This window comes from Rhizobium sp. BK529 (genome assembly GCF_014194105.1).
Taxonomy (GTDB): Bacteria; Pseudomonadota; Alphaproteobacteria; order Rhizobiales; family Rhizobiaceae; genus Rhizobium.
Map to the genome: position 1 here is coordinate 2569588 of NZ_JACIAU010000001.1, position 112997 is coordinate 2682584.

At 60.1% G+C, this 112997-nt stretch carries 106 protein-coding genes, 1 tRNA gene and 1 pseudogene (2 of these 108 only partly in view); 39 read left to right on the forward strand and 69 right to left on the reverse strand.

Annotated elements, in window-relative coordinates; genetic code table 11:
• From FHX08_RS13050 to FHX08_RS13100, 11 genes are all read right to left on the reverse strand, one after another.
• Positions 1-1617, reverse strand: partial view of a methyl-accepting chemotaxis protein gene (locus FHX08_RS13050; RefSeq protein WP_184327224.1) — the 5' portion only. The gene continues 207 nt to the left of window position 1, outside the view; only the first 1617 of its 1824 coding nucleotides appear in the window; the start codon lies at positions 1615-1617; the stop codon falls past the left edge of the window.
• A 279-nt stretch (positions 1618-1896) separates the two neighbouring features.
• The gene (locus tag FHX08_RS13055) at positions 1897-3720 is read right to left on the reverse strand and encodes a methyl-accepting chemotaxis protein (protein ID WP_184327225.1); all 1824 of its coding nucleotides are present in this window, start codon (positions 3718-3720) and stop codon (positions 1897-1899) included.
• 363 nt (positions 3721-4083) lie between these two features.
• Positions 4084-4533: a plant virulence effector HPE1-like domain-containing protein gene (locus FHX08_RS13060; RefSeq protein WP_132652416.1), complete on the reverse strand. Its 450-nt coding sequence runs from the start codon at positions 4531-4533 to the stop codon at positions 4084-4086.
• Positions 4534-4742: 209 nt separating this feature from the next.
• A complete protein-coding gene (gene purD, locus FHX08_RS13065) occupies positions 4743-6014 on the reverse strand; it encodes a phosphoribosylamine--glycine ligase (protein WP_132652417.1) in 1272 nt (423 codons plus the stop codon).
• 104 nt (positions 6015-6118) lie between these two features.
• Positions 6119-8053 carry a DUF2207 domain-containing protein gene (locus tag FHX08_RS13070; protein ID WP_132652419.1) on the reverse strand — a complete coding sequence of 645 codons (1935 nt, stop codon included), beginning with the start codon at positions 8051-8053 and terminating at the stop codon, positions 6119-6121.
• Between the two features lie 36 nt (positions 8054-8089).
• Positions 8090-9361 carry a 3-phosphoshikimate 1-carboxyvinyltransferase gene (locus FHX08_RS13075; RefSeq protein WP_132652421.1) on the reverse strand — a complete coding sequence of 424 codons (1272 nt, stop codon included), beginning with the start codon at positions 9359-9361 and terminating at the stop codon, positions 8090-8092.
• An 83-nt stretch (positions 9362-9444) separates the two neighbouring features.
• Positions 9445-9996, reverse strand: coding sequence for a LemA family protein (locus tag FHX08_RS13080; RefSeq protein ID WP_132652423.1), 552 nt, complete (start codon positions 9994-9996; stop codon positions 9445-9447).
• Between the two features lie 61 nt (positions 9997-10057).
• Entirely contained in the window at positions 10058-10609 is a 552-nt protein-coding gene (locus FHX08_RS13085) for an AAA family ATPase (RefSeq protein ID WP_132652424.1), read from the reverse strand.
• Positions 10606-11541, reverse strand: a complete 936-nt coding sequence (locus tag FHX08_RS13090) for a glycine--tRNA ligase subunit alpha (RefSeq protein WP_184327379.1) — start codon at positions 11539-11541, stop codon at positions 10606-10608. The genes FHX08_RS13085 and FHX08_RS13090 overlap by 4 nt, the downstream gene beginning before the upstream one ends.
• 135 nt (positions 11542-11676) lie before the next feature.
• The gene (locus tag FHX08_RS13095) at positions 11677-11868 is read right to left on the reverse strand and encodes a hypothetical protein (RefSeq protein ID WP_132652428.1); all 192 of its coding nucleotides are present in this window, start codon (positions 11866-11868) and stop codon (positions 11677-11679) included.
• A 16-nt stretch (positions 11869-11884) separates the two neighbouring features.
• Positions 11885-12745: a S49 family peptidase gene (locus FHX08_RS13100; protein ID WP_132652430.1), complete on the reverse strand. Its 861-nt coding sequence runs from the start codon at positions 12743-12745 to the stop codon at positions 11885-11887.
• 193 nt (positions 12746-12938) lie between these two features.
• On the opposite strand from FHX08_RS13100, the gene FHX08_RS13105 reads away from it, so the two are divergent.
• The gene (locus FHX08_RS13105; protein ID WP_132652431.1) at positions 12939-14282 is read left to right on the forward strand and encodes an Nramp family divalent metal transporter; all 1344 of its coding nucleotides are present in this window, start codon (positions 12939-12941) and stop codon (positions 14280-14282) included.
• Here FHX08_RS13105 and FHX08_RS13110 read toward each other — a convergent pair.
• Both FHX08_RS13110 and FHX08_RS13115 read right to left on the reverse strand, forming a co-directional pair.
• Positions 14279-15067 carry a tRNA1(Val) (adenine(37)-N6)-methyltransferase gene (locus tag FHX08_RS13110; protein ID WP_132652433.1) on the reverse strand — a complete coding sequence of 263 codons (789 nt, stop codon included), beginning with the start codon at positions 15065-15067 and terminating at the stop codon, positions 14279-14281. The genes FHX08_RS13105 and FHX08_RS13110 overlap by 4 nt on opposite strands.
• A 4-nt stretch (positions 15068-15071) precedes the next feature.
• Positions 15072-15299 carry a DUF2007 domain-containing protein gene (locus tag FHX08_RS13115; RefSeq protein WP_132652434.1) on the reverse strand — a complete coding sequence of 76 codons (228 nt, stop codon included), beginning with the start codon at positions 15297-15299 and terminating at the stop codon, positions 15072-15074.
• A gap of 109 nt (positions 15300-15408) precedes the next feature.
• Between FHX08_RS13115 and FHX08_RS13120 the strand changes: the two genes are divergently transcribed.
• From FHX08_RS13120 to moaB, 4 genes are all read left to right on the forward strand, one after another.
• Positions 15409-16425 (forward strand): polyprenyl synthetase family protein, encoded by a 1017-nt coding sequence (locus FHX08_RS13120; protein WP_132652436.1) that lies wholly within the window; start codon positions 15409-15411, stop codon positions 16423-16425.
• 187 nt (positions 16426-16612) lie between these two features.
• Positions 16613-18445: a tetratricopeptide repeat protein gene (locus tag FHX08_RS13125; RefSeq protein WP_132652437.1), complete on the forward strand. Its 1833-nt coding sequence runs from the start codon at positions 16613-16615 to the stop codon at positions 18443-18445.
• A 6-nt stretch (positions 18446-18451) separates the two neighbouring features.
• The gene (locus tag FHX08_RS13130) at positions 18452-19345 is read left to right on the forward strand and encodes a 4-(cytidine 5'-diphospho)-2-C-methyl-D-erythritol kinase (RefSeq protein WP_132652439.1); all 894 of its coding nucleotides are present in this window, start codon (positions 18452-18454) and stop codon (positions 19343-19345) included.
• On the forward strand, positions 19345-19896 hold the full coding sequence (gene moaB, locus FHX08_RS13135) for a molybdenum cofactor biosynthesis protein B (protein ID WP_132653209.1): 552 nt from the start codon (positions 19345-19347) through the stop codon (positions 19894-19896). The genes FHX08_RS13130 and moaB overlap by 1 nt, the downstream gene beginning before the upstream one ends.
• Positions 19897-20010: 114 nt before the next feature.
• Here the strand turns inward: moaB and FHX08_RS13140 are convergent, their stop codons facing one another.
• Complete coding sequence (locus FHX08_RS13140; RefSeq protein WP_132652440.1) at positions 20011-20325, reverse strand: hypothetical protein; 315 nt, start codon at positions 20323-20325, stop codon at positions 20011-20013.
• A gap of 179 nt (positions 20326-20504) precedes the next feature.
• A complete protein-coding gene (locus FHX08_RS13145) occupies positions 20505-21023 on the reverse strand; it encodes a glycosyltransferase family 2 protein (protein ID WP_132652442.1) in 519 nt (172 codons plus the stop codon).
• A 139-nt stretch (positions 21024-21162) separates the two neighbouring features.
• Between FHX08_RS13145 and FHX08_RS13150 the strand changes: the two genes are divergently transcribed.
• Both FHX08_RS13150 and FHX08_RS13155 read left to right on the forward strand, forming a co-directional pair.
• Positions 21163-22320: a PA0069 family radical SAM protein gene (locus FHX08_RS13150; RefSeq protein ID WP_132652444.1), complete on the forward strand. Its 1158-nt coding sequence runs from the start codon at positions 21163-21165 to the stop codon at positions 22318-22320.
• Positions 22321-22599: 279 nt separating this feature from the next.
• Positions 22600-23292 carry a ribonuclease HII gene (locus FHX08_RS13155; protein WP_132652446.1) on the forward strand — a complete coding sequence of 231 codons (693 nt, stop codon included), beginning with the start codon at positions 22600-22602 and terminating at the stop codon, positions 23290-23292.
• 147 nt (positions 23293-23439) lie between these two features.
• Here the strand turns inward: FHX08_RS13155 and FHX08_RS13160 are convergent, their stop codons facing one another.
• From FHX08_RS13160 to FHX08_RS13210, 11 genes are all read right to left on the reverse strand, one after another.
• Positions 23440-23931, reverse strand: a complete 492-nt coding sequence (locus tag FHX08_RS13160) for a F0F1 ATP synthase subunit B (RefSeq protein ID WP_132652447.1) — start codon at positions 23929-23931, stop codon at positions 23440-23442.
• A 3-nt stretch (positions 23932-23934) separates the two neighbouring features.
• Positions 23935-24555, reverse strand: a complete 621-nt coding sequence (locus FHX08_RS13165; protein ID WP_132652449.1) for a F0F1 ATP synthase subunit B — start codon at positions 24553-24555, stop codon at positions 23935-23937.
• 78 nt (positions 24556-24633) lie between these two features.
• Complete coding sequence (locus tag FHX08_RS13170) at positions 24634-24861, reverse strand: F0F1 ATP synthase subunit C (RefSeq protein WP_015338972.1); 228 nt, start codon at positions 24859-24861, stop codon at positions 24634-24636.
• A 66-nt stretch (positions 24862-24927) separates the two neighbouring features.
• Positions 24928-25680, reverse strand: a complete 753-nt coding sequence (locus FHX08_RS13175) for a F0F1 ATP synthase subunit A (RefSeq protein WP_132652451.1) — start codon at positions 25678-25680, stop codon at positions 24928-24930.
• A gap of 61 nt (positions 25681-25741) precedes the next feature.
• Positions 25742-26080 (reverse strand): AtpZ/AtpI family protein, encoded by a 339-nt coding sequence (locus FHX08_RS13180; protein ID WP_132652452.1) that lies wholly within the window; start codon positions 26078-26080, stop codon positions 25742-25744.
• A gap of 385 nt (positions 26081-26465) precedes the next feature.
• Entirely contained in the window at positions 26466-27680 is a 1215-nt protein-coding gene (locus FHX08_RS13185) for a cell wall hydrolase (protein WP_184327226.1), read from the reverse strand.
• 165 nt (positions 27681-27845) lie between these two features.
• Positions 27846-29744 (reverse strand): potassium transporter Kup, encoded by a 1899-nt coding sequence (locus tag FHX08_RS13190; RefSeq protein WP_132652456.1) that lies wholly within the window; start codon positions 29742-29744, stop codon positions 27846-27848.
• A gap of 18 nt (positions 29745-29762) precedes the next feature.
• Positions 29763-30740 (reverse strand): magnesium transporter CorA family protein, encoded by a 978-nt coding sequence (locus tag FHX08_RS13195; protein WP_132652458.1) that lies wholly within the window; start codon positions 30738-30740, stop codon positions 29763-29765.
• Between the two features lie 402 nt (positions 30741-31142).
• Positions 31143-32297: an Mrp/NBP35 family ATP-binding protein gene (locus tag FHX08_RS13200; protein WP_132652460.1), complete on the reverse strand. Its 1155-nt coding sequence runs from the start codon at positions 32295-32297 to the stop codon at positions 31143-31145.
• A gap of 536 nt (positions 32298-32833) precedes the next feature.
• The gene (locus FHX08_RS13205) at positions 32834-33565 is read right to left on the reverse strand and encodes a LuxR family transcriptional regulator (RefSeq protein ID WP_132652464.1); all 732 of its coding nucleotides are present in this window, start codon (positions 33563-33565) and stop codon (positions 32834-32836) included.
• A 258-nt stretch (positions 33566-33823) separates the two neighbouring features.
• A complete protein-coding gene (locus tag FHX08_RS13210) occupies positions 33824-34639 on the reverse strand; it encodes an IclR family transcriptional regulator (RefSeq protein ID WP_245508242.1) in 816 nt (271 codons plus the stop codon).
• 135 nt (positions 34640-34774) lie between these two features.
• On the opposite strand from FHX08_RS13210, the gene FHX08_RS13215 reads away from it, so the two are divergent.
• The 5 genes from FHX08_RS13215 to FHX08_RS13235 all read left to right on the forward strand — a co-directional run bounded on the left by FHX08_RS13215 (position 34775) and on the right by FHX08_RS13235 (position 38831).
• Positions 34775-35536: an SDR family NAD(P)-dependent oxidoreductase gene (locus tag FHX08_RS13215; RefSeq protein ID WP_132652467.1), complete on the forward strand. Its 762-nt coding sequence runs from the start codon at positions 34775-34777 to the stop codon at positions 35534-35536.
• Positions 35536-36453 carry a 2-dehydro-3-deoxygalactonokinase gene (locus tag FHX08_RS13220; protein WP_132652469.1) on the forward strand — a complete coding sequence of 306 codons (918 nt, stop codon included), beginning with the start codon at positions 35536-35538 and terminating at the stop codon, positions 36451-36453. The genes FHX08_RS13215 and FHX08_RS13220 overlap by 1 nt, the downstream gene beginning before the upstream one ends.
• A gap of 14 nt (positions 36454-36467) precedes the next feature.
• Positions 36468-37100 carry a 2-dehydro-3-deoxy-6-phosphogalactonate aldolase gene (locus tag FHX08_RS13225; RefSeq protein ID WP_132652470.1) on the forward strand — a complete coding sequence of 211 codons (633 nt, stop codon included), beginning with the start codon at positions 36468-36470 and terminating at the stop codon, positions 37098-37100.
• A gap of 4 nt (positions 37101-37104) precedes the next feature.
• Positions 37105-37992, forward strand: a complete 888-nt coding sequence (locus FHX08_RS13230) for an SMP-30/gluconolactonase/LRE family protein (RefSeq protein WP_132652472.1) — start codon at positions 37105-37107, stop codon at positions 37990-37992.
• Positions 37993-38213: 221 nt separating this feature from the next.
• Positions 38214-38831, forward strand: coding sequence for a PRC-barrel domain-containing protein (locus FHX08_RS13235; protein ID WP_132652474.1), 618 nt, complete (start codon positions 38214-38216; stop codon positions 38829-38831).
• A 67-nt stretch (positions 38832-38898) separates the two neighbouring features.
• Here the strand turns inward: FHX08_RS13235 and FHX08_RS13240 are convergent, their stop codons facing one another.
• Positions 38899-40266: a bifunctional diguanylate cyclase/phosphodiesterase gene (locus FHX08_RS13240; protein ID WP_132653210.1), complete on the reverse strand. Its 1368-nt coding sequence runs from the start codon at positions 40264-40266 to the stop codon at positions 38899-38901.
• Positions 40267-40393: 127 nt separating this feature from the next.
• A complete protein-coding gene (locus FHX08_RS13245) occupies positions 40394-42112 on the reverse strand; it encodes a response regulator (protein ID WP_132652475.1) in 1719 nt (572 codons plus the stop codon).
• A 183-nt stretch (positions 42113-42295) separates the two neighbouring features.
• Between FHX08_RS13245 and mutL the strand changes: the two genes are divergently transcribed.
• A complete protein-coding gene (gene mutL, locus FHX08_RS13250) occupies positions 42296-44110 on the forward strand; it encodes a DNA mismatch repair endonuclease MutL (RefSeq protein ID WP_132652477.1) in 1815 nt (604 codons plus the stop codon).
• A gap of 67 nt (positions 44111-44177) precedes the next feature.
• Positions 44178-44405 carry a DUF2093 domain-containing protein gene (locus FHX08_RS13255; RefSeq protein WP_132652478.1) on the forward strand — a complete coding sequence of 76 codons (228 nt, stop codon included), beginning with the start codon at positions 44178-44180 and terminating at the stop codon, positions 44403-44405.
• Here FHX08_RS13255 and lpxK read toward each other — a convergent pair.
• The 6 genes from lpxK to FHX08_RS13285 all read right to left on the reverse strand — a co-directional run bounded on the left by lpxK (position 44402) and on the right by FHX08_RS13285 (position 50250).
• Positions 44402-45445, reverse strand: a complete 1044-nt coding sequence (gene lpxK / locus FHX08_RS13260; protein WP_132652480.1) for a tetraacyldisaccharide 4'-kinase — start codon at positions 45443-45445, stop codon at positions 44402-44404. The two genes, FHX08_RS13255 and lpxK, sit on opposite strands and share 4 nt — an antisense overlap.
• A 104-nt stretch (positions 45446-45549) precedes the next feature.
• Positions 45550-46272, reverse strand: coding sequence for an HAD family hydrolase (locus FHX08_RS13265; RefSeq protein WP_132652482.1), 723 nt, complete (start codon positions 46270-46272; stop codon positions 45550-45552).
• Positions 46273-46281: 9 nt separating this feature from the next.
• The gene (gene waaA, locus FHX08_RS13270; protein ID WP_132652484.1) at positions 46282-47598 is read right to left on the reverse strand and encodes a lipid IV(A) 3-deoxy-D-manno-octulosonic acid transferase; all 1317 of its coding nucleotides are present in this window, start codon (positions 47596-47598) and stop codon (positions 46282-46284) included.
• 166 nt (positions 47599-47764) lie between these two features.
• Positions 47765-48013, reverse strand: coding sequence for a DUF4170 domain-containing protein (locus FHX08_RS13275; RefSeq protein ID WP_132652485.1), 249 nt, complete (start codon positions 48011-48013; stop codon positions 47765-47767).
• Positions 48014-48074: 61 nt separating this feature from the next.
• Positions 48075-48884, reverse strand: coding sequence for a 3'(2'),5'-bisphosphate nucleotidase CysQ (locus FHX08_RS13280; RefSeq protein ID WP_132652487.1), 810 nt, complete (start codon positions 48882-48884; stop codon positions 48075-48077).
• A gap of 16 nt (positions 48885-48900) precedes the next feature.
• On the reverse strand, positions 48901-50250 hold the full coding sequence (locus tag FHX08_RS13285) for a TldD/PmbA family protein (protein ID WP_132652489.1): 1350 nt from the start codon (positions 50248-50250) through the stop codon (positions 48901-48903).
• Between the two features lie 114 nt (positions 50251-50364).
• On the opposite strand from FHX08_RS13285, the gene FHX08_RS13290 reads away from it, so the two are divergent.
• Positions 50365-52176 (forward strand): monovalent cation:proton antiporter-2 (CPA2) family protein, encoded by a 1812-nt coding sequence (locus tag FHX08_RS13290; RefSeq protein ID WP_132652491.1) that lies wholly within the window; start codon positions 50365-50367, stop codon positions 52174-52176.
• A gap of 13 nt (positions 52177-52189) precedes the next feature.
• Here FHX08_RS13290 and FHX08_RS13295 read toward each other — a convergent pair whose 3' ends face one another.
• Genes FHX08_RS13295 through FHX08_RS13305 form a run of 3 tightly spaced genes read right to left on the reverse strand, consistent with a single transcriptional unit; the run spans position 52190 to position 55559 of the window.
• Complete coding sequence (locus FHX08_RS13295; RefSeq protein ID WP_132652492.1) at positions 52190-53071, reverse strand: patatin-like phospholipase family protein; 882 nt, start codon at positions 53069-53071, stop codon at positions 52190-52192.
• A 24-nt stretch (positions 53072-53095) separates the two neighbouring features.
• Entirely contained in the window at positions 53096-53656 is a 561-nt protein-coding gene (gene rsmD / locus FHX08_RS13300; RefSeq protein WP_132652494.1) for a 16S rRNA (guanine(966)-N(2))-methyltransferase RsmD, read from the reverse strand.
• Positions 53637-55559 (reverse strand): pseudouridine synthase, encoded by a 1923-nt coding sequence (locus FHX08_RS13305; protein WP_132652496.1) that lies wholly within the window; start codon positions 55557-55559, stop codon positions 53637-53639. Before FHX08_RS13305 ends, rsmD begins: the two co-directional genes overlap by 20 nt.
• 90 nt (positions 55560-55649) lie before the next feature.
• Here FHX08_RS13305 and FHX08_RS13310 point away from each other — a divergent pair, with 90 nt between their 5' ends.
• On the forward strand, positions 55650-56087 hold the full coding sequence (locus FHX08_RS13310) for a nucleoside deaminase (protein ID WP_132653211.1): 438 nt from the start codon (positions 55650-55652) through the stop codon (positions 56085-56087).
• Positions 56088-56182: 95 nt separating this feature from the next.
• Here FHX08_RS13310 and FHX08_RS13315 read toward each other — a convergent pair whose 3' ends face one another.
• The 4 genes from FHX08_RS13315 to FHX08_RS13330 form a co-directional block, all read right to left on the reverse strand.
• Positions 56183-56812 (reverse strand): hypothetical protein, encoded by a 630-nt coding sequence (locus FHX08_RS13315; protein ID WP_132652498.1) that lies wholly within the window; start codon positions 56810-56812, stop codon positions 56183-56185.
• Between the two features lie 131 nt (positions 56813-56943).
• The gene (gene ileS, locus FHX08_RS13320) at positions 56944-59850 is read right to left on the reverse strand and encodes an isoleucine--tRNA ligase (RefSeq protein WP_184327227.1); all 2907 of its coding nucleotides are present in this window, start codon (positions 59848-59850) and stop codon (positions 56944-56946) included.
• 277 nt (positions 59851-60127) lie between these two features.
• Positions 60128-61603, reverse strand: a complete 1476-nt coding sequence (mctP, locus tag FHX08_RS13325) for a monocarboxylate uptake permease MctP (protein ID WP_132652501.1) — start codon at positions 61601-61603, stop codon at positions 60128-60130.
• Positions 61593-61790: a DUF3311 domain-containing protein gene (locus FHX08_RS13330; protein ID WP_132652503.1), complete on the reverse strand. Its 198-nt coding sequence runs from the start codon at positions 61788-61790 to the stop codon at positions 61593-61595. Before FHX08_RS13330 ends, mctP begins: the two co-directional genes overlap by 11 nt.
• Before the next feature lie 228 nt (positions 61791-62018).
• On the opposite strand from FHX08_RS13330, the gene FHX08_RS13335 reads away from it, so the two are divergent.
• Entirely contained in the window at positions 62019-63233 is a 1215-nt protein-coding gene (locus FHX08_RS13335) for an MFS transporter (protein ID WP_132652505.1), read from the forward strand.
• A gap of 61 nt (positions 63234-63294) precedes the next feature.
• Here FHX08_RS13335 and FHX08_RS13340 read toward each other — a convergent pair whose 3' ends face one another.
• Together FHX08_RS13340 and FHX08_RS13345 are read right to left on the reverse strand one after the other, a co-directional pair.
• Positions 63295-64278, reverse strand: coding sequence for a bifunctional riboflavin kinase/FAD synthetase (locus FHX08_RS13340; protein WP_132652506.1), 984 nt, complete (start codon positions 64276-64278; stop codon positions 63295-63297).
• 14 nt (positions 64279-64292) lie between these two features.
• Complete coding sequence (locus FHX08_RS13345) at positions 64293-65141, reverse strand: TIGR01459 family HAD-type hydrolase (protein ID WP_132652508.1); 849 nt, start codon at positions 65139-65141, stop codon at positions 64293-64295.
• A 355-nt stretch (positions 65142-65496) separates the two neighbouring features.
• Between FHX08_RS13345 and groES the strand changes: the two genes are divergently transcribed.
• The 3 genes from groES (at position 65497) to FHX08_RS13360 (ending at position 68705) form a co-directional block, all read left to right on the forward strand.
• Positions 65497-65793, forward strand: a complete 297-nt coding sequence (groES, locus tag FHX08_RS13350; protein ID WP_012706990.1) for a co-chaperone GroES — start codon at positions 65497-65499, stop codon at positions 65791-65793.
• Between the two features lie 56 nt (positions 65794-65849).
• A complete protein-coding gene (groL, locus tag FHX08_RS13355; protein ID WP_132652510.1) occupies positions 65850-67487 on the forward strand; it encodes a chaperonin GroEL in 1638 nt (545 codons plus the stop codon).
• 771 nt (positions 67488-68258) lie between these two features.
• Positions 68259-68705: a hypothetical protein gene (locus FHX08_RS13360; protein ID WP_132652512.1), complete on the forward strand. Its 447-nt coding sequence runs from the start codon at positions 68259-68261 to the stop codon at positions 68703-68705.
• Positions 68706-68773: 68 nt separating this feature from the next.
• Here FHX08_RS13360 and FHX08_RS13365 read toward each other — a convergent pair whose 3' ends face one another.
• Entirely contained in the window at positions 68774-69484 is a 711-nt protein-coding gene (locus tag FHX08_RS13365) for a glutathione binding-like protein (RefSeq protein WP_132652514.1), read from the reverse strand.
• Between the two features lie 204 nt (positions 69485-69688).
• Here FHX08_RS13365 and FHX08_RS13370 point away from each other — a divergent pair, with 204 nt between their 5' ends.
• Complete coding sequence (locus FHX08_RS13370; RefSeq protein ID WP_132652516.1) at positions 69689-70138, forward strand: DoxX family protein; 450 nt, start codon at positions 69689-69691, stop codon at positions 70136-70138.
• A 71-nt stretch (positions 70139-70209) separates the two neighbouring features.
• On the opposite strand, the gene hisG is transcribed toward FHX08_RS13370, so the two are convergent.
• Genes hisG through hisS form a run of 3 tightly spaced genes read right to left on the reverse strand, consistent with a single transcriptional unit; the run spans position 70210 to position 73537 of the window.
• On the reverse strand, positions 70210-70905 hold the full coding sequence (gene hisG / locus FHX08_RS13375; RefSeq protein WP_132652518.1) for an ATP phosphoribosyltransferase: 696 nt from the start codon (positions 70903-70905) through the stop codon (positions 70210-70212).
• Entirely contained in the window at positions 70902-72023 is a 1122-nt protein-coding gene (locus FHX08_RS13380) for an ATP phosphoribosyltransferase regulatory subunit (RefSeq protein ID WP_132652520.1), read from the reverse strand. The genes hisG and FHX08_RS13380 overlap by 4 nt, the downstream gene beginning before the upstream one ends.
• Positions 72023-73537: a histidine--tRNA ligase gene (hisS, locus tag FHX08_RS13385; RefSeq protein WP_132652522.1), complete on the reverse strand. Its 1515-nt coding sequence runs from the start codon at positions 73535-73537 to the stop codon at positions 72023-72025. The genes FHX08_RS13380 and hisS overlap by 1 nt, the downstream gene beginning before the upstream one ends.
• A 135-nt stretch (positions 73538-73672) precedes the next feature.
• Here hisS and FHX08_RS13390 point away from each other — a divergent pair, with 135 nt between their 5' ends.
• From FHX08_RS13390 to FHX08_RS13400, 3 genes are all read left to right on the forward strand, one after another.
• The gene (locus FHX08_RS13390; protein WP_184327228.1) at positions 73673-74431 is read left to right on the forward strand and encodes a hypothetical protein; all 759 of its coding nucleotides are present in this window, start codon (positions 73673-73675) and stop codon (positions 74429-74431) included.
• A gap of 40 nt (positions 74432-74471) precedes the next feature.
• A complete protein-coding gene (locus FHX08_RS13395) occupies positions 74472-74822 on the forward strand; it encodes a hypothetical protein (protein WP_132652526.1) in 351 nt (116 codons plus the stop codon).
• Positions 74823-74893: 71 nt separating this feature from the next.
• Positions 74894-75253, forward strand: coding sequence for a DUF305 domain-containing protein (locus FHX08_RS13400; RefSeq protein ID WP_132652527.1), 360 nt, complete (start codon positions 74894-74896; stop codon positions 75251-75253).
• Positions 75254-75299: 46 nt separating this feature from the next.
• Here the strand turns inward: FHX08_RS13400 and FHX08_RS13405 are convergent, their stop codons facing one another.
• A complete protein-coding gene (locus FHX08_RS13405; protein ID WP_184327229.1) occupies positions 75300-76349 on the reverse strand; it encodes an aldo/keto reductase in 1050 nt (349 codons plus the stop codon).
• Positions 76350-76590: 241 nt separating this feature from the next.
• Between FHX08_RS13405 and FHX08_RS13410 the strand changes: the two genes are divergently transcribed.
• On the forward strand, positions 76591-77295 hold the full coding sequence (locus tag FHX08_RS13410; protein ID WP_132652529.1) for an HAD family hydrolase: 705 nt from the start codon (positions 76591-76593) through the stop codon (positions 77293-77295).
• A gap of 6 nt (positions 77296-77301) precedes the next feature.
• Here the strand turns inward: FHX08_RS13410 and FHX08_RS13415 are convergent, their stop codons facing one another.
• Complete coding sequence (locus tag FHX08_RS13415) at positions 77302-77778, reverse strand: hypothetical protein (protein ID WP_132652531.1); 477 nt, start codon at positions 77776-77778, stop codon at positions 77302-77304.
• Positions 77775-78404 carry a DNA-3-methyladenine glycosylase I gene (locus FHX08_RS13420; RefSeq protein ID WP_132652532.1) on the reverse strand — a complete coding sequence of 210 codons (630 nt, stop codon included), beginning with the start codon at positions 78402-78404 and terminating at the stop codon, positions 77775-77777. Before FHX08_RS13420 ends, FHX08_RS13415 begins: the two co-directional genes overlap by 4 nt.
• A 210-nt stretch (positions 78405-78614) precedes the next feature.
• On the opposite strand from FHX08_RS13420, the gene FHX08_RS13425 reads away from it, so the two are divergent.
• The 3 genes from FHX08_RS13425 (at position 78615) to FHX08_RS13435 (ending at position 80976) form a co-directional block, all read left to right on the forward strand.
• Positions 78615-79367, forward strand: a complete 753-nt coding sequence (locus FHX08_RS13425; protein ID WP_132652534.1) for a L,D-transpeptidase — start codon at positions 78615-78617, stop codon at positions 79365-79367.
• 137 nt (positions 79368-79504) lie between these two features.
• Positions 79505-80176, forward strand: coding sequence for a L,D-transpeptidase (locus tag FHX08_RS13430; RefSeq protein ID WP_132652536.1), 672 nt, complete (start codon positions 79505-79507; stop codon positions 80174-80176).
• A 119-nt stretch (positions 80177-80295) separates the two neighbouring features.
• A complete protein-coding gene (locus FHX08_RS13435; protein WP_132652537.1) occupies positions 80296-80976 on the forward strand; it encodes an outer membrane protein in 681 nt (226 codons plus the stop codon).
• 73 nt (positions 80977-81049) lie between these two features.
• Here FHX08_RS13435 and FHX08_RS13440 read toward each other — a convergent pair whose 3' ends face one another.
• Genes FHX08_RS13440 through FHX08_RS13455 form a run of 4 tightly spaced genes read right to left on the reverse strand, consistent with a single transcriptional unit; the run spans position 81050 to position 85494 of the window.
• Positions 81050-81490, reverse strand: coding sequence for a hypothetical protein (locus tag FHX08_RS13440; protein WP_132652539.1), 441 nt, complete (start codon positions 81488-81490; stop codon positions 81050-81052).
• Between the two features lie 50 nt (positions 81491-81540).
• A complete protein-coding gene (glcF, locus tag FHX08_RS13445) occupies positions 81541-82851 on the reverse strand; it encodes a glycolate oxidase subunit GlcF (RefSeq protein ID WP_184327230.1) in 1311 nt (436 codons plus the stop codon).
• A 1-nt stretch (position 82852) separates the two neighbouring features.
• On the reverse strand, positions 82853-84058 hold the full coding sequence (locus tag FHX08_RS13450) for an FAD-binding protein (protein WP_132652542.1): 1206 nt from the start codon (positions 84056-84058) through the stop codon (positions 82853-82855).
• Positions 84055-85494, reverse strand: a complete 1440-nt coding sequence (locus FHX08_RS13455) for an FAD-linked oxidase C-terminal domain-containing protein (RefSeq protein WP_132652544.1) — start codon at positions 85492-85494, stop codon at positions 84055-84057. The genes FHX08_RS13450 and FHX08_RS13455 overlap by 4 nt, the downstream gene beginning before the upstream one ends.
• A gap of 137 nt (positions 85495-85631) precedes the next feature.
• On the opposite strand from FHX08_RS13455, the gene FHX08_RS13460 reads away from it, so the two are divergent.
• Positions 85632-86528, forward strand: coding sequence for a LysR family transcriptional regulator (locus FHX08_RS13460; RefSeq protein WP_132652546.1), 897 nt, complete (start codon positions 85632-85634; stop codon positions 86526-86528).
• A gap of 116 nt (positions 86529-86644) precedes the next feature.
• Here the strand turns inward: FHX08_RS13460 and FHX08_RS13465 are convergent, their stop codons facing one another.
• Both FHX08_RS13465 and FHX08_RS13470 read right to left on the reverse strand, forming a co-directional pair.
• Complete coding sequence (locus FHX08_RS13465; RefSeq protein WP_132652548.1) at positions 86645-87802, reverse strand: adenosylhomocysteinase; 1158 nt, start codon at positions 87800-87802, stop codon at positions 86645-86647.
• Between the two features lie 93 nt (positions 87803-87895).
• Entirely contained in the window at positions 87896-88771 is an 876-nt protein-coding gene (locus FHX08_RS13470; RefSeq protein ID WP_184327231.1) for a LysR substrate-binding domain-containing protein, read from the reverse strand.
• A gap of 261 nt (positions 88772-89032) precedes the next feature.
• Between FHX08_RS13470 and FHX08_RS13475 the strand changes: the two genes are divergently transcribed.
• The 5 genes from FHX08_RS13475 (at position 89033) to FHX08_RS13495 (ending at position 94358) form a co-directional block, all read left to right on the forward strand.
• On the forward strand, positions 89033-89545 hold the full coding sequence (locus FHX08_RS13475) for an NUDIX hydrolase (RefSeq protein ID WP_132652550.1): 513 nt from the start codon (positions 89033-89035) through the stop codon (positions 89543-89545).
• 63 nt (positions 89546-89608) lie between these two features.
• On the forward strand, positions 89609-91105 hold the full coding sequence (locus FHX08_RS13480; protein ID WP_132652552.1) for an inorganic phosphate transporter: 1497 nt from the start codon (positions 89609-89611) through the stop codon (positions 91103-91105).
• A 14-nt stretch (positions 91106-91119) separates the two neighbouring features.
• Complete coding sequence (locus tag FHX08_RS13485) at positions 91120-91857, forward strand: 16S rRNA (uracil(1498)-N(3))-methyltransferase (RefSeq protein ID WP_132652553.1); 738 nt, start codon at positions 91120-91122, stop codon at positions 91855-91857.
• Positions 91858-91998: 141 nt separating this feature from the next.
• The gene (locus FHX08_RS13490; protein ID WP_132652555.1) at positions 91999-93372 is read left to right on the forward strand and encodes a glutamate--cysteine ligase; all 1374 of its coding nucleotides are present in this window, start codon (positions 91999-92001) and stop codon (positions 93370-93372) included.
• Positions 93373-93467: 95 nt separating this feature from the next.
• Positions 93468-94358 (forward strand): DUF937 domain-containing protein, encoded by an 891-nt coding sequence (locus tag FHX08_RS13495; RefSeq protein WP_132652557.1) that lies wholly within the window; start codon positions 93468-93470, stop codon positions 94356-94358.
• Between the two features lie 85 nt (positions 94359-94443).
• Here the strand turns inward: FHX08_RS13495 and FHX08_RS13500 are convergent, their stop codons facing one another.
• Positions 94444-94743: a DUF1127 domain-containing protein gene (locus FHX08_RS13500; protein ID WP_132652558.1), complete on the reverse strand. Its 300-nt coding sequence runs from the start codon at positions 94741-94743 to the stop codon at positions 94444-94446.
• A 207-nt stretch (positions 94744-94950) separates the two neighbouring features.
• Between FHX08_RS13500 and FHX08_RS13505 the strand changes: the two genes are divergently transcribed.
• Positions 94951-95910 carry a LysR substrate-binding domain-containing protein gene (locus FHX08_RS13505; protein ID WP_132652560.1) on the forward strand — a complete coding sequence of 320 codons (960 nt, stop codon included), beginning with the start codon at positions 94951-94953 and terminating at the stop codon, positions 95908-95910.
• A gap of 1 nt (position 95911) precedes the next feature.
• Here the strand turns inward: FHX08_RS13505 and FHX08_RS13510 are convergent, their stop codons facing one another.
• From FHX08_RS13510 to FHX08_RS13525, 4 genes are all read right to left on the reverse strand, one after another.
• Positions 95912-96553, reverse strand: coding sequence for a TetR/AcrR family transcriptional regulator (locus tag FHX08_RS13510; protein WP_184327233.1), 642 nt, complete (start codon positions 96551-96553; stop codon positions 95912-95914).
• Between the two features lie 259 nt (positions 96554-96812).
• Positions 96813-97688: a dienelactone hydrolase family protein gene (locus FHX08_RS13515; protein WP_132652562.1), complete on the reverse strand. Its 876-nt coding sequence runs from the start codon at positions 97686-97688 to the stop codon at positions 96813-96815.
• A 103-nt stretch (positions 97689-97791) separates the two neighbouring features.
• Positions 97792-98208, reverse strand: coding sequence for an MAPEG family protein (locus FHX08_RS13520; protein ID WP_132653212.1), 417 nt, complete (start codon positions 98206-98208; stop codon positions 97792-97794).
• A 102-nt stretch (positions 98209-98310) separates the two neighbouring features.
• Positions 98311-99066, reverse strand: a complete 756-nt coding sequence (locus FHX08_RS13525; protein ID WP_132652563.1) for an SDR family oxidoreductase — start codon at positions 99064-99066, stop codon at positions 98311-98313.
• A 100-nt stretch (positions 99067-99166) separates the two neighbouring features.
• On the opposite strand from FHX08_RS13525, the gene FHX08_RS13530 reads away from it, so the two are divergent.
• Positions 99167-100081, forward strand: coding sequence for a LysR family transcriptional regulator (locus tag FHX08_RS13530; RefSeq protein ID WP_184327234.1), 915 nt, complete (start codon positions 99167-99169; stop codon positions 100079-100081).
• A 66-nt stretch (positions 100082-100147) separates the two neighbouring features.
• On the opposite strand, the gene FHX08_RS13535 is transcribed toward FHX08_RS13530, so the two are convergent.
• Positions 100148-100696, reverse strand: a complete 549-nt coding sequence (locus FHX08_RS13535; protein ID WP_132652564.1) for a hypothetical protein — start codon at positions 100694-100696, stop codon at positions 100148-100150.
• A gap of 2 nt (positions 100697-100698) precedes the next feature.
• A complete protein-coding gene (gene guaB, locus FHX08_RS13540) occupies positions 100699-102183 on the reverse strand; it encodes an IMP dehydrogenase (protein WP_132652565.1) in 1485 nt (494 codons plus the stop codon).
• A gap of 487 nt (positions 102184-102670) precedes the next feature.
• Here guaB and FHX08_RS13545 point away from each other — a divergent pair, with 487 nt between their 5' ends.
• Complete coding sequence (locus FHX08_RS13545; RefSeq protein ID WP_132652566.1) at positions 102671-104089, forward strand: DHA2 family efflux MFS transporter permease subunit; 1419 nt, start codon at positions 102671-102673, stop codon at positions 104087-104089.
• Here FHX08_RS13545 and FHX08_RS13550 read toward each other — a convergent pair.
• The 3 genes and pseudogenes from FHX08_RS13550 to FHX08_RS13560 all read right to left on the reverse strand — a co-directional run bounded on the left by FHX08_RS13550 (position 104082) and on the right by FHX08_RS13560 (position 106796).
• Positions 104082-104478 (reverse strand): annotated as a pseudogene (locus FHX08_RS13550) (VOC family protein). The gene FHX08_RS13545 and the pseudogene FHX08_RS13550 sit on opposite strands and share 8 nt — an antisense overlap.
• Before the next feature lie 57 nt (positions 104479-104535).
• Positions 104536-105240: an RlmE family RNA methyltransferase gene (locus FHX08_RS13555; protein ID WP_132652567.1), complete on the reverse strand. Its 705-nt coding sequence runs from the start codon at positions 105238-105240 to the stop codon at positions 104536-104538.
• 2 nt (positions 105241-105242) lie between these two features.
• Positions 105243-106796, reverse strand: coding sequence for a Ppx/GppA phosphatase family protein (locus FHX08_RS13560; RefSeq protein WP_132652568.1), 1554 nt, complete (start codon positions 106794-106796; stop codon positions 105243-105245).
• Between the two features lie 244 nt (positions 106797-107040).
• On the opposite strand from FHX08_RS13560, the gene FHX08_RS13565 reads away from it, so the two are divergent.
• A tRNA-Gln gene (locus FHX08_RS13565) sits at positions 107041-107114 on the forward strand.
• A 158-nt stretch (positions 107115-107272) separates the two neighbouring features.
• Complete coding sequence (locus FHX08_RS13570) at positions 107273-109363, forward strand: integrase (protein WP_184327235.1); 2091 nt, start codon at positions 107273-107275, stop codon at positions 109361-109363.
• A gap of 21 nt (positions 109364-109384) precedes the next feature.
• On the opposite strand, the gene FHX08_RS13575 is transcribed toward FHX08_RS13570, so the two are convergent.
• From FHX08_RS13575 to FHX08_RS13585, 3 genes are all read right to left on the reverse strand, one after another.
• Positions 109385-111715 carry a hypothetical protein gene (locus tag FHX08_RS13575; protein ID WP_409527395.1) on the reverse strand — a complete coding sequence of 777 codons (2331 nt, stop codon included), beginning with the start codon at positions 111713-111715 and terminating at the stop codon, positions 109385-109387.
• A 242-nt stretch (positions 111716-111957) separates the two neighbouring features.
• Positions 111958-112269: a hypothetical protein gene (locus FHX08_RS13580; protein ID WP_184327237.1), complete on the reverse strand. Its 312-nt coding sequence runs from the start codon at positions 112267-112269 to the stop codon at positions 111958-111960.
• Between the two features lie 368 nt (positions 112270-112637).
• On the reverse strand, positions 112638-112997 hold the 3' end of the coding sequence (locus FHX08_RS13585) for a DUF429 domain-containing protein (RefSeq protein WP_184327238.1). It continues 603 nt past the right edge of the window; 360 of the gene's 963 nt are visible here — the last part of the coding sequence; its start codon lies beyond the right edge, outside the window; its stop codon occupies positions 112638-112640.

The window sequence follows — 112997 nt, forward strand, 5'->3', positions numbered from 1 at the left end:
TTCGGAAGCGCTGTGGGCGATCTTGGCGACGATCTCGTTGGCAGCCTTGATCTGGTCGGAGATGCGCTTCAGCGCTTCGCCTGCCTCGCCGACGAGACGCACGCCATGGTCGACCTGGCTGGACGAACGGGCGATCTGATCCTTGATCTCCTTGGCGGCAGCAGCCGAGCGCTGGGCGAGTTCACGCACTTCCTGGGCAACGACGGCAAAGCCCTTGCCGCTTTCGCCGGCACGTGCCGCCTCGACACCGGCATTGAGCGCCAGAAGGTTGGTCTGGAAGGCGATCTCGTCGATGACGCCGATGATCTTGGAGATTTCCGACGAGGACTTCTCGATGCCGCTCATGGCTTCGATCGCCTGGGTGACGATCGCATCGCTGTGGGTGGCTTCGGTCGAGACCGAGTGAACGCGCTTGCTGGCTTCATGGGCGCCATCGGCCGTCTGACGGACGGCGACGGTCAGCTCGTCGAGAGCAGCCGAGGTTTCTTCCAGGCTTGCGGCCTGACGCTCGGTGCGCTGCGACAGTTCGTTGGAGGCACGACGGATTTCTTCCTTGGCGACACCGATATCACCGCCCTTGGCGCTGACCTGGGCCATGGCAGCTTCCAGATGCGAGAGCGCATCGTTGAAGTTGTCGCGCAGAGCCGCGTATTTCTGGCCGATGTCGGCGCAGCGCACCGTCAGGTCGCCATGGGCGATCTGCTCCAGCGCCTGGCCGATGGTGCTGACGACGCGGGCCTGCAACGAAGCTTCGTCCTGCTGATGGCGCAGGTTGGTCTCGCGCTCGCTCTCGAGAGCCAGCTGCTGGGCAGCCTCGCGCTCCGACATCGCGTGACGCTCCCGGATCTTTTCCTGCAGCGACTGCGTCGCCTTCGCCATCATGCCGACTTCGTTGTTCATGCCAGTATGTGGGATCGTAAGCTTCACGTCTTCCTCGGCAACCGCCTGCAGCGCGTTGTGAACATCCTTCAGAGGGTTCGATATGCCGCGGATGACCAGATAGGCGGCGACAATGGCGAAGAAGAACAGGACGATGCTACCAGACAGCGCCGCCAGGATCTTGTCATTCACCTGGGCATCGAGATCATCCATATAGACGCCGGTACATACGACGATCTTCCAGGGATCGAAAGCCAGTGCATAGGCCGTCTTGCGATAATCGCCAACAGGCTGGCCCGGTTTGGCTGTCGAATAATATTCGACGAGGCCGCCTCCCTGCTGCCCGAGCTTGACCAGTTCTTCGCGATAGAGCTTGCCCTTGCTGTCCGGCTGCCCCTTGTTGACCTGCCCGACTTTCGAGGCGTCATAATGGAATATCATCTTGACGTCGTAGTCATAGCCGAAGAAATAGCCATCCGGGTCGTATTTCATAGCATTGACGGTAGCGTAGGCCTGTTTCTGGGCGTCTTCCAACGTCATTTCGCCGGCGACGACCTTTGCCTGGTATTGCTTGAGGACGGAAACCGCCGACTGGACCTCCGCGCGAAGCATATCGTAGCGTTCCTTATAGATCGCATCGACAGAGGAGCGGACCTGGAGGAAGGTGGCGATCGCAAACGCGATCATCAGGCCGATCACCAGCAAAATGAGCTGCTTCGATATTTTCAGATTCTTCATGATGCCTCGCAACAGGAATGGGTGACTGCATTCCGGTGCGGTTTTCTACCGCCTGTGCGAGCGCGCCAGATCAAGGCGACGCGTCTACCGCTGCTAAAAGAACATGCTGCGACCGGTTAACTACGATTGACATCTATCTTATAATAAACCTTTAATTTTATTGGGTTTTAGCGAGGACCTCCCTAAGAAAGTAGGGGTGTGTTAAAAAGGCAAAACCGCCGGATTCTCATCCGGCGGCCGCTAAAGCTTTGGTGATAAAATCGCCTGTAGTGGCCCCGCCTATGCGGCGCGGCGACCGTGATGCGAGACGGGGGCGGCTGCGACATCGCCGACGCGGAAGCCTCTGATGAGGCCGAGCAGTTCGTCGGTATCGGCAGCCAGCGTTTCGGCCGATGCCGTGGTCTCTTCGGCCATGGCGGCGTTCTGCTGAGTGGCGGCGTCGAGTTGGTTCATCGAGGCCGAGATCGAGCGCAGCGTCGTATCCTGTTCGGAAGCGCTGTGGGCGATCTTGGCGACGATCTCGTTGGCAGCCTTGATCTGGTCGGAGATGCGCTTCAGCGCTTCGCCTGCCTCGCCGACGAGACGCACGCCATGGTCGACCTGGCTGGACGAACGGGCGATCTGATCCTTGATCTCCTTGGCGGCAGCAGCCGAGCGCTGGGCGAGTTCACGCACTTCCTGGGCAACGACGGCAAAGCCCTTGCCGCTTTCGCCGGCACGTGCCGCCTCGACACCGGCATTGAGCGCCAGAAGGTTGGTCTGGAAGGCGATCTCGTCGATGACGCCGATGATCTTGGAGATTTCCGACGAGGACTTCTCGATGCCGCTCATGGCTTCGATCGCCTGGGTGACGATCGCATCGCTGTGGGTGGCTTCGGTCGAGACCGAGTGAACGCGCTTGCTGGCTTCATGGGCGCCATCGGCCGTCTGACGGACGGCGACGGTCAGCTCGTCGAGAGCAGCCGAGGTTTCTTCCAGGCTTGCGGCCTGACGCTCGGTGCGCTGCGACAGTTCGTTGGAGGCACGACGGATTTCTTCCTTGGCGACACCGATATCACCGCCCTTGGCGCTGACCTGGGCCATGGCAGCTTCCAGATGCGAGAGCGCATCGTTGAAGTTGTCGCGCAGAGCCGCGTATTTCTGGCCGATGTCGGCGCAGCGCACCGTCAGGTCGCCATGGGCGATCTGCTCCAGCGCCTGGCCGATGGTGCTGACGACGCGGGCCTGCAACGAAGCTTCGTCCTGCTGATGGCGCAGGTTGGTCTCGCGCTCGCTCTCGAGAGCCAGCTGCTGGGCAGCCTCGCGCTCCGACATCGCGTGACGCTCCCGGATCTTTTCCTGCAGCGACTGCGTCGCCTTCGCCATCATGCCGACTTCGTTGTTCATGCCAGTATGTGGGATCGTAAGCTTCACGTCTTCCTCGGCAACCGCCTGCAGCGCGTTGTGAACGTCCTTCAGAGGGTTCGATATACCGCGGATGAAATAGAAGGCGGCGCCGATACCGCCAACGAAGACGATGGCGCAGGCCGTGAGAGCCTTCCACATCGTTTCATTGACCTTGGCCTGCAGGTCGTCGAGATAAACGCCTGTGCCGACGACGATCTTCCAAGGTTCGAAGGCCTTCGAATAGCCGCCCTTGAGGAAGACCTGGTCTTCCGGCTGACCCGGCTTGGTCCAGTAGTAGTAGGTACGGCCGCCGCCGGCCTTGCCATGGTCGACAAGGGCCTGGCTGAATTTCGCGCCTGTCTTGTCGACCTGGCCGCTCATGTCTTTGCCGAGATTGACCGGGCTCGGATGGAAGACCTGGATGACGTTATAGTCGAAGCCGAAGAGATAGCCTGATGGCTGGAAGGTCACGCGCTTCAGGATGTCGAAGGCTTCGGCTTGGGCAGCCTCATGCGTCATCTGGCCAGCCTTCTCGCGCTCATAGAAGGTGTTGAGAACGGAGATGCCCGATTCGACCTGCGTGCGAAGCATGTCGAAGCGCTCATCATAGATCGCCTGTTCGGATGTACGGATCTGAAAGTAGGTAGCGACTGCAAATGCAGCCATCAAAACACCGACCAGCGCAAAGAGCTGGTGCGCAATCTTGAGCTTCTTCATGGTTGACCTCGCGGAAAGGTGAAAAGCAATATCCCGGATCGGTCAACTCCCGACCTGCGCGCGAAGCATCGCGCGCTCAGTTAGCGCAGTCATGCGTCCTCCGGTTCCCCGACAAGTAAAATTAAAGTGAATGATTAAATTATCTTTTAACAAATGCGTCGCTTCTACTCGACGGACCTAGTAAAATTGACGGGTCTCTTCTTACAGACCTGTGTAAGTTGCAGTCATCGCCGACTGCAATTCCGTTAAATTAGGGTATACTTATTTAGAAAATCAAAAACACACCCGCGCCTCTTAAAGAGCGCGTGCATCCGCTTTGGCGGAGCTTTGTCCCGACCAAAACTCTGATCAACCAAACGGGGCTCAGAAACGGAGCTGGAAAGCAGAAGCGTCGAGGGGAGAAGCCTGCATGCCAGCCATCACCGGTTTCGCATCACCGCCAACCACGGCCGCCGTTGCCTCGTTGTCGATGCCCTCGGCGGGGGCAGACGGGGCGAGCGCCAGCATCTGCTCGGGCGTGGCTTTGCTGACGAAGAGGACAGGAGAACCGCCCATCCAGTTTTCGGTGCGATAAATTTTCTTCTCGCCGCCGATATCACGGACTTCGGCCTGCTGGAAAGTGCCAGGCCGCAGTTCCGGCACCGCGTAGTCTTTCTTGGAGACTTCTGCCTGAAGCGGCGGGCAATGCGTGCAGCTTTCAGTAACGATGCTGCCTGCTTCCTTCGGCTTGCTCGGCCCGATCACCTCGATCGACGAAGCCATGGCAGAACCGGCAGCCAGCAGGAACAACACACTGAAAAAAATCTGACGCATCAAGCTACTCCGTCTCCCTTGAGAGCGGCGCGCCGAAAAACGGATCGCGTCCACCGCTCTCAACTTTTTGTTTGAGCATCAGATTATCCGAAAACTGCTCCACACTTTTCGATCCAATGCACTGAGAGCCAGATTAGCGCAGCTTTGTTTCCATCCTGTCAGAAGAAAGGGTAAAAATTTAACGAAACAGGCAATTGCCTGCCTCGCTCTTATGCATTCTCGCGTTCAACCGCGCGCCAGCCAATATCGCGACGGCAGAAGCCGTTTTCCCATTTTACGCGGTCCAGCAGGGTATAGGCGCGGTCCTTCGCCTCGCCAACGGTCCGGCCCGTCGCCGTGACGTTCAGCACGCGGCCGCCGGTCGCGACAAGCGCGCCATCCTTCAGCGCTGTGCCGGCGTGAAACACCTTCTCGCCTTCACCAGCTTCCGGCAGAGCGATGATCGGCGTGTTCTTCTCATAGGAGCCGGGATAGCCCTTCGAGGCCATGACGACTGTCAGCGCCGGATCATCGGTCCATTCGGCCTTGACCTGATCCAGCGTGCCATTGGCACAGGCAAACAGCAGCGGCAGCAGATCGCTCTTCAGCCGCATCATTAGCACCTGACATTCCGGATCGCCGAAGCGGACATTATATTCAATGAGTTCCGGCCCCTTGGCGGTGATCATCAGCCCGGCAAAAAAGACACCGGTGAACGGATGGCCGCTTTCGGCCATGCCGCGAATGGTCGGCTCGATGATTTCCTTCATCGTGCGCTCGGTCATCTCGCCCGTCATGACGGGAGCCGGCGAATAGGCGCCCATGCCACCGGTGTTCGGGCCGGTATCGCCCTCGCCGACGCGCTTGTGGTCCTGTGCGGTTGCCAGCGGCAGCGCGCTCTTGCCATCGCACAGGCAAAAGAAGCTCGCCTCTTCACCATCGAGATAGGCTTCGACGACGACTTCGGCGCCAGCCTCCCCGAACGCGCCTTCAAAACAATCGTCCACCGCGGCCAGCGCCTCATCCAGCGTCATGGCGACCGTGACACCCTTGCCGGCAGCGAGACCATCGGCCTTAACGACAATCGGAGCGCCCTCCTCGCGTATATAGGCCTTGGCTTTCGGGGCATTGTTGAAGCGCTGATAGGCGCCAGTCGGAATATTGTAGCGGGCGCAGATATCCTTGGTGAAACCCTTGGAACCTTCAAGCTGGGCGGCCACGGCTGAGGGGCCGAAAACCGCAAAGCCTGCTGCGCGCAGCTTATCGGCAATGCCGGCCACCAGCGGCGCTTCCGGTCCGACGACAACGAAATCAATCTGCTTTTCGCGGCAGAAGGCGATAACGGCATCGTGGTCGTCGACATCAAGGGCGGCGAGCGTCGCGTGCTCGGCGATGCCGGGATTGCCAGGCGCGGCATAGAATTCCGTCATCAGCGGCGATTGCGCCAGCTTCCAGGCGAGCGCGTGCTCGCGTCCTCCAGATCCGATCAACAGAACCTTCATGCCCGATCCCCTTCCTGCTGGTCTGGCCTGTTGGCCCAGCCTGTTGGCCTAGCCTGCTGGTTTGGCGGTTAAGCGGGAAGGCCCGAAAGGTCAAGCAAGAATGCTTACCAGCCCCCGCCTCCGCCACCACCGCCGCCTCCGCCAGACGAACCGCCGCCTGAAAAACCCGAGGACGAACTGGAGGGCGGCGGCGACGGAATGGTGGAGGCGATCGTCGAGGCCATCGACGACGAGAAACCCCCAATACGATCCGAAAAACTGCCGCTGTTGAAATTGCCGGAATACCAACCCGGATTATAAGCGGCGGCGGCTGCACCCGCCGAGGCTGCAGCGAGCCATGTCTCGAACGTGCGTGACCACGGCTTTTCGACACCGAGCGCCACGGCATAGGGCAACAGGGTTTCGAAATGCTGCGGCGACATTTGCGGCGCGCCCGCCATGTTCATGCGGTCCTTTTCGGCGAGCGTCAGATATTGCCTGAGGCCATCGACGCCAGCTGTCATCTTGGCGCCGAGCGGCGTCGGCGCGCCCATAATGAAGAAATAGAGGATGTTGAAGAGAACGATGCCGCCGACGGCGAAGAGCATCGGCGTTTCGTGGAATTCCATTAGCGATGAGGCAAGTGCCAGCACGACGGTGGAAACGATACTGAGACCCACGAAAACGGCCATCGCAATAGCGATGACCGCGAAAATCTTGCCGACAAGCGAGCCGCGATGCAGCGCCTTAACGAAGCCTGCGACGAAAATGGAGAGAAAGACGGATATGCCGATCGGGACGACCATCAGTGCGATCGTATCCGGCTCCAGAGAGCCGAAGACGAAAAGCGCAACCAGCGCGACGGCGCTCAGCACCACGCCGCCGATGATATAGCCGGTATTGGAATTGTAATATTTGCCGCGGTGTTCCCGCTCGATCGAGGAGCGGAACGTCTGGCCGACTGATTTGACTTTTTCGCCGTTTGCCTTGTCGATGACCAGCGTATCGCCGGCGCCACCGACAGCTTTCAGAAGCTCCGACTCGCCTGCCTGAAACTTCTCCTTGCCAAGCGGCTTGTCGGCGCGGCGGATGATGATCGAGTCCCTGAGATCCTCGAGCCTGACATAACCGCGAACGGCAAGATCGAGCGCCGTCGCCGCAAGCGCAGTCCAGCCACCGCCGGAAAAGCCCCTGTTATCGATGTAATTGACGAGCGCAGGTGAGATGCCGCTTGGCGGATCCCAGCGCGGTACGACGATTTCGCGGGCCGGATCGCGGCCGACCTTCAGCCAGGAGCGCGTGTAATAGAGGAAGACGAGGATGAGACCGCCGAAGCCGATGAAATAATCTCGGTTGTCTCTGAACCACCAGGAGCTTTGCTGATCAGCACTTGGCGGATCGATCGCGCCTTTCGGCAGTTTCGCCGCAAAGGTCAGGCCCTCCTGCGCGCCGAGCGGCGCGGTAGTCGCGACGACCAGACGGCCATCCTCCACACTTGAGCGGGCATTTCTGTCTCTGGACCCGAGAGGCCCCGTGAAGAACGTCACATCCAGTGGCGTCACCCCCTGCGGAAAGGTGACGGTCGCGATAGCCGAGCGGATCGGGAATATCCAGCCATTGCCGGTCACGTTCCAGTAGAGTTCATCATGATCGTCGAAATAACGGATCTGACGGTTCGTTTTGTAGGTGAAGACATATCGGTGGCGGCCGGGAGAAATCGTCACGTCTTCTGAGCCGGCATAGATGCGAATGCCGCCGGAGATGGATTCCGTATGCCAGGGCTCGTCCCGACCGTCCCGCTTTACCGAGACGACGCTGAAATCGACGCTACGGCGTCGGCCGCTCTGATCGACGAAGGTCAGCGGAAAATCGCGGAAGATGCCGCGCCGGATACGGTCCCCTTCGGCATTGACGGTGATCGTTTCGGCCACCGTCATCGCCCCGCTCTTTTCCAACTGGATGGCGGAATCGAAGGAAGCGATGAACTCCGCACCGATTGCCGGCCGTGCAGCCATTACCAACAGCAGTACGAAATAAATGCCGAAAAACCGCCGGACCATGTGCCCTCCCCGTTTGCGGTTTCGCCTTGACTCGATTCAGGCTTCGTCCTTGTAGGCAACCCCCAGCCCTGTAAGCGTGCGCCAGTAGGCCGGGAAGGTCTTCCCGACGCAATCAGGGTTTAGAATGGTAACGCCGGCGATCTTCAGGCCGGCGAGCGCAAAACTCATGGCGATGCGATGATCGGCAAAGGTGTCGATATCGGCTGGTAACGTCTGGCCGGCGAGCGCGGGGTCGGAATGGACGATCAGATCGTCGCCTTCCTCAACCGCCAGGCCTCCTCGAATATTGTTCAGCCCCGTGGACAGCGCGCGGATGCGATCGCATTCCTTGACGCGCAGGTTGGCGATGCCGACGAAGCGGACCGGAGTCTGATTAAAGGCGGCGAGAACGGCAATCGTCGGGATGGCATCCTGCATCTGTGAGCCGTCGATTTCAGCCGGCAGATGCGGAAATTTGGCGATGGTCTCATAGGCCTTGGCATCCGGCTGAGTGAAGGCCTCGTTCTCGACGCCGAGATCGATCTTGCCACCGCTCAACACTTCGGCCGCCCAGAGATAGGTTGCGGCGGACGCATCCGGCTCGATGACGAAGTCGGCTGCGATATAACCGGTCGGCTCAACGCGCCAAGTCGCGGCATCGAGCTGTTCCACCTTGGCGCCGAACGCTTTCATGGCGGCAAGTGTCAGATCGACATAACCACGCGCGCCGATATCCGTGCCAGCAAGCGCGATTGTGAGCGTCGCATTGGCGCCCTGCTTGGCAAGCGGTGCTGCCATCAGAAGGGCCGAAACATATTGGCTAGAAAGTCCGGCATCGATCTCGACACGGCCCGAGGCGAAATGCCCGTTACCGCGCACGGTCACAGGTGGGCAGCCTGTCGGTGCTTCGGCATCGAGACCGAGCGACTTGAGGGCCGCGACCAGCGGGCCGATCGGGCGCTTGCGCATGTGCTCGTCGCCATCGACCACAACCGTACCGTCGACAGAAGCGACCGCCGCCGTCAGGAAGCGCGTCGCCGTACCGGCATTGCCCAGAAACAGCGGAGCTTTCGGCGGCAAAAGCTTGCCACTGCCGGTCACGACAAAGGTCGTTTCATCGGGTTCATCGATCTGCACACCCATGGCACGGAGCGCCTCGGCCATATATTTGGTGTCATCGCTCTTCAGCGCGCCGGTCAGCCGGCTCGTGCCCTTGGCAAGACCTGCCAGCAGCAGCGCGCGATTGGTGATCGACTTCGAGCCCGGAACCACGGCACGACCGGTGAGCGGCTTGCCCGGCGGGATGATGGTGAGCTTGGCTTTACTCATTGCGCTTGTCTCTTCTGTCCATTGCAGCGGCCGCGCACGGCCATGTCGGACTGCTCATAGCAGCTTTTGGGCAAAGACAAAGGTCAGAACTTGACGGATGGCACGGCGCGATCGGCCTCGTTGGTGATTTCGAAATATTCGCGCTTGGCAAAACCGAACTGGCCGGCGATGAGGTTAGACGGGAAGCTCTGGACCTTGACGTTCAGGTCACGGGCCGCACCGTTATAATAGCGGCGCGCCATCTGGATTTCGCTTTCCATCGTTTCCAGCGAGGCCTGAAGTTCGGAGAAATTCTGGTTGGCCTTCAGATCGGGATAGGCTTCGGCAAGCGCCATCACCCGGCCAAGCGCCTGACCGAGCAGCCCCTCCGCCTGCGCCCTGCCCGCTACATCGCCTGACGGGACGGCCTGCGCCTTGTTCCTGAGTTCGACGACCTCTTCGAGCGTGCTCTTTTCATGGGCGGCATAGCCCTTGACGGTCTCGATCAGGTTCGGGATCAAGTCCGCACGGCGCTTCAGCTGCACATCGATACCGGACCAGGCTTCCTCAGCCATCTGCCGTGAACGGACGAGACCGTTGTAGATGAAGATGACGTAGAGCGCGATCAGAACGATGACGCCAAGAGCGATATACATCGCGAATCCCCTGCAACAAAGTAGCGTTTACGCAAAGACTTCGCAGGTTTCCCGGCTGTCGTCAAACGCCGATATGCGCGAGAATTCGGGCCACCGTCCGCTCCGGCGAAAGCTCCGTCGTATCAATTTCGACTGTGTTTTCAGCCAGTCCGCGCAACAGTTTATAGTTTGCCCGGAGCTGTTGCAGCCTCGCCGTATCCGTCAGCTTGAGCGCCTCTGAACGGCCGGGGGAGACAAGGCGTCTGGCGTTCTCCTCCGGCGCGCAATCGAGAAGAACCGCGACCAGATCCGCGCCTCTAGCGGCAGCCAAATCGAGATACCAGGAGAACGTCGCCCTATCATGCTCGTCATCGGCAAGAGCATCGGTAAAGACAAAGCTTTCAGCCGGATCGGCACGCACGGCATGGTCGAAAACCGCTCGTCGAATCTGCTCACGCAATGATGCATGCAGAGGATTGCTGCGGGCGAAAAGAGCTTCGGCTGGATTAAGCAGCATATGATTGTCGATGAGCCGCGCGCCGAGCCTTTTCGCCAGCGAGCGGCCGATGGTCAACTTCCCAGTGCCTGGCCAGCCGTTGATATGAACTATGCGGCTGGCAGGTTTTTGCGTCACGCGGCCTCTTTCGACAAGTTGACGCCGCCGGCATCCGTCAGCAGGAATGCTTCACCGCAGGCTTTGGCGAGGGTGCGTACACGCAGGATGTAGCTCTGGCGCTCGGTGACGGAGATCACGCCGCGCGCGTCGAGCAGGTTGAACACGTGGCTGGCCTTGATGCACTGGTCATAGGCCGGGAAGACGCACTTGTGCAGGCGCTGGTTGGCATTATCGCCGGGCGCGCCGGCGGCGAGCAGCGCCTGGCATTCCTTCTCGGCATCGATGAAGTGGCGATGCAGCATCTCGGTATTGGCAAATTCGAAGTTGTGGCGAGAATATTCCTGCTCCGCCTGCAGGAAGACATCGCCGTAGCTGATCTTCTCGTCGCCTTCGCGGCCGTTGAAGTTCAGGTCGTAGACATTGTCGACGCCTTGGACATACATGGCGAGACGCTCGAGACCATAGGTCAGTTCGCCGGCGACCGGCGAGCATTCGATGCCGCAGACCTGCTGAAAATAAGTGAACTGCGAGACTTCCATGCCGTCGCACCAGCATTCCCAGCCAAGGCCCCAGGCGCCGAGCGTCGGGCTTTCCCAGTCGTCCTCAACGAAGCGTATATCGTGCAGCAGCGGATCGAGCCCGATGGCGGCGAGCGAGCCGAGATAGAGCTCCTGCAGGTTCGGCGGGTTCGGCTTCAGGATGACCTGATACTGATAATAGTGCTGCAAGCGGTTCGGGTTTTCGCCATAGCGGCCGTCGGAGGGACGGCGGGAGGGCTGAACGTAGGCTGCCTTCCAAGGCTTGGGCCCAAGCGCGCGTAGCGTCGTGGCCGGGTGGAAGGTGCCGGCACCCACTTCCATGTCATAGGGCTGCAGGACCGCGCAACCCTTGTCCGCCCAGTAGTTATGCAGGGTCAGGATCAGCGCCTGGAAGGAACGCTTCGGGTTCATGTGGTCAGGAATGGCTGCAGACATGGAATGGCACCGATTGCTTGGAATATGAGCGCGACAGGTGCCACGCAGCGCCGCAGGGGTCAAGACTTTTGCGCCCTGTCGCCGGAAAGCTTGACGCCGTTTCGCTATGCTCTACTCGTCTTCCCGCTTCAGGCGATACTCTCCCGTCGCCGGATCCTTCACCAACGTGCCGATGGCACCCGTCTTGCGCTCTTTCTGAGCCCGGCGGGAGCGCTCGGCAAGTTTCTGCGCGTCGGAGACGAAGCGACGATAGAGCCACCAGGCCGCGCAGACGAGGATCAATAACGTAATAAGCTGTGCCATCCCCTCGTCTCTCCCGTCAAAGCCCGTAGCGGCTCCACAATGCTCTTTCCTCTGCCGCTTCGACAAGCCCTGATGCGAGACCGGAGGCCGCACCTTCGAGCGAGACCTGCGAGACGCCTGGAATACGGCGGCCGAGCAGACCGCGAGTGGCCGTAACGAGCTGCAGCTTTGTTTTCTGGCCGTAGCGTTTCTTCAGTTCCTGGCGCATGTCGCCGAGCCCATCGATAAGGCCGAGTTCCAGACCGCGCGTGCCACTCCAGAAGAGGCCGGAGAACACGGTCGCATCGTCCGTCAGCTTGCCGGCGCGACGCTCCCGCACCATAGAGATGAAAACGTGATGGATCTCAAGTTGCAGGCTTTTGAGATATTCGATGTCCTTTTCCTTCTCCGGCTGGAAAGGATCGAGGATCACCTTGTTCTCACCTGCTGTATAAACGCGGCGCTCGATACCGATCTTCTTCAAGAGTTCCGGAAAACCGAAACCGCCCGAGACGACGCCGATCGAGCCGACGATGGAAGTCGGATCGGCGATGATCTCATCGCCCGCCAGCGCGATCATGTAGCCACCGGACGCTGCGACATCTTCTACGAAAACCAGCACCTTCTTCTGCTTTTCGCGCGCCAGTTCGCGGATACGGGTGAAGATGAGGCGGGACTGGACGGGCGAACCACCAGGCGAATTAATGGAGATGGCAACGGCGGGCGCCTCCTTCATGGAGAAGGCCTTTTCAAGGACCGGCGCGACATTTGCGAGATTGAGGGTCGGGCGGAACTGGCCGCCACCGCTGATGATTGCGCCCTGCAGCCGAACGACGGGAATGACGATCCCATCCTTGCGAAACCGCTTCGGCATCAGCTTTCTCAAAAATCCAGCCATTTCTCTTCCTTACCATGATCGGCGGCGTCAGCATGCACATGCACATTACAAGGGCATTGCATGTATGCGTTGCGATGACAAACGCAATGGCTACGTTTCCAAAACATCCCGCCTCCATTTTCTTATTGCGAATGACTTGCATTATCATTCTAATCGGGCATAGTGCCAGCATGGCTAGACAGGTGAAAATCGCATGGACATCGTAAATCCGAAGGCAAAGCGCGGCTGGCGGACCGAACGCGAGGAAGCCTCGCTCTCCGACGTCTATCGTACGGTTGGTACGGGACGGCACAGCTCCGCGTGGCGGCGCGCAGCGGCCTTCCTCGGCCCTGGCTACATGGTTGCGGTCGGCTATATGGACCCCGGCAACTGGGCAACCTCGCTCGCAGGCGGATCGAAATTCGGCTATGCATTGCTGACCGTAGCCCTGCTTTCCAACCTGATGGCGATCGTACTGCAATCGCTCTGCGCACGTCTTGCGATCGGTTCCGGCCGCGACCTGGCGCAAGCCTGTCGCGACGCCTATCCGAACTATGTGGCTGTACCGCTCTGGGCTTTTGCGGAAATTGCCATTATCGCCACCGATATTGCCGAAGTGATCGGCACTGCGATCGGCCTCAACCTGCTTTTCGGCATCCCGCTCGAAATCGGCGTGCTGATCACGGCGCTCGATGTCTTCCTCATCCTTCTCTTACAGAGGCTCGGCTTCCGCTGGATCGAGGCCTTCATCATCACGCTGCTTGGCATCATCGCGCTCTGTTTTGCGGTTCAGATCTTTCTTGCCGACCCGCAATGGGGCGCCGTCATCAGAGGCTTCCTGCCCACGCCCGAGGTCGTTACCAATCCGGAAATGCTCTATCTGGCGCTCGGAATTCTCGGCGCGACCGTGATGCCGCACAATCTCTACCTTCATTCCGGCATCGTACAGACGCGCGCCTACGGCCATACGGTATCGGAAAAGAAGGAGGCGCTGACCTTTGCGACGATCGACTCCACCGTGGCGCTCTGCTTCGCGCTCCTGATCAATGCCTCCATTCTGATCCTCGCCGCAGCCGCATTCAATGCCAACGGCAAGACGGATGTGGTGGAACTTGGTGAGGCGCATTCGCTGCTGTCGCCGCTGCTTGGTCTTGCGATTGCGCCGACGCTCTTCGGCATCGCGCTGCTCTGCTGCGGCCTGAATTCGACGGTTACCGCCACGCTTGCCGGCCAGATCGTCATGGAAGGCTTCCTGAAAATCCGCCTGAAACCCTGGGTTCGCCGGATGATTACCCGCGCCATCGCAATCATCCCGGCTGCCTTCGTGACGATCTGGTATGGCGATCAAGGCACAGCGGAACTGCTGATCCTCACGCAGGTTGTGCTCAGCCTGCAGCTCTCCTTCGCCGTTTTCCCTCTGGTGATGTTCACGGCAAGCAAGGCGAAGATGGGCGAGCTGGTAGCACCGAAATGGCTCAGCGGCATCGCCTATGTGATCGCCGTGCTCATCGCCGGCCTGAACGTCAAGCTGCTCTTCGACTTTGTGACCGGCGGCTAGGACTTGGCGCGAAGTCTCGCATAGGCCGCCCGGCCATTGTTGAAATCATCGACGAGAGGGGAGAACTTGTGGCTCCCCTCTTCGTGCATGATGAACGGCGCCCGCAGCGATAACCTTGCCCGCGACCCCTTGATCGCCGTCACCAGAATGCGGACGGCACTTTTCCCCTCACGCGGATGGATGGCCGTGATTTCGATGCCGCCGAAGCGCCGGCCGCAGGCATCGATGATCTCCGCGATCGATTGCGGCCGGGCGATCAACGATAATTGACCGCCCGGAATCATGATGGCGCCGGCAGTGCGAATCCAGCTTTCGAACAGGCCGTCCGTCATGGCATGAGCCTCGGCCTTCAGCGCATCCGGCGTCTTGCGATCGCCGACATCGTTGAAGGGTGGGTTCATGATAACGTGATCGAAGCTCTCGTCGATCAGTCCGGCGTCATTGCGCGCCTTGGCGGTCAGCGTCACATCAGCTTCCACGACCGAGACACGGCCGCTCATATGAGCATTATCAGGCAATTCGATGCTACGGCGGGCGTAGTTGGCCATCTCTGCCGAACGCTCGAAGAGCACGACTTGAGCTTTTGGCAGACGGGAGGCAACGGCAAGGCCGGCGGCACCTGCACCGGCCCCGAGATCGGCCACTTTTATGGGGCGATCGTCGGCAACCAGAGCGGCAAGCAGCATGGCATCCATGCCGGCGCGATGTCCCCTGCCCTTTGGCTGAACGATACGGAAGAGGCCGCGATAGAAGGCATCTATGGTGTCGGTCACGGCCTGCGACATATTTTCACTTCCGCTCGCGAAGCTCGTCGCCGAGACCGGCATCGATCAGAATGCGGCGCGCGCGCTCAGCCATTTCTTCATCGACCAACAGCCGGCGCGGCAGCATGCCGAGCGATCCCTCGAGCACGCTCATGCCCTGATCGGCAATGAAGCACGCAATTCCCGCATCCTTCATGAGGCTCTCGGCAAATGAGAGCAGGACGGGATCGTTCGCGCGGATAAGTTCATGCATTTGCCGTTATTTTCCCTTCCGAATTTGCCCGCAGCGACAATTCACCCCTTGCCGCCTCCATCGCCCCTTTCTATTGTCAAAAGCAATGAATGAACAGGAGTCCGGGTCGTTGGGCGTGGTCATACCGCTAGAAGAAAGCAAAAACAAATTGGCTTCCATCAAGCCGCTGGTGGACCTCACCAAGGCTGATATGGAGCGGGTGAACCAGCTTATCCTTTCCAAGGCCGGCTCCGATGTGCAGATGATCCCGGAGGTGGCGAACCATCTCATCTCCTCCGGCGGTAAGCGCCTGCGGCCGATGCTGACGCTCGCTGCGGCCTCGCTCTTCGGCTACAAGGGCGAAAATCATATCAAGCTCGCGACCTCGGTCGAGTTCATGCACACGGCAACGCTCCTGCATGACGACGTAGTAGACGAAAGCGACCTGCGCCGCGGCAAATCAACAGCCCGCACCATCTGGGGCAACCAGGCGAGCGTTCTTGTCGGCGACTTCCTGCTCGGCCAGGCCTTCCGCATGATGGTCGAAGTCGGCTCGCTTGAAGCGCTCGACGTGCTGTCTTCTGCGGCCTGCGTGATCGCCGAGGGCGAAGTGCTGCAGCTTTCCGTCGCCAAGAACATGGAAACGACCGAGGATGATTATCTCTCCGTCATTCGCGCCAAGACGGCAGCACTCTTTGCCGCCGCCGCCGAAGTCGGCCCGATCGTTGCAGAGACCAACAAGTCCGGCCGCAACGCGCTGAAATCCTATGGCATGAATCTCGGCCTCGCCTTCCAGCTCGTCGACGATGCGTTGGACTATGGCGGCAAGGCTGCCGATCTCGGCAAGAATGTCGGCGACGACTTTCGCGAGGGCAAGATCACCCTTCCGGTCATCCTCGCCTATCGTCGTGGCACGCAGGAAGAGCGCGCCTTCTGGCGCGATGCGATCGAAGGCGGCAACAGCAGCGATGCCAATCTGGAAAAGGCCCTCGGCCTGATCACCAAATATGGCACGTTGAACGACACGATCCAGCGCGCGGTTCACTACGGTACGATCGCACGGGATGCACTCGCACCTCTGCCCGATACCGCCTGGAAATCGGCCCTGATGGAAGTCATCGACTTCTGCATCGAGCGCGTGAACTAATTGACGGGTGCCGTCATCGCAAAAATCGCTGCGCACTTTTGCGCGCATGCATGATCAAACGTCTTTGAACGAGGGCTGAATTTCTTGCAGGGCCGCTTCAAAAAAGCCATCCTGTTGTGAATCAGTGTTTGCAACTGATTTTGCGGCCGGCGCATTCAGCCGGCCGTCCCTGAAGAAAGGTTTTCTAATGCGGCAGAGATTTGTCACCCGTCTCCTTTCGAGCGCAGCCCTGGCGGCGGTCCTTTCGCTCGGTGGAATCGGCGGTGTGAACGCCGAAGACGCGGCCAAGGCTGACGATGCCGGCAAGGCCGTGACCTTCGATCCGGACAGCGTTTCCACCTTCTCGGGCGCGTTCCTCGCTGCCCGCACAGCCGATGTGGACCACGACTATCCGACCGCGATCGAGCTCTACAAGAAAGCTTTGCAGATCGAACCGGGCAATCCGGAAATCCGTCAGCGCCTGATGATCTCGCTACTGCTCAACGGCGATATCAAGGACGGCGTGAAATATGCCAACGACCTGAAGGGCGACCCGACCGTCGAGCGCATCACCACGATCGTGCGCGGTATGGATGCGATGCGCCGCGGCGAATTCAAGACGGCGGAATCGATCCTGAAATATGACGGTCCGAACGATCTCGACCGCATGATGAACGACCTTCTGCTGGCTTGGGCGCGGGTCGGCGCCGGCCGCGGCAAGGAGGGGCTCACCATGGTCGAGAAGATGAAGGGCCCGGATTGGGTCCGCATCTTCCAGAATTACAATGCCGGTGCGATCGCCATCGTCAACGGCGACGTCAAATCCGCCCGTCAGCATCTTAACGATGCCGTATTGGACAAGGAAGGCGGCGCGACCGCCCCTGATACGTTCATGCGCGCCATCATGGCGCTTGCCCGCCTCGAAGCCTCGCAGGGCAACAAGCAGAAGGCACTCGACGCCGTCTCGGTCGGCGACAATCTGCTTCCGAACTACGCACCGCTGAATGCACTGCGCGACAGCATCGAGAAGGGCGAAAAGCAGGAACAGCAGGTCAAGAGCGCCGAAGAGGGCGCGGCCGGCGTGCTGTTCTCGGTTGGCGGCGCGCTGAACCGCGACGGCGCTGAAGACATCGTCTCGCTCTATCTGCAGACGGCCAATGCGCTTGATCCGAACAGCGCCGACACGCTTGTCCTGCTCGGCGGCATTGCGGAAAAGCAGAACCAGATGGACCGCGCGATCGCGCTTTATCAGAAGGTGCCGGCGAATTCGCCGATGCGCCGCATCTCCGAACTGCAGCTCGGCCTGGCGCTTGCCCAGGGCGGCAAGGTGGACGAGGCCCGCAAGCACCTGCAGGCGCTGATTACGTCCGACCCGAAGGATATCCGCAGCTACCTCGCCTATGGCAGCGTGCTTTCCGATGCCAAGGATTATCGGGCGATGGCCGATAATTACGACAAGGCTGTCGAGGTGATCGGTCCGTTGCCGGGCCGCGCCGACTGGAGCGTCTTCTTCCAGCGGGGCATTGCCTATGAGCGGCTGAAGCAATGGGATCAGGCGGAGCCGAACTTCCGCAAGGCACTCGACCTCAATCCCGACCAGCCGCAGGTTCTGAACTATCTCGGCTATTCCTGGATCGACATGAACCGCAACCTCGACGAGGGTCTTGAGATGATCAAGAAGGCCGTCGAACTGCGCCCCGATGATGGCTACATCATCGATTCGCTCGGCTGGGCCTATTTCCGCCTTAACCGTTACAACGATGCTGTCGAAGAGCTGGAGCGAGCAGCCCAGATCAAGGCCGGTGACGCGACGATCAACGACCATCTCGGCGACGCCTACTGGCGCGTCGGCCGTAAGCTGGAAGCCGTCTATCAGTGGAACCGAGCGCTCGCCTCGCAACCCGAGGAAGCCGAGATCCCGAAGATCAAGGAGAAGATCGCCAGCGGCCTGCCGACCCAGGATGACGACTCCAAGACCGTCGACAAGAAGCAGCCCGACCCGCAGCCGGCAGCACCGCCGCCGGTCGACAAGAAATCCTGAGGTCGCATGCCTGAAACGGGCATGCTCCTTTCCGGATACGGCGATTTCGCCGTTACCGAAAATGCCTGCGCAAAAATCAATTTGGCCCTGCACGTGACGGGCCAGAGGCCTGACGGCTATCACCTTCTCGAAATGCTGGTGACATTTGCGCGACATGGCGACCGGCTGGGTTTTGCCCTCGCCGATACCGATGATTTCACGCTTTCCGGTCAGTTCGCCGATGTGCTGGCGGATGATCCGGGCACCAATCTGGTCCTGAAGGCCCGCGATCTGCTGCGCGAGGCGGCAGGGGTCGCTCCGCCCGTTCGTATCCATCTGGAAAAAAACCTGCCGGTTGCCTCTGGCATTGGCGGGGGATCGGCCGATGCGGCAGCGACGCTGCGCGGGCTGATGCGCCTCTGGGATGTGGCGCTTCCGGCTGAGACGGTCTCCTTGCTTGCGCTGAAGCTCGGGGCCGACGTGCCGATGTGCCTCAGGAGCGCACCGCTGATCGCCCGCGGTATCGGCGAGGAGCTGGAGAGCGCCGATGCGCTGCCCTCTTTCGCCATGGTGCTCGCCAATCCGCTGAAAGGCATTTCCACGCCCGAGGTTTTCCGGCGGCTTGCCATCAAGAACAATCCTCCGCTGGTCCTGACCAGGACGCTGCACTGGATGGAAGCCATACGGGCGACACGCAACGATCTCGAGCCGCCGGCGCGGGAACTCGTTCCCGAAATCGCCGAGATTTCAGACATGCTCACGGCCGAAGGCGCATATTTCACACGCATGTCCGGCTCGGGCGCAACCTGTTTCGGCATCTTTGAAACGCCTGTCGCTGCACTCCGCGCGGCTGAGCGCCTTCACGCCGCCCGCCCGGACTGGTATTTCCAGGCGACTGAGACTTTCGCGGGAGGTGCATGATGGCAGGCCTGGATGAAACAAGAGCTTTTATTCCCCTCGGCATCGCGGTGCTGACCGTTTCGGATACGCGCACGCTGGCGGACGATAAATCCGGCGATACGCTCGCAGCCCGGATCGCCGAGGCAGGACACCAGTTGATCGATCGGGATATCGTGCCTGACGACCGGGAAAGGATCGCCTCACGTGTGCGCGCCTGGACGGAAGCCAAGGAGATCGATGTCGTCATCACCACGGGCGGGACTGGCTTTACCGGCCGGGACGTGACACCCGACGCTCTAGAATCGCTCTTCGAAAAACGGATGGATGGCTTTTCGGCCGTGTTCCACCGTATTTCCTATGACAAGATCGGCACTTCAACGATCCAGTCACGCGCCACGGCGGGTGTCGTCAATGCCACCTTCGTCTTCGTGCTGCCGGGCTCGCCAGGCGCATGCAGGGATGCGTGGGATGGTATCTTGAAGGCGCAGCTCGACTATCGCCATATGCCGTGCAATTTCGTGGAGATCATGCCGCGGCTCGACGAGCACCTGAAGCGTGGCGCGACGAAGTAGGCTGGCTAAAGAGCGATATCCTCTGCGCATCGGCCTGAAAATCGGAATCGATTTTCGGAAAGCCTGATGTGTAGATTCAAAGCGTAGAGCGCAGTGCGCCGGACCCACTGCGCTCTAAGTCGCAAGGCCCGGCAGCGTGGGCAGCGTCTCCCAGCTATCACCGGACAGCAGCACGCAGCTTATGCCGTGAACATCCGTGATGACGAGCGTCCATGTACCGCTCTTGGCGGCATAAACTTCAAGAATGGCGTTCTGGTTGATCAATCCAACTGCCGTGAGCTTTTCAGCAAAGTTGCTGTCCAGGAAATTGACGATCTCAGATCGGCCTGCGCAACTGTGCATCATCTGCGATGCTGCCCGATGCGGATGCGCGATCATCGATATCGACAATATGACGGCCGACAGACCATGGATCATATTGCTTAGCATGACGCACCTCCTTTCGCCGGTGACCCGACAGAAAGGAGATTCTCGCTGACCTGTTCTGCCGTCCTCCGGCATTCATTGGCCATCCGCTACGAAGCGAGGCGCTTCGGCGGCGCCGTGTTCAAATTATAGCGCGAAATTTTATTGAGCGCCATCTTTACGCATGTCTGGAGGTGCAGGAGCTAGCGCGCCGCGCGGGCGACCCAGGAAGGAATCAACTCACTGGAAAGCTGGCGCGGCTTCTGCCCCTTGGTGAATTCGGCAAGCCGCATACCGCTCTTTGCCGTGGCAAGTGCAAGCTTCTTCGGCATCAGCAAACCGAGTTCCAGCGGCGGTCTGGTACGGCCGACGCGTTGGAGGAACGGGCGGCGATAGCCACGGGAGGCAGTGAAACGCGCCGGCACTTTATTTAGTGCGACATATTCCAGGATCTCGTCGATCCATCCTGCCTGCGGCCTCGCGCCCGGCTCGACGAAGAGCAGCCATTCACCACGTGCCGAACGAACGATGTCCTTGATATCCCATTGCGAATGGAAACGGCAGCCGGCAGCATCCGCCACCCGCGAGGTGCCGTCACGCGAGCCATGATCGAGCACGACCACGTCGCTGACGAGGCCTTCCACGGCGCCTGCCACCAATACGGATAAAGTCTGGGCCAGTTCAGGTTCCTGATCCTGGCATTCAAGAACGACAGTCAACATTGCCTGTTTATAGAGCGCCGCACAAAATTTTGCCAGCGGGACTTTCCTCATTTTGTTCTTGCATTGTTCTCATTTTGTCGATAGGAATTTAATCATCAAAACGAGCGGAGCCGAGCGTTTTCCGCCGCTGGAGAATCCGATGAGACCACAGTCCCTTGCAGGGCAGGCCGCATTTGCGCCTGCCAATACAGCGGATATTGCCGACGCGATGATCGCGGCCTCGGGGCTGCGCATCGAGGTTGACAGGCGGCACGGCCGCGGCGCCGGGCTGAATCCGAGCGGTCGCTTCGAGCCGATGCAGCGGGAGACCTTCGATGATGGTTGGCAGACGCTCGAGGATCTGCCGCCATTCAAGACGGATGTGCAGATCGAGAAGCCGCGTACGGCGATTACCCGCAACGAGTCCCCGGATCTTTCCTTCGACCGATCCATCAATCCCTATCGGGGCTGCGAGCATGGCTGCATCTACTGCTTTGCTCGGCCGACGCATGCCTATATGGGTCTCTCAGCTGGGCTGGATTTCGAGAGCAAGCTCTTCGCCAAGCCGGATGCGCCGAAGCTTCTGGAGCGGGAGCTCGCCAAGCCCGGTTATAAAGTGCGCGTCATTGCGATCGGCACCAATACTGATCCCTATCAGCCGATCGAGAAGGAGTGGCGCATCATGCGGCAACTTCTTGAAGTGCTGAATAAGGCGAATCATCCGGTTGCTATCGTCACCAAGTCGGCGATGATCCTGCGCGATCTCGACATCCTCTCGGAGATGGCGGCAAAGAACATCGTTCGTGTTGGCATTTCGGTGACCACGCTTGACCGCAAGCTCGCGCGCCTCATGGAACCGAGGGCCGCGACCCCGACGCGCCGGCTGGAGGCGATCCGCGGGCTTTCCGAGGCCGGTGTGCGCACGACGGTGATGGCAGCGCCAATGATCCCGGCACTCAACGATCACGAGTTGGAGCGTATTCTGGAGGCCGCCAAGGCATCAGGCGCAGAAGAGGCAAGCTATGTGCTGCTGCGGTTGCCGCTCGAAGTGAGCCCGCTTTTCCGTGACTGGCTGCTGCAGAACTATCCTGACCGCTATCGCCATGTCATGTCGCTCGTGCGCTCGATGCGCGGCGGCAAGGATTATGATGCCGAGTTCGGTAAGCGTATGAAGGGTACTGGTCCCTATGCCTGGCAGATCGCCCGTCGCTTCGAAATGGCGGCAAAACGATTGGGGCTGACCCGTCGAAGCCTTGCCCTGAGCGACGACCTCTTTGTGCCGCCCAATGGCAGCGGCGTGCAGCTTTCGCTGCTCTGACTGATCGCCTTCATGCAATTCCGGACGCAAAACCGCTGCGCACTTTTGCTGAATTGGTTCTCTGTTTGCGCAATTCCAGACGCAAAAACCGCTGCGCACTTTTGCTGGAATTGCTTGTGAGCTTGCGTAAGGCGTGAAGAAGACTTGCCCTGCGTCTTCTGCCTTACGCAATTCCCGCGGATGGCCTTGACCGCACCCATCCGCCGGACCGCCCCCGGCCGTCGCCGCCCTGATCCGGGGGCTTGCAGGAAATCGGGTTGGCGTGCGAGTTTCAACCGCATGAAACATCGCACGTCACCCGATTCTCCTCTGCTCTTCGAAGAGGTTCCTCTCGTGCCGGATTTCCGGCTGGAGCTGAAGGCCCGCAAGGCCGGCCACTGGCCTGTTGCCGGCGCCGACGAGGCTGGACGCGGACCGCTTGCCGGCCCTGTTGTTGCCGCAGCTGTCATTCTCGATCCCAAACGCATTCCCGAGGGCCTGAACGACTCTAAGCAGCTTTCGGTACAGAGGCGCGAGGAGTTGTTTACGCAGATCCTGGCAACCGCGACGGTTTCCATCGCCTCCTCCAGCTCCACTCGCATCGACGAGACCGATATCCGCAAGGCGAGCCTCGATGCCATGCGGCGTGCGATCTGCGGCCTAGCCATACAGGCAAGCTATGTACTGACGGACGGGCTCGACGTGCCGACTGGGCTCGCATGCCCGGGTCAGGCCGTTGTGAAGGGGGATGCGCGCTCTGTCTCGATTGCGGCAGCTTCCATCGTCGCCAAGGTAACGCGCGACCGGATGATGGCTCGGGCGCATCTCGTATTTCCCGAATATGGTTTTGCAGCGCACGTCGGATATGGCACGGCACAGCATCGTTCCGGTATCGAGAAACACGGGCCGTGTTCGCTGCACCGAATGACCTTCCGGCCACTCCGCAAAGATGGCGTGGAGGTCGAGGTGAACGGAGAGATGCTCAACGAGTAGTTCCGGTCGCGACCTCGTATCTCCTGACCGGACTATTGCGTTTTGCAAGCCCATCATCGACAGCCTGTCGCATCAGGCGAGACACCAACACATACAAAACAAAAAGCCCCGCTGAGCGGGGCTTCTCTAATTCTATTGAGTTGAAGCTTAGTTCAGACGGGTTTTCACTTCGCCAACAGCCTTACCGAAAAGCTCGGACTGGATCTTGGAATCGGCCTGCTTGCCGATAACCGATTCAGCGGCTGCGATAGCGAGATCGACGGCAGCAGAACGAACGGCCTTCATCGCATCGACTTCGGCCTGCTTGATCTTCTGCTCTGACAGAGCCGTACGGTTGGCAACGAATTCTTCCGTCTTCTTCTTCGCTTCCGCAGTCAGCATCTCGGCTTCGCGCTCGGCTGCAGCTACGATGTGAGCAGCCTCAGCTTCAGCTTCTTTGCGCTTGCGCTGATATTCAGCGAGCAAGTGTTGGGCTTCTTCGCGCAGGCGCTTGGCTTCTGCCAACTCGTTGCGAATCTGATCGGCGCGGTCGTCGAGCGACTTTGCCATCATGCCCGGAACCTTCAGATAAACGACCAGCGCCACGAAGAGAACGAGGCCGACAAAGGCGAAGAAAGTTGCATCAAAAGCAAATTCCATCGATCAAGCCTCCTTCTTGGCAGCTGCAATGGCAGCGGCGACGTCAGACTGGGCAGCAGAGCCGCCGATGAGCTGTTCGACAACGGCTGCGGCGGTTTCCTCCGCGATGGCGCCGACATCGGCAAAAGCCTTTGCCTTCACATCGGCGATACGGGCCTCGGCAGCCTTCAGCTTTTCGCTCAGGCTTGCCTCGACCGCACGACGATCTTCCTCAGCCTTGACCTTGGCAGCGTCACGAGCGGCAGTGCCGATCGAATTTGCCTTGGCGCGGGCAGCGGCGAGTTCGCCTTCATAGGTCGCGACAGCGGCGTCAGCCTCGGCCTTCAGACGGCCCGCTTCTTCGACGTCCTGCGAGATACGGCTATGACGCTGCTCGATGATGCCGCCGATGCGCGGGGCGATGACCTTTTGCATGAGCAGATAGAAGATGACGAACGTAATCGCCAGCCAGAGAAGTTGGGAAGCGTAGGTCGTCGAATCGAAAGGCGGGAAAGGTCCGCGCGCGTGCTCGCCTTCGGGGACGCCGGTCTCGGTATGGACCTCGCCGGCAGCCGGAGCGGCGTGCGCATCCGTCGCGGTTCCCGCCGGGGCCTCTTCAGCGTAGGCCGGGGTCACAAAAAACATGCTCACCTCCAGGTGTACTGCAAATGCAAAGGATCACGGCTCGCTGTTCGCAGGCCGTGATCCATCAATCCACCGGTATCAAACGGCGAAGAGCAGGAGGAGAGCGACGAGCAGCGAGAAGATGCCCAGAGCTTCCGTAACGGCGAAGCCGAATACCAGACGGCCGAACTGGCTGTCTGCAGCAGACGGATTGCGCAGAGCGCCGGAGAGGTAGCTACCGAAAATGTTGCCGAGGCCGAGAGCCGTACCGGCCATACCAAAGCAAGCCAGACCTGCACCGATGAACTTTGCTGCTTCCGCGTCCATGTTGAACTCCTTTAAATGGTTGTTGCGGCGATTGACTGACGCCCTTTGACGTCGCTGTCGTTATCCTTAGTGCCCGCCTGGATGGATCGCGTCATTGAGGTACATGCAAGTCAGTACCGCAAAGACGTAAGCCTGAAGGAAGGCAACGAGGAACTCGAGACCGGTCAGGGCGACCGTCATCAAGAGAGGAAGAACGGCTCCGCCGACACCGACGGCACCAAGGGCTCCAAGCGAGGCGACGAAGCCTGCGAACACCTTCAGCGTGATGTGACCGGCGAGCATGTTAGCGAAAAGACGAACCGACAATGAAATTGGCCGGGACAGGAAGGAAATGATCTCGATCCCGACGACCAGAGGCAACAGAATGCCCGGCACGCCCGATGGCACGAAGACATTCAGGAAGTGGAAGCCGTGCTTATAGAAACCGTAGACGAGAACTGTGCCGATGACGAGGATCGCCAGCGCAAACGTGACGATGATCTGGCTGGTGACCGTGAAGAAATACGGGAACAGACCAAGCAGGTTTGCCGTCAGCACGAACATGAAGAGCGAGAAGACCAGCGGGAAGAACTTCATTCCCTTGGTGCCCGCCCCTTCCTTCAGCATGCCGGCAATGAACTCGTAGGACATTTCGGCCAGCGACTGCGAACGGCCAGGAATGATGGCCCGGTTCGAGGTCGAAAAATAGAGAAAACCGGCGGCGACAGCGGCCGAAGCCACCATGAAGAGCGATGCGTTGGTGAACGAGAAATCAATCCCGCCGATCTCGATCGGCACAATCTTGAAGATCTGGAACTGATGAGTCGGATCGTTTGACACCGGTTGTTCTCTCTCTTTGACCCGCCAAGAGGCGGAAATTGCACTGGACCGGGAGCGGTCCCTATTTCTCAGGCGGCCTGCGATCCAGGGGTTGGGAGACCCTCCCCGCAGCACGCAGTACATTCAGCACGCCAGCACAGAATCCAAGAAGCAGAAGAACAATCAACCCCCAAGGCGCCGTGCCGACAAAACGGTCGAGGAGATAGCCGAGCACAGCACCGACAATGATGGCGGAAATGAATTCGCTCGAGAGCTTCATCGCCTGGGCATAACCTTTGCGGCTCTGCTCGGCGTTGGCCTCTCGCGCCTCTTCCTTCCTGTCATCGACACGCTTGGAGGCAAGTTCCGCTTCCAGCTGCCGACGGCGCTGCTCAAGACTTTCTTCGCGGTCATCCGCCATCGTGCTCTCCTCCGCTTCCGTCGCCCGCAATCCCGCTACCCCGGTTTTCCGAACCACGGACGCAAAGGTTAAAGAACCTTCCGGCCCGTTCTGAAGTCGCGCGCAACATAGTTTTAGGGATTAGCATAGTCAAGGCGTAGGAAGCTTGTGTCCAGCCATAAAATAACCATCAGAAATCAAATACTTAAGCGGAACTTTGTTGCGTGAACCCGATTTCTCCGAAAGAATCCGCTTTCGAATGGGTCAGGACGGCGAAAAATTGGCAATCAGCGACCCTTTTGCCTTAAGCGTGTCGCGGTCTTTCGGTTTCGCATTCCACGCTTTACGCTTTTGTTTTCGGCACGTCGTTATCGCAAGACCGCTGCAAACTTTCGCGCGACATTCTTTAGCTCCAGCCACCACCGTAGGTGCGATAGAATACATGCATACCAATGCGGCCGACTTTTTCCATGGTCTTTGCCCAATTCGGCCTAACATAGACAGCATGGTAATGCGTCGCCGAGCCAACCTGTGGCAGCCAGATCCTGCCGGCGGTCACGGCCATGGCCACATCGCGGGCGACGCGCCAGTGATATTGCGAGTTCACGCGGTCCTTGATGTTGTCGCAGGCAAAGGAAAACTGGCAGCGGTTGCGCCAGTCCTCGTTCTGGTAAACGACGCCGCAGATGGTCTTGGGATAGGCCGGATTGCGGACCCGGTTGAGGATGACCTGGGCAACGGCTGCCTGCCCTTTCACAGATTCGCCACGCGCCTCGAAATAAATGCCTGACGCTAGGCACTGCTGTTCGCGGGCGGAAAAGACACTGGGCGGGAGGATGCTTGCAGCCCATGCATGATCCTTCGGGCCGATCTGCGGGACGAAACGGCCTTCCTCCCTGTCGGTCAAGATCGAATCGAAAGGCGATTGGCGAGAATAATCCGGCGCGGCAGGCGCATAGGCCGTTGCCAGCACATCCGCCTTGTCGCTGGTCACCAGACTTGCCAGCACGGCCGGTATGGCATCGTCCTGCTGCGGAACCGGCTGCTTCTTATAGAAGGCCGTGGCGATCTCGATTTCCTTGCCTTTGATCGCTGGCTTCACGAAGGCCGACTTCTCCTTGAGGTCGAAGACAGGGCGGAAAAGAAGCTTGGTGCGTTCGAGGATGGAACCGGCCGAGAAATCCTTCGGCGGCTGCACCTTTTCCACGGCAACGACGCGGCCTTTCTTGGCGTTACGGTTGACGCGGTCCTCATCCGGGATCGCCTCATTGCCCTTCTCGCCGGCAATGAATGCAACTTTGCGGCCATCGGGCAACACCATACCGGCACCGGCAGCGATCGAACCGGTGACAGCGGGATCGGCAAATGCGAGTTCGGCCTGATGAATGGAGCCGGCCGGCGAGTTGGTCAGAACCATGCGCCAGCTTTCGCCATCATTGTCGAGACCGGCAAGCATGGTGGCGAGATCTGCATGAGAAGCGACGCTCGGGAAGATCAGCCATCCGGCAACGCCGAAGATCGCGGGAGAAACCCAGTTCTGGGGCAAGAGACGCAGCTTGCTGCGGGAACGGCCATTTCGACGCAACGCGGACTCCAGGCATGGGACGCAGGACAGTCCCAAGAAAATCTCGCATTAACCTTGATAGCTGGTTAACGACCTGTGCCGGAATATGCCCATGAAGATATTGCTCTGATGCCGCTGACGTTTTCATGAGATGGAGCATCTCATTGTGTGCCTATCACAGGAATGGGAGAGGACGAAATCGTGCCCTCTCCTTCCTTCTCGTCAGATGATGACGTGCGAACCCAGTTCCACCACGCGGTTGGCCGGCAGGCGGAAATAGTCCGAGGGGTTGGCGGCCGCATTGGCGAGCGCGATGTAGAGGCGGTCCTGCCAATAGGGCATGCCGGATTTGGCATCGGGCACCAGCTTGCGGCGACCGAGATAGAAGGACGTCGTCATGATATCGAATTTCAGGCCGGTCTTGCGCAGCGCGGCCAGCGCCTGCGAGACGTTCTGCGATTCCATGAAGCCGAACAGCAGCTCGACGCGGGAGAATCGTTCGGAGATCTGCTCCACCTTGTAGCGCTCCTGTGGCGAGACACGCGGCTTGTTCACCGTGCGGATCGTCAGGATAACATTGCGATCATGGAGCACGTGGTTGTGCTTGAGATTGTGCAGCAGCGCGGCAGGTGCGGAATCCGGGTCGCTGGTCAGGAAGATCGCAGTGCCCGGAACATGGGCCGGCGAATGCTCACTCTTGCGCTCGATGGAGCTCACGAAAGAGGCGAGCGGAATGTCGGTATGGCGAGTCTTTTCCGTCAGGATCGCCGTACCGCGGCGCCAAGTCCACATGATGACGGTGAAAGCGGTCGCGATCATGATCGGGATGTAGCCACCGTCATGGATCTTCAGGAGGTTGGCGCCAAGGAAGACCAGTTCCAGGGCGACCAGTGGCAATAGCGCCGTGATGGTGACCGGCAGCGACCAGTTCCAGCGGACGCGGACGAACTCAAAGGCCATGACCGAAGTGACGACCATCGCGCCGGTGACCGAAATACCGTAGGCGGTGGCCAGCGCATCGGAGGTCTTAAAGCCGAGCACCAGGAAGATGACTCCGAAGAACAGAACCGCATTGACCGAGGGCACGAAGATCTGCCCGGTATTGGTCTCGGACGTGAAGAGGATTTCCATGCGCGGCAAGAAGCCGAGGTTGATCCCCTGGCGCACCAGCGAAAAAGCGCCCGTTATGACGGCTTGGCTAGCGATGATGGTGGAGGCGGTCGCAAGAATGACGACCGGCAGCAGCGCCCACTGCGGATACATGAGATAGAAGGGATCGGACATTGCCGCCGGATTGCCGAGAACGAGCGCGCCCTGCCCCAGATAGTTCAGCGTGAGCGACGGGAAGACCAGGGCAAACCACGCCCACTGGATCGGGCGACGACCGAAGTGACCAAGGTCCGCGTATAGCGCCTCCGCACCCGTGACGGTCAGGAAGACAGCGCCGAGAACGACGACACCGTAGAAACCCTCATGCAGCAGGAAACTGACGGCATAATAGGGATTGAAGGCGGCGAGAATGCCGAAATCATCTGAAATATGAGCGATGCCGGCAGCGGCCATGACGAGAAACCAGAGCGCCATGATTGGACCGAAGAAGCGGGCGACGGCACCCGTGCCATGCGACTGCACGACGAAGAGCAATGCCAGGATCGCCACAGATATGGGCACGATATAATCCGTCAGGCTCGGGGTCACGAGCTTCAGACCCTCGACGGCCGAAAGCACCGAAAGCGCCGGGGTGATCATCGCATCGCCAAGAAAGAGCGCCGCGCCCATCAGGCCGAGCAGCATCAGCAGGGCAGTGTGGCCGTTGGCGGTCTTCATCAGGAGGGCCAACAGCGATAGAGTGCCGCCTTCGCCATCGTTATCGGCGCGCAGCAGGAAGAGCACGTATTTGATGGTGACGATGATGGTCAGCGCCCAGATCATCAGGGAAATAAGGCTGATGACCTCGAAACGGGTGAGACCATCGTGGGCGACCGGCTTCAGCGCTTCGCGGAACGCATAAAGCGGGCTCGTGCCGATATCTCCGTAAACGACGCCTACCGAGCCCAGCGCAAGATAGAAGAGCTTGCGCGGCCCTAGGTGACGCTCGTGAGAATGGCTTTCTTCAGACATGAAGCAGTTACAGGCTCCTTAGAGCCAGCCTTTCCAGCGGAAAAAGAAGAAGGGAATGACGGCGGAGATCACCATGAGGCCCAGCGAGTAGGGATAGCCCGCGCTCAGGTGCAGCTCCGGCATGAACTCGAAATTCATGCCATAGATGGAGGCGACCAGCGTCGGCGGCAAGAACACGACCGAAGCGATGGAAAATATCTTGATGATGGCATTCTGTTCGATGTTGATGAGGCCGAGCGAGGCGTCGAGGAGAAAGGTGATATTGCCGGCGACGAAGGAGGCGTGTTCCGAAAGCGACTGGATGTCGCGCGAAACCGTGCGGCAAAGCTCCTTGGTCTCCTGGTCGTGCTGCACGGCAGGGATCGTGTAGAAGAAAGTGAGAAGGCGCGAGAGCGAACCGAGGCTGTCGCGCAGTTTGCTGATCATGCGGTGATGGCCGGCAATGTCCTTCAGCTTCTCTTCGAGGTAGTTCGAGGGCTTGCGTATCTTCCTGGCGCGATCGCCGAAGACGTGGACCGACAGAATGTCCAGCCGGGACACCGAGACTTCCAGAACTTCGGCCGTGCGGTCGACGATCGTTTCCAGAAGCTTGGCGAGAAGAGCAGCACCACTGCGCCATTGCTCGGGTATGCGATGCAGAGCAGCAATAAAAAGCGCGAAAGACTTCGGATGGGCATAGCGGATGGTCACCAGCCGGTCGCCGGCCAGAATGAAGGCGACGTCCGTCAGGGTTGGAGCTTCCGTCTCAGCCTTCCATATCAGAGACGCCGTCATATAAACTGCGTTGTTTTCGACATAGAGGCGCGCCGACGGCTCGATCGCCCTGAGATCGTCACGGGTCGGCACTTCGATACCAAGGATCTTCTCGACATGCAGTTCCTCCTCGCGAGTCGGTTCGACCATGTCGATCCATACCACATCCGCCGGAAACTCCGGAGAATTCGCTAGGTCGCGAATCTCGATCGATTTGCAGTTGGAACAGTATGCGGTGATCACAGTCCGCATCTCCGGCGCCGGCAACGCCCGGCCATCCTAATCCTTTTCATCGAAAGCCCATCCATGCGGTCGCGAGCGCGACGGGGCCAGGCGCGCGCGGCATCGATCGTAACGGAAGCAGATAAAAAGAGTTCATACAACTCCGGCCATATACGGCCTTTCCGGTCGGGTCGCTCCACCGCATCGCAGTCACCAATCCTTCGATCGACAAGTCAACCCCGAATATGCAGTAAGGCCGTAACCTTCATCGACAGGCGGCCATCGCAGAGCATTTGCAGACGCGCCATCATGACGCCGGCGCGCATATGAAGCAAACCCGGAGAATAATCAAGACACCTTACGTGAACTGCGCCTTTTCATCTCATTTCCCCCACAATTTGGGGTAAACGGCCAAGTGATTCGCTATTCGAAGACGATGGCGGGCGCTTCGCGCTGCGGCTTTTCGCCGATCTGCTCCCATACTTTGGCGGCGATGGCGCGGTAGATTCCGGCCACGGTGCCATTCGGATCGGAGGCGACAAGCGGCGTTCCCGCATCGGACGTTTCGCGGATATTCATGGTCAGCGGCACTTCGCCAAGGAAGGGTACGCCGATACGCTCGGCCTCCTTGCGGGCGCCGCCGTGGCCGAAGATGTCATAGCGCGTGCCTGTGTCGGGCGCGACGAAATAGCTCATGTTCTCGACGATGCCGAGAACCGGCACCTCGACCTTGCGGAACATATTAAGTCCCTTGCGGGCGTCGATCAGCGCCAGATCCTGCGGCGTGGAGACGATCACGGCGCCGGAAAGCGGCACCTGCTGGGCCATGGTAAGCTGGGCATCGCCGGTGCCGGGCGGCATGTCGACGACGAGAACATCCAGTTCGCCCCAGGCGACTTCACGCAGCATCTGCAACAGCGCGGACTGAACCATCGGCCCGCGCCAGATCATCGCGGTCTCCTCATCAACGAGAAAGCCCATCGACATGACCTTAAGGCCGTAATTTTCCATGGGGTTTATGATGCGACCGTCGATCTGAGTCGGACGGCCGGAAATCTTTAGAAGGCGCGGCATGGAGGGGCCGTAGATATCGGCATCGAGGATCCCGACACGAAGGCCGTTCGCCAGCAGACCGAGGGCAAGATTGACGGCCGTTGTTGACTTGCCGACACCACCCTTGCCCGATGCGATGGCGATGATGGCGCCGATGCCTGGAACGCCGATCTTGGCCGTGCGCGGCTGCTGTTGCTGCGGCGCGTGGGAGTGGCCGTGATGGCTCTGGCTCGCCTGGGGTGCGGGTCGCGCTGCAGGTGCATTGGCGGCGGCTTTCTTGTCAGCCGTCAGCGCCACGAGCGCGCCTTTCACGCCTGGCATTTCCCTGATGACACGCTCCGCAGCGAGCCGCATCGGCTCCAGTTCCTGGGCGCGTTCGGCCGGTACGGTGATGGAGAAATAGACTTTGCCATCGGAGATGAAGACGTCGGACACCATGCCGAGTTCGACGATATTGTGCTCCAGATCCGGCCCGCGCACGGTCTTCAGCGTTTCCAGAACCTGTTCCTTGGTGACCTCGGTCATTCCATCCTCACTGCTTTTCCCCGCATAAATAGTGGAGGGTGGCAGCTTCGCCAAACAAAATCGGGCGGCGCAAAAAATCTCCCATCGAATGGAATGGCAGCGGGTTCTCTTTCCGTTGCGGCCATCAAGTCCGCCGGGCTTTCACCCTGATGACCGCAACGGACTCCCCGAGAACCGACGCAATTCGGGGCGAGTTAGCGCAAGCTGAAAAAAAGGCCAGTAAAAATTTGAAGAAATCGTGCGGTTTCGGAACAGCGGCTAAACGCGGTTGCCTAAACGCAACAACCGCCGCTGATATCGAAATACCGGGAAAGCGGCAACGATGTCAGGCGGCGGCATGTCGGTCGCACCGTTGAACTGGCGCTGTTTTCAAAGTCCCCTCTGGACCTCTGCCAGGACCGATGCAGGAAGCGTGCCAGCTGCGAAATTTGCTGAAAAAGGATGATAATTATCAATCTGGGCAGCCGAATTAGGAATGTACGCTCAGATTTTGAGCAGCCCAGCGGTTGCTGACGTTAATTTAGGCTGGCTACACGTTACTTGATGAGGCCGATGCGCAGGGCCTTGGCAACAGCCTGCGTGCGGTTGACCGTATCCAGCTTCTTGGTGGCGCGATTCAGATAATGATTGACCGTATGTTCCGAGAGATCGAGAATTTCGGCAATCTCGGCGCTGGTCTTGCCGGCCGCCGTCCAGTTGAGGCAATCGATCTCGCGATCCGTCAACGTGTCTGTCATGCGTGTATCGAGGTTGCGGATCTCGGCAAGTCGATCGAAGACATGAATGGAGATGTAGCTGAGTTCGCGCATCTCGGCCGGCGTAAAGGGTTCGCGATCACCGGCAAAGGAGACCGCGCCCCGCGCGCCCGACGGTTCATGCGTCGGAAAATAGGCGCAGCGCATCATTTTGAAGCGTTCGAAGAGGGTGGCAACAAGGCCCGATTTGCCATCGTCACGCGGCCAGTTGGCGCGTGCTGTGTCGTAGAAGAACGGCAAGGTCGACGTGCGCAGTCTCCGCAGGACCGGACTGTTCATCATCAGCCCCTCCTGATCGTAGATGGATAACAATTCTGCCGGCCAGCTCGTGATGATCGTATTGCCCTGCAGATCGAAGGAGGTGATCGGCGGCAGGTTCAAAACCATGAAGGCCCGGCTGCGATAGGCCTCAGTCACCCGTTTCATGAAGCGGAAGATGTCGAACTGGGTCTTGAGACTGGCGACCTCCTGGACATAGGCGTCTTCCACCGAAGTTTGCGGTAAGCTTGCCATCAGATTTTTCGCCTTCGAGCCGGGCTTTGGGTAAACCGCTGGCAGCCTGTATGGAAAAAGGTCAGGTACAGGTGGGTTACACAACGCCCGTCAGATCAATAGGATTCAGCCTCGGCGGGCAGCGCGTTCGGCCGGTGAATTGTCGATGATTTCGCGGACGACCCCAGTTGGCGTGATTCGCCGTCAAATCTCAATAACACACTTATCATAAGCATGCTATGTATGGACGTCCAGCAACTGACCATCGTCAAATTGGCATCATCGCCGTGGACCGAGGCGGATGCGCATCTCGTCCATGATTTTCCGCGCGGTCATTTGAACCGGAACGGCCCATGCCTGGAGAAGTTCCATCGACAGGCGATAAGCGGGGCCGGTGACAGAGACCCCGCCGATGAAGGATCGGTCGTCCGACCAGATGGGAGCAGCAACACAGCGGATACCCGCCTCGTGCTCCTCCCGATCGTAGGCGTGACCGACAGAGACAATATCGCGGATCTCCGCCAGCAAGGTTTCAGCATTCATATGCGTCGCCGAGGTGAAACGGTTGAAATGCAGGCTGCGAAGCAGTTCGGAAAGTTTGTCGGCTGTCAAAACCGAAAGGGCCGCCTTGCCGACACCGGTACAATAGCAGGGTGAGGCATTGCCGATCTGTGAATACATGCGCACCGGCTGATGCCCTTCGACCTTGTCGAGATAGATGATGGAGGAGCCGCGCAACACACCAAGATGGACAGTCTCGCCTGTCTCCCGATGCAAGGCGGCCAGATGTGGTGCCGCAATCAGGCGGAATTCGTTGCGTGCCCAGCTGCGCGAGGCGAGATCGAGCAACCGCAGGCCCGGCGCGTAACGCCCCTCGGCATCGATTTCAAGAAGCCCCTCCTCCACGAGATGGCCGAGCTGGCGGTGCAGCGTGCCGCGCGGCTGACCCGCAAGCGCGAGGATATCAGTAAACCGCAAGGGAGCATCGGAATGGGTGACGAGATCGAGCAGCACCATCAGCTTGCCGAGCGTGCCGGTATCACGCGGCGTGCTCGCGTCACGCGACGCATCATCATTATCGTCTACCTGGGCCATGCGGTCGCCGCCTGATATCATCGCCTTTCCTGCCCCTTGACAGGAAAGGCAGCCTAATTCGATAATTCCACATAGTCAAATAAAGTTCCAAATAATGGAATTTTTCGAATACCGGGAGGAGAGACGGTGAATACTATGTCTGCACAATTCCCCGAATTCAGGGACCGCACGGTGCTGGTAACCGGCGGCGGCTCGGGGATTGGCGCCGGTATCGTCGAGGGCTTCGCAAGACAAGGTGCAAAGGTCTCCTTCCTCGATATTGCCGAGGCTGAAAGCCGGGAACTGGCGGAACGGCTTTCGAGAGAGAATGTGCATCCGGTGACCTTCTATCACGCGGATCTCCGCGACATCGATGCCATCAGGCGTACCGTGACAGAGGTCGTCGAAAAATCCGGACCGATCCGGGTGCTCGTCAACAATGCCGCCTGGGACGACCGGCACGAATTCAATGACGTGACCGAGGAATATTGGGACAATAACCAGGCGGTCAATCTGCGCCATGTCTTCTTCACCTCGCAAGCGGTTGCACCTTCGATGCGGGAGGCCGGTGGCGGAGCGATCATCAACATGTCATCGATCGCCTTCAAGCTGAACATGGGCGTCTTTCCCGCTTATGCGGCCGCGAAAGCCGCGGTAATCGGCCTGACGAAAAGCATGGCCGGAAGGCTTGGGCCTGAGAATATCCGCGTCAACTGCATCCTGCCGGGCATGGTGGTGACCGAACGGCAGATGAAGCTGTGGCTGACGGAGGAGAGCATTGCCCGCTCCATGCAGGGTCAATGCCTGAAAGTAGTCTTGAAGGCAGATGCGATCGTCGGTCCGGCTCTTTTCCTTGCATCCGACTGCGCCGCCGGGATGACCGCGCAGTCCCTAATCATCGATGGAGGCGTTCTTTAATGGCAATTCCCGCTTATGTCGCGGTGGACTGGGGCACCAGCAGCTTCCGGGTCTGGCTTATCGGTACCGACGGCAGCATACTCGCTGAGCGCCGCAGCAGCGAGGGCATGACGACCGCGGCCAAGACCGGCTTTTCTCAGGTTCTCGAAGGACATCTTGCGGCAGTCGATGCGCCAGCCGATCTGCCGGTTATCGTCTGCGGCATGGCGGGCGCGCGGCAGGGTTGGGTGGAGGCCGGTTATATCGATGTGCCGGCTTCGCTTTCCTCGATCCTGTCAGGAGCAGTCTCCGTGCCAGGCGAACGCCGAGACGTGCGGATCCTGCCAGGCCTTGCGCAGCGCGATGCGGCTACACCCGATGTCATGCGCGGCGAGGAAACTCAGCTTCTCGGCGCGCTGGGGCCTGACAGCGAGGGAACCCAGGCTGTCTGCATGCCCGGCACGCATTCGAAGTGGGTGCATGTCAGCGATGACAAGGTCACCGGCTTCTCCACCTTCATGACGGGCGAGCTTTTCGACGCCATCACCAAACATACGATCCTCATGCATGCGGTCGCCGGCGCCGAGGATCAGCCGGCCGATGCGGCCGCCTTCGAGGCAGCGGTCGCCGCAGCCTTCAAACGGCCCGCACTCGCCTCCAACCTGATCTTCACCGCCCGTTCCGGCCAGCTTCTGCACGGTATTTCGGCCGCCGCCGCCCAGGCAAAACTCTCGGGCACACTGATCGGCCTCGAAATCGCCGGCGCGCTGCAGGATGCCAGCAGGGATACGGCGATTACCCTCGTCGCTTCCGGACGCCTGCAGGCGCTCTACGAGCTGGCCTTCCGCACGCTTTCCCTCTCCTTCAACGCGATCGATGCCGATGCTGCCGTTCGCGGCGGCCTTTCGGCTGCTGCCAAGGCCATCTGGCCGAACTGAGAAAGACATTTCCTATGAACCGTATCCCCTTCCCCGATATGAAGCGTCCGCTGATTGCCATTCTGCGCGGCATCAAGCCCGAGGAAACCGAAGCCGTGGTCGGTGCGTTGATCGAAAACGGCCTAACGGCGATCGAGATCCCGCTCAATTCGCCTGAGCCCTTCAAGTCCATCGAGATCGCCGCCAAGATGGTGCCGGCCGAGGTACTCATTGGCGCCGGCACCGTTCTGACCACGGATGCAGTCGACAGCCTTCATAATGCCGGCGGCCAGCTGTTGGTGACACCGAATGTCGAACCCGATGTGATCATCCGCGCCCGCGACTATGGCATGGTGACCATGCCTGGGGTCTTCACGCCGACGGAAGCTCTGCAGGCGGCCCGCGCGGGTGCGACCGGCCTCAAATTCTTCCCTGCCAGCGTTCTCGGCCCTTCTGGCATCACCGCAATCCGCGCCATTTTGCCGCCGGAATTGGTCATTGCAGCGGTCGGTGGTGTGTCGGACAAGAACTTTTCCGACTACACGAAGGCCGGCATTCTCGCCTTCGGCCTCGGCACCAGCATTTACAAACCGGGAATGACTGCCGCAGAGGTTGCCGAGCGCGCCAAGGCGACCATCTTAGCCTATGACGCAGCCATAGGAGCGTAGTCATATGACTGATATTTATGAATTCGAGGGCAAAACACTTTGCAATACCAATTCGGTTCTCGGTGAAGGCCCCACCTACGATCCCATTACCGATACCGTCTGGTGGTTCAATATTCTCGGTAAGGAGCTTCACGAGCTTAATCTTTCGACCGACGAAAAGAAGGTGCATCCGCTGCCAATGATGGCAAGCGTGCTGGCTCGTATCGATTCCGGCCGCCAGTTGCTGGCGACAGAAGAGGGGCTTTTCGTGCGGGATATCGCCGGCGGGAACCTAACCTTCTATGCGGCGCTGGAAAACGACAAGCCGGAAAACCGCTCCAATGATGGTCGGACGCATCCGTCGGGCTCGCTCTGGATCGGCACGATGAGCAAGCGCGCCGAGAACCAGGCGGGCGCGATCTATCACGTGGCTGGCGGCAAGGTGACGAAGATCTTCAGCGGCATCAGCATTCCGAACTCCATCTGCTTTTCGCCCGACGGGACGATCGGCTATTTCACCGACACGCGCATCAGTCGCCTCATGCGCGTCATGGTCGACCCACAGACCGGTCTTCCCACTGGCGAGCCGATCGTGATGGTCGACAGCATGGACGAACCCGGCGGGCTGGACGGTTCGGTCTGTGATGCCGACGGCTATATCTGGAACGCCCGCTGGGGCGCCGGCGTCGTCGACCGCTACAGCCCCGATGGTCTGCGTATCGCTCGCTACAAGGTCCCGGCCGCGCAACCTTCCTGCCCCGCCTTCATCGGCGCCAATGCTGACCGACTTGTGGTGACGACGGCCTGGGAAGGGCTGGACGAGGATGCCCGCTCCGCCCAGCCGAGCGCAGGCGCGCTACTCGAACTCGGAATCACCGTGAAGGGCATTTTCGATCCGGCCTATGTGATCTGAGGGCAAGGCCTGGAATTCAGAAGGCGCTCCATTGCGGGGCGCCTTTGCTTTTCCAGCTGGTTTCCGGACAAAGTTCCGTGAAAATCGTAAAATTTTCCGTGTCTTCGTCCGGAACCAATAGGCGTATCGGTCATTTCACTTTCGGACCGCGCGGCAGGATGTCTGCAAAACGGGCGCTGCCGGGCCAGAGATTATGCAAGCAACCGAAAGGTAGGTTCGAAATGACACGCAAACTTCTGACGACCGTCGCCGCTGGCGCCTTGTTTGCCACGGCTTTCGCGCCGGCGGCATTTTCGCAGACGGCACCGCAACCGGCCAACCCCGCTGCCCCAACGCAGTCTGCACCCTCCGATGCGACCCCGGCGCCAGCAAAACCGATGGCGCCTGCCGGTAATGCAGCACAGGCTCCGGCCCCGGCACCGAGCACAGATACAGCTCAGGCAGGCAGCGGCAGCTATCTGACGCAGCAGGCCGCGGACCAGATCAGCGCCAACACCTATATCGGCCAATCGGTCTATAACGGCAACAATGAGAGCATTGGTAAGGTCAACGACCTGATCATGAAGAAGGACGGCGGCCTTGTTGCAGCCGTGATCGGTGTCGGCGGCTTCCTCGGCATCGGCGAAAAGAATGTCGCCGTTCCGATTGCAAAGATCACCGTCGCACAGAATACGCAGGACGGCTCCGTCAAGCTGACGACCACGGAGACTGCCGAGTCACTGAAGGCTGCTCCCGAATTCAAGACACTGGCCATGCAGTCAGCTGAAAAGGCTCCGGCATCAACCGGTACTGGCATGCCGACGGACAATACCGCGACGGGTTCGACCACCAACAAGTAACTCGTATGGTGAGTAAAAGCGTAGGCGACGGCGTCCCTTGAGGGCGCCGTCGTTTTTGCCTCTGCTGCTAAGCGCTGACACGTTCCGTCGCGTTGATATCGTAACAGTAGTTCTCGTGCAGGAACCGCAGCGTGGCGATGCCATCAGCGGGCCTGCCAAAATGGTAGCCCTGCCCCATCCCGCAGCCTAGCATGCGCAGCTTGACCGCTTCCGAATAATCTTCGATCCCCTCGGCCACGACTTCCAGTTCGAGGCCTTCGCACATAGCAAGGATCGCCTTGATGATGTGCTCGGAGGCACGATCGGAATTGATCCGCGAGACAAAGGCGCGATCGATCTTGATCTTATCGAAAATGAAATCGCGCAAGCGTCCGAGGCTCGACTGGCCGGTACCGAAATCATCCAGCGAAATGCGTACGCCGGCAGCCCTGAGATCGGCGAGAATCCGGTGAGCGGTATCTGCAGAGCCCATCACAGCCGTCTCGGTGATCTCCAGCTCGAGACGGTGCGGATCGAAACCGACTCGACCAAGGATCGACAGAATGCTGCTGCTTGTCCCCGGATCCATGAGTTGGGCCGAAGACAGGTTGAAGGACAGGAAGAGCTCGCGCGGCCAGGAAAGTGCGGCTTCGGCAGCCTTGCGCAGCAGCGCTTCCGACAGGGCATCGATGAAACCGCGCTCTTCGGCAAGCGGCACGAAGACGCCGGGGGAGACGAAACCGAGATCAGGATCGTTCCAGCGTGCAAGCGCCTCGAAGCCTACCACCTGATTGTTGGCGAGCGAGACGATTGGCTGGAAATGCACGTCGATCGCGTCTGATATGATGGCGTTTCTGAGCGCCTGTTCGAGCTGGGTCGCCCGCTTCATCTCCTGCGCGATCTCACGCGAATAAACAGTGATCTGACCGCGACCGCGGCGTTTGGAGCGATAGAGCGCTGTTTCGGCACTTTTCAAAAGCTCGTCGCAATCCTCGCCGGCAAAGGGATAAATCGCAAAACCGAAGGAAGCGGAAAGGCGCACGTTGCGGTCGCCGAGATCATAGGGCGCCGACAGGACTTCGCGGATCATCTGACCGAATTTTTCGGCACTGGCGCGCTCGAAAACCAGCGGCAGAATGAAGGCGAACTCGTCGCCTTCATGACGGGTCACGAGAGCCCCGTCGGGGATGCAGGCCTTCAGGCGATGAGCGACCTGGCACAGGATTTCGTCGCCGGCGGCAGAGCCGAAGAGATCGTTGATCGGCTTGAAACTATCCAGATTGGCAATGCCGATGGTGAAGGGTGCCGGGTCGCTGGCGCGCTCGGCAGAAATCTGCATCACCTTGTCCCGCATACGATGCCGGTTTCCCAACCCGGTCAGCGGATCGGTATAGGCCATTGTCTGCAGCTCGTTCTGACTTACCATCACGAATGGTATTTCCGCCGACACCATCACTCGAAACCCAAGGTTTTCCTCCACACCCTGGCGGAGAATGACCGGCAAATCTTAACAATTCGATAGTAAATCGGCAGCGATACAACCCAAAGCATTCCCCAAATCTGGGAATTGATCCGGATTCTATTTAATTTCGCGCCCTGATCGGCTCTTCGATTAGATATCTCTGAAATACAGTTTCAAGAATATCCGGGCTGACGGGCTTCATGATGACGTCATCCATGCCCGCCTTGGCGCATTCCGCACGATCGCGCTCGAAGGCTTGCGTCAGCACGCCGATGATCGGCGTGTGCGTCCCCTGCCCTTCTTCCATCTGACGGATGAGGCGCGAGGCTTCGAAGCCGTTGAAGATTGGCAGTGAAATATCCATCAGCACGATCTGCGGCCGGTGTTCGGCCCACAGGCGAACGACCTCTTCGCCGGTTGCGGCGATGAGATGGCGGTAACCGAGACCTTCGAGGATTTGCGAGAAGACGATCTGATTGATGTCGTTGTCTTCGGCAACGAGGACCTGAAGGCCCATGGGGGGGTCATCGGTCGTGGTGATTTCCCAGTTCCCCTCGGCACCGCCGCCACGGCCGTTGCGATTGAAATGGCGGGCGATCTGAAAGGTCAATTCGTTGGCGATCTGAAAGCCATCCATGACGAGGGCCGGAATACCGTATTGTTCGGAAAGCTCCAGGCAACGCATGCCCATCTGGTTATCGATGATCAGAAGATCGAGCGAGATACCGGAAGAGCTGGCGATCTCAAGGAAACGCTCCTCCTCGTCCTCGCCGCGGACCGAGCAGGATTCGAAGCCATATTTAGCGAGCGTGCGCAGCGCGGCAGTCTCGGCGGCAAGATCCGAGGTGACGACGAGGATCTTCCGGCCGGAGAAGTTTTCGGGGACGATCGCTTCCATCGCTGCCGGCTCGCGGCGCTGCGATGCGTTCGGCATTGGCACGTAGGCGCGGCGATAGGTCTGGTTGCTGGAAGTGGTAATCTCGGAGGCCTGAGTAAACTCGTCGAGATCGTCGCCCTCACGTGGCAGGTCCTGCATGGTCGAGACGAGGAAGTAACGTCCCGGCTTGCCTATCCTATGCTTGCGGCTGACGATATCGCGCTCGGTGCCGTCACGGGCGACCTGACGCTGGCGGGAGACCGACATTTCGCCGGTTTCCAGCACATGGCGGTCGCTTTCCTCGAAGCGCTTGGCGATGTCGGGCGAAAAGAGATCACCGCTCTTGCGACCGAGAACCTCGTCCGCCGTCGTCTGGTACTTCTCGCAGAAGGCCTTGTTGACGGCGACATAGACGAGGTTGCGATCCTTGACGAAGAGCGGGAACGGCAGATGGTCGAGAATATCCTCGGTGAGCTGTACGCGCTCCAGATCGTAGCGCCACTGTTCCTCGCGCTTACGCGCCTCAGAAATATCGGAGATGACGGTCACGCCGTAACCATTCGGCAGGCGGCGCTTCAAAAAGCGCACCCAGTGGGCGGTGCCGTGGCGCTCGACGGATTCGAAACGTTCACGCCAATGAGAAGCAATGCGTTGGGACAACCAGTCCTCGCGGCTGAGCGAAGCCGCCTGGCGGACGAGGGTCTGCTCGCGGATGCCGGTATCGTAGACCGCGCCCAGGAAATCACGAAGCCGCGTGCCCGGTCGCAGAACATCCTCGGGTACGGCAAAGAACTCCATGACCTGGCGGCTGGCAAAAATAAGCAGATCGTTGCGGTCATAGATGATGAACGCCGCCGAAAGACTATCGCACACCGCGTCGAAGAGCGCCGTCTGAAGCTCAGCCTCAGCCGGCATCGCATTCGCCATAGATGATGTGTCCGTCTTTTCGAAGCCGGCACTCATTCATTCACATCCCATATCTGTCCGATTTTTGCATTTTCGGAGGTATATGAATAAAATGCCGTTTTTGTCTTAAAGGCCGCTTAACGATATCGACCCCCAATTTTGGGGGAGAAGGCTTCGCCATCTGCTTTCGGCCCGACGAAAGCCCTTTTCTCCTGACCACGAATCCTCGAAAATAGGCCTATGGCCATCAGACAGCTCTCCGAAACGCTCATCAACCAGATCGCCGCCGGCGAGGTCATCGAACGGCCGGCGAGCGCTGCCAAAGAGTTGATCGAAAACGCACTCGACGCGGGCGCGACGCGTATTGAAATCGCCACTGCCGGCGGTGGCAAGGCGCTGTTGCGGGTCAGCGATAACGGTTCCGGCATGGATGCCGCCGATCTTGAACTTGCCGTGCGGCGGCATTGTACCTCGAAAATATCTGATACGCTCGATGATATCCGCACGCTTGGCTTCAGGGGCGAAGCCCTGCCGTCAATCGGTTCGGTGGCACGGCTCAGCATCGCGAGCCGCAAGCGTGACAGCGCTGCAGGCAATGAGATTTCTGTTGCCGGCGGCAAGATCGTGCATCTGCGCCCGGCAGCCGCCAATCCGGGGACGATCGTCGAAGTGCGCGACCTGTTCTTCGCCACGCCGGCACGGCTAAAATTCCTGAAAACGGAGAAGGCGGAAGCTGCCGCAATCACCGAGATCGTCAAGCGGATTGCGATTGCGTTTCCGGGCGTGCGTTTCGTGCTGTCAGGTCCGGATCGTTCGACGCTGGAATTTCCGGCAACCGGAGAAGATCATCTGGCGCGCATGGCGCAGGTGCTCGGCAAGGAATTTCGTGACAATGCGATCGCGATCGACGCCGAACGCGAGGACGTTCAATTGACCGGCTTTGCCGGCGTGCCGACCTTCAACCGGGGCAACTCGGCCCATCAATATGCCTTCGTCAACGGCCGTCCCGTACAGGACAAACTCATCCTCTCGGCGATCCGCGGCGCCTATGCCGAGACGATCCCGGCCGGTCGTTACGCAGTCGCCGTGCTGTCGATCACGCTCGATCCGGCGCTGGTGGACGTCAATGTGCATCCGGCGAAATCCGACGTTCGCTTCCGCGATCCGGGACTGGTGCGCGGGCTCATTGTCGGCGCCATCCGCGAGGCGCTGGCGCGCGACGGCAGCCGGGCGGCAACGACGGGTGCAAGCGATATGCTGCACGCTTTCCGGCCCGGCTTCCAGGCGGCACCACAGCGACCGCAGGCGCCATGGTCTGCGGCAACGTCCCCTTCCCGGCCATACCAGCCGGCAGCCGGTTTCGGTGAAAAACCGCAAGCCTCCTTCGATGGGCTCGTCCATCCGACGGCACGTTCGGAACCGGTTTTCGAGCAGGCACCGCAGCCGCAATCAGCCGCCCCTGAACCGGTGGCGCGCTATCCGCTCGGGGCAGCACGGGCGCAGATTCACGAAAACTATATCGTTGCCCAGACGGATGACGGCATCGTCATCGTCGATCAGCACGCCGCGCATGAGCGGCTGGTGTTCGAGGCCATGCGTAAGGCGCTGCATTCGAAGCGGCTCGCCTCACAGGTGCTGCTGATCCCTGAAATCGTCGACATTCCCGAGGAGGACTGCGACCGGCTGATGGTGCATGCGGCAGAACTCTTTGAGCTCGGCCTTGCGATCGAACGCTTCGGGCCGGGTGCCATCGCCGTGCGCGAGACGCCGGCCATGCTGGGTGAAGTGGACGCGCCTGGCCTCATCCGCCAGCTCGCTGACGAGATCGCCGAATGGGATACGGCCTCAGGCCTTTCCGCGAAGCTCGAATATGTGGCTGCGACCATGGCCTGTCATGGTTCGGTACGATCAGGACGGCGGATGCGGCCCGAAGAAATGAACGCACTCTTGCGCCAAATGGAAGTCACTCCGGGCTCCGGCCAGTGCAATCACGGACGCCCGACCTATATCGAACTCAAGCTTGCCGATATTGAACGGCTGTTCGGCCGGAGCTGAAAAAGCTGGCAAAAGGACCTCTCGGGGAGTATGGCAAGCGGATGACAGACCACAGGGAATGGAGCGCATGAACTTGTTCGAAGGGCACGGGAACCGCGAAGCGAAGATCCGTTATCTCGACGGCGACTTCCAGATTCTGTCCCCCGGCTCCTATGTTGTCTGCGCGCTCACCGGCAAGCAGGTTCCGCTCGACGAGCTTCGTTACTGGAGCGTTGCGCGACAGGAACCCTATGCCGATGTCGCCTCGGCACTCGAAGCCGACCGTCGCGCCGGTGTTCTGCCGACCCAACGCTAAGTCTTTACCTTCGCCTCTCTGAGCCGCCGTTGTCGGCAGGCCTCGAAAGCCCGGTCTATGATGAGGCCCGGGGCGAGCGGGTCCGTGAAGGCCATTTCCACCTCGACGACGCGGCAGCGGGCTGCAAGCTGTTGCGCCTTGCCGTGGTGGCCGGCGAGACGCACGAAGTCCTTCGCGGTCGTAACGATCGTCAAGTTCTGCTGGTCCGCAGTCTTCAGAAGACCGTCGATCTCCTCTTCGCTCAGGTGTTCGTGATCGCCGAAGGCGGTGGCGACTTCGATGGTCGCACCGAGTGAACGAACTGTGCGGAAGAACTTCTCGGGATCGGCGATGCCGGCAAAGGCGAGCACTTTCAAGCCCTCAAGATAGTTTTCGCCCGAGACCTTCAGTGCAGCGGTGAAATAGGGCTTTGCCGCGCGGGCCGCGATACGCACGATACGGTCAGCCGCATTGCCATCTCCGACCTTCAGAAGCGCGGTCGCCTGCCGCAGTTGCAAACGGATCGGCGCGCGCACCGGCCCGCTTGGCACGATATAGCCATTGCCGAGACCGCGCGTCGCATCGATCACCAGAAGCGCATAGTCGATCGAAAGGCGCGCACTTTGGAAGCCATCATCCATGATGATGAAATCGGCACCTTCCTCGACCAGTCTGACCGCACCATCGACACGCCGGCGGGAGATGACGGTCAATGCTTCCTGCGCCAGTAGCAACGGTTCGTCGCCGACGGCAACGGCGTGGTGGTGCGCAGGATCGACAACCGTCGTCACATCGAGAGAGCCGCCATGGCCACGGCTCAGGAAACCGGGGGTCAACCCCTTGGCCTTCGCGGCACGGGCAATTGCAATTGCAGTCGGCGTTTTGCCGGCGCCGCCGACGGTGAAATTACCGACACAGATGACGGGGATCGGAACCGAGGCGCGGCGCGCATGGGTCATGCGGTAACCGGCCACACGACCATAGAGGAAAGAAAGGGGCGATAAAACCCAAGCCTGCCAGCCTGCCCGCCTCCACCAGAAAGGCGGCGCTTCTGAAATCATAATGCCGTCCCGTTTCCCTTGCCCCGCCCTTCAGGACGAGATCCTCCAAAATCGATCGGGCGGATTGAGAGGCCAAAACGCATGAAAATGCAAGCCTTTGCGGGTCAGGCGGGCTGCAGATCTGGTAGCAGGGCCTCAATGCCGGTAATGTCGTCGAAGATATGATCGGCCGCAGCGGAGAGTGATTCAAGTGAGCCGGTACCGGTCAGAACCGCGATCGTCAGGCCAACTTTCGCATTCCTGCCCATATGGAGATCGTGGTTGTTGTCGCCGACTATGGCAACCTCTTCCGGCGATAGGCCGGTCGCAGCGCAGAAGCCGAGCACCATGCCGGGCTCCGGCTTGCTGCCGAAGCCGCTATCATAACCGGCGATGTAATCGACATATTCAGAAATGCCAAAACGCTGAGCCGTCTGGCGGATAGAGCGTTCGTTGTCGCTGGAGGCAATGCCAAGTTTGATGCCGCTGTTGTGCAGCCTCTCGAAGAAGGCGGCGAGATCCGTCACCGGAACGGAGAATTGGGCGGCATTGGCAAAGAGATTGTCCAGCTTGATCGTCAGCTCGATGACATCAACTCCGGAGCCGGCGGCGACCAGGCCCTCGGCGATCTGACGGGTATTGCCGGCCGCAAGCAAGCTGTCAGGCACGATATGTCCGGTTACCGGGTCCATACCGCATTCAGCCAAAAGATGGTCGGCCAGAGCAGCGTCGCCTTCAGCGGCGATGCGGGCAAGCTCGCGGTTTACCGGCAGCCAGCTTTCATCATAGTCAAGCAGCGTGCCGTCCTTGTCGAAAAGGATGCCCCTGATCTTCGCCTTGGCCGACATATTTGCTCCTCAGGCCTGCGCTGCCTTGGGCAGCAGGCGCGCCTTCACCGTCAGCGGATTGATATAGGGCTCCAGCCCCTTCAAGGTGGCGCTCAGCGCGCCGCGCATTTCATGCACGGTGGCGATGCCAGCCTGGATCATGTTGCCGCGCGCCTCGTCATTGGTCAGCAGGTAATGCACGCCTTTTGCCAGCATTTCAGTATCGCGCACCATGCGGGCGCTGCCGCTGCGGGCGAGCTTCTGATAGGCCTCGCGGAAATTCTGAACATTGCCGCCGGACAGGATGGCGCAGCCAAGCATGGCCGGCTCCAGCGGGTTCTGGCCGCCTTCGGCAAAGAGCGAACGGCCAACGAAAGCGACTTCCGTCAGGCGAAGATAGAGGCCCATCTCGCCGATCGTATCGCCAAGAAAGATATCGACGTCGGGCGAGAGGACATCATCGCGTGTGCGGCGGGCGACCTTCAGCCCCTGTTTGACGAGGGCAGCCTCGATCTCGTCCCCCCGTTCGGGATGGCGCGGCACGATGATCGTCAATTGCCTGTCGCGGTCGCGGAGCGCCCGGTGGACAATGCCGGCCGCATTCTCCTCGCCGTCGAAGGTGGAGATCGCGGCCCAGGTCTTGCGATCGCCGATCTGCTTTTTGTAGCGGGCAAAGACGGCGCTGTCATAGGGTGGCGCGTCGGTATCGACCTTGAGATTGCCTGAGGTTATGACCGGTACGGCGCCGAGATCCCGGAAACGTTCGGCATCGACATCGGACTGGGCGATGACGAGCGCAAGATTTTCGAAGAGCGCTTCGGCAATCGCCGGGCGGCGGCGCCAGCGAGCGAATGAGCGGTCCGACATGCGGGCATTGACGAGGATCTGCGGAATACGGCGACGGCCGAGTTCCAGCACGGTCGCGGGCCAGATTTCGGACTCGGCAATGATGGCGCAGTCCGGCTGCCAATAATCGAGGAAACGGCCGACGGCGGGCTTCAGGTCGAGCGGCACATATTGATGGATCGCATCATTGCCGAGACGTTCGGCGGCGAGCTTCGCCGAGGTGATGGTGCCCGTCGTGAGGATGACGTTGATGCCACGGCGGCGGATTTCACGGATGAGGGGAATGACAGCGTTGGTTTCACCGACACTTGCAGCATGAAACCAGACGAGCGGGCCTTGCGGCCGGTTGGCGCTCGCATAGCCGAACCGCTCCAGCCGGCGGGCACGGTCTTCCTTGCCCTTGGCCGTGCGATAGGTGATGTAGAGGCCGACGACCGGCGAGGCTACGGTTCCCGCCAGACGGTACGCGTTCAGACCGATCCGCGCCATCCGGGAGCTCATTCAGCAGACCTCCGATCCATGCAGATCGACATCAATCCAATTTCCCTAATTATCGTTGCGGCCGCAATGACCGATTAATTTGTTCAGAATGCGTCGATCGAGGGCAAGGGAGCGATGCGCAAAGGCCTCCGCTGTGGATAGCGGAGGCCAACGATTGCAGCGAGGCTCACTTGCTTCCGGTCGTATCCTGCGGGTCGAGCAGGCGATGCATATGAACGATGAAATAACGCATATGCGCGTTGTCGACCGTCTGTTGCGCCTTGCCCTTCCAGGCCGTCAGTGCCGAAGCATAGTCGGGGAAAATACCGACAATATCGAGATCCTTGAGATCCCGAAACTGGATGCCTTCGAGGCTTTCGAGTTCGCCACCAAATACGAGATGCAGGAGCTGCTTTTTACCGCCGGAGTCCGTCATTTTTATTCTCTTTCCGATTATTCTCCTCCGGCTCCTCATCTGAGGGATTTTGACGGAAACGTCAACCGTCTCGTAGCTGAGTGAGCAAGTCAAGATATTCGTGGAGACGGGTAATTGAAGCTGCACAAAGAGCGTCGTGACTGACTTTTTCTGTATTATAGATTGCCGATCGACCCGAGAGATCGACAAGGCGGCCACCCGCGCGATCCAGAATGAGATCAGCAGCGGCAATATCCCAGTCGTGCGCGTTGTGCCCGACAAACGTTGCGTCCAGACGTCCATCGGCGACCATGGCGATACGGTAGGCGAGCGAAGGGATATGTTTGACGCGCTCGCTGCGCTCTCGCACGGCTGCCGGCAGAGCCTTGAACAGTTCCTCGCCGATAGCAAACTGGCTGATATCGCCTTTGCCGCGCCTGGATACGGCGATCGGCTCGCCGTTTTTCAGTGCAGGACCACCCTCCACTGCCTCGTAAAGTTCGTCCAATGCAGGCGCATAAAGCACGCCAGCTACGGGGCGGCCGCGATGGACGATGCTGATGCTCACACACCAGAGGTTCTTGCCGGCCAGAAATGCCCGCGTGCCATCAATCGGATCAACGATAAACAGCGTCTCATATTGCAGGCGGCCGGCATCATCGTCCGTCTCCTCCGACAGCCATCCATAGTTCGGCCGCGCATTGCGCAGGATGGTCTCGAGCTTTTCGTTGGCAGCGAAATCGGCGGCGCTGACGGGTGATCGGTCTTCGTTCTTCCACCAGACTTCCGGCGACTTGTTGAAGAAGCCGAGTGCGACGGCGCCTGCCTGTTTCGCGGCATCGGCAATCAGCATGAGATCGCCTTGCCAGCGGGACTGTTCCACGTCGCTCATCGCATCGATCCGTTCGTCAGCGGCCCGCAAGCGTCATGCCTTCAATGGCGAAGGTCGGAGCCGCCACACCGAACTTGCGGTCGATGTCATTGGCGAGCGTCAGCCGCATGAACATGTCCTTGAGGTTCGAGGCAATCGTCACCTCCGACACCGGGAAGGTCAGCTCACCGTTTTCGATCCAGAACCCGGTCGCACCGCGACTATATTCGCCGGTGATCATGTTGACGCCCTGGCCGATCAGTTCCGTCACATAGAAGCCGTTGCCGACGCTGCGGATCAGCTCTTCCGGCGAGATGTCGCCAGGTTCCAACGCTAGGTTGGTTGACGCTGGCGTAACCGACGTGCCACCGCGCACACCGCGGCCATTGGTCTCGAGACCACCAATCTCACGCGCTGTGGATGTGGACAGAAACCAGTGCTTGAGTACCCCATCCTCGATCATCACGAGCCGTTCGCCGGACACACCTTCGCCATCGAATGGACGGGAAGACGGTCCACGCACGATCAGCGGATCGTCCGTTATCGACAGGCCTGCCTTCAACACCTGCTGGCCCATCTTGTCACGCAGGAAACTCATCTTGCGGGCGACCGAAGCGCCGTTGATGGCGCCGGCAATGTGGCCGACGAACCCACGAGCGATGCGCGGATCGAAGATGACGGTAATGTCCTTGCCGGTTGGCACCTGCCGCGGATTGATACGCTTGATGGCGCGCTCGCCGGCCCGGCGGCCGATTTCGGCTGGATCGTCGAGATCGGCATGATAGAGGCGGCTGTCGAAATCATAGTCCCGCTCCATGCCGGTGCCTTCACCGGCAATGACGCTGACGGAATTGCCGAAGCGCGACGCCATATAACTGCCTTCGAAGCCGTGCGAGGTGGCAAGCACCAGTCCGCCCATGCCGGCGGAGGCACCAGCGCCGGAGGAGTTGGTGACGCCTTTCACGGCAAGCGCTGCGGCTTCGGCGGCAAGGGCAGCCTCGCGCAGCTGCTCGGCGCTGACCTCGGTCGTGTCCAGAAGCTGCAGGTCGGGATAGGTCTTTGCCAGCCTGTTTTCGTCAGCCAGGCAGGCGAACGGATCTTCCGGCGAGACTTTGGCCATGGCGACCGCACGCTCAGCCATCGCCTGCAGATCGAAGCCCGGATTTGCGGAAACACTTGCAACCCGTTTGCCGATGAAGACACGCAGCGAAAAGTCGTCGCTTTCCGAGGATTCTGTTCCTTCGACTTTGCCTAAACGAACGCTCACCGATTGCGCGCGCGAGCGGACAACCACGGCGTCTGCTGCATCGGCGCCTGCTTTCTTCGCCAGATCGATCAGTTGACTTGCGCGGGAAAGAAGTGTCGAGGAATCGATTTCAGAGGACATGATTTGGCCTTTCCTTCCAGTTCCATTTATTGTGCACTCCTGAAAGCATCAAGGCCGTGGATGCCGATTCTTTTCCTGGCTGCCTGCTTGCTCCGCCATCGAAAGAAATGAAGCATGTCCGCACCCAACGCGCTTTTCACCGAAACCATCCTGCTGCTCGGCGGCGCCGTCGTCGCCGCCCCTATTTTCAAGAAGCTGGGTCTCGGCACGGTGCTCGGCTACCTGGCGGCAGGCATCGTCATCGGACCGGTCTTCCACGGCATTACCGACGGCGAGCAAATCCTCGACGTTGCCGAACTGGGCGTCGTCTTCCTGCTCTTCATCATCGGGCTTGAACTGAAGCCATCACGCCTCTGGCAGATGCGACGCGACATCTTCGGTCTCGGCACGGCACAGGTGATGGTGACGGGTCTGGCCTTGACTGGGCTTGCCTGGGCTTCCGGCGTCCTAGGCTGGCGCGGCAGCATCGTTGCCGGTTCCGGGCTGGCGCTCTCCTCGACTGCCTTTGCCATGCAGATCCTAGAAGGCGATGGAGACGTGAACACGCGCTATGGGCAACGCTCTTTCTCCATGCTGCTCTTTCAGGATCTCGCGATCGTGCCGCTTTTGGCTGTCGTCACCATTCTCGACGGCAACAAGGGCAGCGGCAATCCGCTTGTCGACTTCGGCGTCTCGGTGGCAGCCGTCGCCGGGATGATCGTCATGGGAAGATACCTGCTGACACCCCTCTTTCAGGTTATCGCCCGTACCGGCGCACGCGAAGCGATGATCGCAGCCGCTCTGTTCGTCGTCTTGGGATCGGCAAGCCTGATGCAGCTTGCCGGACTTTCGATGGCGATGGGCGCCTTCCTGTCCGGCGTCATGCTGGCGGAATCCTCCTACCGCCATGAGCTGGAAGCCGATATCGAGCCTTTCCGCGGCGTGCTCCTCGCTATCTTCTTCATTGCCGTCGGCCTGTCGCTGCAACTCGACGTGCTGATCGACAATGCTCTCTTCATCATCGTCGCCGTGCCGATCATCATGGCCGTCAAGGCGCTGATCATCTATGCGCTTTGCCGGCTGACGCGCTCTTCGCACGACGATGCGGTGCGCATCGCCTTCCTCCTGCCGCAAGGCGGCGAATTCGGCTTCGTGCTCTTCACCGCGGCTGCCGTTGCCGGGCTGATGCCGAGCAGCACCGCTTCGCTTCTCGTGGCAATCGTCACGCTTTCCATGGCGCTGACGCCGCTCGGTGCTGCCCTTTCCCAGCGAATGCTGACAGGGGAAGATCATGAGGAGCTCGATGAGGATTTCGAGGGCGCGGGCGCAGATGTGCTGATGGTCGGCTTCTCGCGTTTCGGCCAAATCGCTGCGCAGATCCTGCTTGCCGGCGGCCGGAGCGTCACAGTCATCGACTTTTCGGCCGACCGCATCCGGCAGGCGTCCTCCTTCGGTTTCCGCATCTATTTTGGTGACGGCACACGCAAGGATGTGCTGCGCTCGGCGGGCATCGACCGGGCAAAGATCGTGCTCGTCTGCACCCAAAAGAAGGAGATCACCGACAAGGTGGTCGAACTGATCCAGGCCGACTACCCGCAGACGACGCTCTTCGTGCGTTCCTATGATCGTATTCACTCGATCGAACTGCGTAACAAGGGCGTCGATTACGAGCTGCGCGAAACGCTGGAATCCGGTTTGCTGTTCGGCCGGCGGACGCTGGAAGCGCTCGGCGTTGCCGAGATGGATGCCTATGAGATCGGCGAAGACATTCGCAAGCGCGACGAGGCCCGGCTGGTGCTGCAGGTTTCCGAGGGACTGCAGGCGGGACGGGATCTCCTGTTTTCAACACCGATCCGTCCGGAGCCGCTGGTCAAGCCGAAACGCGCAGCCGATCCCTTTGCCGACGATCCGCTGGCAGCCAGGTCCGACGTGACGGCGGATGCCTAAAGGCCTGCGGCACTCAGCGCTTCAACCGCGCCTCGATTTCCCGGTCGAGGGCGTATTTCAATTCGTCCTTCACACCGACGGACATGGCAAGCACGTCGCGCGCCTTCAGGAAATCCATGACGCCGGTGCGGCCGACCGTGGGGCGAAGAAAGATATGCGGCCGCGAGAGCCTCAGCTTCAGCGAAATTGCCGTTTGCATCATCAGCTGACCGGAGCCGAAGATGCTTTCCATGCGGTTCGGGATATGAGTGCCGTCGCCTTCGGGTGCGCCGACGACATCGATGCCCACGACAATATCGGCAAGGTCCATCAGGCATTCATAAGGCACGGGATTGGAGATGCCCCCGTCGATCATTACCCGGCCATGCAGCCTGACTGGCATGAAGACGGCAGGAATGGCCGATGATGCGGCGAGCGCTGGAAAAAGCTGACCCTGTTCGACGATGACCTCGTTCTGGCCGTAATAGTCCGTGGTGACGACTTTCATCGGCACCAGGAGATCTTCGAAACGCTGCGGCAGTTCCGAGGGCAGGAACGCCTTCAGGATGCGTTCGAGATTGAACTGGCCGATGCGGATACCCTTAGCCACGGCATCCCGCACGGTCGTTGGCCGTAGGCCCCAGATACGGCTGACGACGGCCGCCTTGTTGCCGACAGTTGCCAGCGCATGTTCGCGGATTTCCGCGCCGGACATGCCGGCGCCCATGCCAGCGCCCATGATGGCGCCGATGGAGGAGCCTGATATCGCCACTGGACGAATACCGAGTTCATCCAGCGTTTCGATGACATGAATATGTGAGAGGCCGCGCGCACCACCGCCGCCGAAGGCGACAGCTATCGTCGGGAGATCGCTGATCGCAGGTGACTTCGGACTGATGATTTCCGCCTGCGGCACGATTTGCTGCCCCCAACGCGCCGACTACTGCGGCTGATACCGGAAGAAATGCACTCTGGTATCGCCGAATATTCGGTTTTCGAGAAAAACATAGGAAGGATGCACCGAAACTGCAACATCTGCGCGTTCTTCCAGGACGGTAATCGCGCCCGGCTTGAGCCAGCCGCCTTCGGCAGCTGCTGCCAAGGCCTTCTCGCCCAGCCCTCTGCCATAGGGCGGATCGGCGAAGAGCATATCGAAGGGCTCGAGATTGCCGATGCTGCCGAGATCGGTCGCATCACGACGCAGGATGCGCGTCCTGCCATGCAAGCCGAGCGCATCGATATTTTCCCAGAGAAGCGCTCTGCCCTCGACACTGTTTTCGACAAACAGCGCATGGCGACAGCCGCGTGAGACGGCTTCGAGGCCGACCGCGCCGGTACCCGCGAACAGATCGAGGATCCGGGTGCCGTCAACGCATTCCGGATAGGCATGGCTCAGAATATTGAACAGGCTCTCACGCGTCCGGTCCGCAGTCGGCCGAATGTCGTTGGATTTTGGTACGGCAAGCGGCCGTCCGCGAAACTCACCGCCGACGATCCGCACCGCGCGTCATTCCCTTACCTTTCGCACCACCTCTGGACGGCCCGCCCGAAGGCTTGCCGCCACCACCCGGCCGATCGCCTTTCGGCTTGCCGGAGAAACCCTTTGCCCCACGGGGCTTGTCCCCAAAAGGCTTGTCACCGCGTGAACGTTCCGAACGGCCCTCGCCGCCAAAGCTTCTACCCGTACGGGAACGCTCGCCGCCCTCTTCGCGAGAGCGGAAAGGACGCGAACCCTCTTCACCTTCGGTGCGTGGGCGATGCTCGCCACGCGGCTTGGCACCAGAAGGTTTGTCTCCACGCGGACGGTCAGAACGGCTCTCGCCGCCGAAACTCCTCGCTGGACGCGAAGAGCGTTCGCCACCATCCTCACGCGGGCGGTCGCGGAAGGAACGCGGGCGCTCTTCTCCGTCCGTGCGCGGACGGCGCTCGCCACGCGGCTTGTCTCCGAAAGACTTGTCGCCGCGCGGTCGTTCCGAGCGGCCTTCGCCACCAAAGCTTCTCTTGCGCGGACGATCGCCGCCCTCTTCACGTGCAGGATGATCGCCGAAAGAGCGCTTGCGGCCGAAACCTTCATCCTCGTCGCGTTTGCGGGGCGCCTCGCTCGAGCGAATCCATTCGCCATCCTCTTCATGGACGCGATTGATCTGCAGGCGCGGGCGATCGCTCGTGCGGTCGAAGCGCGGCTCCTTTGCCGGGGCGGCCGTTTCGCCGCGACGGCGGGCGGTCTGCGCATTCTTCGCGGCCTTGGCCGCTGCCTTCTCGCCGAGCGGACGCGCACCTGGCGCCATCCAGACATTGGCGTTGCGACGGCTGCCGAGAGCCGGACGCTTCGGGCGGTCATCGTCGCCGCGGCGGTCGTCTCTACGATCATCCCGCCGACGATCGTCGCGCTTGGTATCAAGACGGCTCAAAGCGCGTTCGCGCTTGTCTTCGTCACGGCGCGGGCGTTCGCGGCGCTCCTGCACCGGTTCCTCGGTCTCTTCGGCAGCAACGGCCGGCGCGTTATAGATCGGCGCGTCGAAATTCGCTTTGGCATCCTCGATCAGGCGCGGGCCAAGCTGATCGCGCAACGTGCGGCCACGCACTTCGATCACCTGACCCTCGGGCAGTTCACCGAGCTGGAAAGGACCGTAGGAAACGCGGATCAGGCGATTGACGTCGAGGCCGAGCGCGCCGAGCACGTTCTTGATTTCGCGGTTCTTGCCTTCGCGTAGGCCCATGGTGATCCAAACATTGGATCCCTGGGTGCGGTCGAGCGTCGCCTCGATGGAGCCGTAGAGAACGCCGTCGACGGCAATGCCGTCCTTCAGCTTGTCGAGCGCTTTCTGATCGATCTCGCCATGGGCGCGCACGCGGTAGCGGCGCAGCCAGCCGGTGGTTGGCAGTTCCAACGCGCGGGCAAGGCCGCCGTCATTGGTCAGCAGCAGCAGGCCTTCGGTGTTGATATCGAGACGGCCGATCGACATGACGCGCGGAAGCTCTTCCGGCAGGTTGTCGAACACGGTAGGGCGGCCCTCGGGATCGGAATTCGTCGTCACGAGGCCCGGCGGCTTGTGGTAGAGCCAGAGGCGCGTGCGCTCGATACCACGAATCGGCACGCCATCAACTTCGATCTTATCTTCGAGTGTGACGTTGACGACGGGCGTGTCGAGGAGCTTGCCGTTCAGCGTGACGCGGCCGTCCATGATCATGCGTTCGATATCGCGGCGGGAGGCAACGCCGGCGCGCGCCATCACCTTGGAGATGCGTTCTGCCTTGGCTTCGCCATCCGTTTCATTAGCGGCCACTTTCGCGGCTGCGGCCTTTGCCGGCTTGTCGCTACCGGCCTTCGGGCCGCTTTTCGACCGCGCGTCACGCGCAGGGGGCCGTGCGCCCGGGCGTTTTGGCTTGTCTTTGGGTGTCATTTGTTGTTTGCCTGCCTTTTCGGCCTGTCTATCAGGTCGCGCACCTGCGGTTAAGTGGAAATTCTTGCGAACGTGAAGACAAATCGATTTATGGAGATGGCGTTAGAGGAAGCGCGCGCTGCGGGAGACCGCGGCGAAGTGCCGATCGGCGCCGTTGTCGTGGTCGATGGCGAAGCGATCGCAAGCTCCGGAAACCGCACCCGGGAACTCAACGACGTGACCGCCCATGCCGAAATCGCCGCCATTCGCATAGCTGCCGACAGGCTCGGCCAGGAGCGGCTCGTCGGTGCCGATCTCTATGTGACCCTGGAACCCTGTACGATGTGTGCGGCGGCGATTTCATTTGCCCGTATCCGCAGGCTTTATTACGGCGCGGAGGATCCGAAAGGTGGCGCGGTCGACAATGGCGTGCGCTTTTATGCGCAGCCGACCTGCCATCATGCGCCGGAGGTCTATTCCGGCTTCAACGAGACCGAATCCGCTGACATGCTGAGGACATTCTTTTCGGAGAAACGAGACACGCCTTGATGCCCGTTAGGAATCACCGGGCTCCTTGTCGTCTGCGGCTGTCTCACGTCGCGCAGACGCCACACCGGTTCACTGAGGACCAGCGATAGCGGGTTTTATTGAAGGATCTGCCACCATTTGGTGCCGCTGCCGGCAACGGCCGCGTCCTTCTTACGCTGCTTGTCTTTCTTCTGCTCCGGCGTGCCCAGATCGTCGAGCTTTGCCGGATCATCGACCGCGCGATATTCGGTCGGCGGATCGGAAATGTAGCGGCGCTGGTCGATATAGGCGCCCTTCTGCAGGGCGCGCGCTTCACGATATGCCTTGGTCTGGGCTTCGGTCGTCTGGCGTCCGCCCTCGATGGCGGAACTGGCAAGCGGCGAACGATAGGCTGGATTGTCCGAATTTTCGTCGGCTTCCTTGACGAGACGCTGGCGGGCTTCTTCAGGCGATTCAACCCACTGCGGATTGTCCTTATTGGCAACGGTTTGCTGCGGCTGGACGAGAGTTTCCTTCTGGTCCTTCGCGGGCATGACGAGCGTCGGACGCGGCGTGTATTTCACACCGGCATTTTTCGGGCCTGGGCCAGTCAGTGAAACGGATTGGCCGAGGTCGTCGGCAAGCTGTTCCATGGCGGTCTTGTCGGTGCCGTAAGTCGGGCTGCTGGCGCAACCTGACATCAAGGAGCTTCCCGCCATCACAAGAGACAGGCAGGCGCCCAAACGGAACCAATGCGTCGCTAACATGAAAACCCTTCCCGCATGCCGGAATCAGTACTGCCCACCGGACAATCGTCCCCCTGACGCAAAAATCCGGCCATTTTCAGGCAGCTTTTACCGGATGAACGCCACAAAGGCAATTCACCCGGCAAATATCTTCAGGCCCGGATACCGAGTTCGCGCAATGCCGCAGCGTCACGCGCCGAGACATCGGGATAATCAGGGTCGGAGCCGACATCGGTTGTGATGCGCCACGAACGGGCGCATTTGACGCCTTCGGCAAGCTTCGGAACGACGGCGACTTCGGGGACTTCGGCCAAGCGGAAGGCTTCAGCCGGGCCAGCGCTCGCCTCGACCTTGATGCCCGAGGTGATGCAAACTTCGCTGAAATCCTGACCTTCGAGCGCCTTCAACAGTTCCGCGTCGGCGACATAGACGACGGGGGCTGCTTCCAGCGACGAGCCGATGCGCTTGTCCTTGCGTTCGATTTCGAGCGCTCCGGTCACGACGCTGCGGATCGCGCGGATCTTCTTCCATTTCTCAGCCAGCGCGTCGTTGTGCCATTCCTTCGCAACCGGAGCAAACTGCTCCAGATGTACGGAGACGGCCGACGGATTGCGCGAGAGCCATGCTTCTTCGGTCGTGAAAGGCAGCATCGGGGCGAGCCAGGTCACCATACAATCGAAGATCATGCGGATGACATAGAGCGCCGAGCGGCGGCGAAGGCTGGAGGGCGCATCGCAGTAGAGCGCATCCTTGCGGACGTCGAAATAGAAGGCCGAGAGCTCGACATTGGCAAAATCGATCAATGCGCGGGCGATCTTCTTGAAGTCGAAGGCGTCGTAGTTTTCACGCACGAGCTGATCAAGCTCAGAGAGGCGATGCAACATCAGTTGCTCCAGCTCCGGCAGATCGGAAAGTGAGATGACTTCGCCCTTGTCGTGCGCCAGCGTGCCGAGCATCCAGCGGATGGTGTTGCGCAGCTTACGATAGGCATCGACATTGGTCTGGATAATCGTCTTGCCGACACGCAAATCGTCCGCATAGTCAGAGGTCATGACCCAGAGACGCAAGATGTCGGCGCCGGCATCTTTCATCACTTCCTGCGGCGAAGTGACGTTACCCTTCGACTTCGACATCTTCTCGCCCTTCTCGTCCATGGTGAAACCATGAGTGAGGACGGCATTATAAGGCGCGCGGCCACGGGTGGCAGCCGATTCCAAGAGCGAGGAGTGGAACCAACCGCGATGCTGGTCGGAACCTTCAAGATAGAGATCGGCCGGCCACTTCAAGTCGGGGCGGTCTTCCAGGGTAAAGGTGTGGGTGGAGCCCGAGTCGAACCAGACGTCGAGAATATCCATGACCTGCGACCACTTGGACGGATCATGCTCGTTGCCGAGGAAGCGCTCCTTGGCGCCTTCGGCAAACCAGGCATCGGCGCCTTCGGCATCGAACGCGTCAAGGATGCGCTGGTTGACGGCATCATCCTGCAACACTTCACCATGCTCGTCGACGAAGACGCAGATCGGTACGCCCCATGCGCGCTGGCGAGACAGAACCCAATCCGGGCGCTGCTCGATCATGGCGCGCAGACGGTTCTGGCCGGCAGCGGGCACGAAGCGGGTATCGTCGATCGCCTTCAGCGCGCGGGTGCGCAGCGTCGTTCCGTCCGCCAGCGTCTTGTCCATATAGACGAACCACTGCGGCGTGTTGCGGAAGATGACCGGCTTTTTGGAGCGCCAGGAATGCGGATACTGGTGCTTCAGGCGGCCACGGGCAAAAAGTGTGTTGCGTTCGATCAGCGCCTTGATGACGCGGTCGTTGGCATCGCCCTTCTTGCCATTGTCGTCGATGACTCGTGCGCCTTCGAAGCCGGGGGCGTCAGCCGTGTAGAAACCGCCATCGTCAACCGGGAACGGGATCTTGGTCTCGATACCGCGTGCCTCGATCTCGCGGCCGTGCGCCATCCAGACATCGAAGTCTTCGCGGCCGTGGCTCGGCGCGGTATGCACGAAACCGGTACCGGCATCATCAGTGACATGATCGCCATCGAGCAGCGGTACGGCGAATTCGTAGCCGCCGCCGAGGCCCTTAAGCGGATGGGCGCAGGTGATGCCAGAGAGATCGGCAGCCGTGACGTCGGAAAGGCGCTTATACTGCAGCTTTGCCTTGGCGAAAGATTCTTCGGCGAGCTTGTCGGCGAAAACAAGCTTCTCACCCGGGCGCGGACCAAATTCGTTCTCGGCGGCCGTCACTTCGTAAAGGCCGTAGGCAACGCGCGAGGAATAGGCGATCGCCCGGTTGCCAGGGATCGTCCAGGGCGTTGTGGTCCAGATGACGACGAAGGCATCCTTGAGACCATCAGAGCCCTTTGCGACCGGGAACTTCACCCAGATCGTGTCGCTCTCATAATCATGGTACTCGACTTCGGCTTCCGCCAGCGCCGTGCGCTCGACGACCGACCACATGATCGGCTTGGAGCCGCGATAGAGCTGGCCGCTCCTGGCGATCTTCAACAGTTCGCCGGCGATGCGGCTTTCCGCGTGGAAGTTCATCGTCAGGTACGGGTTTTCGAAATCGCCTATTATGCCGAGGCGCTGGAACTCGCCGCCTTGGATGGCGATCCATTTTTCGGCATAGGCGCGGCATTCGCGGCGGAATTCGATCATCGCCGACGGTTCGGTCAGGTCAGGCTTGGCCTTGCCCTTGGCGCGGTAGTTTTCTTCCTCGATCTTCCATTCGATCGGCAGGCCGTGGCAGTCCCAGCCGGGAACGTAGTTGGAATCGTAACCGCGCATCTGGAAGGAGCGGGTGATGACATCCTTGAGGATCTTGTTCAGCGCGTGGCCGATATGGATGTTGCCATTCGCATAGGGCGGGCCGTCGTGCAGGACGAATTTTTCGCGGCCGGCGGCGGACGCACGCAGCTTCTTGTAGAGGTTCATCTGCTGCCAGCGGGCAACGAGTTCCGGCTCCTTCTGCGGCAGGCCGGCGCGCATCGGGAAATCCGTCTCGGGCAGATAGAGGGTCTTCGAGTAATCGATCTTTTCGGCTGTATCGGTCATGTGTGACAATCGTTTCTGGCGGCCCGGATGGGCGCGCGGATATCAAATCTATGGTGACGGAAAGCGCTTGCTCAGCTCAAGCGCCAAAAACCCGGACCTTCCGGCCGCTCAGCGCGCGCGGAAGACCGGGCCGATAATTCGTATCGAATGCGCCAGCCGGATTTTACTCATCGCGCCGGTTCATAGGCGCTTTTCAGCGGAAAAGGAAGAGGGATTTCAGTCCTTCGCCTTCACGAAAAGCCGCAGCAGGACGCTTGCGGCTTGGCACCAGGCGGGCTCAGGCCCTTGCCGTTCCCCGTGCCGGCGCCAGCAGATTGACGATGACGGCGACGAGGATGTTCACCACCAGGGCCAGCAGGCCGATATAAATGGTGAAGGACGTATCCCCAAGGCTGATCGGTTGCAGCGGTTTCAGGCCGTTGATCCAGACGAGGAAGGTGCCGCCGAAGAAGCCGACAAACCAGCCGGCAAGCAGGCCGGGCGCGCGGAACCAGCCGGTGTAGAGGCCGAAGACAAGTGCAGGCAGCGTCTGCACGATCCATATGCCGCCCAGAAGCTGCAGATCGAGCGCAAACTGCGTAGGCAAGAAGATGACAACGAGCAGAGCACCGATCTTCACGACGAGCGAGGTCACCTTGGCGACCTTGGCCTCACCCGCTGGGGAGACTTCGGGGTCGATATAGGCCTTCCAGAAATTGCGGGTGAAAAGATTGGCCGCCCCGATGCTCATCACTGCCGCCGGCACCAGTGCGCCGATCGCAATCGCCGAGAATGCAAAGCCGGCAAACCAGCTCGGGAAGAGCGTTTGGAAAAGAGCCGGCACGACATCATTCGGGCTGTCGAGCTTCAGGTTGGCGGCGTGGCCCATATAGCCGAGCAAGGCGAGGAGGCCGAGTAGAAGCGTATAGGCCGGCAGCAGCACCGCATTCTTGCGGATCGTGTTGCCGCTGTTGGACGCGAAGATGCCAGTCAGCGTATGCGGATACATGAAGGCGGCGAGAGCCGAGCCGAGCGCCAGCGTCGCGTAGGCGACGTACTGGTTGGGGGCAAGCAGCAGGCTTCCCGATCCCTTGGCCTGGAAGGCGGCGTCGGCGGCGTTGAAGACATTGGCATAACCGCCGAGCTTCGAAGGGATCAGGGCGACTGCGGCTATCACCACGATATAGATCATGATGTCCTTGACGAAAGCGATCAGGGCCGGTGCGCGCAATCCCGCGGAATAGGTATAGAGCGCCAGCACGATGAAAGCGATGGCGAGCGGCAGTTCGCCATGCAGACCGAGCGCCTTGAAGACCGCCGCCATGCCGACCAGTTGCAGGGCGATGTAAGGCATGGTGGCGATGGCGCCGGTGATGGCTACCGCCAGCTCCAGCCCGCGCGAGCCATACTGGCCATGAACCACATCGGCAGCCGTGACGTAACCGAAATCCTTCGCCCGCTTCCAGAGCACTGGCATGACCATGAAGACGAAGGGGTAGACGATGATCGTATAGGGCAGCGCGAAGAAGCCATAAGCGCCGACGGTATAGACGAGCGCGGGCACCGCAATGATCGTATAGGCGGTGTAGAAATCGCCGCCGACAAGGAACCAGGTGATCCAGATACCGAAGCTGCGCCCGCCAAGGCCCCATTCATCGATGTGCGCAAGCGTTTCAGGTTTGCGCCAATGGGCGGCGATGAAGCCCATAACGGTGACCAACAGAAAGAAGAAGATAAAGATGGCAAGCGCCGTCATGTTGCTTTCAGTCGTCATGGCGCATGCTCCGATAGGCGATCCAGGTCAGGAACGCTGTTATCGGTACCCAGAGAAGCTGATACCAATAGAAAAAGGGGAAGCCGAGAACGACCGGGTCGCGGAAATTATAGAAGGGCACCCAGAGAAGCCCGATATAGGGGATGAGGAGCAGCCAGCAGGCTGCCGTTCCAAAACCTTTGTCCATGTCGAGATCGCCTTTCGAAGCTTGGGCGCAGTCGATCCGCGTCTTATCTCCAAAATGAAATATGCCCCGGCGACGGGTCGGCAAGCAGAAGACGGCTGCGATTTCGTTGCTTCCAATACAAAAAATTCAAAACCCCTGTCGATTTCCGGCTTGCCCGATCGTCTTTGACTTGCAGGCATGAAATTTCATCATGTCAGATCAAACCCGTCCGTAAGGAGTGATGAGGATATGAGCAGTTCCTATCGTTGGGTTATCGTCGCGGCCGGCGCACTGATGACGTGCGTGGCTCTCGGCGCCATGTTTTCTCTCGCAATTTTCCAGCAACCGATCGCCGACGCGACCGGCTGGTCGCATGCCGGTATCGCCAGCGCCATGACGCTGAATTTCATCGTCATGGGCATAGGTGGCTTCTTCTGGGGCGCTGCCAGCGACCGGTTCGGACCGCGCCCGGTGGTGCTGATCGGTGCCGTCATTCTCGGGCTGGCGCTGATGCTGGCCAGCCGCGCAGAAACGCTTCTGCAGTTCCAATTGACCTACGGCGTGCTCGTCGGCCTTTCAGCCAGCGCCTTTTTCGCGCCGATGATTGCCGCGACGACAGCGTGGTTCGACGAGAACCGCGGCCTTGCCGTCTCGCTGGTTTCGGCCGGCATGGGCGTTGCGCCGATGACGATCTCGCCCTTCGCGCGCTGGCTGATCACATCCTATGAATGGCGCCCGGCGATGATGATCATCGGCATCGGTGCGCTCATCCTGATGATCCCGGCCGCCCTTCTCGTACGCCAACGGCCGTCGCCGCCTGTCGATACGCATGAGGCAATCGTCTCAGGCGATGGCGGCGCCGCTGACCTTTGGACGGTTTTCCGTTCGCCGCAGTTCATCGTGCTCGGGCTCACCTTCTTTGCCTGCTGCGCCGCCCATTCCGGGCCGATCTTTCATATGGTGAACTATGCCACGCTCTGCGGCGTAGCCCCCATGGCCGCGGTCAGCATCTACAGTGTCGAGGGTCTTGCCGGTCTCGGCGGACGCCTGCTCTATGGCACGTTGGCGGACCGGATCGGTGTGAAGCGGGTGATCGTTGCAGGCCTGCTGATACAGGCAGCGGCGCTTGCGACCTATCTTGCCGTCAGCAAACTCGGCGAGTTCTACGCACTCGCCGTCATCTTCGGCAGTGCCTATGGTGGGGTGATGCCACTCTATGCCGTGCTGGCGCGCGAATATTTCGGCCCACGTATCATCGGCACGGTCTTTGGGGCAGCGACGATGCTGTCCAGCCTCGGAATGGCCTTCGGCCCGCTGGTCGGCGGGTGGATCTACGACACCTATGCCAACTACTCGTGGCTCTTTATCGGCTCCGCTCTGGTCGGGCTCGGTGCGGCAGCAATTGCACTCGCCTTCCCGCCGCTGCCGCGACCGAAGGCGCAGCCTGCACTCGGGGCAGCCTGAGCAGTTCTTCGCGTTTATGCAATTCCGGACGCAAAACGCCTATGCACTTTGCTGGAATTGTTCAGTCGAAACAGAGCTTCCGGTCGAGTTCGCCAAGTGGCCTCACACCCGAAAGCAGAGCCCTCGCCTCTTCCTCGTCGCGCTTCATCTGCGCGACGAGCGGATCAAGCCCGTCAAATTTCAGTTCCGGACGCAGATAGCCGAAGAAGGAGACCGAACAGGTCTGGCCATAGAGATCGCCGCTGAAATCAAAGAGATAGGTTTCTAGCAGCGGCGCGCCGTTTTCCGTCACCGTCGGGCGGCGGCCGTAGCTTGCCACCGCATCATAAAGCTTGCCGTTTTCGAGGCGGAAGCGAACGGCATAGATGCCCGCCGCAAGATCCACCTCCGGCGGCAGCTGCATATTGGCAGTCGGAAAACCGAGCTGGCGGCCAAGCTTTTCACCGCCAATCACCTTCGACTGCACCGTATAATGATAACCGAGCATGGCGGCGACGGCAGAGACGTCGCCTTCCTTCAGCAGCGCCCGGACATGGCTCGAGGAGACGACATCGGTATTCTCGTCGCGGAAGGCGTCGATCAGGGTGACGCCGAAGCCATATCTGTTGCCGGCATCCATCAGGAAGGCCGGCCCGCCCTCGCGGCCGCGGCCGAAATGGAAATCGAAGCCGGTCACCACCTGGGAGGCTCCGAGCCAGTCCTTCAGGATGGAATGAATGAAATCTTCCGCCGAACGCTGCGAAAAGTCGTAATCGAAGGGATATTCGATGACGGCGTTGAAGCCCATTTCCTCCAGGATGCGCGCCTTGAAGGGGGCGGGCGTCAGACGAAAGACCGGCGCATCCGGCTTGAAGACGGTACGCGGATGCGGCTCGAAGGTCAGCACGAGGGCGGGAATGCGACGCTCTCGTGCTATATCGAGCGCTCGGTTCAGCACGGATTGGTGACCGCGGTGAACGCCGTCGAAATTGCCGATGGCGATGACGCCGCCCTTCAGATGCTCGGGTAGCGGATCGCGGGTTTCATTGCGGTGAAATACGGTCATCGGCTTCATTTCTCTTATGCGAGGCGCGGCATCCACCACTTGGGTGCGGCTTTTTCCCGTTCGAGATAGGCGTGCAGGATCGCCTCGTCTGTCTCGCCGTTCAACGTATATTCCTTCGCGTGGATGCCACCGCTGATGTAGAGAAGATCGAGGCCATAATTCAAGGCGCCGCGAACGTCCGTCGGCATGCCGTCGCCGATCGCCAGCACGCGGTCAATAGGGAAGTCGCCGCGCACTTCACGGGCTGCGGCAAGCGTTGCCTCATAGATCGGCCGGTGCGGTTTGCCGGCAATACGGGTGGAGCCGCCGAGCTGCTCATAATAGGCGGCCATGGCGCCGGCGCAGGGAATGATGCGGTGGCCGCGCTCGACGACGAGATCGGGATTGGCGCAGATCATCGGCACGCCACGGGATTTGAAATCCAGCAGCATGTCCCTGTAATCCTCGGGCTTCTGTGTCTCGTCGTCGAAGAAACCAGTACAGACGACGGAGGTAGCTTCGCCGGCGGCGGCGCGCTCGATATCGAGGCCTTCGAGGATTGGACTGTCGCGTTCGGGGCCGAGCAGGAAAACCTCGCGCGGACCTTCGGCGATCAGCGCCCGGGTCACATCACCGGAGGTGACGATGCGGTCATAGGCGCCGTCGGGCACGCCGATCTGGCGCAACTGCTCGACGACCTGCCAGGAGACGCGGGGTGAATTGGTAATCAGAACGACGGCCAAGCCGGCGGCACGGGCGGCCTGCAGCGCCTCGCCGGCCTTGGGAAACGGATCGACGCCGTTATGCACGACGCCCCAGACATCGCAGAGCACCGCGTCATATCGATCGGTGATCTCGGAGAAGTTCGCAATCCGCTTTGCCATTCCGCTTTCCTGCTTCGCTTTCGGTCACCGGTGACATTGCAAAGGCGGACTTTAATGGCAAGGCATTTTCTGCATCGGAAGATGCCTGACGAAGGATAGTGAGCACGATAGGATCGAACCTATACCGTCCCGCCAAGGCTTATAAAAAAGCCGGACGCGGCCTGGGGCTCGGTAACCATATTGACGAATCCCGCCCGTCTCCACAATTCCGGCATAAAAATCCGTGAAGGCTCTTCTTGACTCCTTCCGGAGCCATCCCTAAATGCACGGCGCTAGCACTCACGGGAGTTGAGTGCTAACATTCTCCATGTGGGCCACCCGGTCCGCGAATGTCATTTGATCGAGGGATTAGACAATGGCAAGCACCAATTTCCGCCCGCTTCACGATCGCGTCGTCGTCCGTCGCGTTGAATCCGAAGAGAAGACCAAGGGCGGCATCATCATCCCGGATACCGCTAAGGAAAAGCCGCAGGAAGGCGAAATCGTCGCTGTCGGTTCCGGCGCTCGTGACGAGTCCGGCAAGGTCGTTCCGCTGGACGTGAAGGCTGGCGACCGCGTTCTGTTCGGCAAGTGGTCCGGCACCGAAGTCAAGATCAACGGCGAAGACCTTCTCATCATGAAGGAAGCCGACATCATGGGCATCATCGGCTGATCAGCCGGTTGTCTTTCACCTGTAATCGCTGACACCCCTTTTCAGGAGTTCTCAAAATGGCAGCTAAAGAAGTAAAATTCGGCCGCGGCGCGCGCGAAAAGATGCTGCGCGGCGTCGATATCCTCGCTGACGCAGTGAAGGTCACTCTCGGTCCGAAGGGCCGTAACGTCGTTATCGACAAGTCCTTCGGCGCTCCGCGCATTACCAAGGACGGTGTTTCGGTCGCCAAGGAAATCGAACTCGAAGACAAGTTCGAAAACATGGGCGCGCAGATGGTCCGCGAAGTTGCTTCGAAGACCAACGACGTCGCCGGCGACGGCACCACGACTGCAACGGTTCTTGCACAGGCCATCGTTCGCGAAGGCGCAAAGGCGGTTGCTGCCGGCATGAACCCGATGGACCTGAAGCGCGGTATCGACCTCGCTGTTGCTGAAGTCGTCAAGGATCTCCAGGCCAAGGCCAAGAAGATTAACACGTCGGAAGAAGTTGCCCAGGTCGGCACGATCTCCGCAAACGGCGAAAAGCAGGTCGGTCTCGACATTGCTGAAGCCATGCAGAAGGTCGGCAACGAAGGCGTCATCACCGTCGAAGAAGCCAAGACCGCCGAAACCGAACTCGAAGTCGTCGAAGGCATGCAGTTCGACCGCGGCTACCTGAGCCCGTACTTCGTCACCAACCCGGAAAAGATGGTTGCTGACCTCGAAGATGCCTTCATCCTCCTGCACGAAAAGAAGCTCTCGAACCTGCAGTCCATGCTCCCGGTTCTCGAAGCTGTCGTTCAGACCGGCAAGCCGCTCCTCATCATCGCTGAAGACGTCGAAGGCGAAGCTCTTGCGACCCTCGTCGTCAACAAGCTGCGCGGCGGCCTCAAGATTGCTGCCGTCAAGGCTCCGGGCTTCGGCGACCGCCGCAAGGCCATGCTCGAAGACATCGCCATCCTGACGGGCGGCACGGTCATCTCCGAAGACCTCGGCATCAAGCTCGAGTCTGTCACCCTCGACATGCTCGGCCGCACCAAGAAGGTCTCGATCTCCAAGGAAAACACCACGATCGTCGACGGCGCTGGCGCCAAGTCCGACATCGAAGGCCGTGTTGCTCAGATCAAGGCCCAGATCGAAGAAACCACTTCCGACTATGACCGCGAAAAGCTGCAGGAACGTCTTGCCAAGCTCGCTGGCGGCGTTGCCGTCATCCGCGTCGGCGGTTCGACGGAAGTCGAGGTTAAGGAGAAGAAGGACCGCATCGACGACGCTCTCAACGCGACGCGCGCTGCTGTTCAGGAAGGCATCGTCCCGGGCGGCGGCGTCGCGCTGCTGCGTTCTTCCACGAAGATCACCGCTAAGGGCGAAAACGACGACCAGGAAGCCGGCATCAACATCGTTCGCCGCGCTCTCCAGGCTCTGGTTCGCCAGATCGCTGAAAACGCTGGTGATGAAGCTTCGATCGTTGTCGGCAAGATCCTCGACAAGAACGAAGACAACTACGGCTACAACGCCCAGACGTCTGAATTTGGCGACATGATCTCCATGGGCATCGTCGACCCGGTCAAGGTTGTCCGTACGGCTCTGCAGAACGCAGCTTCGGTTGCTTCGCTGCTGATCACCACGGAAGCCATGATCGCCGAGCTGCCGAAGAAGGACGCTCCGGCAATGCCGGGCGGCATGGGCGGCATGGGCGGTATGGACATGATGTAAGACGCCGGAGGCGTCTTACAGCATAGTTCATAAAACCGCCCATCATCTAAAGTGGTTCAGCGCGTCAAGCGCGCTGAACAGGCGGTATGGACATGATGTAAGACGCTAGAGTCGTCTTACATCTGAACCAACTGGTTCGGTCTATGGAGGGCGGTCTTCGGACCGCCCTTTTCTTTATTCCGCTCTCTTCTATTCAACGATTCGAAAATGCTGCCTTGCTTAAGCATTTAATCAGGTCACTACATGCCGCTTCTGGACTGAAACTTTCGCGAGGCTTGCGTATCGTGTATTTTCCCAACTTAAGGAAATCCGGTCTCCGAGCCGCCTAATCTACGAAAACTGCCTGCTGTGGTGCGAGTGAAACCGTTTACACGACACAGAAATGAGAATTTTGCTCACGAGATTACTTGATCGCGTACAAATTCACTCAAAGTCCCAGTCATAACGCCAGCCTAACGCCCCCGAAAAAGCCGTTGCCGTTTGCGCAAAAGCTCCTATAAATCCGCGCTGCAATTGACGTTGGGCCCGGACGAACACTCGCCCCAGACGAGACCGGAACGCGCCAAAGGCCAATGCGTGAACATTCGGGCTATCGAAGGTCTCCGCTAACATATGAGAGTAAACTTGCGGGAAGTCGGCGGCCGCCATTGGTGCCGAGCGAGTAGGTTGTTCCCATAAGGTACAAGCACGGGCATGATGCCTGGCGCTACATGATCCTGTTTCTTTGTTTGCCGAGCGCGGCGGGGAGCCGCACCCGAACTGGGGAACGCCTTGTTTAAGATCGCCAAAGCCAATGCTGCCGCGCCTTTGATGCCCGGCTCGCTGGATTACAATCATCATAATCACGATATGTTGGCGCAGTTTTCCGTCTCTGAAAGCTGGATCGGAGATTTTTCGACTGGAGCCATCAGGCTCGGAGAGTGGAGCGCAATGCTGCACGGCCTCTCGGCGCAGGAATGCGGCCTGTTGAGCCTAGTGCGCTGCTATGATGCAAGAGATCGCAACCACGTTCTGCAGCTCTTCGAACAGGCGGCGACGCTTTCCTCCTCTTTCTGTTTTTCAACGACCATCATCATGCCGAACGGTCTGCGCCAGCCCCTCTTCTGCATGGGTGAATCCAACGGTCTGGAAGAAAAGTACAGCGGCAGCATGGTCGGCGTCTTCATATTCCCGCGCTTCAAGCTGGAAGGCGCTAACCAGCTCGTCAGCCGCCAGTAATTTGCGCAAGGTGCGCCAGAAAAAGGCCGGTTGTTATATCGGCCTTTTTCGTTTCAATGCAAAGACCATCAGTCCGGCTTAACCGGAATGTTAAGCCCCTTCTCGCTCGCCGGGCGGGCGATGCAGCGCTGCAACCAATCCATAACGGCTGGAAACTTCGCATATTCCAGCATCTCGCGACCGCCATAAAAGATGTCGGCGCCACGGATCCACGGGAAGGTGGTGATGTCAGCGATCGTGTACTGGTCGCCCATGATCCACTGGCGGCCCTGCAGGCGGCTCTCCAGCACGCCGAGCAGTCGCTTGGCTTCGTCGCGATAACGCTCCACCGGGTAGGAATTGTTGGCGACCTTGTCGGCAGCGAATTTGTGAAAATGGCCGAACTGGCCGAACATCGGGCCGATGCCGGCCATCTGGAAAAAGACCCACTGGATGGTTTCGTAACGGCCCGCTGCATCCGCCGGGATGAGCTTGCCGGTCTTCTCAGCGAGATAGAGCAGAATGGCGCCCGACTCAAAAAGGCCGATCGGCTTTCCGTCGGGGCCGTTGGGATCGATGATGGCCGGGATGCGGCCGTTCGGGTTCAGCGAGACGAATTCTGGCGTCTTCTGATCGGTGGTCGCAAAAGACACATAGTGCGGCTCATAGGGCAGCGCGAGTTCCTCCAGCGCCACCGAGATCTTCACTCCGTTCGGCGTCTGCAGGGAATACAGCTGGATAATATCGGGGTTCTTCGCCGGCCAGCGGCTGGTGATTGGAAACGCGGAAAGATCTGCCATTGGTTTCTCCTTGGGTGAGGCGGCGACCATATGAGACGCCCACACTCCAACGCAAGCCGCCCTATCGTTTCTTATTGGTGAACAAACTGTCCGCTACTGTTTATCTTTCCCTGACGCCGGAAAAAGGCGAAATAGGAGGCATTCGAGGTCCAACACGGTGCCGGGGCATCAAGACCTCCAACGCCATTCAACGGAGCAACGTCCATGTCGAACACGAACAACGTCCTCATCCTTCTCGCCCGCATCCTCCTGTCCTTCATGTTCCTCTTTGCCGGCTTCGGCAAGGTCACCGATCCCTCAGCTACCGCAGGCATGATCGCCGGCGCCGGCCTCCCAGCCTCCACCGCGTTGACCTACCTTGCCGGCATCTTCGAACTCATCATGGGCGCTTCAGTACTCATCGGCTATCAGGTCCGCTACACGGGCTGGCTGATCGCTGCCTTCTGTGTATTTACCGGCATCGTCTTCCATCTGCCGACCGTCAACGTTCCTGACTTCCCGGCTGCTGCCAACGGCTGGATCAACGGCCTGAACTTCGTGAACTTCCTGAAGAACATCACGCTTGCCGGCGCTTACATCATGCTCGCCACCAACGGCGCAGGCGCCTACTCGGTCGACGCTCGCCGCGGCCTGCAGACCGTCGCTGCCCGCTAATCGATATCCTCCCAAGCACACCAAACCCGCCATCGAAAGACGGCGGGTTTTTCTTTGCCCGAAATTCAATCTCAGAGAACCGAGCGCACGGCCTCGACAATCGCCGCCGCCGTCGGCGTATCGGCATGGGCATCCTTGCGGGCACGCACCAGACAAGCTTCCGAGCGCAGGATGACGCCATCCGAAAGCACCTTCAGGTGATTGGCACGCAACGTCGAGCCGGTCGAGGTGATATCGACGATGATATCGGCAGAGCCCGAGGCAGGTGCACCTTCGGTGGCGCCGAGGCTCTCAACGATGCGATAGAGCTGGATGCCGTGCTGGCTGGAGAAGAACTGCTGGGTCAGGCGCCAGTATTTCGTGGCGATTGCCAGGCGCCGGCCATGACGGGCGCGGAAATCGGCTGCGACGTCAACGAGATCAACCATGGTATCGACATCTAGCCAGATTTCCGGCACGGCGACGACGACATCGGCATGGCCGAAGCCGAGCCGGGCGCAGAATTCGACACGCTTGTCGGCTTCCGCCAGACCCTCGCGCACAAGGTCTTCGCCGGTCACGCCGAAATCGATCGAGCCATTACCGAGCTCGCGGGAAATCTCCGAGGCCGAGAGGAAGGCAATGTCCACATCGTCCCAGCCTTCGACGCGGCCACGATAGGAGCGGTCATTGCCGACGGCATAGATTTTCAGGCCAGCGCGCTCGAAGATCGCTGAGCAGTCGTCCTTCATGCGGCCCTTGGAAGGAAGCGCAATGGTGATCGTCATGCAGCTGCCCTTTCGGTTTCGATACGGTCCAGCCAGAGGGAGAAGCCAACGGCAGGAATCCGGTCCTTGGCGCCGAGGAAGGTCATCAGCTTGTCGAAACGACCGCCACCGGCGAGGACCGCGGCGGATCCTTCCACCATCACCTCAAAGACGAGACCGGTATAGTAGTCGAGCGGGCGGCCGAAGGCAGCGCGATATTCGATAAGCGAGAGATCGACGCCGGCATTGGCAAGTGCTGCGACACGGCCATCGAAGCGCGCCAGCGCGTTGCCGAGCTTCAGCCCGGCCGCATCGGCGAAATGCGATAGCGCGGCGGATGCGTTGACGAGCGGCACGTTGAGCGACAGGAACTGCTCAAGCACTTGGAATGCAACGTCATCCAGCCGGGTCTCCGACAGAACGAGCTTTTCCTTGAGGCGACGGGCGATCTCCTGGGGCGAGCGGCTGGCATTGGTGGAATAGCCGGTCGCCTGCATCGTCTCGTCGATATAGGCAATCAGTGGCGTTTCATCGTCCTGGCCAACCAGGGAGGCCACCTTGTCATCGAGGCCGGTCACGAACTGCGGGCTGACGAGGCGCGCAAGCAAGCTCTCGAGCTGGATCATATTACCGAAGGCGTGGATCAGCCGCTTCTGCCAGCCGAGCGGCAAGCCAAGCGCCTGCACGACGGCCTCGAACACGGCCTGATCGCCGATCGTGACAGAGAGCTGCCGACCGGGCAGCAGGCGGGCGAGGATACCGACTGCATCGCCGATCGCACGGGCATCGGCACTGGCGAGATTGATATCACCAAGGTCCTCAATGCCGGCCTGATAGAATTCGTTGCTGCCGTCACGGCGCTGACGAAAGACCTCACCGAGGTACGAGTAGCGCTTCGGTGTGCCGGTCGCGCTCTCGATATGGCGCAGACAAACGGGAATAGTGAATTCCGGGCGCAGGCAGAGGCTGGCGCCGGTCTCGCTTTCCGTCATGAAGATACGCCGGCGAAGATCTTCGCCGGCGATATCCAGAAATGGTTCGGCCGGCTGAATGACCGGCGTGTCGATGCGTTCGGCCTTGCGGGCAGAAAATTCGTCAAGAAGCTCACTGGTGAAGTCTGGAAGGTTGATGAGGGCCATCAGCCCGCCCTCTTCCGGTCCTCCGCCTGGGCGGCAAGGATTTCCTTCACCTTGGCGACGAGATCGGCCTCCGCGACAGTTTCCTGCGCCACGCGCGCCTCGCGCCAGGTCGTGTTGTCCTCGATCTCGCCGGAGAGGCGTTTGCCCTCGATCAGGTCCTTGATTTGGATGACGCCTTGCGCGCGCTCGTCGCCGCCCTGGATGATGGCGATCGGGCAGCCGCGGCGGTCGGCATATTTCAGCTGATTGCCGAACTTCTTCCAGTTGCCTTGGAACATTTCGGCGCGGATGCCGGCGGCGCGAAGCTGCTGCGTGAAACGCTGGTAGCGACCCATAGCCCCGACATCGCCATCCATGACGGTGACGAGAACTGGCTCGATGATGTCCTGCTGGCCGAGCTTGCCGAGGTTCTTCAGCGCCGTCATCAGGCGAGAGACGCCGATGGAAAAACCGGTTGCCGGAACGGGCTGGCCCATGAACCGAGAAACGAGACCATCATAACGACCGCCGCCGCCGACGGAGCCGAAGACGACCTTCTCGCCCTTTTCATTGGTGACGTCGAAAAGCAGTTCGGCCTCATAGACCGGGCCCGTATAATATTCGAGGCCGCGCACGACGGAGGGATCGATCTTAATGCGGTCAGACTGATAACCGGCGCTGGTGACGAGCGCGCCGATGAAATTCAGCTCCTCGACGCCTTCGACGCCCTTCTCGGTGCCGGCGACCAGCTCGGCCAATTGGACGGCGCTTTCGGCATAATTCTTGATGCCGACGAAGAAGAGAACCTTCTCGATCTGATCGCTGTCGAGGCCGGCACCCTTGGTGAAGTCGCCGGATTCATCCTTGCGGCCAGGGCCGAGCAGGAGGGCGACGCCTTCCGGGCCGAACTTGTCGAGCTTGTCGATGGCGCGCAGCACATTGAGGCGCTGACCGGCCTTGTCATCACCGCCGAGGCCGATCGCTTCCAGTACTCCGTCCAGAACCTTGCGGTTGTTGACGCGGATCACATAGTCGCCGCGCTTGATGCCGAGGGCTTCCAGCGTATCGGCCATCATCATGCACATTTCCGCATCAGCTTGGACGCCCGGCGCACCGACGGTATCGGCATCGAACTGCATGAACTGGCGGAAGCGGCCCGGGCCGGGTTTTTCGTTGCGGAAAACATAGCCGGCGCGATAGGTGCGGTAAGGCAGCTGGATCTCGTTGAAATTCTCCGCGACATGACGGGCAAGCGGCGCCGTCAGATCGTAGCGCAGGGACATCCACTGCTCGTCATCGTCCTGCAGCGAGAAGACGCCCTCGTTCGGGCGGTCGCTGTCCGGCAGGAACTTGCCGAGCGCATCGGTATATTCAAGCAGCGGCGTTTCGACCGGATCGAAACCATAATGCTCGTAGACCTCGCGGATCTTCGCGGTCATTTCGTTGACGGCGCGGAGATCGGCTGCGGAGCGGTCGACAAAGCCGCGCGGAAGGCGGGCTTTGAGCTTTTGCGGTTTCTTCTGCTTGTCGTTCATTTCGGGGGATTTCCACATATGTGACAGTGGCGGTTTCCTAGCGGATTGGGCGGTTAGCGGCAAGGGCAAGGGCCTTGATATGGCGACCGGAATCGATTGATCGATGCGGAAAGGACCTGTCATCAGGATATCACCATGATCGCGGAAGCGCTTCAGTATCTCGCCACAGCAGCACTTACGGGCAGCGCTCACCGCCGCTTCGTGCGCTATTCGGTCAATCTCTGGTCGCGCGCCGGCCGTTGCAGCCGGGCTTGGGCGGCCCATGAGGCAAACTGCAAGAATGCCATCCGCACAGCCATGAGCGATCTTTCGCAGCGTCGGACTGCTGTCGTGCTTGGCTCGGGATTACTCCGGGATGTGCCGATTGGGGAGCTCGCGAAAACCTTCGATACGGTCGTTCTGGTCGATCTCGTACATCTGGCATCGGTGCGCCTGTGGCTTAAGGCCAAGGCCTATCGGAACGTCCGGCTGATTGAACGCGATCTTTCCGGCTCTGATGATGTCAAGGCAGGTCGAGATCCCGAGCCGCTCGGCTTCCTGCGTAGCGTGCCCTATCTCGATTTCGTCGTGTCCGCCAACCTGCTTTCGCAGATCGGGCGTGGGGTAAAACGGCAATTCGAAGCTGAAGCTTCATCCGGGATGCCGGCCGACACCGTTGGAACACTGATCTCGACACATCTTCAAGGATTGGCAGACCTGCCCTGCCGTACCTGCCTGCTGACGGATATTTCCTACGCCGTCATCGACCGCACCGGCAAAGTGCACGAGGAGGCGGATCTGCTGCACGGCATTGTGCCGCCCACGGCAAAGGCCGGCTGGGATTGGCCGGTGGCGCCACTCGGCGAGGAAAGTCGCGACTATCAGATCGTCCACAACGTAATCGCCAGCTGGTGAGAGACTTGGCTTTTCACCCGCATGCGCCTATGTCTTTCGTATGCGCGCTTTGGCTCTCGTCACGATGTTTTTCAGCTGGCTGGTCTATAGCACCATGTCGGCGTGGGCAGGATGTCCGACCTGCGCATCGATGAATATGGCAATCGGGGCCGAAGCCAGCACTGCACATCACCACATGGCCGACGTGGCATCCAAAGGCGACGCGGCAAAGGACCCCTGCTCGACCGGTGTTGCCCATATGCCGCTTTGCAATGCCTGCATGGTGCTTCCGGCGGACGTTCCGATCGCCGATGGCGGCAAGCACGTTTTCGCCTACCCTTCTCCGGCCCCTGACCGGGCACTCCGGGAAAACAGGCCCGCACCGCAGGCGCCGCCTCCCCGCGTCATCTGACGATCCCTTTCGCAGAACGGCAGTCATCGACTGCTGCGTTAACCTACTGTAAGACAGAGGAAGGAACTCTCATGTCTTTGAAAATCGTCACCCTTTCAGCCCTGATCGCCTTTGCTGCGCCTGCCTTTGCCGAGGACATGCCGACGATGGACATGTCCAAGCCCATGGGCGATCACAGCCCATCCAGCCATGCCTTCACCGAGGCCAATGACAGGATGCACAAGGATATGATGATCGAATTGAGCGGCGATACCGATGTGGATTTCGTCCGCAGCATGATCCCTCACCATCAGGGCGCGATCGACATGGCGAAGATCGAGCTGCAATACGGAAAGGATCCTGAAATCCGCAAACTTGCGGAGGGCGTCATCAAGGCGCAGGAGGCTGAAATCGAAGAGATGAATGCCTGGCTGAAGGCGCACGCCAAATAAACCAGCGGAATGTGGGGCCGCTGTCAGACAGCGGCCCTTTGCTCGATCAGGACTTAGGCTCGAAATCGGCGGGGCGGCGACCGGCTGCCTGGCGGGAAAGCATCCAGCCCGGATATTCGGGGGCAAGTGCGCTGACGTCATCGAGGCGCTTGATCTCGTCGGCGTCGAGCTTCAGCTTAACGGCGGCAAGGTTCTGGTCGAGCTGATCGACACGCTTGGCGCCGATGATGACAGTCGTCACGAAAGGCTTTGCAAGAATATAGGCCAGCGCCACGGTCGCGACGCTAACACCGTGCTTTTCGGCAATCTCGCGCATGACGGCAACGCAGGCCCAGGCACGGTCCTTGTCAACTGGCGGGAAGTCGAAATTGGCGCGGCGGCCTTCGCCGTTGCCCGGTGCGCCCGGACCATACTTGCCGGAGAGCAGGCCGCCAGCGAGCGGCGACCACACCATAAGGCCGAGCTTTTCTTCTTGCAGCAGCGGCACGATATCGCGTTCGAGGTCGCGGCCGGCAATCGAATAATAGGCCTGCACAGTTTCAAAGCGGGCATAGTCCTTGCGCTCGGAAATGCCGAGTGCCTTGGCGATGCGCCAGGCCTGCCAGTTGGAAACGCCGACGTAACGCACAAGCCCGCGGGAGACGAGATCGTCGAGTGCACGCAGCGTCTCGTCGATCGGCGTGACCGGGTCGGTGGCATGGATCTGATAGAGGTCGATATGATCCGTCTGCAGGCGCTTCAGGCTGGCTTCGACGGAATCCATGATGTGGCCGCGGGAGGCGCCGCGGTCATTCGGCTTGTCGCCCATGACGCCATAGACCTTGGTGGCAATGACGACATCTTTGCGCGGCACGTTGAGGTTCTTCAGCGCCTGACCGAGCAGACGTTCGGATTCACCGAAGGAATAGACGTCAGCGGTGTCGATGAAATTGACGCCAGCTTCCAGCGAGCGCTGGACGATCTCATCGGCCGCCTTCTGATCGACATCGGCGATGGCACCCCAAGGAGTACCTTCCTTGGCTTCACCGAAAGTCATGGTGCCAAGGCAGATTTCAGATACGAAAAGTCCGGTATTTCCGAGTTGATTGTAACGCATGTCGAGAAATTCCCTTGTGTCTGCCGCAATAGGTGCTTGCGGACTGCTGAACTCTATTTTTTGATTATTGGCCTGCGCGTGACAGGCACAGCCGGGGCTGGCTGCAAGATGAGGCAAATTTGATGTAGGTCGCCGACCCGCGTTTTTCAACGGAACACGGCCTCGTTCAGAGATGCCGCAACGCCCTTGTCTCGACACAGGCCGGGAATAGATTGCCTGCCGTATTTCTAGAGGTGAGTGTATGAGCACCCGACCATTGACCACGATCGGCTTCGATGCCGACGATACGCTTTGGCAGAACGAACATTATTACCGGCTAACGGAAGAGCATTTTATCAGGCTTCTTGCCGATTTCGCCGATGGAGCGACGATTTCCGAACGGCTTCTGGAGGCGGAGAAGCGCAACCTCGCCCATTACGGTTTCGGCATCAAAGGTTTCACGTTGTCGATGATCGAGACAGCGATCGAGATTACCGAGGGCAAGGTGCCGTCGAAGGTGATCGCCAAGATCCTTGACACCGGACGCGATCTTCTGTCCCACCCGGTGGAGACCCTGCCGCATGTGCGCGACACGCTGGAGGCGCTCGCTGGAAAATATCTGCTGGTGCTGATCACCAAGGGCGATCTCTTCGACCAGGAGCGCAAACTCGCCCAGTCCGGGCTCGGCGATTTCTTCGATGCAGTCGAGATCGTTTCGGACAAGACGGCCGTCACCTATCGGCGCATCTTCTCCAAGGTCGGCGACGGGCCGGAGCGGGCGATGATGGTCGGCAATTCGCTGAAGTCCGATATCGTGCCGGCCATTGCCGCCGGCAGTTACGGCGTCTTCGTGCCGCATAAGCTGACATGGGTATTGGAGCGGGTCGAAGAACCGAAAGAGGCGCCGCGCTTTCGCAAGATCGATCATCTTGGCGAACTGCACGGGTTAATCGATAGCTTAGGCTAGATGGAGTTACTTCCGCTGCGGAAATAGCGACGGCCGTTGAGGTGTCGGCTGCGCTGGCTGTGGCGCCGCGGCAAGCGGTTCGATCAGGATACTGTAGGGCGCACCCAGCCCGCGGCGCGGCGAGACCTTGGAATAATAGGGGCGCAACAGCCAGGTGGCGTTTTCCTTGACTGTCGTCTCATAGCTCGTGCCGTCCTCATCGGTGCCGAAAAAAGCCTCGTCATCCGGCTTCGACAGGTCGAAGATCGCCAAAAAAGCGAATTTGCTTTTTGTCTCGAAGCTGATCTTCACATGTTGGCCGGCGCGCACGGGAAGCGTATAAACATGGCTGTTGCCGAACTTGGTCCAGCCTTTCAGCTGCATGGTAACGGCCGGAAACTGCAGCTTTTCGAGCTTTTCGCCCGGATCGAGTTGCGGCGCCTGCGCGAGGCTTGCAGAAGCAGACAGGAGAAGAGCTGCGGCAAGCATAATAACCGACTTCATGGACGCACCAATGCTGCGCGCATCGCCTCCACTTCCGCGCGGCAGAAGCAGCCTTCGAGGTGATCGTTGACGAGACCCATTGCCTGCATGAAGGCGTAAACTGTGGTCGGTCCGACAAAGGTCCAGCCGCGCTTCTTCAAATCCTTTGATATCCTGACCGACGTTTCGGTCGTCGGATTGGCGACGAGATGCTGCCGGTCGACGATATCTGGCCGATCCTCGGGACGTGGTTCGTAGCTCCAGAAATAACGGGCGAGGGAGCCAAATTCATTCCTTAGATCGATCGCACGCCGCGCATTGTTGATCGTCGAGACGATCTTGCCGCGATGGCGGATGATGCCGGCATCGGCGAGGCAACGGGCAATATCCTCATCGCCGAAACATGCCACTTTTTCGAAATCGAAACCGGCGAAGGCGGCACGGAAATTCTCGCGCTTGCGCAGGATCGTCAGCCAGGAAAGACCGGACTGGAACCCTTCAAGGCAGATCTTCTCGAAGAGCCTGATGTCATCGGTGACCGGTCTGCCCCACTCTTCGTCATGGTAGCGCAGATAATCAGGCAGATTCGCATGCCAGTGGCACCGGCTCTTGCCGTCCTCGCCGATGATGATGCCGGTATCGCTCATATTTTCTTCTCATTTTCTGCCTGCGAACCCGGCTTTACCATTTGCAAACCTTCTTTCCAAACCGAACGATAACCCTGACAAAAAGTTTATTCGGTCCTTCGCCTTTTCATGAATCCGCATTTACCATTCGCTGGCGGACGCGGTGGCAGCATGACCGCAGGCGGACAATTCCGCCAGTGCATTTTCGGTCATTTGTAGAGAGTTCGTCCGATGATGAAATCCCTTGTTCTTGCCGCAGCCATGCTCGGCATTCTGTCCACGGCCGCCCTTGCAGACGACCGCTATGCCAGCCGCCCACCTGTCGTGCTGAGCCCCGATCTTACCGCCCCCTGGGTCAACCAGCTCGGTGGCGGTCCTGTTCGTCCCGTCGTCTACCAGCGGCCGGTCGTCGTGCAGCAGCGCGGCCTCTTCCAGCCGCGCCGCACCTTCACCCAGCGCGCGCCGCAGCCGGCACCCCAGACCGTGTCCGCCGTCCGCGCGGGCATCCCCGTGATCCGGGGACAGATCGAACCGCAGTTCCTGCCGCAGATCGTCAATTATGACACGAAGGAAAAGCCTGGCACCGTGGTGATCGATACCAATAACCGCTTCCTCTATCTCGTCATGGACGGCGGCAAGGCGCGTCGTTATGGAGTCGGTGTCGGCAAGCCCGGTTTCGAGTGGGCAGGCGCGCACACGATCACACGTAAATCGGAGTGGCCGGATTGGACGCCGCCATCGGAGATGGTCAGCCGCGAAGCCGCCAAAGGCCATTATCTTCCGGCTCGCATGGACGGCGGCCCAGAAAATCCGCTCGGCGCGCGCGCCATGTATCTCGGTTCCACGCTCTACCGCATTCACGGTACCAATGCACCCTGGACGATCGGCAGCGCCGTCTCCTCCGGCTGCATCCGCCTGCGCAACGAAGACGTGGTCGATCTCTATGATCGGGTCAAAGTCGGTACCCGCGTCATCGTAATGTAAAAGCCGAGCAACGATCGGCGGGCGGCAGGAACAGCCGCCCGCCGAACTACAAAAAACCGTATCTCCCGCCTCTCCGGCTTGAAATTCAAACCGATTTGACTAGCCTCTGCGCAGTCCTGAAGGAGAGGGTATCGAAAATGAAGCAATTTCTTAGGCTCGCGGCGGCGGCTGCCGTTGCGTTGTCCTGTACGGTTGTGGCCGTCAACGCGGAACCGGTCATGACGGCAACCGATGCCGTGCGCGGCGTCAAGCAGACGAGGGAGATCAAGCCGCAGTTCCGCAAGCGTGTGGTTCGCCTTACCACCAACGAGAAGCCCGGCACGATCATCGTCGACACCAACAACAAGTTTCTTTATCTGGTGGAAGGCAACAACCGCGCCACGCGTTACGGCATCGGCGTCGGCCGCGACGGCTTCGGCTGGTCGGGTGTCGTGACGGTCGGACGCATGGCCGAATGGCCGAGCTGGACGCCGCCGGCCGAGATGCGCGCCCGCGAGGCCCGCGAAGGCCACAATCTTCCCGCCGTTCAGCCCGGCGGCCCGGACAATCCGCTCGGCGCGCGCGCCATGTATCTTTATAAGGGCGGCCACGACACGATCTTCCGCATTCACGGCACGAACCAGCCCTGGACGATCGGCCTCAACATGTCATCGGGCTGCATCCGCATGATGAATGACGACGTGACCCATCTTTACAACCGCGTTTCCGTCGGCACCAAGGTCATCGTCGTCGGCCCCGGCAACAAACAGGGCAACGTCGCCTTCCAGGACAAGGGCATCGATATCCTGCGCACCATGTTTGGCGGTTAAGCAACACTTTTCGAAAAAATGCAGGCGCATTTGGATGCGCCTTTTTTATTTTGAGATTTTGACACGGAAATCTGCGAGAAAATCGATCTAATAGCTTTTTGGCATTTCGGGGATATTCGATGGCATCTGCATTGCGTCATTCCACCTCGCTTCTGGCGAGCATTGCGTTTTCCGCGCTTGCGTCGGTGGCTGGCACCGCTTCTGCTGAAGATCTGGAGTTTTCCATCTACGGCGGCTATCAGACGGCGCCGCACAGTCATGTTGATGTTTCCGACGGCACTTCCTTCAGCGCCGGCTGGGAAGGCAAATCCTTCGGCAGCCCACCCTACTACGGCGGCCGCGTCACCTGGTGGCTGGGCGACTTCAACCTGCCGAACTGGGGCGTGTCGCTCGATTATACCCATGACAAGGTCTATGCCGACGACGAAACGATGGCACGCACGCCGGGCTGGACGCATTTCGAATTCACCGACGGCCTAAACCTCTTGACGGTCAACGGTCTCTACCGCTTCAAGGACCCGGCTCGCCGCTGGACCCCCTATCTCGGTGCCGGTGTCGGTGTAAACATTCCGCACGTCGAAGTCACCCGTCCCCAGGGCACGACCTTCGATTACGAATTCGGTGGCGTGACCTTTCAGGCGCAGGCCGGTGTCGACTTCCGCATCACCGACAACTGGTCGACCTTCGTTGAATACAAGGGCACCTATTCGCGTGTCGACGTTCCGATCGACAGCGGCGACCGCCTGAAGACGAACATCGTCACCAACGCCGTCAATGTCGGTATTTCCTACCACTGGTAATCTGGAGCAATTCCAGCATGTGCCGCAGTTTTTTATCTGGAATTGCGCGAAATAAAGAGATGGCGCTGCGGGGCTATTTGGTACCGCAGCTCACCTTGCCTTCGACGGCGAAGAAGCTGGTACTGCCCTCGATCCGTAGGGCATAAGTGCCGCCGAAATTCGGCGACGTCTTGCCATGCTGGCCGGCGAGAACTGCGAGATCCAGAGACTCGCTTTCGGTGTCAGCACCTTCCGCCGCGAAGACTTCCAGACGCAGGTCGCCATCGCGAGACCAACGGTTCGTCAGATCCTTCGATTCGAGGATCCGCTTGCCGAAATTCTTGGATTTGCCGGTATCCTTGAGCATCAGCGCGCCACGGAAATGGATCAGCTGATGGCCGCCTCCATCTTCGAAAGCGCTTTCGAGCGTGAAGCGCACATCCTTGTCGTCTGTAGAACAGAAATATCTGACATCGGCGTGCGCCGCACCAGCCGCGCCGAGCAATACGGCAAGCACCATCAATCCGCGCCACATAGTCAAAGCTCCTGAGATCGCCCCGCCGATCCACCAATGAACCGGTGGTCTCAGGCTAGCGGCAAATCCCTTAATTTTTCAGGCACAGCGCCCCCATAGGCCCAGTCCAGAAGCTCAACGGTGTGCAGGATCGGAGTGGCGGTGCCCGACCCTATCTGGGTAATGCAGCCAATATTACCGGTGGCGATGATATCGGCCTTGGTCGCCTCGATATTCTTGATCTTGCGGGCCTTGAGGGCTGCGGAAATATCCGGCTGCATAATGTTATAGGTGCCGGCCGAGCCGCAGCAGAGATGTCCCTCGGCCGGATCGCGAACGGTGAAACCGGCCGCCTTCAGCAAGTGCTTCGGCGCCATGGTGATCTTCTGGCCGTGCTGCATTGAGCAGGCGGAATGATAGGCGACGGTGATGCCCTTTGACATGTGTGCAGGCAATTCGAGCCCTGCCAGATATTCGGTAATGTCCTTGGCAAGCGCCGAAACCCGCGCCGCCTTGCCGGCGTAAGCGGGGTCAAGACGCAGCATGTGGCCGTAATCCTTGATCGTCGTGCCGCAGCCTGATGCGGTAATGATGATCGCGTCGAGGCCGCCGGCCTCGATCTCGCGAGTCCAGACATCGACATTGGCGCGGGCTGAAGCAAGCGCCTGTTCCTCGCGCCCCATATGGTGGACCAACGAGCCGCAGCAGGTTTCTCCTTCTGGCACGACCACCTCGACGCCAAGGCGGGTCAACAGCCGGATGGTCGCCTCGTTGATGGCCGGATCGAGAACGGGTTGCGCACAGCCGGTCAGGATCGCCACGCGCCCGCGACGTTCGGCCTGCGGCTCATACCGGCCGGGCCGGGCAAAGGGCGATGGCGCCGGAATACTGTGCGGCGCAAGCGCCAGCATCGCGGCAAATGGTTTCAGCGCCGCCCCGCGCATCAGGCCGGCAAAGGGACGGCCGATGCCGGCAAGGACCAGTGCTGCCCGGAAGCGGCCGGGATAGGGCAATACCGCCGCCAGGATGGCGCGGGTCAGCCGGTTCATGAACGGCCGCTTATAGGTCCTTTCAATGTGAACCCGGGCACGATCGACCAGATGCATATAGTCGACACCCGAGGGACAGGTCGTGGTGCAGGCAAGGCAGGAGAGACAGCGGTCGATATGGGTAACGACTTGCGTATCCGCCGCGCGACCGTTTTCCAGCATGTCCTTGATGAGGTAGATACGCCCCCGCGGGCTGTCGAGTTCGTTGCCGAGGGTGACATAGGTCGGACAGGTGGCGGTGCAAAAACCGCAATGAACGCATTTACGCAGGATCTGCTCTGATTCCGCTACATGCGGATCGGCAAGCTGGGCGAGTGTGAAGTTGGTCTGCATTTCAATGTCTCGCCATCTTGCCGGGATTGAAGATCCCTGCCGGATCAAACTTTTCTTTCACGCGGCGCGACAGCAATGCCACCGCCTCCTGCTCGGGATGGAAGGCCGATAGTGCCGCTCTCGCATCGCTAGGCGCGCGGATCAGCGTCGCATGGCCGCCGCCGAGCGCCTTGACAAAGCGGCGGACGAGATCAGCCTCCGGGTCGGCTTCCATGCGCATCCAGACGAGACCGCCCTGCCAATCATAGAAAGCATCCACGCCGGCTTCGAGCCTCAGGGCCGCAACGAGCTGATGGCCTATACCAGGCGCCACGGAGACACGCCAGACAGGCCGCGCGGTTCCGTCGGCATAGGGCGCGACATCGCGGATTTCCTGCCAGAGGAGCCGGCTGGCAGCGTGATCGAGCTTCGTGGCCTGACCGAACGTCCTCATCGCCGACAGAAGCTTTGCGGCGCGTGAGTCCACCGAACCCGGCAGGCCCTCGATACGCAGCACCGTCGCCTCTCCCTCCGGTAGCTTGCCGCCGAGAAATTTCCAGGTCACGGTCAAGGGCAGGTGCGCGGCACCCGAAATCTCTACCGGCAGCGCCATGGCCGCTGCCATCGCATTTGCCGCCTCGGCATCATTGAGACCGGAGATAATGACGGTCTCTTCGGTCTTGGCGCGCGGCGGCACCCGGAAGGTCACCTCGGTCAGGAAGCCCAGTGTGCCGTGCGAACCGGAAAGCAATTTCACCAGATCGAGACCGGTGACATTCTTCATCACCCGGCCGCCAGCTTTGATGATCTCGCCGTGGCCGTTGACGAAGCGGATGCCCAGCAGACTGTCGCGCGCAGCACCCGCCACGAAACGGCGCGGACCCGAGACGTTGGCGGCAAAGACGCCGCCAATTGTCGGCTCGCCGGACGTGCCCATCACGGCGCGATGGTCCATGGGTTCGAAGGCCAGCATTTGGCCGTTTTCGGCAAGCGCCGCCTCGACCATGGCAAGCGGTGTGCCCGCCCTTGCGGTCATGACCATCTCGCCCGGATTATAAGCGACAATGCCGGATAGGCTGATAGAACGCAGCCGATCCTCCGCTTCGACGGCGTTGCCGAAACCCGAGCGCGTATCGCCGCCGCTGATGGCGAGAGCTCTGCCCTCTTGTGCATGGGCACGGATGACCGCCGCGGCTTCCTCCTCGCTTGCCGGCATCAGATCAATCATGCAGCCGAACGCCCTTCGAGCGGGAAGACCTTGGAGGGATTCAATAGCCATTGCGGATCGAAAGCGGCGCGTGCCGCCATCTGCTGGGCGAGATCGGCCTCGGAATATTGATGGCGCATCAGATCACGTTTTTCAATGCCGACGCCATGCTCGCCTGTCAGGCAGCCGCCGGCATCGACGCAGAGTTTCAGGATATCGTTGCCGGCCGCCTCGGCCTTTGCCGCATCCTCCGGATCATTGGCATTGAAGAGGATCAGCGGGTGCATGTTGCCGTCGCCGGCGTGGAAGACATTAGCGACCCGCAGGCCATATCTCGCGACGATCTCGGACGTTCGCTTCAGCACATGGGAAAGCTGGCTCAGCGGCACGGTGCCGTCCATGCAGATGTAATCGGCAATACGGCCGGTGGCACCGAAGGCGGACTTGCGCCCTTTCCAGATCAGCGCCGCCTCGGTCGCCGACTGGCATTCGCGCACCGTCTTTACACCATGGTTGCGGGCGATCTCGACAATGCTTTTCAGCATGTCGTCCATTTCCGCGTCCGATCCCTCGACCTCGACGATCAGGAGAGCGCCGACATCGAGCGGGTAGCCGGCGTGGGCGAAGGCCTCACAGATCTCGATTGCTGGCTTGTCCATGAATTCGATGGCGACAGGAATAATGCCGGCGGCGATCACATCGGCCACACAGCGGCCAGCCTCTTCCGAGCTTTCGAAACCGAACAGCACCGGGCGTGCACCCTCGGGCTTGGCGATCAGGCGCACCGTCGCTTCGGTGACGATGCCGAGCTGGCCCTCATGGCCGCAGACGAGGCCGAGCAGATCATAACCTGCCGCATCCAGCGCCTTGCCGCCGAGCTCGATCACCGTGCCGTCGGTCAGCACCATCTTGACGCCGAGCAAGTTGTTTGTGGTTACTCCATATTTCAGACAGTGTGCGCCGCCGGAGTTCATGCCGATATTGCCGCCGATCGTGCAGGCAAGCTGGGAACTCGGATCCGGCGCGTAGAAGAAACCGTCCGCAGAGACGGCTTCAGAAATATTGAGATTGGTCACACCAGCCTGAACGACCGCGCAGCGATTCGCAAAATCAATGTCCAGAATGCGGTTCATCTTCGACAGGCCGAGCACGACAGCATCTTCCTGCGGAATCGCACCGCCAGAAAGCGACGTGCCGGCGCCGCGGGGGACGACCGGAATGCCGTAGCGATGACAGTATTTCATGACGGCTGCCACTTCCGCCGTCGAGCGCGGCAGCGCGACGGCCAGCGGCAGGCGGCGATAGGAAACGAAAGCATCTGTCTCGAAAGGCACGAGTTCGCGTGCTTCGTGGATCAGGCATTCCGGCGGCAGGAGATCGGCGAGATCGGCGACGATTTCCTTGCGGCGCGCCAGAACATCAGGGCGCGGAGCGAGAAACGGAATGGCGTCGGACATGGCGTTTTCCCTCGGCCAACATGACGGAAACCGGTGACAAATCCTCCATGCCACCGGTTCTTTCGGCTTAGCACTTTCCCGAAACCGGCGCAAATGTTAAGCACTTATGCCAAAAGGGGAAAAAGTTACAGAAGCTTATGACCAATCTGGGTGATCTCGAAATCTTTGCCAAGGTCGTTTCGACCGGCAGCATGTCGCTTGCCGGCCGCGCGCTCGGATTTTCCCCGGCCGTCGTTTCCAAGCGCATCAAGCGGCTGGAGGACCGGCTCGGCACGCGGCTTTTGCAGCGCACGACGCGACAGATCTCGCTGACGGAAGCCGGCCAGGGTTTCTACGACCGGGTTCTCGGCATCCTGGCGGGGCTGGAGGAGGCGGAATTCTATATTTCCGGCCGCTCAGCGCAGATGCATGGCACGTTGAAGATCTCCGCCCCCACCTCTTTTGGGCGGATGCATATTGCCCCGCATCTGAAAGCCTTCATGGACGCCCATCCAGAGCTTGCGATCAATCTGGTGCTGACCGACGAGTTCAGCGATATCGTCGGCGGCGGCTTCGATCTTGCCATCCGCATTGCGGAGCTTACCGATTCCAGCCTTGTCGCACGCAGGCTGGCACTTGTGCGCCGCGTGCTCTGTGCTTCACCTGACTATATCGCCGGTCACGGCATGCCCAAACATATCGAAGAGCTGAAACAGCATCGCTGTCTGCCAGCGCATAATAATGACGTCTGGCGGCTGGACGGTCCGGACGGGGCCTTCAGCCTGCGGCCCGAGGGTATGCTGATTACCAATTCCAGCGAGGTGATCCGCGAAACGGTCATTGCCGGCCTCGGGATCGCGCTGCGCTCCACCTGGGACATTGGCGAGGAGTTGAAGAACGGCAAGCTCGTGCAGGTCTTGCCGGCTTACGAAGGCTCGCACAATGTCACGCTCTCGGCGGTTTATCCGAGCCGGCAATTCCTGCCGGCCAAGGTTCGGTTGTTCATTGACTTTCTGGCCGAACTTTATGGCCCGGTTCCCTATTGGGAGCGCTGAACTGCTGCTTTAGCGCAATTCCGAACGGAAAACCGCGGCACACTTTTGCTGGAATTGCTTCTTTGTTTAGCGCAATTCCGAACGCAAAACCGCTACGCACTTTTGCTGGAATTGCTTTAGCGCGCCAGATCAAGATAGGCGCTGGCGACCATCGCATCGATATCAGCGGGCACCGGTACGATGCAGGATTCGGCACCGACGCCGCGCTTTGCGACCCGCTCCAGGCAGCGGGCCTGTAAGGTAAAGCCGAGATCCATGGATTCGACTGAGTTGCCGAGCGGGCGCGGGCCGGCGAGGTTGGCCATATGGCCGCCGCCGAGCACGTGGAATGACCGGCCGTCCCTGAGGTGGAAAGTCTCGATATGATCGGCCTCGTAGCGATCGATACCGACAATATCGGGATGGCTGCGGAAAGCGGCCACGTCGATCTCATGCGGGAAATGACCGCCATTCATCAGGATCGCCCCGTCCTTGATGAATGGCAGATCAGCTGACGTGATGATGTCAGGGAAACCTGTGACCGTGGCGATGACATCGGCAGATCGGATCGCCTGTTCGCGTAGCGGTGTGACGAAACCGTCGAGGTGGGCTTCCAAGCTGGTGACGGGGTCGATATCGATGACGCTCACGGTCGAGAAAGCGTTGCGGAAGCAGGCGGCCGTGCCCTTGCCGCAGGCGCCGTAACCAAAGACGGTTACGCGTTTGCCATTGGTGGAACGGTTGGTGAAGCGCATGTAGCTTTCGAACAGGCTCTGGCCGACGGCGTGCTTATTCTCGGCGAATTGCTTGATCGGGCTGTCATTGATGACGAGGATCGGCATACCAAGCTTCTCGCGCATCGGCAGCAGACGGGTTCGGCCGGAGGTCGTCTCTTCCGTGCCACCGAGCAGATTGGCATAGGGCCTGTCGGCCGCGATCGCGAAGAGATCGCCGCCATTGTCCAGCAGCAGATCCGGCTTTTCGGCGACGACGGCTTCGAGGCTCTTAAGATGGGCCACCGGATCGGTCGTCTGGGTCGCAAAAACGGTAATGCCCTGCGAACGCAGGAAGTCGACCGTTGCCGGCTGCGTGCTGTTCAGGTTGCCGGTGCAGACGAGGCGCGCGCCGCCGGCGCGCAGAGTCATCAGGAGAGCGACCGTCTTCGGCTCCAGATGGATGCCGGTACCGATCGAGAGGCCATCAAAAGGCCGCGTCTTTTCGAATTCCGCGGCCGTTGCCTTCAGCAGCCGGCAGCTATTTCCGATCCAGTCGATGCGTGTTGCAAGCTTTTCCATCTCATGCCCTTTCGTTCCCCTCTGATCTAGCGAAAGGAAGATAGGGCCGGCATGGAGATATTTCTGATGAAAGGGCAGAAAAACTGCCCTTTCTCATGCCGTGCCGGAGCGCAGCAGCCAGTTTCGGAGTGCCACTAAGCCTGGCCGTTTCGCATCTAGCGTACGACAACAGAGGCTATAACCCGCCGGGCGGCGAATGAAGCCATAGGGAGCAACGAGGACGCCGCGGGCAAGATCGTCCTCTATCGAGGCCTTCGGCGCCAGCGCAACGCCGAGACCGGCTCGGGCGGCACCCAGCGCCAGAAGCAGATCCGCGAACTCGCGGCTATGGGTAAAGGCAACCGGCGGAGCGCCGCTTTCGGCAAACCATTCCGCCCAGAGTTTTGGCGCACTGCGGCTGACCAGGATATTTGATTTCGCCAGGGCCGCGACATCGCCCGCAAGTCTGGCTGCCAGCGGGGGCGTCGCAACCGGGCCGAATTCATCCTGCATGAAGCGTGTCTCGATGATGCCGACAGAGGAGCGATATTCGCCACCCATGATGACTCCATCGAAATCCGGATGCTGGGATAGCGGCTCGGCCACACTCATGGGCACGATATCGACCTCGACGCTGCCCAAGCTTGCCTGCATGTCGGCCGCGCGCGGCATCAGCCACCAGATCGCGAAAGCCGAGGGCACGCCGAGGCGGATGCGCTCCCTACCCGCTTCCTCGAATTCATCAGCGGCACGTTTCAATATGGTCAGGGCAGCTCCGGCGGCCTCGGCAAAGGCCCTCGCCTTTTCGGTCGGAACGAGCCTTCGGCCATCCCGCACGAAGAGCTTCCGGCCCAGATGATCTTCGAGCGTCGATATCTGCTGGCGCACCGCGCCGCGCACCACGCCGAGCTCTTCGGCCGCCTTTAAAATGCTGCCATGCCGGCAGACCGCTTCGAAAGCACGGATAGCATTCAGGGGCGGGAGTCTCATAGTTACCACATTCCGGAAAATCGTAGTGGATCACCTGACCTTGGCATTGAAGAGAATGCAAGATCGAACCATATTGTACACCTGTGCAAGACGGGTGCATTTGCGACAGGAAATGGCGAAATTTTCGAACCTGTCCCGCTTCGAATTTTCCTATGTACGATGAAACAAATCGTGTCCGTCTCGCTTTGGATGCATGGATCGCGCAAGCTATTCATATGATACTAATATAAGACCGATTCGACATTAAAGGTGACCCAACAATTGACCCTTCTTGCCCGCCTGGCTTCTGATGTGCAACTGATGTTTCGGCGTCCGCCGAGACAGCAATATGCTGCTCTCTGCTATCGGGTGAAAAAGAAGACGGGCGATCTCGAAGTTCTGCTGATGACCAGCCGCGACACAGGCCGCTGGGTGATCCCCAAGGGCTGGCCGATGGCGCGCAAGTGCGCCTACGAAGTGGCCGCCCAGGAAGCCCTAGAGGAGGCCGGCATACGCGGTACGATCGAAACCGAAACGCTCGGCCACTATACGTATTCCAAGGTTTTGCGCGACGGCCTGAAAGTGACCTGCAAGGTCCAGGTCTTTGCCCTCGAAGTGACAGGCATGGCGAAGAACTTCAAGGAAAAGGGCGAGCGGACGATCGAGTGGGTTTCCTGCGACGAGGCCGTGAAGCGCGTGAACGAGGCTGACCTGCGCGACCTCTTCCTTGCCTTCAAACAACGTATGGCGGAGCGACTTTCCAGCGGCATGCCGAAACAAATTCCTGCAGAATGAGTCTTGCCATCTTGTGCTGCTAAGTAGGGCAGCTCAAAAAGCATTGCTCAGCCAGGAACCAGAATGCCGCAACGCAACCCAGTGCTCACCAAACGCACGCTCGACAAGGATCTCGATAAGCTTACCTATGTCGAAGATGCGGCGAGGTACGTCTCGCGACGGCTGGTGACGCCGGGGCTCGGCCTGATCTTTCTCGGCCTCGCCATGCTTTTTGCCGGCGTCTATGTATTCGACAGGCCGGGCGCGATCCTGATCATAGCTGCCGCAGCGCTTGCCGCCTACATGGCCATGAATATCGGCGCCAACGACGTGACCAACAATGTCGGCGCGGCCGTCGGCGCCCGCGCCATCACCATGAAGCAGGCGCTGATCATCGCCGCGGTCTTCGAGGTGCTGGGCGCAACGATCGCTGGCGGCGAGGTCGTTAAAACAATTTCCTCCAGCATCGTCGATACGGTGCAGGTCCCGCCGGCGACGCTCGGCTGGGTCATGATGGCAGCACTGACGGCAGCCGCGCTCTGGATCAATCTCGCCACCTGGATGAATGCACCGGTTTCGACGACACATGCGATTGTCGGGGCCGTGATCGGTGCTGGTATTGGCGCCGTCGGCTTTGAACCGGTCAATTGGCGGGTGATGCTGGAAATCAGCATAAGCTGGATGACATCGCCACTGATCGGCGGACTGATTGCCGCGGGACTGCTCTATCTGGTGAAAACCCTCATCGTCTATCAAGAGGACAAGGTTGCCGCCGCCCGTCGGTGGGTGCCCGCGATGATCGCCGTCATGGCCGGCGGTTTCATGGCCTATATGGTGCTGCAGCTTGCGCCGCGTGGGCGTTATCCGTCGCTGACGATCCTTCTGATCGGGATCGGCATAGGCCTCGTCAGCTGGCTGGTCGTGCGGCCGATCGTCCTGCGGCAGGCGGAAAATCTCGAAAATCGCCGTAGTTCGCTCCGGACGTTGTTCCATTTTCCGCTGATCGGTTCGGCCGCCCTGCTCTCCTTCGCGCACGGCGCAAACGACGTTTCCAATGCGGTCGGCCCGCTCTCGGCGATCGTTCATTCGGCCGGCATCGCCGACAGTGGCATGATCGGCCAGCCGCCGCTCTGGGTGATGCTGATCGGCGCGTTCGGCATCTCGGTCGGTCTCCTGCTTTTCGGGCCACGCCTCATTCGGCTCGTCGGCTCGGAAATCACCAAGCTCAACCCGACACGCGCCTATTGCGTGGCCCTGTCGACCGCCTTCACCGTCATCGTCGCCTCCTGGCTCGGCCTGCCGGTCAGTACCACCCATATTGCCGTCGGCTCTGTCTTCGGCGTCGGTTTCTTTCGCGAATGGTACACGCGTCATTCGAAGCGCCGTATCGAGTTCATACGCCGCAAGGCCGAGGCCTTCGAGATCGACGAGCCCGAGCCAAACGTCCATGAAGCCCGGCGGCGCTATCTCGTCCGCCGCTCGCATTTTATGACGATCGTCGGGGCATGGGTCATCACCGTGCCGGTTTCGGCCGCGCTTGCGGCGGTGATTTATTGGGCTATGTTCGCGCTCTTCATGTAGGTCGGGGTTTCAGAATGCGCGCCAATTTCCGCATGCAGCGGGTTTTTATCGATGCTCCCTTGTCAGAGGGTGCTACCGTCGAGGCCAATCCCGATCAGTTCAACTATCTCGCCAATGTACTGCGCATGGAAGAGGGTACGGAAATCCTGCTCTTCAATGGCCGCGACGGTGAATGGAAGGCCGGCCTGTCCTTCCCGACCCGCAAGCGCATCCTGCTGACTGCCATCGAGAAAACCCGGCCGCAGCCTGCCCCTTCCGATCTGCACTATCTTTTCGCGCCGTTGAAGATCGGCCGCATGGATTATTTGGTGCAGAAGGCGGTCGAAATGGGTGCCGGGCTTTTGCAGCCAGTCATGACGCAGCATGTGCAAGGCAAGATCACCAATCTTGACAAGATCCGCGCCAATGTGGTCGAGGCGGCCGAACAATGCGGCATCCTTGGCATTCCCGATGTGGCCGAACCGGTCAAACTTGCCGATCTTCTCGACCACTGGCCTGCTGACCGGCGCATCATCTATTGCGACGAGGGCGATGCGGGGCAGAACCCGCTGCCGATTCTCTCGAAGGTGACGGAGCGAAGGCTCGCGCTGCTGGTCGGCCCGGAAGGCGGCTTCTCAGAGGAGGAACGGACACGACTACGCAGCCTCGATTTCGTGACCGCCATTCCGCTCGGGCCGCGCATTCTGCGCGCCGACACGGCAGCAGTCGCGGCAATGGCAGTAATGCAAGCGGCGATTGGCGACTGGAATTGACTGCCGCGGATCGATCCAGCGAAAACTGGTGCTATTTTTTTGATGACCTGTTGAAACAATTTCACTTGCAACTTAGCTGACTTGGGCACTAATCACCCTTCCAATTGCCCGGCCCCGGCCTTCCCGAATACAGGTACTTTCATGGCTCGCGACACTACCGACCAGACACCGCTCTCTTCGGTTCAGGAGCTGACCGATTACCTTGCCGCGGGCAACAAGCCGAAGGAACGTTTCCGGATCGGCACCGAGCACGAGAAGTTCGTGTTCTTCCGCAGGGATAACAGCCCGGTTCCCTATTTCGGCGAGGCCAGCATTTCGGCGCTCCTGAAGGGCCTGCAGGCCAAGTCCGGCTGGGAGCCGATCATGGACGGCGACAATATCATCGGCCTCGGTGAGCAGAACGGCATGGGCGCCATCTCGATCGAGCCTGGCGGCCAGTTCGAACTCTCAGGCGCGCCGCTCGAAAACATCCATCAGACCTGCAAGGAATCCAACCAGCATCTGGCGCAAGTGCGCGAAATCGCCGAGCCGATGGGCATCGGTTTCCTCGGCATCGGCGGCAGCCCGACATGGACCTATGCGGAAACCCCGCACATGCCGAAGTCGCGCTATGAGATCATGACGAACTACATGCCCGAGGTCGGCACCCGCGGCCTCGACATGATGTACCGCACGTGCACGATTCAGGTGAACCTCGACTTCTCGTCGGAAGACGACATGCGCCGCAAGATGCGCGTGTCGATGAAACTGCAGTCGCTCGCGACCGCGCTCTTTGCCTCATCACCCTTCACTGAAGGCAAGCCGAACGGCATGCTCTCCTGGCGTGGCGACGTCTGGCGCGACGTGGACAATCGCCGTAGCGGACTGCTGGACTTCCCTTTCCGCGACGATTTCGGCTTCAAGGACTATGCCGAATGGGCGCTCGACGTGCCCATGTATTTCGTCATGCGCGACGGCCACTATCACCGGGCTACACATGTCACTTTCCGGCAGTTCATGAACGGCGCGCTGAAGGGCGAGATATCAGCCTATCAGCCGACGATGGGCGACTGGACGAACCATCTTTCGACGCTCTTCCCGGATGTGCGCCTGAAGCGCTTCCTCGAAATGCGCGGCGCCGATGGCGGCCCATGGCGGCGCATCTGTGCCCTGCCGGCCTTCTGGGTCGGCCTGCTCTACGACGATGCCAGCCTCGAGGCTGCGGACGAACTGACGAAAGACTGGGGCTTCGAGGAAGTGAACGCGTTGCGCAACGCGGTGCCGGCGGAAGGCCTGAAGGCCGAATTCCGTGGCCATCGGCTGATCGACACGGCGCGCGAGGTCGTCAATATTTCCCGCGCCGGCCTCAAGGCGCGCAACAGGCTGAATGGCGACGGCGTCGATGAAAGCATCTTCCTTCAGCCGCTCGACGAGGTCCTGGCCAAGAAGGCAACACTCGCCGAAGATCTGCTGGCGCTGTATCACGGGCGCTGGAGCGGCTCAGTCGACCCGGTCTTCCAAGAATATCAATACTAAGACGCGATTTACCCTTTCCAAAAAGCCGTTTGCGCATTTCCATTTCGGGCTATACTGGCGCGAATATGCGTCGCGACTCGGGGAAAGGGACGTTCATGCTACCACTCTTCGACATGATGATGCAGGCGCAGAACGGGGCGGCGATGGATGCCCTCGCCAAGCAATTCAATCTCGCCCAGGAACAGGCGACGAAGGCGATAGCGGCGCTGATGCCGGCCTTTTCTGCCGGTCTGAAACGCAGCACCAGCACCCCATACGACTTCATGGGCCTGATGCAGGCGGTGGCTTCGGGCAACTATGCCAAATATTTCGAAGATATGAGCAAAGCCTTCACGCCCGAGGGTATTTCCGATGGCAACAACATCCTGTCCCAGCTCTTTGGTTCCAAGGAAGTCTCGCGCGCCATTGCCGCGCAAGCGGCGCAGATGACCGGCATCGGCCAGGAAATCTACAAGCAAATGCTGCCAGTCATGGCCGGTACGCTGATGGGTGGGCTGTTCAAGCAATCGACGGGTCAGATGGCCTCACCGGTCAATCCTTTCGTCAATACGGCCATGGGGGAGACGATCCAGAAATGGCTTGAGAGCACCGGCTTTGCGCCGAAACCAAAGGCCGCTCCCGAGCCCAGCATTTTCGATAATCCTTTCACGCAGGCTATGCAGCTGATGTTCAGCGTACCAAAACCCGAACCCCAGCAGCAGCCCGCCAATCCCTTCCTCGACAACCCCTTTGCCAAGGCATTCCAGGAGATGATGGCAGGGTTTCAGCAGCCGGCGGCAAAGGCTCCGGAACAGCCGAAAGAAGATCCGAAAGCTGAACACGATAGCTATGCGCATATGTTGAATGCCATGTTCGACAGCGGTCTGGAAGTGCAGAAAAGCTATCAGAAAGGCATCGAGGCAATCTTGGAAGCCTATCGGCCGAGACCAACGCCGTCTCCCGAAGGCCCCGGCCCCACAGACCGCTCCAGGATGACCGAAAAATAAAAAATCCCGGAGATGGCTGGGAAAGCCGATCTCCGGGTTAAGCGGCAGGGCTATTGGCTATCACCCTGCGGGGAAACGCGAGCGTTCAGTCCCTGTAGGGGCGCATGACAGCAATACGCCAGCGGCGCTTGGCCGCCTGCGTCAGATGCTCCGACGGATCTTCAAAGAAGGTCGAAGCGAGAAAGGCGGAGGTCACATCGGCCCGCGTCAGGCCGATATCCCGCAGCTGATTGTCATCAAGGTCGTAAAGCCCATTCACCTGCGAGCGATTGCGCACAATGCGAAGAGCGGTTGCCAGCGGCGCGAAAGCAGCCATGAGACGCTGGGTAAACGTCGGGGCGAGTTTGCCGCAGTCGAGTTCTAGTGTCTGTTCATGAGTGCGCATCGAACTCTCCTTTCTTCGGGGCGCAGAACAGCCCGCCCCGCCTGCGAGGTCGTGCAGGAAGGGTGAAGCTGGTCACAGGGCGGACAGGCAGGGTGTCTGTCCTTCACTTTGCTTGATTTGCATCCCGAAGATGCCAAAGAGCTATTGATCAGTCCAACGAATGTTTCTAATGATTAGCATCAGCGATCTTTATGAATGGACAAGATCATGTCGGCGCCCCTTGATATCGACCAGTTGCAGACTTTCATCGCAATCGTGGACTCCGGCAGCTTCACCAAGGCCGCCGACAAGGTCTACAAGACACAGTCCGCCGTCTCCATGCAGATGCGCCGTCTGGAAGAGCGCATCGGCAAGCAGCTGTTCATCAAGGACGGCCGCGGCAACAGGCTGACGGTCGAGGGCGAAAAACTGCTCAACTATGCACGCCGCATTATTCGCCTGAACAATGAGGCGATCGCCGCCTTTGACGACAACAGGCTGGAAGGCACGCTTCGCATAGGCACGCCCGATGATTATGCCGACCGTTATATGCCCGAGATCATCGGCCGCTTCGCCAAGACGCACCCGAATGTCGAGCTTTATATCGTCTGCGAGCCTTCGGTCGACCTCGCCGAACGCATGCACAAGGGCGAGCTCGATATTGCGCTCGTCACCCACAATCCGCGCGAACGCATTTCGGATGTGGTGCGCACGGAGCCGCTCTGCTGGGTCAGCTCCGCCAATCATCCGATCCGCGACGATGCGCCGGTGCCGCTTGCCGTCGGCCGGCGCGACTGCCAGTGGCGCCAGCTCGCCTGCTCGGCGCTCGACGCAGTCGGCCGCGAATATCAGATCCTGTTCACGAGCTGGTCCTGCACCGTGGTCGCCTCGGCCGTGCTTGCCGGCATGGCGGTTTCGGTCATGCCGGAATCGGCACTACGGACGGGCATGAAGGTCTTGAGCCAGGCAGACGGCTTCCCGGCGCTGCCGCCGGTGCAGATCGGTATCATGAAGCGACCCGGCGTTTCGCTATCGCTGATGAATGCAATCACGGCGCATATCACGGCCTGCCTCGACAACATTACGCCGACGGTCATCGAAGATGGGCTGGAACAGGATGTGAAGACGGGTTACGCCCGACACTATCCGCGGCTCAAGGCTGCGGCCAGCATGATGCCGAGCTGGTAAATTACGCCGCCGAGGCAGATGTCGGGGCAAAGAGGGAAGCACGGATTGCGCGCTTCCACTCCTCGAGGATGCGCTCGCCGAAACTATCTTCACTCAGCACCGCAAGGCGGATGGCCGCGCCGATCAGGTGACTGAAAAGATACGTGCGCGCTTTCATTTGCTCATCGCAGGATTCCGGCGCCAGGCGGCGTACGGCAGCCTGAAAGATCTCAGCGACCTGGCCGCTATGCTCGATGTTCAGGCGCAGGAGATCCTGATCGGTTTCGGTGCCCATCCAGACGCCGAGATAGGCGGCATCGTTGCGGTATTCGGCATAGTACCAATCGATCATTGTCGCGATCAGGTCGAGCGCTTCGTCGAAGGACTGAACGTCTTCGAACATTTCAGTCGTCTTCTGCTGGATCGCTTGCGCATGACGGTCAAACAGCGCTTTGACGATCGCTGCCTTTTCCGGGAAATACTGATAGACCGAACCGATCGGAACTTTGGCGGCGGCGGCCAGCTCGGTCATCCGCATGGCGCTGACGCCTTTTTCCGCGATGATGGTGGCGGCGGCGTTGAGGATCAGATCCAGCCGCTGGATGCTGCGCTCCTGTTTTGGCTTCCTGCGAAGCGCTATGCGATCCAAATTCTCCGCGCCCATGTGGTTCCCATCTGTCTCGTTATTGAGCGGCGGAAGTGGAGTGTCATACCGGCGCGTCGGGCCGATATGACATGCAGGTATTCATCCGTCGTAAATGGAAATGGTCGGATTTTAACCAATGGCAAGAGGTCATGAAAAACGGGGCGTTACGCCCCGTTTTGGCTCCTCACGAAACAGGTCCTTAACAGTTTGTTCAACAAGGCCCGACTGAGTGTTTGCTGCCCGGTCTTGTCGCCTTACGGCACAATGCTCAGCCCTGTCAGGCAAGATTCTGTTTCAGGAACTCGACAGTGCGACCCCAGGCAAGATCGGCGGCTGCCTTGTCATAACGGGCAGCCGACGTATCGTTGTTGAAGGCGTGGTTGGCGCCGTCATAGATGTAGATTTCGAATTTTTTGCCATTCTCCTCCAGCGCCTTCTTGTAGGCTTCGATGCCGGCATTGATGCGGTCATCGAGGCCGGCATAGTGAAGCAGCAGCGCCGCCTTAATATTGGGCACGTCCGAGGCCGGCGGCTGGGCGCCATAATAGGCGACGGCCGCCTTCAGCTCAGGCGATTTGACCGCAAGGTTGTTGACCGCGCCGCCGCCCCAGCAAAAGCCGATCGCGCCGACCTTGCCGTTTGTCGCATCGAGCTTGGAGAGGTAGACGACGGTTGCTTCGCCATTTGCGGTGACCGTGGCCGCGTCGAGCTTGCTGAACATGTCGCGCGCCTGATCCTCATTCTCAGGCGTGCCGCCCTGAGGCGAGAGGAAATCCGGAGCGAGCGCCACGAAGCCTTCAAGCGCGATGCGGCGGGCGACATCGCGGATATGCGGATTGAGACCGCGGTTCTCATGGATGACGATGACGGCGCCGAGCTTGCCGGGCGCATTCTTCGGCTGCACCAGATAGCCTTTCATATCGCCGCCACTGCCGGGATAGGTAATATCCTGGCCGGTCAGGCGATCGTCATTTTCGGCGACGACCTCGGCGGCTGCCTTGTTGGCGGCAAGCAATGGTGCAATTGCCGCGGCCGCGGTTGCCGAGCCGGCAAGCTTGGTGAGCTTGTCCATGAAGCTGCGGCGATCCAGCGTCAGATGCGTATATTCGTCATAGGCGTTGATCATTGCCTGCGTAATGACGGGCTTTTCCATGACAGACCTCCTCTGTTCCCTACCCCATGCCCAATCGGCAGGAGAGAACATAGGCCAGCGCCTGATAACGGAGGAACAAAACTGTGTTACTGGCGGCTTCAGCTCAGGAAAACAGCATCCAGCCGGCAAGCCAGGCCCACATGCCGGCGAGTACGACAAAGCCAAGGGCAAAGAGCGGGCTGCGATAGCGCAGATCGTTGCTGGTGACATGCACATAGGCATGAGCATAACGCAGGATGACGAACAGCCAGGCCAGCACCATGGCCGCCAGATTGTCGGCCTCGGTTATATAAAGAAGAATGCTGCAAGCATAGAAGAGCACCGGCAGTTCGAACTGGTTGGAAAGGCTGTTCTTGACGAACAGGCATTCGGCCGGTTCGTCACGGTTCTCGCGATAATCGGATCTCTTGATCCGGCCCTCGCGAACTGCCTTGCCGCGACGCAAGCTGAGCAGCCCGTAGAGGATATAGACCAGCAGGACGTGGGCAAGCAGAGGCCAGAACATCTCATAGCCGGTCATCATCATTCCCTTCATTTCGGCGATTGCTGCGCGAGCAGTAGCGGAAAGATCGGGCGGATGCCAGAGCCTGACGGCCCGCCGTGGAGCGGGCCGTCTTCTGTATCAGACTTGAGCGATACCACCGTCGACGAAGATCTCCGCGCCGGTGATGAAGCTCGAATCATCGGATGCGAGGAAGAGTGCCGTAGCGGCGATTTCCTCCGGACGACCGACGCGGCCCATGGGAACCTGCGAGGCCATATAATCCAGCAGGCCCTGCTGTTGTGCCTTGTCCTTGCCGGCTAGTTCGACGAGGCCGGTCGTTTCCGTCGGGCCGGGGCTCAGCGTGTTGATGCGGATGCCGCGGTCCTTCAGGTCAAGGATCCAGTTCCGGGAGAAGTTGCGGATTGCGGCCTTCGAGGCGGCATAAACGCTGAAGGCCGGCGTGCCGGATGCACCCGCAGTGGAACCAGTGAGAATGACCGAAGAACCATGCCCAAGCAGCGGCAGAGCCTTCTGCACAGTGAAGAGCACGCCCTTCACGTTGCGGCCGAACGTATCGTCATACTGTTCCTCGGTGATGGAGCCGAGCGGCGCAAACGAACCGCCGCCGGCATTGACGAAGAGCACGTCGAGACGGCCGGCCTCTGCCCTCACCAGGTCGTAGAGCCGATCGAGATCGGCAAGCTTTGCTGAGTCAGCCTGAATGCCGGTAACGTTGCCGCCGATTTCCGCCACGGCTGTATCCAGCAATTCCTTGCGGCGGCCGGTAATGAAGAGCCGTGCGCCTTCGGCAGCGAAGCGCTTTGCGGTGGCAAGGCCGATGCCCGAGGTGGCGCCCGTGATAACCGCAATCTTTCCATTCAGTCTCTGGGTCATTGTCGTCGTCTCCTGTTGTGTTCGACCGGACTGAAGATGTGGACGGACCTTCTGTTTCTGAATAGAAAGAAATGAAAGACATCATTGCAGGAATGAAACGATGAGCTTTCCGGATTTCGAGGGCCTTGCCATGTTCGCCAAGGTGGCGGAGGAGCGCTCTTTCGCTCGTGCCGCCAAGACGCTCGGGGTTTCCGTGCCGACGGTGTCGCGGGCGATCAGTCGGCTGGAAGAGCGGCTCGGAGCGCGGCTCTTCAACCGCACATCGCGGCAGCTGGCACTGACCGTTTTCGGTCTGCGGCTCGTGGATAGCGCCCAGCGCATCTATGCCGAGGCGGAAGCAGCCGAGAATGCAGCACGCGAACTTTCAAGCCAGCCGCGCGGGCTGATTCGTCTTGCCGTGCCCATGGTCTTCGGACGGCAGTGGCTGGCGCCGATCCTGCCCGATTTCTTCGAACTCTATCCCGAAGTTTCGATCGACATGCACATGAGCGATGCGGTCGTCGATCTCGTGGGTGACGGCTTCGATGCGGCGCTCCGCATCGCGGTGCTGCCCGATTCCTCGCTCGTGGCAAAAAGGCTGACGCCGGTCGCGCCCTTCATTCTTGCCGCTCCCAGCTATCTCGAGAAATACGGCTGCCCGCAGCATCCACGGGACCTCGCGGCCCATCACTGTCTCGGTTACGCCTATCGGCCGCGGCAGGATATCTGGCGTTTCGGCAACAAGGCGGGTGAAGAGGAGATCGTCGTGCCGACCGGGCCGCTGCGCGCCACCAATTCCGAGGCCCTGATTCCGATGGCGTTACGCGGCCTCGGCATCGTCGAATTGCCGGAATTCATAGCTTACGACTATCTTGTCGACGGCCGCCTGAAAGCGATCCTGACCGACTGGACCTTGCCGAAAGGCGCACTTTATTTCGTGACACCAACGGCGCGTGCCCGGCCGGCAAAAGTGGAAGCGCTCGGGGATTTCCTTGCGGCGAGGCTTTCGCAGCCGACATGGCGTTGGCCGCGATAGAGCAGTTCCAGCACTGTTGTGCAGCGGTTTTTGCGTCCGGAATTGCGCGAAGGGGGCTGCGGGCGCTCAGTCTTGGTGCGTCTGGCGGAGAATTGCGCCACGCACGATGAGAATGGCGCAGATGGCGAGGCTTGCGAATTTCAGCTTTGTCATCCACGGCAGGATCTGCGCGGCAAGGGCCGCCGCACCGCTATCGCTGAAGGCAAAAAGGCTTGAGACATTTTCCGCGTAATCGGCAAAACCATAGATGAAGGGCAGGATATAGGTCATCCGGCCGAGCAGGCGGGGTGCCTGCCTGCCACGCCATGTGTCAATCGGCCCGAGCCGCAGGAAAATCAGGAATAGAAGGGCCGTCAGCAGGGCCGGAAAGATGAGTTCCGGGCCGAAATACATAGCCCGGAGAATACGGCTTGCCGTCTCGTTCTGATCGAGCAGCGTCTGCATGTGAAAGACGGCAGCCTCGTCATAGCCCGAGAAATAAGTATCGAGCACCGCCTGCCCCGTCTCATGCTCGAAAGGCAAGGTGAAGCCGAAGGTGGTCCAGCCGAGGACGATGAGACAAAGGGCTGCGAGCAGCGCGATGATCCAGAGCGGAATCGAGCTGCCCATTTTCATTATCAGACACCGACACCCGGATAGTTCGGGCTTTCGCGGGTGATGGTCACGTCGTGCGGATGGCTTTCGCGAAGGCCGGCGCTGGAGATGCGCACGAAGGTGGCGCGCTCCTGGAACTCCTTGATATCCTTGCCGCCGACATAGCCCATGGCAGCCTTGAGGCCACCTGCGAGCTGATGCAGAACGCCCGAGACTGGTCCCTTGTAGGGAACCTGGCCTTCGATGCCTTCAGGCACGAGCTTCAGCGTATCGCGCACTTCCGCCTGGAAATAGCGGTCTGCCGAGCCGCGCGCCATGGCGCCGACGGAACCCATGCCGCGATAGGCTTTGAAGGAGCGGCCCTGGTAGAGGTAGACCTCGCCCGGGCTTTCGTCGGTGCCGGCCAGCAGCGAACCGATCATGACGGCCGAAGCGCCTGAAGCGATCGCCTTTGCCACGTCGCCCGAGAACTTGATGCCACCATCGGCGATCACGGGGATATTCTGCGCCTTTGCCGCCTCGACCGCCGACATGATCGCGGCAAGCTGGGGAACGCCGACGCCGGCGACCACACGCGTCGTGCAGATCGAGCCCGGGCCGATACCGACTTTCACCACGTCAGCACCGGAATCGATCAGCGCCTTGGTGCCGTCATAGGTCGCGACGTTGCCGGCCATGATACGAACGGAATTGGAAAGCTTCTTGACGCGGCCGACGGCTTCCAGAACGCGGGCCGAGTGACCATGGGCGGTATCGACGACGAGCAGGTCGACGCCGGCATCGATCAGCCGTTCAGCGCGTTCGAAACCATCGTCACCAACGCCGACGGCAGCGGCAGCGCGCAGGCGGCCCTGCGCATCCTTCGATGCGTTCGGGTTCAGCTGCGCCTTTTCGATATCCTTGACGGTAATAAGACCGACGCAACGACCCTCGCCATCGACCACCAACAGTTTTTCGATGCGATGTGCGTGCAGCAGGCGCTTGGCCTCCTGCTGATCGACGCTTTCCTTGACCGTCACGAGATTGTCGCGGGTCATGAGTTCGAAGATCTTCTGGGCCGGGTCGGATGCGAAGCGAACGTCGCGGTTCGTGAGGATGCCGACCAGCAAACCGGATTTTTCAACGACCGGAATGCCGGAAATGCCATGCATTTTCATCAGCGCCAGGGCATCGGCAAGCGTCGCGTCGGGGCCAATCGTCACCGGATTGACGACCATGCCGCTTTCGAACTTCTTGACTTGCCGAACCTGCTCGGCCTGTTCCGCCGGCGTCAGGTTCTTGTGAATGACGCCGATGCCGCCGGCCTGGGCCATGGCGATTGCGAGACGTCCCTCGGTGACTGTGTCCATGGCGGCTGAAATGATCGGGATATTCAGCTCGAAGTCCGGTGCGAGGCGTGTTGCGACGCTCGTCTGGCCGGGGAGGACTTCGGAATGACCGGGTTGCAGCAGCACGTCATCGAAGGTGAGTGCGTCCAGTCCGGTTGGCGTTTCTATGATGCGAGCCATGGCCAAATTCCCTCAAGAAAGAAAAATGCGACCCACCCGGTACGAATCGTCCGCACCGGCGGTGTGCATGAGTTTATGGAAGTTGGCGAGGGCTGGTAACACGTCTATGACAGGAAGGAAATAGCAAAAAAGCCAGGCAAACGGCCAAGTCTAATGAGCCGTGCACTCGTTCCGTCGCGCAGAGGACGCTCTAACATATTGAATTTATGCGTCAGGCTTAGTGAAAATCGACTTCGATTTTCGAGCAGATGCTTTCGCATGGGAGCCATGCGCCTAGCTCAGATGTCGAATAGTTCGCCCGGATTTCTTGCCCTGGCCGGGCAAGCATATTTCAAACTCGAGAGACGAAGGTGCCGAACACCGCGTCTCACGCAGTCGTGATCCAAACGGGTAAATGCTACCGATTGGGGGATTGGCAGAGCCCACAACTGAGACTACACAGCACGGGCCTCCCAAGCCTCATCCGCATCCATCAAGGCATTCGCCTATGAACCGCATTGTCCCGCTGATCCTCGCTGTTGCCCTCTTCATGGAACAGATGGACTCCACCGTGATCTCGACGGCTCTGCCGGCGATTGCGGCCGATCTGCATGTCGGGCCGATCACCCTGAAACTCGCGCTCACCTCCTATATGGTGGCGCTTGCGGTGTTCATTCCGATCAGCGGCTGGATGGCAGATCGCTTCGGCGCCAAGAAGATCTTCCGGCTTGCAATCTGCGTTTTCGTCGTCGGCTCCATTTTCTGCGCCTTCTCCTCCAGCCTTGTCGAATTCGTCTTTGCGCGCTTTCTGCAGGGCATGGGCGGCGCGATGATGACGCCTGTCGGGCGCCTGGTGCTGGTGCGCACCACGCAGAAGAGCGAACTGGTCTCGGCCATGGCGCTGCTGACGATTCCGGCGCTCGTCGGCCCGCTTGCCGGCCCGCCGCTCGGCGGCTTCATCACCACCTATTTCAGCTGGCACTGGATCTTCCTGATCAACGTGCCGGTCGGCGTCATCGGCGTGTGGCTGGCGACGATCTACCTGCCGGAAATAGAGGCAACGGCGCCGCCGAAGCTCGACTTCAACGGCTTCGTCCTGACCAGCCTTGCGGCGGCCGGTGTCGTCTTCGGCCTGTCGGTCGTCAGCCTTCCGGCCCTGCCGCCGATCATCGGCATCTCGGCCACGGCAATCGGCATCATCTGCGGCGTGCTCTATGTGCGCCATGCCCGGCGCTATCCAACGCCGATCCTCGACCTCAACCTGTTCAAGAACTCGACCTTCCGTGCCTCGACGACTGGGGGCACACTGTTTCGCATCTGCGTCGGCGCCATGCCCTTCCTGACCCCACTGATGCTGCAGCTCGGATTTGGCCTAACACCCTTTCAATCCGGCCTTATCACATTTGCTGGCGCGATCGGTGCCATCACCACGAAGTTCATCGCACGCCGCGTCTACAAGGCGATCGGCTTCCGCACGACGCTTCTTTGCGCCGGTGCGGTGACGACGGTCGTGACAGCCGTCACCGGCCTCTTCACACCGGATACGCCGCATCTCGTCATCATCGGCGTGCTGCTGCTCGGCGGCTTCTCCCGCTCCTTCATGTTCACTGGCGTCAATGCGCTAGCCTTTGCCGATATCGACGATGCACAGGCGAGCCAGGCAACATCGATGGCCTCGGTGATGCAGCAGATCAGCCTGGCGCTCGGCGTTGCCCTCGCCGCCTCGATCCTGGAAACTTCGATCTATTTCCGCGGCGCCGAACTGCAGATCATCGATTTCCACATCGCCTTCTTCGTCATCGCTGGCCTGACCGTCATCGCAACCATCCCCTTTGCCCGCATGGCCAAGGACGCCGGCGCCTCCGTATCAGGGCACCGCGCCAAGCGCGTGCCGCCAACGATCAACGCGCAACAGGCTGTCAAATAAAGAGTGGTTCTTCGGCTTTCTCACAGACGGCGCACAGCTTGTTGCCGTCGAGATCGCGGACATAGGCTGCGTAGAAATGCGCGTGATAGGAGCGCAGCCCCGGCTTGCCTTCATCGATAGCACCGGCCGCAATTGCTGCCGCATGGAAAGCATCCACCGCCGACCGCGTCTCCGCCTCGAAAGCCACCATGGAGCCGTTGCCGTTCGTCGCGGCGCCGGTTGAAGGGAGTTACCACCCAGAAGCGGCAGCGCGTGTCGCCATCGGCGGCATAGCCGATCTCCTCTTCCGAATAGCGCTGGCACCGGTAGCCGAGCACCGGCAGAACGGCATCATAGAAATGCCGCGCGCGATAGAGATCGTTGGTGCCGAATGTAACATAAAGAAGCATGGGATCGGCGGATATCCAGTCCTGGGCGTCTAATCATTCACAGGACTGACATAAAGATCAAGCGTCCTCGGGCTCGACCTCTGCCTTGCGGCCTTTGAAACCCTTTGCCAGCAGGAACATCTCGACCGATTCCGCACGCGAGGAAGCGGGCTTGACGTGCACGACCTGGCGGAAATGCTGTTTCAGCATGGCGAGCAGATCGCGCTCGGTGCCGCCCTGAAAGGTCTTGGCCAGAAAATGCCCGCCCTCGCCAAGCACTTCGATGGCGAAATGCGCGGCGACTTCGCAGAGATGCATGGTGCGCAGATGGTCGGTGCGGTGATGACCAGTTGTCGGTGCCGCCATATCCGAAATCACCAGATCCGGCGTGCCGCCGACGGCCTCCATCAGCTTTTCCGGAGCCGATGGATCGAGGAAGTCGAGCTGGAGAATCTTGACGCCAGGAAGCTGAGCCATTTCCAGGAAGTCGATCGCGGCAACGCGAACATCCTCGTCGGTCGATCCCGTCACCTTCGCAGCGATCTGCGACCAGCTGCCCGGGGCGGCGCCGAGATCGATGATGCGCTTTGCGCCCTTCAGGATGTGGTACTTCTCATCGATCTCCAGCAGCTTGAAAGCTGCACGGGCGCGATAGCCTTCGAGCTGGGCGCGCTGCACATAGGGATCGTTGATATGGCGCTGCAGCCACTGGCGGGAGGAAGCCTTCAGTTTCTTTTTCTTGACGCGCTGGCCAAGCTTGCGGCCGATCGGTGCCTTGGTCATGCCTATCCCTTATTACCCCGTTGGCCGCGGCGGTTGCGATTCCGACGCCAGACGCCGTCATCGGCCATCATGTCGGTCAGCAGGCCTTCCCTCAAGCCACGATCGGCAACACGCATGCGCGGGCTTGGCCAGCGGCGGCGGATCGCTTCCAAAATGGCGCAGCCGGCGAGCACCAGATCGGCACGATCCGGCCCGATGCAGGGATTGGCAGCGCGGCTTTCGAAATTCCAGGAGAGAAGCTTCGCCTGCATGGCGGAAACTTCGCCGTCCGACAACCATATGCCATCGACCTTGCGGCGATCGTAACGCGGCAGGTCCAGATGCACGCCGGCAAGCGTCGTGACCGTGCCCGATGTGCCGATCAGATGGAAATCGCCGTCCTCGGCAATCTCGATCTCCGGGCAATCGAAATTCGACAGCATGCCGGCGACTTCGCTGACCATGCCCTCGAAAACCTCTGGTGTCACGTCGCGGCCGCCGTGGCGTTCGGAGAGGGTAACGACGCCGACGGGCAGCGAGGTCCAATGGGTGATGTGATTGGCAAGACGGGCGAAGCGGTTGTCGCCGATGCGGATAACGGCAATTTCGGAGGAGCCGCCGCCGATATCGAAGAGCACGACAGAACGCGCCTCACGACCGACCAGCGACGAGCAGCCGGACACGGCAAGCCGCGCCTCGGTTTCACGATCGATGATTTCGAGCTCGAGCCCGGTCTCGACGATCACCCGCTGCAGGAATTCCTCGCCATTGGCCGCTTGGCGGCAGGCCTCTGTCGCAATCAGCCGCATGCGGCGGATCTCGCGGTTCCGGAGCTTGGCGGCGCAGATCCTGAGCGCATCGACAGCCCGCTCCATCGCCTCATCGGAGAGCCTGCCGCTGGCGGCTAGTCCTTCGCCGAGACGCACGATACGGGAAAAGGCATCGACGACGCGGAACTGGCCGGGGCGCGTCGGCTGGGCGATCAGCAGGCGGCAATTGTTGGTGCCGAGATCGAGCGCTGCATAGAGTTCGTCAGGCCAAGGATGTTCGCCACCTGCCCGCTCCTCTTCGGGCCCCGGCTGCCGGCTCCGACGATTTGCCGCTTCGGCGTCATGCACCTCGCGCGGCTGAACGCGCGAAGGCGCATCAGCGCGATGCTCGGCGCGTGCGGAGGGCGGCGCATGCGCGGGAGCCAGCGGCCTGCCCTGCAGGCCCCTTTTGCTGCGATGCTTGCGACGGTTGCGGCGGCTGGAGGGCGAATCGCCGTCCGGCCGTGCTCCATTTGCATGCGCGGCGATCTGGACCGCGGTCTGAGGCTGAGCAGCAATATCAGGCTGGGATGTACCCCGTCCACCACGGCGCCTGCGTTTCCGCTTGCGGGCCGGACTTTCGGCGTCTTCCTTCGGGCGCGCTGCCTCGCCGGCATGGCCGGCAAGATCATGCGAAGCGGGATGAGCGGCGCTGCGGGATTGCCCGCCTCGCTTGCCCTTGCGGCGCCTGGACTTCTTGCCATCCTTGCGCCCTGCCGCCGACGCCCCGTCAAATTGCGGCCTTGCGCCGCCTTCGGGGTCTTCCACGTTCGTTTTCCATCGCGCCGCGCAAGTCCGGAAGGTATGCAGCAGGCGCTCATTCGATTTTTGCGTTGGCGCGAGAATATCAGCGACCGGCAAAATCACCAAATTCTTTTTGATTCCGGATTTTAGACCTGAAATTTTCACCCGCGTTGGAAGGGCCGAAATTTTTCAAAACGGGTATTTGCAATCCGCCAGCTTTTGTTTATAAGCGCCGCACACCAGCCGAACCGACGCGGTTCGCAGCTGCTGGGGAATAGTTCAATGGTAGAACAGCGGACTCTGACTCCGTCGATCTTGGTTCGAATCCAGGTTCCCCAGCCAATTCTCGCTAAATCCCCTTAATTCCTTGATTTTCCAGTCGTGCCGGATCCCGTTTTGGCGTCATTGGCGACCTGATGCCCAGAACTGGTGCCCACAGGTGATGCCCACGCGAAATATGCGCGACGGCATCGCAGGTGGCAGGCAAGGGCAAGATCCCCATGGCAGTCCGCCACGACGTCGAAAATCTCATTCGCCGCGGCAACATCTTCTACTGGCGAGCACGCGTCCCCATGTCGTTCGCGAGGTGCCGACCGGGCAGCCGGCTTTCACTGAGCCTTCACTGTTCCGATCATAAAAAGGCTCAAGTCATCGGTCGGAAGCTCAACATGCTGATGGCCGAGCTGAAGATGAAATCGAAGGAACCGATGTCCAAGGAGCAGCTCCAGAAACTCTGCGAACACGAGCGCGACGTCATGCTCCTGCATCTCGAAGACGTCGCCCTCGCGGCCAGGCGGTATGGCCGACCTGCCGACATCGAGGAGCTGGAAATCGACCTGGAGAATGGCTGGGCCTACAAACTGCTCGCCATGTTCGGCATCCGCCAGCATCTGACGCTGAAGGAAGGCTGCAGCGGCCATCGTTACCTGGTGGCGAACGGAGTTCCCACCTCGCACATCTCGGCGATCAAGTCGAATTACATCGAACTGTTTGACGAAGCAAACAGCCGAGCCTTTCAGGACGGCATCCGGATGCTGATGGATCAGTTCGGCATCGGTCAGCATCCGCTCAATCATGAGAAAGCCATGAAGGCCTATTTCGAGGGCCGGGCGGAGGCGCTGTTCGATGTCGACGATCGGCATCCGCTGGCCGACCGAAGCCTCAGCGAGTTCACGGGCGGCTCCAGACCAAACCCTCGGCCGAGTTCGGCAACACCGGTCCAGCCCGTGGTCCCGCTTATCTCCTCTCCTCCAATCGCGGAGGCCGATACCGCACCGACGCCGAAACCCTTCGAACTTTCCGCGATCGTTCCCCTTGACCTTCAGCCTGTACCGAGTCCTGCAGCCGTTGAGCAGGGAGATGGTTCGACAGCCATGCCGATCCTTCGTGTCGCTGACTTCGAACTGGAATGGGAGAAACTCGCCGCCAACATGAAAGACTCGTGGGATGAGAGCACTGCCAGAGACAATCGCGCTCTCGTTCGAATGTTCAAAGGCGTGCTCGAAAAACTTGGCGTAGAACATTCCGGGCAGATCACCCAGTTTCACCACGGGGAGCTGCGGCAGCACTTCAACATGATTCCGACTCGCTGGGGGCAGAGTGCAAGAATGCGAGCCATGTCCGCAGCTGAGCTTCAAGCGGAGGGACAAAAGCTCCGAGAACAAGCCGAGAAGGACGGTAAGAAACCTGCGGTCGGACTCAGCAGTGGGACTATCCGCAAGCATCTCGGCAACTTGGACCACTTTCTAAAGCATCTTCGTGGACACGGCTTCGATATCGGCGACTGGAGCTTCGAAGGCCTTAGGCCGAAGAAACCCAAACCGGGCTCCATCCGAAGGAAGCAACACAAACCCAAGCCGGAAGAGATCCAGCCGATTTTCTCATCCCCCATCTACACGGGCTCGTTGAACGACAGGCGAGGTCGTGGAAAGCCAGGTCCGCATGTCTTCCATGATGCGGCTTACTTCCTCCCCATCATGTTCTCCTATCTCGGCGCCCGCCGAAGCGAATTCGCCGGTCTTGGATTGGACGACATCGAAGAAGATGACGATGGCCTGGTGCTTATCTTGCGGACCAATAAGTTCCGGCGACTCAAGACGGAGCAATCAGAGAGGCTATTGCCGGTTCCCGATGAACTGATCCGCTTGGGCTTCATGGACTACTGCGTTGCGCTCAAAGAACTGGGGTACGAGGCCGTCTTTCCGGACCTCTTTTCCCACAAAACCATGAACGATCCCGGTGACCGCTTTTACGACGTCTTTCTCCCAATCATGAAGCAGTCGTTGGGAGAGAACATGTGGAGCCGCGCCTTCCATGCGCTCCGTCACGGGATGGCGGACACTCTCCTCCAGGCAGGCGTTCCGCCCTTGGTTATCGACGATATCTCCGGACGGCTGAGCGAGGGCAGTGAGACCAGCCTCCGCTACACGAACCCAGCCGGGCTTCCGCTGATGCGAGATGCTCTCAGCAAGTATCCGATCATCACGGCCGGCATCGAGCCCAAGCCGATCAAGCTCCTCCCCTGGATCGAACAACGGCTACCGCCGCCATGGGCCCGCGAGGCCAAGAACGAAGAAAGACGCCGGAAATAATTTCCGGCGTCCGCTCTCGACCTATGCGGCCTCCCAGACCTGATTAAGAATGCGGGCGGCAAGGGCTGCCTTGTCCTGCGGAAGGAACCGTCCGTAGTGCTTGGCGACCATGTCCGCTGTGTCCTGGATCGCGTAGCTCGCCTGCTCATAAGAGCCGGTCTGCTTCAGGATGTGGGTTGCCAGGACGTCTCGGACGTTATGTGGACCATGCGGCAGGAGGCCCTTGATCGCTCCCCGACCAGTGTAGGGGTTGTAGATCCCGTAGCGCTGGATCGTCAGACGCCAGGCCTCGTAGAAGCTGGTGGTGTCATAGGTTGCATCCGTGCTGGTCGTCTTCACGGTTTTGACGAAGAAGGTGCCGGGATCGGCAGCACCGCGCAGCAACACCGCCCGATGTCGGTCCACATAGGCGTCGATATAGGCGTAGAGGTCCAGGAGGTCCGGCAGCACGAGACGGAACGGCTTGTCGCCGAAGAAGGATGAGTGCGCATTCTTGAAGGCGACCGAAGGTATGAAGACCTCCCATCCGCCTTCGCGGTCCCTCCAGCGGATCTCGCCGCGCTTCATCTTTTCCAAGACACGCTCTGAACGCGGCATGTGGCCCTTTGGGCAGAGCATCAGTTGCCGCAGATTCTTCTGGCGAAGCCCGAGATGCAGTCCCAACCGCAACATCAGGAACGACCGAACTGCCTCGGCAGCCGGCCGCGGATACCGATGCTCGTCCGGCATTAGGCGAATGATCTCCTCGGTGATCTTGCGGTACTCACCGACAGGGCTCGCTGCTTCAAGCACCGGCATGATCGGCTCGAACGGGTCGCGGTGGACGCGCGCGATCCGTTGGATCTCTTTGACCCGATGAGACGCATGCTTGTGGAAATCGTCACAGGCGCCGTGCCAATCCTCTTTCGCATAGTCGATCTCGTTTTGAGAAACCAGCCCTGGGATCGGCTGAACACGGGCGAGAAGCTCAGGGTGCTGGCGAAGCCAGCCTGTGCCTTCTTTGGTCAGCGCCAGGGCGATGCGCAACATGTCCACCTCCCAAGCGGTGTAGAAGCCACGCCGGCTTTCTCGCCACTGGAGGTACCAATCCCAGACGCCGGGGAAGGGCAGCAGACCGAAGGTGAGTTGACGAAGCGGCACACCACAGCCCCTCACCTCTCCATCCTTCGCTGCCGCCAGAGCGCCGAACATCAGCCCGAGGTGCTCGATCTTTTGGGACGCCGTCTCTTCCCCCCAGACGCCGTTCCGCTGGAAACCCACCGACGTCAGAGCAGACGTCTTGAAGCGCACAAGGTCGGCCATCTCCATTGCGAGAGCCGCTGGGGCCTCGATGACTCCCGACAGAAGGTCAGGGTCTTCTATCCAGGTCTGCTCGGAATTCTCAGGGACAATGATCTTACCGTCTCGTGGCGCCCGGCCGCCGTAGGAGACGCCAGGAAAGCGAATGGCGTAGCGCTGCTTGGCGGCCGCTGCCTGAAACTTCCTGTAATCGGTCGAGCCGCTGATGATGACGCGCCGGACCCAATCTACAATCTCCTCGCGCTTCTTGAACGGCAGCGAGTTGAAGTCTTCCGGGAAGTGCCATGCGAGCCGGCGCCGCTCAGGAGGCTCTATTCCTGAAAGATCGAAGCCGGAAGCAGATCGCGAAGGGTGCGGGAGCTTCGACTTGAAGTATCCCTCCGGCAGCCGGTAACGCCGCTCGATGCGAGAGAGCACGTTGAAACTTTCGGTACTGCGCGGCACCCGCCGACCTTCGATCCAGCTCAACAGCGTGTTCTTGTCGGTTAGATCGTCGGGTCCGACGACAGCACGATAAAGTACCCAATATGTCTCTCCGTGCCGTCGAAGGTGAAGTTGGAGAGCTTCGGCAAAGTCTGCCGGATCCTTCCAATCGTCGAATAGAGGGGCCGGAAACTCGACGGCGATGCTGGCCGATGCCGCGCGAGAGGTCTTCGTCGCTGTTGACTGTTTGTGCTCCTGCGGCGTCGCTCGGCTAGCTGCCGCCGGCGCTGCCCTTTTCCGCGAGACCTTCGGTGATCTGGAAGCTTTTCCCTGCGACGAATTGCTGGAGAGGCCCGTATCTCTGATCCAGCGAGCAATGGCATCCAGACCGGGTTCGATTTGCCGCGCATTTGCGGCAAGGAGCTTGGCGTCGACCCTGCAGGTGACTGCCACACTGCTCCAGTCTGTCCTGCCGCTAACCCGAGGGGCTGTTTGCCGGGACTGGATCAGCGAGTGCATGTAGCTTATCAACCCCGCCAGTTCATCAGCCGCCAGAAGCGGCGCGAGACGAAGTTGGCAGAAGGCGTCGATCTTGCGCTGAAAGGCTTTGGGAGAGAAACTGTCTGTCATTTCCATTCACATAGCTGTTGTCATGCTCCCGCCGAGGCGGGGCGAGCGAGCTAAGCGAGATGGGTTAACCGGCGGTAACTCTCGCAGGGCATCTGTTTGGATGCTCCAGAAAAACGATTCAAAAGCAAACGGCGTTTCAGCAAGTAACGGGGCGACGAAGTCGCCATCAGGATAACGCCGTTTGCATCAGGCGAAGGCTGACCCTGGCGAAGAGGGTTTCCCTATCGACGCCAGGGCTGCGGTCAATGGATGAGATGAACCTTGCGGCGGAAGGGGCTGTCGCCACATCCATATTGCTCGACGAGAGCGCTGAAAACTTCGTACGCCGCCCGCTCGTCAAATCCCTGTTGGGTCAGCTCTCCCACCAGCTCGTCTTCCAGCTCGCCCAGCTTGGTAAGCTTCCCGGTCTTCAGCAGACCCGAGATCACCCTGAAGAGTAAAATTCGGGCGAAGTCATCCCGTGCCGGGCGCCGCTCAATTTTGTGCCGGTCCCGCAGCAGCCGCTGCCTCTCTCGCTGCTTCGCATTGCGTTCGCGCTGCGTCTGTCGTGCCATATGTCCCTCCTCTTTTGGCTGATGGCACCTTCGATGGTCAGAGGACCGGCGGGCCGGCGCAAGCCGTTTTCCGGTGAATCGGAATCATCATGTTCTGAATCGGAAATCCGCCACTCTGAATCGAATGAGCGCAATTTGTTTCGACGTGCGGACACGTCGAGATACATTTTTGGTGACTTCCCTGTCGCGGCTAAGGTCCGTTCGTCAGTCAGACGGACGTCTCCCCAGAAAGAGGGAATCGGAAATCTGAGAAACTGAATCGTCTGCCGTCGATATGGAATCGTCAGCGGAGAGTTTTGAATCGGATGCTGCTTGTTCAGAATCGAATCTGCGCAATTTATCTCAGGTCGCCGGCAACCGATGTCGCTTTAACCCACCTTGAGATGCGTTGCTTCGGTGGTTGAGTTCTGCTGGCCGAGAATCCAGCCTTCCCACGTCATGACATCTTGGGTCGTCGGCGCGCCCTCAGCCCTTCGGCCCTCGACCACATCGATCATGCCGAGCAGGCCGATGATTGCGTCAAACTGATCTTCGCCGGATTTGTCGACGCCGAATCCGTCGTGGATCATCTCCTCGACCGCTTTACCATCCACATGCGGTCGGTTCGCCAGCCACCGGAGAAGGTGAGTGCCGACAGAGCGGCGGCCAGACTGCTGCCGCTTGCTCCAGACTGGTCGACGCGGGATTCCAAGCTGCCCGTAGACGTCGCCGGGATAGGTCTCGGCGAC

Bases quoted from the DNA above. Each gene is read 5' to 3' on its own strand.
- FHX08_RS13055 (WP_184327225.1), bottom strand. From the start codon at position 3,720: ATGAAGAAGCTCAAGATTGCGCACCAGCTCTTTGCGCTGGTCGGTGTT.
- FHX08_RS13060 (WP_132652416.1), bottom strand. From the start codon at position 4,533: ATGCGTCAGATTTTTTTCAGTGTGTTGTTCCTGCTGGCTGCCGGTTCT.
- purD (WP_132652417.1), bottom strand. From the start codon at position 6,014: ATGAAGGTTCTGTTGATCGGATCTGGAGGACGCGAGCACGCGCTCGCC.
- FHX08_RS13070 (WP_132652419.1), bottom strand. From the start codon at position 8,053: ATGGTCCGGCGGTTTTTCGGCATTTATTTCGTACTGCTGTTGGTAATG.
- FHX08_RS13075 (WP_132652421.1), bottom strand. From the start codon at position 9,361: ATGAGTAAAGCCAAGCTCACCATCATCCCGCCGGGCAAGCCGCTCACC.
- FHX08_RS13080 (WP_132652423.1), bottom strand. From the start codon at position 9,996: ATGTATATCGCTCTTGGCGTCATCGTTCTGATCGCGCTCTACGTCATC.
- FHX08_RS13090 (WP_184327379.1), bottom strand. From the start codon at position 11,541: ATGAACCCGAAGCGTTCCTTCCAGGCGCTGATCCTGACCCTGCATAAC.
- FHX08_RS13095 (WP_132652428.1), bottom strand. From the start codon at position 11,868: ATGGCACAGCTTATTACGTTATTGATCCTCGTCTGCGCGGCCTGGTGG.
- FHX08_RS13100 (WP_132652430.1), bottom strand. From the start codon at position 12,745: ATGGCTGGATTTTTGAGAAAGCTGATGCCGAAGCGGTTTCGCAAGGAT.
- FHX08_RS13105 (WP_132652431.1), top strand. From the start codon at position 12,939: ATGGACATCGTAAATCCGAAGGCAAAGCGCGGCTGGCGGACCGAACGC.
- FHX08_RS13110 (WP_132652433.1), bottom strand. From the start codon at position 15,067: ATGTCGCAGGCCGTGACCGACACCATAGATGCCTTCTATCGCGGCCTC.
- FHX08_RS13115 (WP_132652434.1), bottom strand. From the start codon at position 15,299: ATGCATGAACTTATCCGCGCGAACGATCCCGTCCTGCTCTCATTTGCC.
- FHX08_RS13125 (WP_132652437.1), top strand. From the start codon at position 16,613: ATGCGGCAGAGATTTGTCACCCGTCTCCTTTCGAGCGCAGCCCTGGCG.
- FHX08_RS13130 (WP_132652439.1), top strand. From the start codon at position 18,452: ATGCCTGAAACGGGCATGCTCCTTTCCGGATACGGCGATTTCGCCGTT.
- moaB (WP_132653209.1), top strand. From the start codon at position 19,345: ATGGCAGGCCTGGATGAAACAAGAGCTTTTATTCCCCTCGGCATCGCG.
- FHX08_RS13140 (WP_132652440.1), bottom strand. From the start codon at position 20,325: ATGCTAAGCAATATGATCCATGGTCTGTCGGCCGTCATATTGTCGATA.
- FHX08_RS13145 (WP_132652442.1), bottom strand. From the start codon at position 21,023: ATGTTGACTGTCGTTCTTGAATGCCAGGATCAGGAACCTGAACTGGCC.
- FHX08_RS13150 (WP_132652444.1), top strand. From the start codon at position 21,163: ATGAGACCACAGTCCCTTGCAGGGCAGGCCGCATTTGCGCCTGCCAAT.
- FHX08_RS13155 (WP_132652446.1), top strand. From the start codon at position 22,600: ATGAAACATCGCACGTCACCCGATTCTCCTCTGCTCTTCGAAGAGGTT.
- FHX08_RS13160 (WP_132652447.1), bottom strand. From the start codon at position 23,931: ATGGAATTTGCTTTTGATGCAACTTTCTTCGCCTTTGTCGGCCTCGTT.
- FHX08_RS13165 (WP_132652449.1), bottom strand. From the start codon at position 24,555: ATGTTTTTTGTGACCCCGGCCTACGCTGAAGAGGCCCCGGCGGGAACC.
- FHX08_RS13170 (WP_015338972.1), bottom strand. From the start codon at position 24,861: ATGGACGCGGAAGCAGCAAAGTTCATCGGTGCAGGTCTGGCTTGCTTT.
- FHX08_RS13180 (WP_132652452.1), bottom strand. From the start codon at position 26,080: ATGGCGGATGACCGCGAAGAAAGTCTTGAGCAGCGCCGTCGGCAGCTG.
- FHX08_RS13190 (WP_132652456.1), bottom strand. From the start codon at position 29,744: ATGTCTGAAGAAAGCCATTCTCACGAGCGTCACCTAGGGCCGCGCAAG.
- FHX08_RS13200 (WP_132652460.1), bottom strand. From the start codon at position 32,297: ATGACCGAGGTCACCAAGGAACAGGTTCTGGAAACGCTGAAGACCGTG.
- FHX08_RS13205 (WP_132652464.1), bottom strand. From the start codon at position 33,565: ATGGCAAGCTTACCGCAAACTTCGGTGGAAGACGCCTATGTCCAGGAG.
- FHX08_RS13210 (WP_245508242.1), bottom strand. From the start codon at position 34,639: ATGGCCCAGGTAGACGATAATGATGATGCGTCGCGTGACGCGAGCACG.
- FHX08_RS13215 (WP_132652467.1), top strand. From the start codon at position 34,775: ATGTCTGCACAATTCCCCGAATTCAGGGACCGCACGGTGCTGGTAACC.
- FHX08_RS13220 (WP_132652469.1), top strand. From the start codon at position 35,536: ATGGCAATTCCCGCTTATGTCGCGGTGGACTGGGGCACCAGCAGCTTC.
- FHX08_RS13225 (WP_132652470.1), top strand. From the start codon at position 36,468: ATGAACCGTATCCCCTTCCCCGATATGAAGCGTCCGCTGATTGCCATT.
- FHX08_RS13230 (WP_132652472.1), top strand. From the start codon at position 37,105: ATGACTGATATTTATGAATTCGAGGGCAAAACACTTTGCAATACCAAT.
- FHX08_RS13235 (WP_132652474.1), top strand. From the start codon at position 38,214: ATGACACGCAAACTTCTGACGACCGTCGCCGCTGGCGCCTTGTTTGCC.
- FHX08_RS13245 (WP_132652475.1), bottom strand. From the start codon at position 42,112: ATGAGTGCCGGCTTCGAAAAGACGGACACATCATCTATGGCGAATGCG.
- mutL (WP_132652477.1), top strand. From the start codon at position 42,296: ATGGCCATCAGACAGCTCTCCGAAACGCTCATCAACCAGATCGCCGCC.
- FHX08_RS13255 (WP_132652478.1), top strand. From the start codon at position 44,178: ATGAACTTGTTCGAAGGGCACGGGAACCGCGAAGCGAAGATCCGTTAT.
- lpxK (WP_132652480.1), bottom strand. From the start codon at position 45,445: ATGATTTCAGAAGCGCCGCCTTTCTGGTGGAGGCGGGCAGGCTGGCAG.
- FHX08_RS13265 (WP_132652482.1), bottom strand. From the start codon at position 46,272: ATGTCGGCCAAGGCGAAGATCAGGGGCATCCTTTTCGACAAGGACGGC.
- waaA (WP_132652484.1), bottom strand. From the start codon at position 47,598: ATGAGCTCCCGGATGGCGCGGATCGGTCTGAACGCGTACCGTCTGGCG.
- FHX08_RS13275 (WP_132652485.1), bottom strand. From the start codon at position 48,013: ATGACGGACTCCGGCGGTAAAAAGCAGCTCCTGCATCTCGTATTTGGT.
- FHX08_RS13280 (WP_132652487.1), bottom strand. From the start codon at position 48,884: ATGAGCGACGTGGAACAGTCCCGCTGGCAAGGCGATCTCATGCTGATT.
- FHX08_RS13285 (WP_132652489.1), bottom strand. From the start codon at position 50,250: ATGTCCTCTGAAATCGATTCCTCGACACTTCTTTCCCGCGCAAGTCAA.
- FHX08_RS13290 (WP_132652491.1), top strand. From the start codon at position 50,365: ATGTCCGCACCCAACGCGCTTTTCACCGAAACCATCCTGCTGCTCGGC.
- FHX08_RS13305 (WP_132652496.1), bottom strand. From the start codon at position 55,559: ATGACACCCAAAGACAAGCCAAAACGCCCGGGCGCACGGCCCCCTGCG.
- FHX08_RS13310 (WP_132653211.1), top strand. From the start codon at position 55,650: ATGGAGATGGCGTTAGAGGAAGCGCGCGCTGCGGGAGACCGCGGCGAA.
- FHX08_RS13315 (WP_132652498.1), bottom strand. From the start codon at position 56,812: ATGTTAGCGACGCATTGGTTCCGTTTGGGCGCCTGCCTGTCTCTTGTG.
- ileS (WP_184327227.1), bottom strand. From the start codon at position 59,850: ATGACCGATACAGCCGAAAAGATCGATTACTCGAAGACCCTCTATCTG.
- mctP (WP_132652501.1), bottom strand. From the start codon at position 61,603: ATGACGACTGAAAGCAACATGACGGCGCTTGCCATCTTTATCTTCTTC.
- FHX08_RS13330 (WP_132652503.1), bottom strand. From the start codon at position 61,790: ATGGACAAAGGTTTTGGAACGGCAGCCTGCTGGCTGCTCCTCATCCCC.
- FHX08_RS13335 (WP_132652505.1), top strand. From the start codon at position 62,019: ATGAGCAGTTCCTATCGTTGGGTTATCGTCGCGGCCGGCGCACTGATG.
- FHX08_RS13340 (WP_132652506.1), bottom strand. From the start codon at position 64,278: ATGACCGTATTTCACCGCAATGAAACCCGCGATCCGCTACCCGAGCAT.
- FHX08_RS13345 (WP_132652508.1), bottom strand. From the start codon at position 65,141: ATGGCAAAGCGGATTGCGAACTTCTCCGAGATCACCGATCGATATGAC.
- groES (WP_012706990.1), top strand. From the start codon at position 65,497: ATGGCAAGCACCAATTTCCGCCCGCTTCACGATCGCGTCGTCGTCCGT.
- groL (WP_132652510.1), top strand. From the start codon at position 65,850: ATGGCAGCTAAAGAAGTAAAATTCGGCCGCGGCGCGCGCGAAAAGATG.
- FHX08_RS13365 (WP_132652514.1), bottom strand. From the start codon at position 69,484: ATGGCAGATCTTTCCGCGTTTCCAATCACCAGCCGCTGGCCGGCGAAG.
- FHX08_RS13370 (WP_132652516.1), top strand. From the start codon at position 69,689: ATGTCGAACACGAACAACGTCCTCATCCTTCTCGCCCGCATCCTCCTG.
- hisG (WP_132652518.1), bottom strand. From the start codon at position 70,905: ATGACGATCACCATTGCGCTTCCTTCCAAGGGCCGCATGAAGGACGAC.
- FHX08_RS13380 (WP_132652520.1), bottom strand. From the start codon at position 72,023: ATGGCCCTCATCAACCTTCCAGACTTCACCAGTGAGCTTCTTGACGAA.
- hisS (WP_132652522.1), bottom strand. From the start codon at position 73,537: ATGAACGACAAGCAGAAGAAACCGCAAAAGCTCAAAGCCCGCCTTCCG.
- FHX08_RS13390 (WP_184327228.1), top strand. From the start codon at position 73,673: ATGATCGCGGAAGCGCTTCAGTATCTCGCCACAGCAGCACTTACGGGC.
- FHX08_RS13395 (WP_132652526.1), top strand. From the start codon at position 74,472: ATGCGCGCTTTGGCTCTCGTCACGATGTTTTTCAGCTGGCTGGTCTAT.
- FHX08_RS13400 (WP_132652527.1), top strand. From the start codon at position 74,894: ATGTCTTTGAAAATCGTCACCCTTTCAGCCCTGATCGCCTTTGCTGCG.
- FHX08_RS13405 (WP_184327229.1), bottom strand. From the start codon at position 76,349: ATGCGTTACAATCAACTCGGAAATACCGGACTTTTCGTATCTGAAATC.
- FHX08_RS13410 (WP_132652529.1), top strand. From the start codon at position 76,591: ATGAGCACCCGACCATTGACCACGATCGGCTTCGATGCCGACGATACG.
- FHX08_RS13415 (WP_132652531.1), bottom strand. From the start codon at position 77,778: ATGAAGTCGGTTATTATGCTTGCCGCAGCTCTTCTCCTGTCTGCTTCT.
- FHX08_RS13420 (WP_132652532.1), bottom strand. From the start codon at position 78,404: ATGAGCGATACCGGCATCATCATCGGCGAGGACGGCAAGAGCCGGTGC.
- FHX08_RS13425 (WP_132652534.1), top strand. From the start codon at position 78,615: ATGATGAAATCCCTTGTTCTTGCCGCAGCCATGCTCGGCATTCTGTCC.
- FHX08_RS13430 (WP_132652536.1), top strand. From the start codon at position 79,505: ATGAAGCAATTTCTTAGGCTCGCGGCGGCGGCTGCCGTTGCGTTGTCC.
- FHX08_RS13435 (WP_132652537.1), top strand. From the start codon at position 80,296: ATGGCATCTGCATTGCGTCATTCCACCTCGCTTCTGGCGAGCATTGCG.
- FHX08_RS13440 (WP_132652539.1), bottom strand. From the start codon at position 81,490: ATGTGGCGCGGATTGATGGTGCTTGCCGTATTGCTCGGCGCGGCTGGT.
- glcF (WP_184327230.1), bottom strand. From the start codon at position 82,851: ATGCAGACCAACTTCACACTCGCCCAGCTTGCCGATCCGCATGTAGCG.
- FHX08_RS13450 (WP_132652542.1), bottom strand. From the start codon at position 84,058: ATGATTGATCTGATGCCGGCAAGCGAGGAGGAAGCCGCGGCGGTCATC.
- FHX08_RS13455 (WP_132652544.1), bottom strand. From the start codon at position 85,494: ATGTCCGACGCCATTCCGTTTCTCGCTCCGCGCCCTGATGTTCTGGCG.
- FHX08_RS13460 (WP_132652546.1), top strand. From the start codon at position 85,632: ATGACCAATCTGGGTGATCTCGAAATCTTTGCCAAGGTCGTTTCGACC.
- FHX08_RS13465 (WP_132652548.1), bottom strand. From the start codon at position 87,802: ATGGAAAAGCTTGCAACACGCATCGACTGGATCGGAAATAGCTGCCGG.
- FHX08_RS13470 (WP_184327231.1), bottom strand. From the start codon at position 88,771: ATGAGACTCCCGCCCCTGAATGCTATCCGTGCTTTCGAAGCGGTCTGC.
- FHX08_RS13480 (WP_132652552.1), top strand. From the start codon at position 89,609: ATGCCGCAACGCAACCCAGTGCTCACCAAACGCACGCTCGACAAGGAT.
- FHX08_RS13485 (WP_132652553.1), top strand. From the start codon at position 91,120: ATGCGCGCCAATTTCCGCATGCAGCGGGTTTTTATCGATGCTCCCTTG.
- FHX08_RS13490 (WP_132652555.1), top strand. From the start codon at position 91,999: ATGGCTCGCGACACTACCGACCAGACACCGCTCTCTTCGGTTCAGGAG.
- FHX08_RS13495 (WP_132652557.1), top strand. From the start codon at position 93,468: ATGCTACCACTCTTCGACATGATGATGCAGGCGCAGAACGGGGCGGCG.
- FHX08_RS13500 (WP_132652558.1), bottom strand. From the start codon at position 94,743: ATGCGCACTCATGAACAGACACTAGAACTCGACTGCGGCAAACTCGCC.
- FHX08_RS13505 (WP_132652560.1), top strand. From the start codon at position 94,951: ATGTCGGCGCCCCTTGATATCGACCAGTTGCAGACTTTCATCGCAATC.
- FHX08_RS13510 (WP_184327233.1), bottom strand. From the start codon at position 96,553: ATGGGCGCGGAGAATTTGGATCGCATAGCGCTTCGCAGGAAGCCAAAA.
- FHX08_RS13515 (WP_132652562.1), bottom strand. From the start codon at position 97,688: ATGGAAAAGCCCGTCATTACGCAGGCAATGATCAACGCCTATGACGAA.
- FHX08_RS13520 (WP_132653212.1), bottom strand. From the start codon at position 98,208: ATGACCGGCTATGAGATGTTCTGGCCTCTGCTTGCCCACGTCCTGCTG.
- FHX08_RS13525 (WP_132652563.1), bottom strand. From the start codon at position 99,066: ATGACCCAGAGACTGAATGGAAAGATTGCGGTTATCACGGGCGCCACC.
- FHX08_RS13530 (WP_184327234.1), top strand. From the start codon at position 99,167: ATGAGCTTTCCGGATTTCGAGGGCCTTGCCATGTTCGCCAAGGTGGCG.
- FHX08_RS13535 (WP_132652564.1), bottom strand. From the start codon at position 100,696: ATGAAAATGGGCAGCTCGATTCCGCTCTGGATCATCGCGCTGCTCGCA.
- guaB (WP_132652565.1), bottom strand. From the start codon at position 102,183: ATGGCTCGCATCATAGAAACGCCAACCGGACTGGACGCACTCACCTTC.
- FHX08_RS13545 (WP_132652566.1), top strand. From the start codon at position 102,671: ATGAACCGCATTGTCCCGCTGATCCTCGCTGTTGCCCTCTTCATGGAA.
- FHX08_RS13555 (WP_132652567.1), bottom strand. From the start codon at position 105,240: ATGACCAAGGCACCGATCGGCCGCAAGCTTGGCCAGCGCGTCAAGAAA.
- FHX08_RS13570 (WP_184327235.1), top strand. From the start codon at position 107,273: ATGGCAGTCCGCCACGACGTCGAAAATCTCATTCGCCGCGGCAACATC.
- FHX08_RS13575 (WP_409527395.1), bottom strand. From the start codon at position 111,715: ATGACAGACAGTTTCTCTCCCAAAGCCTTTCAGCGCAAGATCGACGCC.
- FHX08_RS13580 (WP_184327237.1), bottom strand. From the start codon at position 112,269: ATGGCACGACAGACGCAGCGCGAACGCAATGCGAAGCAGCGAGAGAGG.